Raw genomic sequence first — 111,968 nt, forward strand, 5'->3', positions numbered from 1 at the left:
TTGAGACTTCGAACACCTCCCTCAACGGCGCGGGTGCCTCGTGCGTTGTGCCCTCGCCGCTGTCACCCCATCGGTGGCCACTCTGAAAACGCTCATTGAGACTCTTCGTGGTCGATCCGGGCCAGGACCATGGTGTGTTCGTCGAACTGCTCGAAGCCGCGCGCGGTGAGCATGGCTTGGGCGGTTCGGTGGTGGGTGCCTGTGAGGGAGGGCGGCCACGGCGCTGGGGTGGGCGGGGTGGGTGTCGAGGCGGAGATGGGCCTTGAGGGGGCTCTGGTGCATAGGGTGGCTCGATTCGAGTCCGGGGCCCCTGCCGCGGGTTGGCTGGGCCCGGAGGGTGAGGTCATCGGTGGGTGCGCGCGGCGGACAGGGCTGGCCGGTGTGGTGGGCCGGCCCGGGGAAGCGTCGCGGATCGTGCGGGTGCAATTGTGGTGGACGCGGGGGTGGGTGAGGTGGCGCGGTTCCAGCGGGTACGCAAGGCGTTGAGGTCGGCCAGGGCGCGGCGGCTGCCGGTGATGAGCTGGTGGGGGGTGTTGGCGGGGTCGTCGGTGTAGGCGGTGATCCGGTCGGCGACCGTGTGGGCGCGGGCGAGGAGGGCGCGCTGGAGGATCTTCTCGCCCCAGTACTCGGGGGAGCCGGCGGGCGTGGAGACCAGGGCCATCAGGTCGCGGGGGGTGAGGGAGTCGGTGAGGAGTCCGCGGTGCTGGGCCTCGCCGAGGACGGTGATCGGGTCGACCATGTCGCCGCGGTGGACCAGCGCCGTGACGGACTGCCAGAGCGCGGCGTGTAGCGGAAGGATGAAGTCCTCCGCGGCCAGCCACCGCATCTGCTGCACATTCGCCGGATAGGCGGTGGCGGTGGCCAGGAGGAGACGTTCTTCGTCCAGTTCCTCCTCGCCAGCCTGCCGTGGGACATCCCCGCTGTGTGTGGTGCGGGGGAGGGAGCCGGGGTGTGGGGTGAACTGACCGGCGAGGTCGTCCAGGACAAGGCCGAGGGCGTCGGCCTGCATGAGGGTGGCGGCCGCCGGGTCGGGCCCGGCTGGGTCGGTGGCGGTATGGGCGAGGCGTTCGGCGTGCAGGCGCAGGGTTCGGCGGGCGTGGTCGGCGCGGATCATCCGGGTGTAGGCCGCGGCGTGTTTGGGCTGTGGGCAGAACTGGATGAGGGCGTGGAGGTGGGAGGCGTTCAGGCCGGGGGCGTGGGGGCGGGCGCGCTCCAGGACTTGGTTGAGCCAGGCGGTGTCCTTGGCGTGGTCGTCGGGTTCGGGCGGTGGAAGGGTGCGGATCGCGGTGAACAGGTTGGCGTGGGCGTGGTTGTCGAAGTGGTCGGCGGCCAAGGTGCCGGTGTCGGCCAGACGTGCCGGTTGGAGGAGGAGGGCGCCGAGCAGGGCCTGTTCGGCGTAGTAGACCGGCTTCGGCGCCGGGACGCGGTCGTCTTCCTCGTCGGGATCGGGGGTGGTGTAGAGCATCAGGCTGCGAGGGTGAAGTCGTCGGGGTTGAACGGCTTGTCGAGGAGTGGAGCGAGCAGGTGCGCGGCCATCTGCGGGGGGACGGCGTTGCCGATCTGGGAGAACTGCTGGCCCTTGTTGCCCTGCCAGGGGTAGTCGGCGGGAAAGGTCTGCAGGAGGCCGGCCTCCCGGGCAGTGATCCGGATCGGCTCCGGCACCGCCGGCGCGTCCGTGCCGTTGGCCAGAGCCGACACCGGTTCGGCAACCCAGGTGCACTCGTTCGCTCGGTGTCCGAAGAACAGCGTGCCTGCCGGCTCGTACAGCGGGCGGACGGTGGCGTTGGCCTGGTTGTTGCTACGTAGGGACCATGACCATCGGTGTGCTTCGGCGGTGAAGGTTGGCGCAGGGGCGGTGGCGCCGCGGTTTTCACGGGTGCCGTGTCTGGCAGCCCAGCCGGCTCCTTCGCGGCAGGACTGCAGGACCACTCCGTCCGGCTGGGGCACCCAGGTGCCGCGCTCCCGGGCGTCGGACAGCGTCTTTCGCGAGCCGGAAGGGAACGGTTCTGGTCCGCCGCCGGGCCCACCGCCAGCGCAGACGGTCGGGACGGGCCGGTCGGTCGCGCCCCATCCCAGGGCCTCGGCCATGCTGACCCAACGGGCACGGCCCGGACCGAACAGGGATTCCGGCTCCTCGACCTGGGAGTGCGTCGGCGTGGGAGGCTGTGCCGTACGGACACGGGAGGCGAGCAGGATCGCCCGCCTTCTCGTCTGCGGAACTCCGAAGTCGGCGGCGTTGAGGATCCCGCACCAGACCGAGAAACCCCACCCGCGCAGGACGGCCGCGTACTGTTTCCACAGCGGCAGGACGTCCGGCACCTCCTCCATAGCCACCCACTCAGGCTCGCCGACCGTGTTCAGGGCCTGGAGGTAGCGCATCGGCTCAGCCGCCAGCAGCGACCGCTCGTCACGGCACGCGGTGAGGAGGCGTTCGCGGGTGTCCCGCCCGGCGGCCAAGTCCTCGACCGCCGCGTGCACTAGCGGCTGGTCCACCAGACCGAGGCGCTTGCCAGCCATACTCCACGCCTGGCACGGAGGGGAAGCGATCAGCCCACTAGTGCGGCCGATGAAGGGCCCCGTCGGATACATCGCCACGTCGGCCCGGATCGTCAACTGACTAGCGGCGGCACGAGTTTTGCAGGCCCACTCGTCCCACTCCAGGCCGACGTCGCGCACTCCGAGGACACCCAGTGCTCGGCTCCAGCCGCCCGGCCCCGCGAAGAGGTCGAGTATCACGTGACCAGCCCCAACTTGTGCCGCTTCGATGCACCCGCATCCCCGCGGCAAGCGACGAGGCCATGCTCGGGCCAACATCTGTCCTTGGCGCCCGTCTGCACTTCGTCGGCTTCGTCCAGGCGTGTCCTGCTCATGCTGCCGATCCAAAGTCGGCTTGGCTGAGTGCGTGTTTCGTGATGGCACGGGCGGTGATCGCCGTGGAGGCACGGGTAGAGGCGGCGGCCAGTTCGCCAGCTCCGGGCTCGGCGTACCAGGGGCGCAGGTCGAGCATCGCGGCGCGCATGCCGGTGGCGAAGACCAGGGCGGTGCCCTTGGGCAGGGCGCGGATCGCATCGGCGGGCAGGATCCGCTCCTGCCGCATCGACACGGACGTCGACTTCCCGGACTCGGACGTTGAGGTGGAAGTGGTCTCGACGTCGTGGTCGCCGATCAGCCGGGACAGCTTGTCCGCGAAGTCCGGGTCGTCGATACCGGATCCGATGACCTTGACGGTCGCGGCTGACCACATGGCGTCCATGCCCGCGTCTCCCCAGACCTTCTGGCCCTGGCGGTAGGACTGCAGGATCGTGATCGGGATGATCCCGCGTGAGCCGAGGTGGGAGTACAGGTCCGGCAGATCGCTGATCTTGCAGACGTTGGCGGCCTCGTCCAGGATCGCCAGCATCGGCGGGTCGAGCCGACCGCCGGCCCGTTCGGCCTGGGCGGTCGCGGCCCGCATCACGGAGTCCGCGCACGCCGCGATCAGCGCCGACGCGCCTCCGCCGCCGTCCTTGGACAGGAGGTAGAGGGTGTCGGTGGAGGTGACGAACTCGGCGGGCCGGAACTCGGCGACGTCCTTCTGCGGGGTGACCCAGGCGGCTATCTCGCTGTTGAGGAGGGCGGCGGCGTACTGGCGGGCGGTCTCGTAGATGCCGTCACGGGTCTCCGGCGGTCCCTCCACGGTGCCCTTGAGCTGGGCGGCGACCGCGGTGAAGTCGTGGTCGCGCAGGATGTCGAGCGGGGTGCGGTCGGCCGGGAAGGCCAGCCACTGCATCACGTCGGTGATCGGCCGGTCATCGAGCGCGGCGGCGAGGAAGAGCTGGCTGAGGATGTTGGATCCGGCCTTGGACCAGAAGTCGCCCTGCTGGGAGGCGTCCACGGAAGCGGCGAGGAAGTGGCCGGCCAGGCGGCTGGCGCCGTCGAGAGTCTTGGCGTCGGCGAGGGGGTTCCACCACATCTCGCGGGCGGCGTGCGCGATCTGCTGTGGGTCCATCGACCAAACCCGTCCCACCGCACCACGGGCGTCGAGGGTGGCGGTGTAGGCGTCGCTGGCCGCCTTGTTCGAGGTCAGCAGGACCGGTCCGGGCGCGTTGAGGATGGACGGGATCGCCAGCGAGGTGGTCTTTCCCGAGCGGGGCGCCATGATGGCGACGGCCACGTCCTCGTAGCCCATGCGGATCTCGTGCTTGGTGCCCTGGAGGTTGCCGAGGAGGATGCCGGTGTCGCGGGCCTCGATGTGCTTGGCGCCCTTCAGGCTCGGGCGCAGGGAGCGGGCCTTGTCGGTGATCGCCTTGGCCATCAGCGGTTGGATGTCCCGTGCCTCGGCCATGCCGGTGATCTTCTTTTTCCGGCCGCGGCTGCGGTTCTTGTGCCGGGCCCACAGGATGCCCGCTGTTGTCCCGAGCGCCAGGAGGAGGAGAACGGGCACGACGCGTGCCCCGATGAGCAGGGATGTTTCTCCCGCGTGGGGCCAGAGGCGCTGGGGGTGGAGCAGGGCGGTGGTCGGCTGGTACGGCGCCCAGCCGCCTCCGGTGAGGTAGGCGGTGATGTTGCCGGACAGCCAGGCGAGGTGGGACAGGGGGAAGATGACGGCTGCGACGCCGATCAGGAGGCGCAGGACGATGTCGTACCCGTCGGTGGAACTGTTGGAGGAGGTGGGGGGCAAAGAGTTACGTGCCTTCCGGGCGGGGGCGGGGCATTCAGCGGCTGCGGCTGTTCCTGGCCGGCGGCTGGCGCGGCGGGCCTGGAGTCGTCGGCGGGACGGTGTGGCGGGCCGCGAGGGCGTGGACGCGTTCTTCCAGGGCGGCGGCGACGTGCACAGCGAGGACGTCCGTCGTGCAGCGGGTGACGACGTCCGGGTCGCGGGTCGGAAGACTGCGCAAGCTGCCGGTACGCGCTGCGGGGTGCGGATCGGTGAGCGCGGTGGTGAACGCGGCGACCAGTCGTGCAGGGGTGTGTTCGCCGAAGATGGCCTGCCGCACCGGCTTTCGCTCCGGGCCGAGGGAGGCGGTGACGAACCAGGCTCCCGGTCGTCCGGGCATGGCCGGGATTCGACCCGCTCGGGTCCGCTGGCGCGGTTCCCAGGCGCTGCACGTAGGCCGTTTTGTCGGGCGACACGAGGCCGTCAGCCCCGGTGGCCGGGGGCTGCCACGCGTTCTGCCGGAGCGGTTCGTACGGATCCGAGTGTGTGCTCGCGGCGGGGGCGGGGGCGGGGGTCGGTGAAGGCGGCGAGGAGTTCGACCGGGGTGCGGGCGCCGAAACTCGCGTACCAGGCGGGCCGGTCCGGCTCCGCTGCATGGTTGAGGGTCCACCACTGTCCGTCGGGATCGGGTTCCAGGCGCAGGAGGGCCTTCTGGTCGGGGCTGGAGAGCAGGACGCGGGGCATCACGGGGTCGTTGCCGTGGCTCCAGCCGCAGGCGCGGTGCAGGGAGACGGTGATCCAGGTGGGGGCACAGCCGCCGACCAGGTGACGCGGCGTGATGAAGTCGACCTCGACGGTCTCAGGAGTCGGGGGCGTGCTCACTTCCGTGCCGTAGCTCGCCGGTCGGGCGCGGTGGCCGGGGCCGGTGTCGGTGTGGGAGCCAGGGGTGAAGGGGCTTTACGGGCGGCCGTGTTGATCTCGCGGAGCGCCTTGCCGTGGGTGGCCCAGTCGTCGAGGTAGCTCCACGATTCGGCGTGATGTGCGGCGAGTGCGTCGTCGAAGTCCGGGGTGCCGGGCTTGGCGGTGGCGGGGAGGGCGTCGCGGGTGACCAGCCATTGCTCGTGCAGTTCGTCGAGTCGGTCGAGTGCGTCGCGCAGGACGCCCAGCTGGTAGACCCAGCGGCTCTGCACGTTGGTCTCCGGCAGGTGGGCCAGTTGCGTTTCGGCCGTGGCCAGCAGGTGACGGGCGCCGTACCGGAGCGGCTCGAATGCCTCGGCGGTGTCGGCGTCGCGCTGGCTCGCGCGCCTTCCGGAGGCGTGGTCGTCGTAGGGCCAGCCGTCGAGGTCGGTGTGTTCGTCGGAGTAGGCGTCCCAGGCGTCGAGGATCTTCTTGCTGTCGCTCACGTAATGGTCGAGGTGACGGAGGAGGGCGCGGTGGGCGCGGTGATCGGCGGAAATGGGAAAGGGGTCCTGTCGGTTCAGCGGCGGGCGGCCGGCTGGGCGGTGTGGGCCTTTGCCGGGGTCGGTGCGGGTTTCGTCTGCTGCCTGCGGGCGGAGCGTGCCCGGGCACGGAGCGACTCGATACGGGCGGTGTGGGCGTCGACCACCTGCTGCGGGCGCAGCGGGCTGGGCTCCTGCACGGCGCTGTAGTGGCCGGTGCGGTCGTACATGCCGCGCTGGAGCGGGCTGCGGTCGGCCAGCGCGGTGAGGAACGATCCGACATGGTGGGCGGGGACGTCCTCGTCGAAGTAGGCGTGCCAGATGCGCGGGCCGGGGAACTGCCCGTCGCCGGGCTCGCAGGTCTCAACGTGCCAGGACGACCGGCCACTGAATTCGCTCAACGGGCGCAGTTCGATGTGGCACATGGAGTCCGGCGAGCGCGCCGTACCGTCCGAGTCGCGGTGCCAGCCCGCCGAGGTCACCGGCTGCCACGGGTCTGGCTGTTGTGGCGGTGGGGCGATGAGGGCATCGGTGAAGCCGGCGAGGACCTCGGCGGGCACGAGTTCACCGAACTCGGCGTACCAGCCGGGCTCGGTGTCGGTGGGCTCGGCCCGCAGCCGCCACCATGCAGAGGTGGCGGACTGCGGGTCGAACTGGAGGCTGTGGCGAAGGTCGGGACTGCGCAGGACGATCTCGGCACTCAAAGGGTCGGAGACGGCGCTCCATCCGGCGGCGGCCAAGCCGTGGGTGACGTGGCGGGCATCCCCGGGGCCGGCGAGATGGCGGGGGCTGGTGTCGAAGGGGATCCGCCAGGCGTGCTTGTCGGCGAACCCGGCGAGCTGCCGTTCGCTCAGCGGCACCGACCGCACCCCGGCTCACTCGCGGCGGCGCTGCCGATCACCTTGCGCAGCTCGTCCAGGACGTAGTGGAGCATGTACTGGTCGGTCTGCACCCACGCCGCGGCACGCAGCTCGGTGACCAGATCACTGATCTTCTCGCTGCGCGGTGTGTTCGGATGGCTCTGTACGGCGCGGGCGAGGGCGCGCAGGGTGTCGCCGAGTTGGATGGGCAGGCCGGTGTATTCGTCGAGGAGGGGCTCGACGAGAGCGAGCGCCTCCTCGGGGTCGGGGTTCTCGCGCAGGTATTCGGTGAGGCGGCACAGGGTGTCGGTCGCGGCGCGGATGGTGTCCGGGGTGAGTGCGGGCATCGGTCTCCTCGGGGTGGTGGGTGTCGTGGTCAGCGGCGGGTTCGTGTGCCGTCGGCGGCAGCGTGGGCGCGGGCGGTGGTGCGCGGTCTGGTGCTTCGGGCGCTGTTGCGGGCCCAGGTGGCGGCTCGGGCGGCCGTGATGCGGGCCTGTTGCCAGGCGCTGAGTTGGGAGGGCTTGACGGATACCGACCAGGTGCGGATCTGCACGCTGTGCGGGACGCGTCCGCGCGGGCGCATCACGGGGTCGGGGCTGGCGAGTTCGGTGGAGAAGGCTTGCACGAGGTACATCGGGGTGTTCGGCGTGAAGTGGGCCGTCCAGCCGTTGCCCTGTTTGTCCTGCGCTCCGGTCCACCACATCGCCGTGCCGTCGGGGTTCTGGCGGTACTGCATCCAGGCGGTGCCATCGGGGCTAGTCGCCACGTAGTGCTCGCCCTCGAAATGCGTGTGCCATTTCTGCTCCTGCAGCGGAGCCCAGACGTTGGGGGCGTGTGCGGAGCGGGGACGGGTGAGGGCGTCGGTCAGGCCGGCGACGATCTCCACCGGGGCCTGACGGCCCAGGTGCGCCGACCACTCGCCGCTGGCCCCGTCTGCCCGGCCGTGGATGGTCCAGCCGCCGGGAAGGACGTAAGGGTCGTAGGCGACGCGGACGGTCCGGTCCGGGCTCTCCATGAACAAGGGGCCGCCGGTCTTGGACTTGTCCCGCCAGCCCGAGGCACGCAGGAACTCCGAGACGTGCCGGACGTCGCCGCCGCCTGCCAGGGCACGGGGCTGGACGAGGTAGTGCTGCTCGGCCTGCTCGCCGGGCCCCCAGCCCTGCCACTGCTTCTTCTTCACCGGCGCCGCCGGACCACGAGCGGTGCGGGCACTGGGCGCTTCGCCTCGGTGGTGGCGGGCTGGGTGCTGACGTGCGCCAGGGCGTCCTTGTGTTCGTCCAGGTCGAGGGTGATGTCGTGCAGTTCGTTCGAGGCACGGCCCAGAGCGAGCCACACCTCCGCGGGGAGCGCGCCGCGCTCTGCCTGGTCCTTGGCGAACACGCTTCCGGTGGCGACGAGGTGAGTGACGCCGCCGAGGACTCCGGCGTCCGGGTCGAGAACGCGGGCGATGACCTGCGCGGCCTGGGGCGGGGGAAGCTGCGAGAGGTGGTCGGCGAGCTGGCCGAGCTGGCGGGTGATCTCGTCGGCCAGTCTCACCGGATAGGGGGCGGGGTGGGACATGCTCCTCCGGGGCGGTGAACGGTCAGTGGTGGTGGCGCTGCCCGACGCGCTGTGACTCGGTGAGGACGCCCTCCGGGCGGGCGCCGGTCAGCGGGGAGGTGTGGTCGGGACCGGTCGGTATGCAAGCGCGCAGATAGCGGCGGAACAGGGCTGTGGCGAGCCGGGGCTTGAGCCGGTTGCTGATCGGTGGGGGTGTGCGGGGTGCTACGGGTTTCTCCGGGAGTCGGGCGGTGTGCTGGGCGGCCCCGGCGTGGTGCCGGGGCCGCTCGGGCGTCTTACGGGGTACAGCGGGCCGGTGCGGAGTGCGACGGGGAGCCGTCCGGTGCCGGTTGCTGCGCTGCGGGACGGGCCGCTCTGGTGCGGAGGCCGTGCATGGCCCGCCGGTAGGTGGCTTCGTCGAAGACGCCGGGCGTGCACTTGACGTCATGACCGGTCAGGAGCAGGGAGGGGATGCCCAGGTCGGCCTCCGCCTGGTTCATCGAGTCCTGGCGGTCGGCGTACGGGTGCCGGACGGGGTCGGCGGCATGGATGCCGGGGCTGAGGTAGGCGCGGTTCGTCCGGCGGGGTGCTGGAGGGCGGTACCGATGCCGAGCGCGTCGAGGCGCGGGCCGATCTCGCGCAGGGCGCGGGCCTGGACCTGGGTGTCGTCACCACCCAGGCGGTAGATGCCGCTCTGCGGGTCCTGGATGAAGCCGTGGGCGACGAGGATCGTGCCGGCCCGGTCGTCGGCGGGGGCGGTGGCGACGCTGCCGTCCGGCTGCCAGGTCAGGACGATCCGGTCCGGCTGGGAGGGCTGGATGCCACCCAGGGCGTTGTGCCGGACCTGTGCGAGCGCACGGTCGTAGCGGGCGAGCAGATCGCCAGCGACCTGCTCGGCACTCAGGAACGGGTCGTCTGCCAGGGCGACGCCGTTGGGCTCAGGGACAGCCCGGTACGCCTCGTCGGGCAGGGCGCGCGGGGCGACGGCGGCGAGAAAGAAGCCGTCGCGTCCGTCGTGCCGGTCCAGGAGGACGAGCTGGGCGCCGTCGGGGCGGCTGAGGACGGCTGCCTGCGTCAGCGGGTGCTCGGTGAGGGAGGCGGCGACCAGGTCCAGGTCCCAGATCCGGTCGGCGAGTTCGGCGAGGTCGTCTTTGGCGTCGGCTGTCAGGTGCGTGCTGGTCCAGGTATCGGGGAGTTCACCGGCGAGGACGTCGGCGTACGAGGCGAGGTGCTCGGAGGTGTCGTGGTCGTGCATGGTGTCCTTGGGCAGTTGCAGGGGCTCAGCGGCGCAGGCGGGTGGCACCGACGGGCGGCGGTGCCGGGGCCGGCAGTGCACGCGGCGGGGGTGGGCAGGCGCACACGGCGGAGCGTTCGGGCTCGTGGTCGGGCACCTGCTCGGCGCAGGGGCGGCGGCCGGGGTGAGGGGTGTGCCGGTCGGCCAGCCGTTCGCGGGTGTACGCGAGGTCGGAGTGGATGACGCGGACGTATTCGTCGGCGAGGTAGCGCAGGCGCCGGGCGGTGTGCGGATCGGTCGCGTTGCCGAGTCCGTCGAAGAACTCCGCCAGAGCGCCGAGGGTTTCCTCCAACCCGGCGAGGATGCCGTCGTGGGGCGCGGTGAGTGCGGTGAGGATGTCGGCTGCCTCGGCGGTGTCGGTGGCTTCGCGCAGGCGTTCGGCGAGGTGGGAGACCGAGGTACCGAGCGTGGGATAGCGCGCGGGGCGGGCGTCGGTGTCGAAAGGTTCGTCGCAGTCGACGTGGTACCCGGCAGCCCGCAGGCGCGCTACGGCATCGGTGGCGAGACGGGACTCGTCGTCCTCGGTGAGGCCGGCGGGGGCGCGGTGGTAGGTCTCGTGGAGGCGGACGACCGCGATGTCCCGCGCGCTGGAGAATGCTGTGTGCCTCCAAGTCGCCGCCGCGCGCGAGGAGTTCGCTGGAGCTCGAGTCACGGCGGATGTCCATTAAGCGGCCGGTATGGGGCAAGAAGGCGTTGCTCCTACGGAGATCTGTGGGCGGTGTGCCGGGCTACGGGCGGTGCGGCGGCGATCCGGGACCGGCGGACCAAGTGGGCCGCGGTGGTGTCCAGGTCCTGCTGGATCGCGTGGAGCCGGCGGGCGATCAGCTCCAGACCGTGTGCTGCTTCGGTGCTGGCGGCTCCGGGCTGGCGGGCGATGCGGTGAGCGGTGTGCTCGATCAGTCCGCGGACCGTGGCCAGCGGGCCGGCCTGCTCGTCGGCGAGCTGCGTAAGGACGCTCGCGAACTGCGCGGATGCGGTGGGCGCCGTACGGACAGCGGGGCGTGTCGCGGGTCCGGTGCGGGCGGGGATCAAGTTGAGGTCCTGTTCGATGCGGCGTGCCTCGTCCGCAAGGCGCCGCAGTATGTCTGAGGGCGGGGTGCGCCAGGTGCCGTCGAGGTGGATCAGGTTGGCGATCAGGTCCAGGCGCCCGGGCTGTGCCTGGACGGCGATCCACCGCCAGCCGTGCTCCGCGGCGCCGGGTATCTCGATACCGGCGGCTCGCGCGAACCGGTGAGCGGTTTCGGCCCACTCGGGACCGGTCAGCTCCCGGTCGTCCGGGTGGAGGCGGATGTCGAGATGGAGGATCGCCCGTCGGTCGTCGTCCGCACTGGCAGTGAACGGATGCTCCAGGTAGGGATCTTCGAGGTGCTCGGCCCACTGAGCGGATGTCCAGGTTCTCTGCTCGTCGTTGGGGGTGTAGTAGTCCAGGTCCGGCCAGTGGGCGACGATGGTGTACTTCGTCAGACCCTCGTTCGGGGAAAGGGGCCGCCCGAGTGCCTCGGCGAGCGGGTCGCGCGGCGAGTGGGTCCGCGCGTGCAGGCGGGGGATCATGACGGCACCCCGCTCGACGTGCGGGTGGGCGGCCGGTGCTGATGAAGGTCGCGGGCTGTGCAGAGCAGGGAGCGCTCGCGGACCAGGTCGGCGTGCACCGAGGTGTCCCCCGGAGGGAGACAGTCGATCGCCCTGTCGATGGCGCCCAGCCCTTCGTCGTACCGGCCCAGCCGGCGCAGGGCACCCGCCACGCGGAAGAGGACGATCGGGTCGCTGCCGGTGGCGAGGGCCGGTCGGGAGCTGAGGGCCAGGAGACGCTCCGCGCCCTGGTCCAGGTCCTGGCCGAGCCACAGCCCGTGCAGCAGGACGTGCAGGGTCTTGGTGTGCTGCCCGGCCTCCGCGAGGACCTCGTCCATGACCGCCAGGCCCTCCGGGCGGGACTGGCCCAGCAGCGCGAAGGCGTACAAGGCCCGGGTGTAGCAGTCCAGCGGCTGACGCGCGGTTTCCGCGAGTTGTTCGACGAGGCGTTGGAGGGTGGGGCAGCGGAAGTCGAACCGCAGGGCGCTCAGGTACAGATGAGCCAAGGTGCGGGCGGTGATCGGGTCAAGGCCCATTGCGGTGACGTCCTGCGGGGACAGCAGGGCCAGGACGCTGTGGCCGGCCGACCGCGCCGCCCAGGCAGCATCCGCGCACACCTCGGCCGAAGTTCTCCAGTCGGCCTCGATGTCGCGCAGGTCTTCGGCCAGGTGAAGCGGCCAGGAAGAATCGACCGGAGATGCGGTGGCTCGGGCCCTGGCTCTGTCGAGCGCGGCGGAACGGCCGGGACGGTGCGTGGGGGAAGTCATCGGCCACTCCGGATGTCCGCGATGTGCACGAGCTGGCCCAGGGCGGTGGTGGTGTACCAGCCGCAGTCGATCAGCTCGTCGCGGTCGGCGAACCGCGTAAAGAGGGCATCCTCCATGGCGCGCAGGTAGATCAGGCAGTCCGGGCAGCGGCGCGAGAGGTGCACGAGGTAGCGGGGGTGGGCGGTGACGTAGGACTGGGCGCCGCCGGTCGCATCACGCAGCCGCCAGCCGTCCTCGTCGGTCGGGGTGTGCCAGGACGGGGCCACGACGCGCATCGCATCGCCCCACAGTTCTCCGCCGGCCATTCCCTTCAGGACGACGACAGTGTCACCGGCCTGGAAGTGGGCGTGGGTGATGTCTCGATCGGGGGTGAGCGGGTCGGGCGTCGGTGCGAACGCCGAGGTGGGCGGAAGCTGGGACATGAGTTCCTTCCACGCAGATGCTGGCGGGGTGGGAGCATCAATAGTCCGGAGGAACGCCGGTTTGGCTAACCGGCGTTATCCGGCTATGTTGCCCAGCCGTCAGTGGAACGGGTTCTCCGTCCCGCGGTCCGCCTCACTGGCTGCGTCGAGGAGTTCGAGCAGGTCAGTGCCTTCGGCGTCGCGCTGGTCGATCCACCATCCGGCACGGGTGATGGCGCGGGCCTTCTCCTCCAGCTCCGCCCAGTCCGCCTCGTCCCACGTGCCCTCGATGACGAGCGCGGTGTGCGCGGATGTCATCAGCTGGTGGCGGGAGCGTTCGCCCCAGTCCAGGGCCTTGGCCGGGCCCTCCAACTGCGGCATGTCGAACTGCTTCGCCCACGCGAGGGCTGCCTCCTGCTCCTCGGCCCGCTTGGCCGCGAGCCACTCCTCCTTGGACCTGGTGTCCGCGTCGCGCGCCGCCTTCCAGCAGTCGGTGCAGTCCTTCGACGCGAGCCAGCGGGCGAAGCCTGCCCGCTTGTCGGCAGGGCGATTGGACAGGTCATGATCCACGCGGTGGGAGCAGGCGTGCTCCACGGTCCAGTGTGTACGAACAGCCATAATTCGATCTCCTCAAAGGGGTTGCAAGGTGGGGGTTGCGCCCTGATCAGGGCGTCTTATGCCGGCCACGGAGCAGGCACCGGCGCCAGCCGCACCGCGACTGCCCGCGGGGCCCAGACGTCGGCGCGCGGCGAGAAGGACGGTGAGAGCGAAGGCCGCGCCGGTGCCAGGGAGCGCCGGGTCGGCGAGCGGCTGCTTGGCGAGGTGTCCGGCGAGGGCGGTGCGGCGGGCGGGATGCTTGGCCAGGAGCACGGCCACCAGTGCCTGCAACGAGGCTTCGCGCGTGAAGACCAGGTAAGTGGGAGTCGCTGCAGATCGGCGCTTGGGCTCCCCCGAAGCGGTCACCAACTTGTCTGTGTGTCAGTGGGGTTGGCTACTATGGACGTGGTCGACGAGATCCTTGAAAGGCATGGTGCATCGGTGATGATGGCCAACCGCTACGGCGCTCCATCCGAGGAGCGATAGGCGCGCCTGGCCGGCGCTTCCCTATCGCGACGCCCGCTGGGCGGCGACGCTGTGACGTGAATCCAGCGCAGGATGCACCCTGCCCTGATTCAGGTGACGGCGCTCCGACGGAGTATGGGAGGGCCCTACTTGTCTGCCACCACTTCTACCTGTGACCACCGCGTGTATCACGTTGTCGTCGTTGCGCTGGTATCCGTCATCGCTGGGCTGGTTGCGGGGATCGGCTCCGCTGTTCTGGGGCAGCCTGCCCTCACCGCCGTCGCTTCTGGCGGGGTCGTCCTTGCCTTCACCTACGGCGCCGGCATGACCGCCGTGTCACATGTGAGTAAGCGTCAGTAGTAGCCGCTGCTCCGGGGCGGCTGGCATGGCCGCCCCTAGGCCGTGGGCGCTCAAGACAGCTCACGATCGTGCTCGTATTTTGCGAGGGCAAGGTTGATCGCGTACTGCTCCATGGGCTCGTGTCCGTCAAGACCAGGTGGGACATGGGCTTAGCGGTGTCGGGCGGTGGTGCTGGCGCGGGGTGGCGGCGTGGGCGGTGTGGTGTCCACGGCGGGGCGCGGACGAGTGCGCAGCACGGGGGTGCGGTGCGGGGGCAGGACGGCGACGGTCGCGCCGAGGTCCTCGGCCGCCTCTTCGACTTCGCGGGTGAGGAACTCGATCTGCCGGCTCAGCGCTGCCAGGCGGGCGGCGATCTGGCGGCACTGCACGGTCTCCAGGGCGCTGGCGAACTGGCCGCTGGTCTCCAGGAGTTCCTGCAGGCGGACCATCGGGCCGGCGTCATAGCCGCGCTGGACAGCGCTGAGAAGCGCATTGGAGGCGTCACCGGCACTGTGGCCTTCGACGACATCGCGGATGAGGTCCTGCAGGGACACCTCCGGGACCGGTGCCGGGCGGTTGAACCGGGAGACGTCCGCGCGCAGCACGCCGGGCGGAACCGGGGCGGGCAGCACCTTGCCCGCCTCGTACTCGTGGGCGTAGTGCCCGACAACCTGCCAGCCCGGTGCGTCCGGGTCGCCGCGCAGCGCGACCACCGTCGAGTCGTCGTCCTCGACCAAATAGGCGAGGGTGATCGGCTGCCCGTCGGCGGCGTACCACGACTCGGTCAGCTCCAGCTCGTCGCGCCTTTGCGCGGCCTGGGCCCTCCTGGTCCACATTTGCTGTTCCTCGTCGGTCAGCGGAGCTTTGTGGTGCTGGCCGCCCTGCTGGTCGGCGAGGTTGCTGGCGATGGAGCCGTGGTCCGCCCAGGCGGCCAGGTGCGGCCACAGGGCCGCGTGCTGAGCGCGCGCGGCCGGGGAACCGGGGGCGGCTGGCCGGTCGAGCGCCCGGCGGATCTCGGCGGCCGAAACGGCCAGGCCGTCCAGGACGGCCCGCCACCCGGCCAGGTGCCGAGCGGGTGGCAGCTCATCGAGCACCAGGCGGGCGGCATCGAGGAGAGCCTCGGCGTGCGGGGCGAGGTGGGCGGCATACGCCTCCACCGCGGCCTTGTCGCGGTGGGCTCGTGCGGCAGCCGCGGCGCCCGCGTTAACGGTACGACCGTAGCGGTCGCGTGTCCTATCGAGCGCGGCCTCGGTCTCGCGGTCGATGACCGCCAGCCGCAAACGGAAGTCGCGTGCCGCGTTGGCCAGTTCGGGAGCGGTCGGCAAGGGGCCGTCGGGGGCCGGACTGCTCGCGGGAGTCATCGGGACCGCCCGCCGGTCGCGGCCGTCAGGTGGACGGTCGGAGCGTAGGTGGGCTTCGGCGGGATCGGCCGGGCCGCTGGCGGGGAGGTGGTGGGCGGTGTAGAGCGCTGCGTCGTCCGGCCGGCGGCGGCCCGGGCGAGACGGCTGCGGCGCTCCTCGAGTCCGTGGGGCCGGGCGGGGTGTGCCGGTCCGGCCGAGAGGGACGGGTCAAGCCGGATGTCGGCCTGCACGGTGTAGCCCTGGCGGCGCAGGTCGTGGACGGCTTGGCGGGTGCGGCGGACTCCGTCGCGCTCGGGCTCGCTGAGCCGGTACAGGCCGGGTTCTCCGGGAACGGGCTCGAACTGCTCGCGCTCCAGGTACCAGTGGGCGAGGTGCGCGGGCATAGACGCGGTGAAGGAGGCGACGAAGCCGTGTTCCTCGTGGTCGCCGAAGGCGAAGTGGGTGCCGGGGTGCAAGGGGGCAGTGTTCTCCTCGGGGCGTGGGGCGGAAGGGGTCAGGGGCCGCGGTGCGCGGGCCGGGCCGTGGTGAAGGGGCGGGCCGGCGCGGCGACGGGCAGGGCCGGGCGGCGGTGGGGTGCGCTGATGCGGGCCTGCCGCAAGAACGTTTCGCCGTCAGTGAGCCAGGTCTCGATGGCCGGCCACGCGCGTGCTCGGCGCTCCTGCTCCGGCACGAAACCGCCGTGGACGATCTCGTCGACCAGGGTCTCGGCATCGATCACGGCGTCGGCCAGACGGGAGAGGGCCGCGGCGTCGTCGGGCCACGGGCTGCTCGCGGGTTGGCACCGGTCGAGCAGCGCCGGGGCGTGGTCGACGACGGTCAGGAAACAGCGCCAGGCGTGGTCGAGGAACAACTCCGTCGCGGCGCCGAGAGCGGCGGCGCTCAGCGGGGTGGCGTCGCTGTAGCGGCCGGAGGCGTTCATGGCCTGCCAGGTGTCGTGCTCGCAGCGGATGTCCCCGAGCACGGCGGCGATGGCCGCCGTCTGGCGGGCGTGGACGGCCTGCTCGTAGGCGGGGAGGTACCGGCCGGTGAGGGCCTGGGCAGCCCGCCCGGCAACCGGCGGCAGGACGATGCTGCGCCGGGCGTGGGGATCGCCGTAGCCCCCTTCCAGTCCCTCGGGCGAGAAGGCTCCGACCAGGTAGTCGAGTTGACGGCCGGGACGTTCGATGAACAGCAGCGCGGTGCGCTGCACCGCGTCGGTGAGGAGCGCGGCGTAGGGGATTCGCTCGGTCTGGACGGCGCGGCCGAGTTCGCCGCTGTCCCAGATCCAGGGGACGAGGTCTTCCTGCCAGGCGGGGTGCGAGTAGATCTCGACCGAGGCGTGCCACTGGCCGGGCAAGAGGCGCGCGAGGTCGCGGGCGGCGTCGCCGATGAACCGGCGGCTGCTCGTGTGCACGCTGGTGCGGTGCCGCTTCGCGCACGTGACCAGGTCGACCACGGTGGTCTGGGTGCCGTCCGCGGGCAAGTGCCAGACGCCCTCCTCGTCCCGCTGGAAGCCGCTCTCCGCGAGGGCGGTGTGCGCCCAGGCATGCCGCTCGCCCGAGGCGATGGCGACGATCCCGGACTCCCGGCTGTGCGCCAGGATGATCTGCGCCTCAGTCACGGACCAGGTCCTCGCCGCCGCGCAGGACGGCGCGCAGGCTGCGGCCGTACGCCCAGGCGTGCTTACGGGCAGCCGCCTCCAGCCGGTCGTATCCGACCTGGGCTGTCATCTGCCCGTTCCACTTGCGGTATCGGTACACGGGGACCGGCAGCAGGATCCCGGGCGCGAGAGCGGTGACGCCGAGGGCCGCGCAGTAGTCCTCGCCCTGGACGAGGCCGCCCATCGGCGCGGCGCGCACGAGGTCGGTGCGGGCGAGGATCGTAGTCGGCCCGATGGGGATGGTGTCCGCCGGTGACTTCCAGTACGTCCACACGTCACCGGCCTCGTGCCGGCCGGGCGGCGTGGGGCAGCGCCACAGGGTGGTCGAGCCGTCGGGGTGCTGGTCCTCGCTCCAGCCGGCACACCAGCCGACTCCGGTGGACTCCAGGGTGTTCAGCCGTAGAGCCATCGCATCGTCGGTGAACTCATCATCATCGTCCGCCCAGTTGGTGTACGGGGTGCGTACGTGGTTCAGGGCCAGGTTGCGGGCGCAGGCGGCGCCGACCGGCCGGGGCAGCGACAGGGTGCGAACGCGGGCATCTTGTGCGAGGGGGGCCGGCAGGCGGTCGGGCGAGGCACCGTCGAGTGCGATCACGGCCTCCCACGGCACGGACTGCCGGGTCAGGCTCGAGTGCATGGCGGTCAGGTAGTCGAGCCGGTCTTCGCGCAGGCGGCTGGCGATGACGACGGTGATCAAGGGCGTGGTGCGCGGGGGCAGGGAAGGCTCCGGGAAGACGAGGGAAAGCTAGCGGCGGGCGGTGGGGCGCGAGGGGCCGGCCTTTGCCGGGGCTGCGGCAGGAGCGCTCGGACTCGGCGTGCTGCGTGATGCCCGGATAGCGGGCGGGGAGTCGCGGGAGGACCAGGCCGCCGGGTGGTCGTTGAAGGCGGTGCGCGGGTCGATGGCCCAGCTCACGATGGGGCCGATGTCCTCGTGCAGGAGGCTGATCACCTCGACGCCCTCCTTGTGCAGGACGTACCCCCACTCCATGTCCTGCGCATCGGCGGTCTCGTCGGTGACCGACATGCGTACCGGCGGCGAGCCGTCCGGGGTGACTAGGTGGTCGAGGGTTCGGCTGGGCCAGTGGTTGCCGCCGGTCACCGCGGTCACGAGTGCGGCCGGGGCATCGTCGAGGAGATCGGTGCCGAGTTCGTCCCAGCCGACGGCGACGTCGTCGATGAGGTGCCGGCACATGGCCTTGATGTCGCGTCCGAACTTGTACTGGTAGGCGGCCAGGAGCAGGGGGAGGTGGTGGCTGGGCACGCCGTCGAGCTGGACGTGGATGCCGGTGTAGCCCGTGCCGACGGTGGGGCGGGCGATGAAGGAGCGAGTGGACAGGGAGCTCTCCGCAGCAAGCAGGGGGCGGGAAATGTTCGGCGGCCATCAGGTGGCGCGCGGGTGCGTCTACACGCGGTCCGACCAGGACGGGACCGGCGGGCCGGAGGCATCGGTGCGGGCGCAGGTGTAGCCGATCAGGCGGGACGGGGCAGCCTTCGCGGGGACGGTGGCGGCGTCGTTGCACACGAACGTGTACCTGATGGAGGTGCGGGGCACATCGTGGAGCCAGGCCCGGTCCTCCTTGCCCGGGTTGATCTGCAGGCCGGAGTGCGCGACGGCGTCGGTCTGCGTGTGCATGTGGGAGAAGAGAACTAGCGCGCCGCCGTCGGTGGTCTTGAGGGCGTAGGCGTCCTTGTAGCGGTTGTCGGCGCCGGCGAAGACGGTGGTGCCCTGGTCCCCGTAGCGGGTGCCGGTCTTGTCGTGGACCTCGATCTGCCGCTTGCTCGCCGTGGTCGGCGTGAAGACCTTCGTCCCGGTGTGCGTGCCGCCGGTGGCGAAGTTGTCGAGCACCGCGGCACGCAGAACGCCGACGTCGGCGGCGAGGTGCTTGTTGCCGTCGGCGGCGACGGCCGTCGCGTACCCGTCGTGGTCGAGTGCGATGTCCGGCAGTTTCGGGCTGTCGAGGTCGACGACGGAGACCATCTCCCAGCGCTTGTGCTGGGGTCGTTCGGCGAACACCGCCAGACGCGAGGGGGCCTTGCCCTTGTCGTCCGAGAGCGCGGCGGCGAACCAGCGGTCCTGTCCGGCGGCCAGGCGCGGGATGTACAGCTTGGTGCTGGCGGTGTCGTAGGACCAGGGCTTGTAGGGCGTGCGGTCGGCCGCGGGAAGTCCCTCGGTCTCGGCGTAGTCCGAGACGGACATGGCGTACAGCGGGCCGTCCTCGATGGTGCCGAGCAGGGCGCGGTTGCGATCGGCGTTGGCCTCGTTGTTGATCTGCGAGTAGTGGGTGATGACGGCGCGGGCCTGGGCGGCGCTGAGGGCAGGCGCCGGCTGCGGCGCGCTGCTGGCGCTGGGCGTCTGCTTGGCGACGGCAGCATCGTTGTCGGTGGCACAACCGGTGAGCGCCAGGGCGAGGCAGGCGGCGCCGACGAACAGCGGCAGGGTGCGGCGGGCGATGCGGATGGAGACTCCAAGGATCTAGGGGCAGGGGGGTCAGCGCGTACGGCGGAGCGGGGACACGGCCTTCGCTGAGGCCGGCAGCAGGGCGGCGCTGGTGGTGGGCGCCGAGTGGCGCAGGTTCACGCCGATGCCCTTGGCCGTGAGCTGCTGGACCACGGAGTGGACGCGAAGGGCACGACCGGTGTCCCCGTAGGCGGTGGGCAGGAGAAACGCTGCTTGGTGCGGGTGGTACTGGAAGCCGAGGGTGTACAGGGTCATGCGGGCATCCACCGGCACGCTCTCGTACGGTGCGCCGAGGGCTCCGTCGCTGTACAGGGTCAGGGTGAGGACCTGGTCGACCCGCGGTGGGGCGGGCCGGTGCGGAGGCTGGGGCTGGTGCTCCGCGTTGTTGAGGACCGCCCGCAGGGCCTGTTCGTAGCGGGGTAGCAGCCGCTGGGCGATGCGTGCTGCCGCCCGCGCGGGGTCCTTGGGAACGGCGATGCCGTTGGGTTCCGCGACTCCGGCGAAGTGGTGGGGCTTGATGCGCGCGCCGTCGGGGGCGAGCGCAGCGACGACGAACTGGTGCGGGTAGCGAGGCCGGTCGGTCACGTAGAGCCGCTGGTCGGCCGGCCCCTGGAGCACGGCGTCGTGGGTGAGGACGTACTGGCTGACGACGTAGTCGACGTGGCCGGTGTCCCAGAGCTGTTCGGTGCGGGGGAACTGGTCGGCGTACTGCGAGTGGCGCTGGTACTGGCTGGTCCAGGTGCCGGGCAGGCGCGCGGAAAGGCCGGCGGCGAAGGCGGCCAGGTCGGTGCGGAGTGAGGTCATGTGTTCCGGGAGGGAAGCGATGGTCCGGGGTCAGCGCGTGTGCCGCGGCTGTGCCGGCGGGAGCACTCGCGGGGGCAGGGACGGTGTACGGGCCGGGCTGGAGGGCAGTCGCGGTGCCGACGCGAGCGGAGTGAGGGCCCGCATCCTGTCCTCGGCCACGTGCAGGACCTCTCCGAGATTGCGGATCTCGGCGGCGGCGTCGGCGAGGTCGTACGACAGGTCGAAGCCGTCGTCCTCCTCCGCTTCCTTGGCCTTCTCCCCGGCTGCTTCGAAGAACTCGCCGAGCTGCGCCAGCAGGCCGTCGGTGGGCTCCAGGATCTGGTGCAGCAGGGCAGCGGCATCCGCATGCGACTCCGCTCCGTTGAGCCGGTCGGTCAGAGCGCGCAGCGCGTCGCCGTAGACGTAGATGGGAGCGTCGTCGGGTGTGCCGGGGACGCCCTGGGCCTGGGGCGGGGGCGTCGGCTGGGCTGAGTGCACGTGTGGGCTTTCGCCGGGCAAGACGGGGTGCGGCAGCAGTCCGAGCTTGGCCAGGCGGTGGTTGATCGCCTCGATCAGGGGCTGGGCGCTGCCGCCGTGGCGGGCTTCGGGCCGCTGGGGAGCGCCGGGGTCGTCGGAGGGGGCCGAGTCGTAGAGGACCTCGAACAGCGACGGGTCGTCGGGGTGCTCACGCGTCGCGATCCAGCCCTCGGGGTCTCCGGGCGGGCGCTCGGAGGACGGCTCCTGCGGCGGACCGATGATCAGGTAACTGTCGTCGGGGAGAGAGACGCGCACGATGTAGGCGCTGAGGCCGAACTCGATGTCGCACTGCAGGCCGCGCGCCCGCAGCGGCGTGGTGATGTGCGCGTGGCGACGCCACAGCTCCTGCCACCACGGGGTGTCCACATTGCGGTGGTCGGGAAGCGGTGCGAGCGAGGCAACGCGGCGGGAGTCTGGGGTGCTCGCTTCGTCAGCGGCCACGGTTCCTCCCGCGGGAGGAGGCGGGAGATCGGTGCGGTGGAGGCGTCCGTCCAGTGGGGGTGACTACCGGCTGCGACTCCTGACTGAAGCCGAGTTCGTACTCGTCGTGGGTGGCGATCAGGTCGTGTTCCATCTGGGCGTCCTGGTCGGCGACCTGTGCCATGAGGTCGTCGACTTCGGCTCGGCGTTGTTGGTATTCGGCCCATTCGGTGGCGTTCAGGTGAGGGGGACGTTTCAAGAGGACTCCGTGTGCAGGCGGTGGCGGTGCCGTGTCGATCAACAGTGGTGGTCCCTCGGGATCGCGTTTGCGAGAGTCGGGCGGCACTGGAATCGCAGAAAGAGAGCTATCGGCGGGGTGCGGTACCAGGGGACGGAGGAGCGGGCGGGACGCCTGCGCTGGCCCCAGGCTGGCCGCCGGTCGGTGTCGCGGGGGTGGGAGCCGGGTCGTAGGCGGCGCGCAGCCTGCTCAGGCCAGCCTCGTCGGCGAGGGCCAGGACCGACAGCGCCCGGCTGGCCGCCGTCATCAGCAGGTTTGAGGGAGATCCCTTGGCCGCACCGCGGTTCTCCCGCCGCCACCGGGCGGCGGCGACGAGGTAGTCGCTCACGGCGCGCAGTGCAGGTTCGGCGGCGTCCAGGACGTGGTCGGTGACTGCTTCGATCTCTGCCGGAGTCTGAGCCGCGGCGAGGGCGTCCAGGTAGGGGGTGAGATCAGGTGCGGGCCAGGGCTGGTCCGGCAGCGGATGCGCGTCGCGGAAGGGCTGCGCGTCGCGTCGCGCCCACCGCTTCAGGTCGCCGCGGGTGGCGAGGTTGTACCGGGCGGCGTGGATCTGGTCGGCGTCGCGGCCGACGTTGTCGTACAGGTCGAAGTCCGGGTCACGCGGGGAGATACGAGAGTCCTTCGATGGGGTGTTGTCAGGATTCGTGAACTAGACGCTTTCAATGCATTCGGGCGTCCGTGTCGAAGAGCGCCAGCTCGTTGGGATGCAGCAGGTGCTGGACGATGAAGGACCTGCCAGCGACTTTCCACAGACCACGGCCCCGGTTGAGGTGCGCGATGGCGTCCATTTCCACAGAGGTCAGGCCGAGCAGGGCGGCGGCGGCGTGGAGTTGGTCGGTCTCCTGGCGGTAGATGATCCGGGTGCTGCAGTCGGCGAGGAGGCCCTCGGCGAGGGCGCGGCCTTGTGATCCGGCGTCGCCGGCGGTGAGCAGGTCGGACAGCCGGTGGATCACCATGAGGTTGGCGATACCGAGGCCGCGGCTGAGCTTCCACTGGGCCTGCATCCGCTGCAGCAGGCCGACGTGCCGCATCAGTCGCCACGCCTCGTCGTACACGATCCAGCGCCTGCCGCCGTTCGGATCGGAGAGGGCGGACTCCATCCAGGCACTTGCGCAGGTCATGGCCAGGACGAGGGCGGTGTCGTCGCCGGATCCGCCGAGGCGGGACAGGTCGATGGTGAGCATCGGCGCGTGCGGGTCGAAGGCGACGGTGGAGGGGGCGTCGAACATGCCGGCCAGGTCACCGTGGACGAGGCGGCGCATCGCGTGGGCCAGGTCGCGTGCGGCGTCGCCGAGCTGGCCCGACATCATGCCGGCGGCTTCGTCGAGCGCACTGGGGTTGTTGAGGGTGGCTGCGACGTCGCCGAGCAGCGGGGTGCGGCCGGTGGCGGCGGCGCGGGTGACAACGGCGTCGAGGGCGACGTCGAGGGCGGTGTGCTCCATGGGCATCAGGTCCCGCCCCAGGACCGTCCGGGCGAGGGAGCCGAGCAGGAGCAGGCGCCGTTTGCGGATCTCGCCGACCCAGTCCGCCTCCTTCACGCTGTCCGGTCGCGGGGCCGCGTCCAGGGGATTGAGGCGTCCGGGCAGTCCGGGGCCGAGAGCGACGGACCGGCCGCCGAGGGCTTGCGCCACCGGCGTCCACTCGCCTTTCGGGTCGCACGGGACGTAGACGCGGTAGCCGAAGGCGACCGAGCGCAGCGCGAAGGACTTGGCGAGCGCGCTCTTGCCCTGGCCGATCACCCCGGCGAGCAGGAGGTTGGGGTTGGTGAATCCCTCGACCTTGCCGTACAGCGCGAACGGGTCGAAGACGAACGACGCTTCCGCGTGGACGTCGCGGCCGATGTAGATGCCCTCGGCGCCGAGCCCGCCTTCGGCGAGGAAGGGGTAGGCGCCGGCGGCCACGGCGGTGGTCATGCGGTGAGCGGGCAGCTTCAGCCGGTTGTTGCGCGCGGAGGCGGGCCCGGGCCGTCCGCTCGGGGGGTAGAGCGGAGCGGGCATCTCGTGCTCGGCGGGTGTGCTCTCGGCCTGGTGGGCGGTGGCTTCGGCGCGGGCCTTGGCGGCGGCTTCGGCGAGCTGGCGGCGGGCTGCCTTGCGGCTGGCCCGGTCGGTGCCGTGGGGGGTGAACAGCGGGCTGGCGGAGGCGCGGCGGGCGCGGCGAGCGGGCCGGTGGCTCATCGGAGGCCCTCGATTCTGCGGGTGGTGCTCATCGCACGCAGGCCGTGGTATGTGGGCGGAGGTCGGTGGGGGTGGTCTTACGCCGGATGCTGTGCCCGGTGGCGAGGTGGCGTTGGCAGATGGTCAGCACGGGCGGCCCTTCGGGCAGCCGTTCCGGATGGCACGCGCTCGTCTCGGTGTCTGCCTGCGCTGTATTGCCGGGCAGCAGGTGGAAGGCGGCATGGATCTCGGTGGCGGCCTGCCACAGGCGGGTGTGCGCGGTGGCGAGGTGGCGGCCTGCTGCAGGATGCGGGGGCCCTGCTACCTCGGCCAACTGGTCGATGAACCGGTGTAGTTCGGTGAGATGGGCGTGGAGGGTGTCGAGGTGCCCGCGATCCGGGGGCGCGGCACGGTTGAGTGCACGAGCGTGGTGGCGGACGCCTGCGGTGGCGGCCCGAAGGTAGGGGTGCGCCTCGGGCGCGCTGGGACGGGGATGGATCAATGGGAGGTCCTTGCCGCCAAAGAGGCGGGAGCGGGGTGTGGGAGCGAACTGGCAGCTACAGGGTGGTGCGGGCCAGGGGGAGTGCGGCAACGGCGAACGCGTCGGGCTGCTGGTAGTTCAGCCGTCGCAGGTCGACGCCCGAGGTGACGGCGTGGGTCTCGATCTGGGCGCAGGCGGCGTCCAGGAGGGCGTCGGTCTCGGCGGTGACGGTGACGAGGCCGGTCAGGGCGACGTCCGCGTGTCCGGCGATGAGCTGGCGCTCACGCTGTTTGACGTCGGCGTACTCGACGGAGTCTTCCTCGCTGTCGACCTGCCCGCGGCGGGCGCGCTCGTTGGCGTCGGCAATGATCGCGGCCTTCTTGCGCTGGACGTCCCGCAGCGCGGACTCGAGCCCCTGCGGTACGTAGATGAGGGACAGGCTGCGTCGCACGCCGGCCGTGAACATGAGGCCGTGCATGAAACCGGCGTTCGTCTCGGTGCGGGGCCAGTTCTCCACCCAATACGTGGAGTGCCGTGCGCTGTCGGTGGCGAGGCGGTCGTACTCCTCGACCTGGACGACGGGACCTGCTGCTGCGGGATCGGCCTCGGCGCGGCCGGTGTCGGACCACTGCTGGAGTGCGGCGAGGGCCCCCGGGTCGTAGGCGGTGCGGATGACGGCGGCGATCTCCCGCGCGGTCAGCCACCCGGTGACCATCAGTCCGGCGTTGCGGGCCGCCTGGGCGATGGACGCGGTGGTCTGCTCCATGACGGTGAACGCCCCGGGCAGCCCGCCGCCGGCCTGCGAGATCAGCCGCCGGGCGGCCTTCAGATCGAGGGAGATGGCGAGGTAGGTCTCGTGGGGTGCGGCGGCGGGACCGGCCGAGGCGACCAGTTCGGAGTAGATCTGGCCGGCGACCGGTGTCTGGGGCTGACCGTTCTGGGCCCAGTGGCGGGTGAGGGTGTCGCCGCTGTCGGGGACGGTGCGTTCCAGCACCTGCACGGTGGCGATGTGCCCGGTGCGGGCGATGCCCGCGAGCGCGCGTCCCCAGCTGCCCACGTTGTGGTTCTGGGTGGCGGGGTCGAGGAGGGCGAAGGCGCGGCTGCTGACCCGGGCGATGGCGGTCAGGGTCTGCCGGTGCGGGTCGTGCACGGCCGCGGCGCCGTTGGCGGAGTCGCCGGGTGTGACCACCTTGAGGGAGGCGGCCGTGCCGGGCAGGTGGAGGATGCCGTCCTGCCGGGGCCGGGTGACGGGCCGGGCGAGCCAGAGCGTCTGGCCGGTGCGTCGGCGCTGTGCGTAGCGGGTGACGATCGGCGCCCAGTCGATCAGGGAGCGTCCGTGCCGACGGATCACCACGAGCGCACCGGAAGCCGCCCACAGCGGTGCCAGGGCGACGGCGCCGACCAGCCCGGTGGAGACCACCGTCATCAGCAGCAGCGCCAGCGTGCAGGAAACAAGGACGAGTTGCGGCAGGGAGAGGCCGAGGAGGATGCCGCGGCGGGACCGGTGCGGAAACTTCACCGTGACCGGAGCGACGGAGAGATCAGTCAAGGGGCGGGTCCTGAAGACGCGGGCGGAAACCCGGGGGCGGGGGTGCAGTACACGTCCCGCCCCCGGTAGACGGACAGGGGATCAGAGGCCGGTCGCAGGCGGCGGCGGTGAGGCCGTCCCGCTGGGCGTGGCGTTCTGTGCCCCAGGGGACGGCGGTGCGCCCTGCGGCGGCGGGGTCGTGGTCGGCGGCACTGACTGCCAGCCGCCTTGCTGGCCGGACGCGGCGCTCACGCCGGATCCACCCGGCCCCGGGCTGCCGCCCACCTGGCCGCTGGTGTCATCCGACACGCTCGTCGGCGCGGGCTGGACGGCCTTCTCCAGGCCGGACTTCATGGCACCGCCACCGGGCGAGCCGCCCGTTCCGCCACCCTGCGAAGCGTTCTTGCCGCCGCCGCTGTCGCCGGTCGGGTTGGCGGCGATGTCGCCGGGGAATCCGCCTCCGCCTGCGGCGTCGGGGCCTTGCGCGGCGGCGACACCCGCTCCGGCTGCCGCGCCGCCGGTTCCGGCGGTGGCGGCTGCTGCCGCGGCCTTGCGGGCGACGTTCTCGGCGTGGGCCTTGGCGATCTGCGCTCCTGCGCCGCCGGCGCGGTGGATGGACTCGCCGTCGGTGCCGTCGGCCGCCCAGTGCACGAACTTGAAGACGGCATAGGGGCACAGCAGCACCAGGATCATGATCACGATGCCGGACATGACGTCGGCGAGGGCGGCGATGCCGTCGGTGGCGTCGGTCTTGCCCATGGCGGCGATGCCGAGCACGAAGATCACAGTCATCAGCAGCTTGCTGACGACGAGGGTGGCGGTGGCTTCGATCCAGCCCTTGCGCCAGCGGCGTGCGACTTCCCAGCCGCCGCCGGCGGACGCGAAGACGGCCAGGGTGACCATGACGAGGATGCCGACCTTGCGTACCATCATCACGCACCAGTAGAGGAAGGCGCCGATGGCGGCGCCGAGACCGACGACGACCGGGACGAGCCAGCCGAGTCCGGCCAGGGACCCGATCTGGCTGACCTTCACGATGCGGCGCACGGCCGACTCGATGCTCAGGTGCGCGGTCTTGAACAGGCCGTCGCTGACGGCGTCGACGACTTCGACGGCGACCGTGGTCAGGGCGATGGCGCAGAACGCGAACAGGACCCCTGACATGGTGCCGGTGAACGCCTGGGTGAGGGCTTGTCCGTCGCGTCTGACGGCGGCCCGGACGAGCTGCGCGCAGAAGGTGGCGACCAGCAGGACCAGGCCCAACGGCAGCAGCATCTCGTAGTTGTCGCGGAACCATCCGGCGTTCAGGTCGACCCTCGTGGTGGTGTTGACCGCCTTGGCGGCCAAGTCGGCCGCTGCCGCAGCCAGCTCACCTGCGGACTTCGCCATCCAGTCACCGATGGCCTTGCCAGGGTCCGAGGCGAAATCGACCGCGTCGCCGACGGCACAGAGCTTGTCCGCCAGGGGGTAATCACAGAAACCCACGGGGAATTACTCCTCCTTATATCGTGTCAGGCGCGGGTCACTGCGTGACGCTCGGAGCGATGGCGGCCAGGGCACAGTCGTGGCCGGGGCGGCACTGCACGGCGAGGGTCACGGCGCGGTCCTCGGCTCCGCCGCCGCCCTGTTTCCAGGCGATCTGCTGCGTGCCGTTGACGGTGACGACGTAGATGTACGCCTCGGTGATCGCCGAGGGGTCCTCGGCGAGGGCCTGCTTGAACGCGCCCGGGTAGTGGCTTTCGGTGACGCGGGCGGTGGCGTGCTGGTCCTGGTCGGCCATCCGCGACCACAGCAACGGATCAGGGACCTGGCCGGAGACGGACGCCCAGTCGGCGTAGGCGGGCTCTTTGGTCATCCACGCGCGCATGCCGGCGAGCTGCTGGTCGCGGCTGGTATCGCGGGTGTCGTAGGACCACAGCATCTGGGCTGCTGCCTTGGCGTACGCGACCGGCTCGGCGATCTGCGGAGGCTTGGGCACGGAACCGGAGTCGGCCTCGGGTTTCGGGGCGGGGGCCTCGGAGGAGGACGGGCTGTGCGTCGCGGCCGGCCCGGCAGCGGTCGGATCCCGGTGGGCGTTGCCGCTGCCGGACAGCCAGGCGACGGCTGCGGCGATGGTGAGCAGGACGGTGACGACCAGAGCGACGATGGCGACGCGCCGGTTGGCCGACCAGCCGACGCCGTAAGAGGACAGCGAGAGGGTGGGGAATCGGTTCCGCATCAGTGGACCTGCGAGCCGAGGGTGGAGAAGAACGCGACGATTCCGTTCGCGGCGCCGAGGCCGAGGGCGGCGCCCGCGGCGACGACGGCGCCCTTCTTGCCGTTGGCCTCGGCCTGGTGGCCGCCGGTGTGGTGGCCCCAGGCCCACACGCCGAGCGAGACGGCGAGGGCGCCGACGACGGCGATGATCCCGAACATGTTGATCGAGTCGACGACGTTCTTCAGCACGCTGAGCCCGGGCAGGCCGCCACCCTTGGGCGAGATCCCTGGGTCGTAGGCGAGCTGGATGACGCGGTCTGCGAGAGGGAGGGACATAGGTGTGGCGGGGCTCCTTGCATACGCGGGCCAGACGAGGGGCGGCGAGAAGAGGGGAAGCAGAGGGGGTGGGGAGATGCGCTCGGGGCGCGGGAGATCGCCGCGGCGGCGGCCCGCCCGGGCGGTGCCCTGGCGGGGTGGCGTCAGATGACGCGGCGGGCGGCGAGAATCGTCCAGTCCTTGATCGGGGTGATCCGGACCGGCTTTGATGTGCGCGGTGCCTCGATCACGAGGCCCTCACCGATGTACATGCCGACATGCTCAGGCCGGGCGGCGGTGCCGCGGCTGAAGATGAGGTCACCGGGCTTGAGCTGGGCGGGCGAGACCGCCTTGCCCTCGTTGACCTGCGTGTACGTGGTGCGGGAGAGCGTGACGCCGGCGTGCGCGTACGCCTGCTGCATCAGCGAGCTGCAGTCGCAGCGGCCCATCGGGTCCGGGCCGTGGGCGTTGGTGCAGGATCCGCCCCACTGGTAGAGGGTGCCGAGCTGGTGCATCGCCCACTCGATGGCCTTGCGCGCCTTCGGGTGGGCGTCCTTGGGGATCTTGTATCCCTTCGGGACGCTGCCCTCGGGGATGGGGCCGAAGCCGGAGCCGTCCTGGCCCGGAGCGCAGCCGGTAGTGCCGGCTCCCGGGTCCTTGCCTGTGTTCGGCTCCTTGGCGTCCTTGTTGTTGCCGGCGCCGGGGAAGGTCTTGGCGATGGCTTCCTGCAGCGCGGTGGCCAGGTGCTCCCACTGCGCGTACGCGTCCGGCAGGCCGGACTGCTGTACTGCTTGGGCGGCCTGGGTGACGGTCATCTGCTGCCAGCCGTTCACCTTGAGCAGGTGCTTGTAGAACTGCTCGCTCGCGTACGTCGGGTCACGGATCTGCTCGGCGGTGCCCCAGCCCTGGGAGGGACGCTGCTGGAACAACCCAAGGCTGTCCCTATCGCCGTAGTTGAGGTTGCGCAGCCTCGACTCCTGCATCGCCGTGGCGAGCGCGATGACCTGGCCCTTCTTGGGGACGTCGAGGCTGATACCGGTGGCCACGATCGTCTGGGCATTGGGCACCTGCTCGGCGGGCAGGTCCAGGCCCTCGACGTGGACGTTCTTGCCGGACGCCCCGTCGAGGATCTTGGTGACCTGCTCGGCGACCTTGCCGGTGTTGATGTCGTTCAGGCAGATGAGGGAGCTGCTGCTGCTTTGAACGGCGTCCGTGGAGGACGCCATCATCATGCCGGTGCCGGCGAGCAGAAGCGGGGAGAGGAAGACGACGCCGATGCCGGCGGCGAGCGCCTTCAACCGGAGCGGACCGCTCGTGGGTCAGCGAGGTCGGGCAGGGGTGGGTAGCGAGACGTCATGAGCGTGTCCTTCGGGGGTGCGGTGTCCGGCGTGCCGCGTGCGCGAGGCGTGGTGGAAGGGCGCGGCGGCCGGGTGGGCGATCAAGGCGGACCGATGTGGGGCGAGTTGCCGCTCGCTCCCAGCTGGCCGGGCCGTGAGCTAGGTGTGCCGGGGCAAGGGGGTACCTCCGTGAGGTGTGGCGGGGGAGTAGCCAGCGGCGGTGTGCGCCGGGCGGTTCAAAAACAGTAGATGCGGATTGGCGGTTGACCAAAAAGCTGGCGCGAGGTGCCGGAATCCGGCACCCTCGCACGGCACTTCTTGGTCGTCGGCGGATTCGCCTCTACAGTTTTTGGACTCCCCTCGCCTCCTCGGTCTGCGGCCCTGGGCTTCTGCACGCCCACTTCCGGCCCGCGAGGACTCCTGTGCGAGGCGGCTAGTTCCCTCCGTGAATCCGCACCCGAATAGGGGCCCCTCTTTGCCTTTTTCCCTTCACCAGGGCGACGCCCTGGCCGTTCTCTCCGGCCTTCCGGACGGCTGCGTCGACTCCGTCATCACCGACCCGCCGTACAACAGCGGTGGCCGGACCGCGAAGGAGCGCACCACCCGCTCCGCGAAGCAGAAGTACACCTCCGCCGATGCCAAGAACGACCTCGCCGACTTCACCGGCGAGAACATGGACCAGAGGTCCTACGCGTTCTGGCTCACGCAGATCATGACCGAAGCGCACCGTCTGACGAAGACCGGCGGGACCGCGCTGTTGTTCACCGACTGGCGTCAGCTCCCGACGACGACGGACGCGATCCAGGCCGCCGGGTGGCTGTGGCGCGGCGTGCTTGCCTGGCACAAGCCGCAGGCCAGGCCGCAGAAGGGCCGGTTCACCCAGAACTGCGAATTCATCGTCTGGGCGTCGAAGGGGGCGATCGACGGCTCCCGGAACCCGGTCTATCTGCCCGGCATGTACTCGGCGTCGCAGCCCTCAGGCGCGCAGCGCCGGCACATCACGCAGAAGCCGGTCGAGGTGATGCGCGAGCTGGTCAAGATCAGCCCCGAGGGCGGCACGGTCCTCGACTTCTGCGCCGGCTCCGGCTCCACGGGCGTGGCCGCTCTGCTGGAAGGCCGGGACTTCATCGGCGTGGAGAAGACCGAGCACTACGCGTCGATCGCGGCCGACCGGCTCACCGAGACGATCCGCGAAACCCTCACGCAGGACGACGTGGACCTTACCGGCTGAGCCCCGTCCTTGCCTGCTGCCAAGGCGACCGGCTCCCCAAGCGTAGCCGCCGGCGCAATACCGCCGCAGTGGCCGTGCAGCTCGCCGGATGGGCCGCGCGCAGACGCTTCCGTCTTTTTCTCATCCCGTGTCTCGTAGGAGGCCGAGCTTTTCAATGCCCGAATCAACAAAGTCGCCTGACGATGGCGAGTTGGAGCCGGTTCGTATTCCGGATCGACAGCTGGAGGGAATCGAGGCGAGCGTGCGGCGGCTCATGGAGCAGTCGGCGCAACAGGCTCAGCAGCTCGACCACCTCGCGTCCGCCCCGCCGCCCAGCGGATCACCGTTCGCCGCCTTCGGCATGCCAGGACTCGGCGGGCCGCCTCCCGCCGCTCCACCGGAGCCCCGCCCGATCCTGGAACTCGACGGAGAAGAACGCGAGGACGAACTCGACGCCCTGTCCGACTGGGTGGATGACTTCTTCCTCCCGGTGTACGGGGCGGAGGTCACCACCGCGGCACCCTGGTGCCTGCAGTGGCAGGAGCACGACGACGTCGTGGCCTGGCTCCACGCCCTGTGGCTCGCCTACCAGCAGCACAAGGATCCCGAAGCCGGGCTGTCCGGCCTGTTCGTGTGGCACCGGGACTTCCTCACCCACGCCGTCGCGGCGATCCGCGCGCCGGGTGGGCCGCTGTCGGCCTGCATGACCTCACCCGACCGGCCCGCGCACCGCCTTCTGCCCGGTCCGCCGCCGTCCGTGCGCACGGAGACGGCGAACACGACACAAGCCGCCGAACCGGACGAGCCGACGTCATGACCGCGGGAGCGGGACAGCCCGCCTTCGGACTCAGTTTCGACCCCCGCGCGCTGACCGATCTCCTCCAGGCCCCCAGCGACATCCGCGACCTCACCCTCGCCTACCTGCAGGAAGTCGTGAACGCGCAGCGCTTCGGCCTGCGTCTCGACGGTGACCTGGAGGGATTCCGGAAGCTGTTCGTGGACTCGCGCAAGGTCTGGCGCGTCGTCTACGGCGTCCGCCCGGCACCCGCGGAGTCCGCGCATCCCAAGGAGATCCACGTCGTCGCCATCCGGCCGCGAGCAGGCAACGAGGTCTACGACGAGGTCGGCCGCCGCCTGGGGATGACCCGCCGGCCGCTGAGCGCCCGCACCCACGCGGCACGCTCGCGTTCCCCGCAGATGACCACCCGCGCTCCCGTGCCCCGGCCCGGTCCGCCGCCCACCGCACTGCCGGGGCTGCCCCGTCCCGCCCCAAACCCCGCGCACCATCCCACCCGCTGAACGCACCGAGGTCCGCCTATGCCGCCTCCACCCGCGCCGACACCAGGTCGGCGCGCGGTCTCCCCGCTCGACCACCGCCTCCAAGCCGTCACCGGGCACGACATCGACACCCTGTGGGCCTACCGCGACCGCGGCGTCCTCGACGAGCAGCACGCCCACCTGGTCGACCGGCACCGTGAACTGGCCAAGGCCCAGACCAGCGTCACCTTCTACCTCCGGCTCCTCAACCGCCTGTCCAGCGGCGAGTTCGACGTCGACAGCGCCCTGTTCACGCGCATCGACCGCACCGTGGACCAGCTGGAAGAGGCCGCCGCCGCGCGGGACGCCGCCGCCCGGGCGGTGCTCGCCGCCCTGGAGCCCATCGAAGCCGCAGCGGCGGCTTCCGCGCCCGACGCACGGCAGCTCTCGACGGATGACCAGGCGGCGCTGCTCGCCATCGCCGGCGGCGCCAAGCTCTACGAACACCTGCTGACCGGCCGGATGTCCGTCACAGCCGCCTCCGGTACCCGCATCCCCCACGCCAAGCTGCAGCAGTTGGAGGACGCCGGCCTGGTCGTCCGGGACACCGGCCACCCCGTGCACGCAGGCCAGCCGGTCGCGCTCACCGACGCCGGACGGGCCGCGCTGTTCGCCGCCCGCCGGGCTCCCACGGTGCAGGCGCCGAAGGTCCCGGCTCGCCCCGGCGCATCGCGGCCCACCCCGGCGCAGCGGCGCTGACTTCACCGAAAGGCCCTTGTTGTCTCCCACCGACCCGGCGCCGGACCGGAAGTCCCTCCCCGAAGTCGACTTCGACCTGGACGACCTCGACGCCGACGAGGAGAAATATCTCGACTTCTACCGCAAGGTCGCCGTCCACGAGGACATGCTCGTTCCCCTCGCCGAACACCACGACGGCCCGCACAGCTACTACGTCCTGTTCGACCGCACCACCACCTGGGGGCACCCCGGCATGCCGCAGGTGCTCGCCGTGCATCTGCAACGGGACCGCGAGAAGCGGACGTTCAGCTTCGAGCATGCCCCTCTGCCGCTGCCCGCGATGGCGCAGTCCTGGCTCATCCACCGTGGCTGTCCGTCCGATGCCATCGCCCTCGCCCCACTGGGCCCGCCGCCAGCGGACGAGGCCACGCGCGCGCTGGAGTTGCGCCTCGCCGGCGACGGCGACCACTACGCCATGGGCTACTCCTACACCAGCGACGACCCGGACGACATGGTCATCGTCGTGGCCCTGCGTGCCCTGGACGAGCGAGCTCCCTCGCCGTTCCGCGTCGTGGTCGAAGAGGTCGACACCGAGACGTGGACGCACACCCTGCGCGAGGGCGGCTTCGACACGCTCGGCGAGGCACTGCAGTGGTGCGACGACCGCCTCGCGGGCGAGGCCGGCCCTCTTCCGCCGGTCCGCCCGGCAGCCGCAGTTAGCCGCCCGGCCGGCTTGCCGAAGGCTCCTGCCCCGCGCCCGCCCGGCCGCTCACGCTGAGCGTCAAAGCCGACCAGGCGGCGCAACATAGCCGACGATCGCCGGTTAGCCAAACCGGCGAATATCCGGACTCTTATACAGCCGCCGGGACAACACCCGCGGCACCTTCCCCGCAATCCCTATGCCTTCACGGAGGTTTCTTCCGCATGCGCTCCACCCGAATTGCCATATCCGCAGCCATGCTCGGCGCACTCACTCTGCCTGTGCTGTCCGCCACCACCGCCAGCGCGACCCCCGCGAGCAGCTGCTCGTCCCAGCCGCCGCTGCCGTACGAGGTACACACCAAGGCCGTGACCATCCGGTCCAAGGCCACCACGAAGTCCACCGCGCTCGGCGTGCTCTACAAGAGCCACAAGTTCACCGTGCACAAGAAGAGCGGCAACTGGCTCTACATCACGGACAAGACCACCGGGGTCAAGGGCTGGGTCTCCGGCACGTACGTCTACCGCGACGTCCGAATGTGCCTGGACTGACAGAGCCCAGCAGGTGCCCGTAAGCGGCTCAGCCACCGGGTACGGCAGCCCCTCCCACCCCAGGGATCGGCCTTTCCAGAACAGGAGATTTCCCTTTGCCCGATGGCATATCCGATGAGTCTGAGGATGTCGTGGGCGTGCTCACCGAACGGATCGAAGCGCGCTTCGACATGGGCATGGACCAGTTGAAGGCCGCGGTCGCCGCCGCGCCGACCGCGAATCCCGATGCCACCGACGTCGTCAAGTGGCATGGCCTTCTCGTCGAGGCCCAGTCCGTGTTGGAGCGTGCGGAGGACGACCTCCTCGCTGCGCTGCAAACCCAGCCCAGCGAGATCGACGATCCGACGATGGGCCTCGCCCACCGGGTGAACGCGGCCGTCACCGCCCGCGACGGCCGAGCCATGGTTGTGCGCTGGCTCCTCGACCCGGACGCCCCGGGGAAGAAGGACCTCGCCGCCCAGCGCCTCGCCCGCCTCCGGCCCCGAACCGGCCCGGCGGTGCAGACCAGCGCTCCCCACCGGCCCGCCGGCACAGCCGCACCGGCATCGGCCTGGCGGCCGGCAAGGACCGCCCGATGAGCCGGGACAAGGCCAGCACCATGGACGCCGACCTGCAGAAGGTCTTCGGCAACCCGCTACCCGAGCTGTACGAGACGGCTGCCAGCCCAGGTGCCTCGCCCGCGCTCGCCCGTGCCCTGGAGCTGCGTTCGTTCCTGGCGCTCACCGAGGAGCAGGTCGCCCGCGTCCGCGACCGCGTCCACGCCGACATGGACCCGGACCGCGACATGGGCGAACTGTCGGCGGACAAGCTCCGCTTCGACGCGCAGTGGCTGGAAGCCGCACTGGAGGCCCGCGACGGCTACCGCGCCGCCCTCGGCGGACTGCTGCGCACCATGCCCCCGCCTGCCCAGCAGGCTCGGCCCGTACGAACGGCTCAGCTCAGGGCCACCGCAACCCTGCCCCCGTCTGCCGCCCCGGCACCGCAGCGTGCCGGGGCGGCCCGGGCCCGCCGACCGTGAAAGCCCACGCTTGCCCCACCTCACGTCCACCGACATAGCCGGACGGATCGAGGACTTGTACGGCGCGCCGCTCGCCGACCTCGAAGCCCACGCCCAGGACCAGCCGCCCGGCATGCTCTCCGCCCTGCTCGGCATGCACGACGACCTCGCCCTCGCCGAGCGCAGCATCGACGTCCACCGCGACCACCTCGCCCGGCTCATCCACCCCGAGCGGCAGATCGACCCGCACGAGGTCTCCCACCTCCTCGACGGTGCACGCCGGCTCGCCGAAGCCGTCGCCGTCCGCGACGTCCAGGCCAAGTCGGTCGCCGCCGTCCTGCAGAGCCTGGCCCGCGTCCCGGCCCCGACGCCTGCCCCGCCGGCTCCCTCGCCGTCCGTTCCAGCTCCGCCTCTACCGGTGCCGAGCCCGGCACACAGCCGCTGACCCAGGCGATCTCTCTCTTTCCTTCACCCAGGAGTTCCTCCCTTGGCCATCACCGCTCTGCCCCGTGACACCGACGCCGACATCGCCCGGGTCACCGAGGCCCTCGCCATGATCACCCCACGCTGGAACGTGAGGATCCTCCTGGCCCTCTCCGGCCCGCCGCTGCGCTACAGCGAGCTGGCGGCCAAGGTGTCCTGGCTGCAGAACGGCCAGCTCCACCCCAAGCTCAAGTCTCTGTGCGACGCCGGACTCGTCGAACGCACCGAACACACCGCACGGCACGTGAGCTACCGCCACACCGAACGTGGCGCGGCCCTGCTGCCGGTCCTGCCGGTGATCGTCACCTGGGCCGAGGAACACCTGGAGAAGGCGGACGGTCCGCTGCCCGCGATCGAGCAGATCGAGGACGGCCTCACCCTGCTCACCCGGCGCCACGCCGCCGCCATCCTGTGGGTGCTCAAGTCCCGACAGGAGGTCAGCGGCCGGGCTCTGGCCCGGATCGTGATGCCCAGCAGCGACTGGACCAACATTTATCCGCCGCTGCGGCAGCTCGTCGCCGACGGCCTGGTCGACACCGACGGCATCGGCCAGCCCTACCGGCTGTCCGCAGCCGGCGACGGCCTTGGCCCCGTGCTCGGCGCCCTGTCCGCCTGGTCCGCCGGGCAGAGCCTCGACCAGGCGGCCCAACACCCGGTCTGGGGACACCCGCAGGCGAAGCCCGCGCCGAGGCCGTGGCTCAGCAGCCAGCCACGACCGACCCCCGCGGCGCTCCCACCCGCTCGCACGACCGCATCCTCTCCGGCGTGGCACCACCGCGATCTCTTCTCGCACGCTACGACCGCCCGCCCGAAGGCAGCCATCCCGGCGGGAGGCCCGCGCCGATGAGCACCCCCTTCACCCCTGCCGAAGTACGCCACGCCGTCGAACTTCTCGCCTCGCGCTCCTTGATCCGCCTGGTCACCGAGATCGACGACAACGGCGCCATACCGCCGCGACGGCTGGCCGGCACCCTGCCCGACCTCTCCACGCACCAACTGCGAAGCGCCTCCGACACGGCCCGCGCCCACGGCCTCGTCCGGATCGCACCCGGCTCCGGTCTCGAACTTACCGAGGCAGGAGCGGAGTTGGCCGACCTGTACGACGCGATGGCTCGCTGGGCCCGGCGTCACGCCGTCCCGGCCCCCGTCTGCGAGTTCAGCCGCCGTATCCGGCACGTCCTCGACCTGTTGGCACCGTCGCTCTCCACCGAGCGCGCCGACGCTCTCTCTCCGCTGACCGGCGACGGTGCCGAGGCGGGGCTGGCCCGTCCCCGCACCCTCCTGATCCAGTGGCTGGCCGACAACCCCCAGGTGGCCAGGGTGCCCGAGCCTGAGCCGGTCGCGTGAGCGCAGCGGTCACACCGCGGCACGCACGCCACACCGGCGGGCTGATGCGCAGCATCTACCTGCCGCGCACGGCGGACGCGTTGGCGTTCGCGATGTCCACCTACGGCATCCCGCTGCTTGTCCTAGCCACGACGCGATCCGCTGCGCTGACGGGCGCCGCCTTCGCCCTGGAGTGGATTCCGCGGCTGGCTGCGTTCGGGTGGGCCGGCTCGGTCGTTGACCGGCGCGGTGCCTCGGTGGTCTTCCACCTTGCCTCCCTGGGGAGGGCGCTGGCCCTCGCCGCTGGCGCGGTCCTGCTCCACCTCCACCCGTCCGGCACCGTGGCGGGCGCGACCGTGATGGTGCTGGCGGCGACGACCGGCGTGCTCACCGAGTTCAGCTATATCGCGGCCGAGACCGCGGGCGCCGCCGCCGGACGGCGAGCAGGACGGCGGGCCCACCGTGTCCAGGCCGTCCTGCTTGGCATCGACCAGACCGCAACCATGGCCGGGCCGGCGTTCGCCGCAGTGCTCCTGCTCGCCGGGCCGCCGCCGATGCTCGCAATGATCAGCGTGCTCTCGCTGCTGGCTGCCATGCTCGCCCTGCGCACCCCGCCCTCGCCCGTGGCACCGGCCCGCGCGCCGAAGGGGCAGTCCGGCGCCGGACTGCTCACCGGGTGGCGCACCATCCGCTCGCTGCCCGCGCTCGGCTGGCTCGTGACCGGGCTGACCCTGTCCAACCTGGCCACCGGCCTTCTCCAAGCGGCCGGCCCCGTGATCGTCGTCAAGCACTTCGGGCAGTCCACCACCGCCGTCGGCCTCGTCTGGTCCGCCGCTGCCGCAGCGACGCTCCTCAGCGTCACATTCTGCCGGTTTGCGATCGACCGCCTCGGTCTGTGGCCGGTCGGCGCCGCCTGCGCCGCCCTCGCCTCACTCGGCTGTCTCGCCGCCGCCCAGGCCCCCGACTACCGGTCCTACCTCGTCCTAGTCGCGGTCCTCATGGCGGGCGAAGGAGGCATGACGGTCGTCCTGCGCACCCTGCGCTCCCGCCTGATCCCTCCGGAGAAGTTCGGCAGCACCCTGTCGGCGACCATCCTCATCCTCCTGCTGCCCTTCCCCGTCGCCGGCGTACTCACCGCGCTCGCCCCGCCCGACGCACTGGGACACGTCATCACCGCATGCGCCGCCCTGCAGGCCATCGGCCTGTTCTGCTCCTTCGCCCGCCTTCGCACCGATCCCGTCCTGCGCACCTGACCCTGCTGCGTCCTCAGCCCGTGGAGAACTTCATGTCTATCGCCGCCCTCGGATCGCACCGCGCGACCGGTCGCACCATCACCGAGCAGTTCCACGCCTTCGACGCCCACAACCCGAACGTCTACCGGGCCCTGGAACGCATGGCCGCCCGACGTCTGGCCTCCGGCGCCACACGCGTCGGCGTGAAGGACCTCTTCGAGGACCTGCGCCGCCAACTCCCGTACGGGGTCGCCGGGCTGAACAACAACTTCACCGCCCTCTACGCCCGTCGGCTGATCAGCGAAAACCCGCACTGGGCTGCGGCGTTCGAGTTGCGCCGCCGTCGTGCCGACTGACAGCTCTCGGTTTCCTCCCGCCTAAGCATCCTCGGTCGGCACCGACTTCGCCGCTCTGCTCCGCCGGCCCCGCTCGCGGCGGCTGCTCGCCGGACACTCAGCGGCCCTGCGCCGCCGAGGGCCGCCGTCCACATATCCCTGCCCCCTCTTTAGATTCTGAGGAGCCTGTTCTTGCCCGACCGTCCTGTCGTCCTGGTCGTCGCCGCATCCGACATGGAGGCCGAGGCGTACCGCGGGTACTGCCTTCAGTCCGTGGCCGCCGTCTACGACGTCGTCCTGATCACCGGCGAAGAGCCCTCGTGGGAGACGCCGTACCTGCGGGACTGCGTTGTCGTGTCCGATCCGACCGACCAGGCGGCGCTGTCCGCCGCCGGCCGGGACCTGGCCGACCGCTACGACCTTGCCGGCGTGTTCACGTGGACCGAGTGGTACCTCGTCCCGGTCGCCCGCCTCGCCCGCCAGCTCGGCCTGCCCACCACTGCCCCGGAAGCCATGCAGGCATGCCGCAACAAAGCCACCTCCCGTACGTTGTTCGCCCAGCACGGGGTTCCGTCGGCAGCCTCGGTGAGCGTGCGCACGCGTGCCGAGGCCCAGGTGGCGGCCGAGCGGATCGGCTACCCGGTCGTGCTGAAGCCCGCCGCGCACGCGGCCAGCATCGGGGTGATCCGCGCCGACACCCCCGAACAGCTCACCGCCGCCTTCGCGTTCGCCGACCAGGCGGCCGGGCTGGGACTCGAGTCCACCAGCGTGCTGGTGGAGGAGTATCTCGACGGACCCGAGGTGTCGGCCGAGTGTGTCACCTACGGCGGTGAGACCACCGTGGTGGCCGTCACCCGCAAGACGGTCAGCGCCCCGCCGTATTTCGAGGAACTGGCCCACTCGGTCGACGCCGCCGACCCACTGCTCGACGTGGTCGCACCGGCGGCACGCGCCGCGATCCACGCCCTGGGAATCACCGACGGCGTCTCCCATGTCGAGATGCGGCTGGTCGACGGCCGGCCGCGGCTGGTCGAGGTCAACGGCCGGATCGCCGGTGACATGATCGGCCATCTCGTCCAGCTCGCCACCGGCATCGACCTGCCGCGCACGGCCGCCGACATCGCCTGCGGCCGTGCCCCCGACCTCACCCCGACCCGGTCCTCGGCCGCCGCGATGCAGCTGCTCTACCCTGACACCTCCGGCACCTTGCTCCGCCTCGGATTCGACGGCGTCAGCCCGCGCTGGTTGGAACGCGTGCACTTCCAGCACCAGGTCGGCGACCAGCTGCTCCTCCCGGCCGACGGCGGCAACATGTTCACCGCCCGTATCGGCTACCTGATCACCACCGCGCCCACCGCGGACCTCGCACAGGCCCGCGCCAAGCAGGCTGTGCGCCATCTGCAGGTCGCCCTGGTGCCGCACACGGCCGACGAGCCTGCTGCGGGTGGCCGCCCCGCATGACCCGCGCCGACGCTTCCGTGCGCCGCAGCCGTGTCCTGCTGACCAGCTACTTCCTCGGCCTGGGCGTGGTGATGGCGGTCTGGGGCGCCCGGATGCCGGCCGTCCAGCACGCCGCTAACCTCACCACCGCTGGCCTGTCGCTCGTCCTGCTCGCCGCCGCTGTCGGCATGGTTGCCGGACTGCAGGCCGGCGGCCGACTCGCCCGGCCCGACCGACTTCCCCTGCTCCTGATTGGCGGAGCTGTCGCACTGGGAGCGGCTCTCGCCGTGCTGGGGCAGTGCCGGACGCTGACCTCGCTACTCGCGGCGGCTGTCACCTTCGGTGCCGCGCACGGTGTCCTGGACGTCGCCGCCAATACCGCGGCGGTTCGCTGCCAGAACGCCGCCAGCCGGCCGGTCATGTCCTCCCTGCACGCCGCGTACTCGATCGGTGCCCTGGGCGGTGCCGCCCTGGCCGCTGCCACTGCGCGCACAGCCCACAGTGCCTTGTTTATAGCCACCGGCCTCGCGCTGACCGCGACCGTGCTCGTGGCCGGGCCGCGCACCCTCGCGCTGAGCGGCGCCGACCAGCCCAAGCTGCCGGAGCCCCAGGGGGCCGGTCAGGGCCGGGCGGGAGGTGTGTGGCTGTTGGGTGCGCTGGCGGCTGCGAGCCTGCTGGGGGAGGGGGCGGCGGCCGACTGGGCCGCAGTGCACCTGCACACGCTGCACGCCACAACCGCCCTCAGCGCGACAGCGTTTGCCCTCTACAGCATGGGCATGGCGATCGGCCGGCTCACCGGCGACTGGCTCACGACCCGCTTCGGCGCTCCTGCCGTGGTCCGCACCGGCGCTGCGCTCGCCGCCGGCGGACTGACCACCGGCGTCCTGGTCGGCAGCGTGCTTGCGGCGCTGGCCGGCTGGGCGGTCTTCGGGCTCGGCCTGTCCAGCACCGTCCCCTCCCTGATCACCGCCGCCGGCAGACACGGCCCGAGGGCCGTCGCCACGGTCTCCGTCACCGGCTACCTCGGCCTCCTCGCCGGCCCCGCCGTCATCGGCGCCCTCGCCAGCGCCACCACCTTGCCCACGGCCCTGCTGCTGCCCGCCCTCCTCGCAGCCGCTCTCGCCGCCCTCATCCGCCGAGCCCTGGAGAACACCGCCCCTTGACCCGCCCCACCGGCCCCGACGCCGTCATCCTTGACTACAACGGCGTCCTCGGCCTGCAGCCCACCCGCGCCCAGTGGCTACGGCTGGCCCGTACCGCTTCCTGGCCCGAAGACGATCTCGCAGCATTCCAGCGCGTCTTCTGGAACGCCCGCGACCTCTACGACGCCGGCCAGCTCAGCGACCTGGCGTACTGGGCCCGCGTCCTCGGCTTCCATCCGGGCCCCCGCCTGTTGCGCGAACTCCTCGCCGCAGACACCGACATGTGGACCGCGACCGACGAGGGCGTCCTGTCCGTCCTGCGCCGCGCCCATACCACCGGACTGCCGATGGTGCTGTTGTCCAACGCACCCGCCCACCTCAGTACGGTGCTGGACACCCACGACTGGCGCCGAATGATGACCCAGGCGCTCTACTCGGCCCGCCTGCAGCTGTGCAAGCCCGACCCGGCTATCTACCAGCAGGCGCTGGCGGCCACCGGGGTCGGTGATCCACGACGTGTCCTGTTCGTGGACGACCGCCCCGACAACTGCCAGGCCGCCGCCCGCTTGGGCCTTCGCACGCTGCACTACACCGGCTCCACCGACGCCCTCCGAGCAGCTTTGCTGCCCGCTGATTGACCCATCCGCCCCGCCGCCGCTCAGGAACCCGTGTCCCTCCACGACGACCTTCACGCGCTCGACGGAGACGTCTTCGTCTCACCGCGCCATCTCGCCAGCAGTACCAGTACCGGCGACCTGGCCCTCGCCCCGCTCCTCGACCATGGCTGGGACATCCAGCACGACGACCTCGGCAACGTGTACGTCAATGCCCCGGACCGGCGCGTGCGCCTTGGCTACCTGCCCGAAGGCGAGGACGACGGATTCTGGCGCATCAACGCCTACAAGGATCCATTCGGATCGCCGACATGGGGCGTGTGTTTCAACGACCGCGTCCCCACCGAGTTCGTCCAGGCGTTCACCACCGCGCTCGCCACCGCCTACGAGCAGGGGCCGGACGCCTTCCTCGCCAGGCCGGTCACCGGGATCGACGAGCACGATCCCTTCCTCGCCGTCGTGCCTCTCCTGCAGCAGGGATGGGAGATCGACCGTCCCCGCTGGGGCGTGTTCGCCGTCCAGGCCCCGGACGACCTCGCCGGTCTGGAGTTCACCACCGGGGACCTCGATCGGGAAGCCGAGCTGACTACCCGTGACGCCCGCTGGCACCTGTGGGCGGGCAAGTCCATCGACCGGCCCGTCTGGTACGCGACGGCCAGCACCGACACCCCCGTCGCCCTGCTCACCGCAGTCACCCGGTGCGTCGCCGATCCGACCCCGCTGCCCCGGTGGCGTCAGGACACCCTCAGCTACATCGAGGACATGGCCCAGCTCACCCCCCATCATCCCGCCACAGCCGCCGGCCCTAACCCCGCTTGACGTGCAGCGGGCTGCCGCATCCCGCCGTCCGGCAGCGCTCCCTGCGGCCAGCGTCCCGCGCTGGAGCACCACCAGCCGGCAGGCCCTGCCCGGCCCGCGCCGATGAAGCCGGCCCGTCCCCGAGCGGAGATTCCTCTTGTCCCTGCACGCCGCCGAGTTCTTCGCCGAGCTGTGCCTTCCCTTCGACTACGCCGTCGTAGGCGCCACCTACTTCGCCGCTCCGGTCCCGGGCGCACCGCTGCGGCTGCGAATCGACTTCACCGCCATCATCCACGCGGACACCTATGACGGTCTTCGCGTGGCGGTCATCCACCCGGACCGCGGTGAAATCGACGCGGTCGCCCTCAGCTTCCTCGATCACGGCACCTTCCACCGCCGCGACGAAGCCAACAACACCCGGCCGAACACCAAGCAGTACGGCACGTTCAGCACCTACCGCCACCCAGGCCGGCCACCGTGGGAGGGAGCCGTCACCACCGGGCTGCGCGACGCCATCGAGCAGTACACCGCCGTCTGGTTCCCCGGCGCCTGGGCCGCGTCCACGCCCAGCCGCGCTGCCGGCCGTTCCGCGCACCGGGCGACCGTCCCTTCGGCCACCCGCAGCGGGGCCCGCACCCGCTGAATCCCCGTGCGGTGACCGACCTTCCACCAACTGATCAAGGAGTCCCCTTCCTCGTGCACGCTCGTTTCATCCGTGGCGCCGTCCGATCCGCCGCCGTCGCCGCCGCGGTGACCGGCACCCTCACCTGGGCGCCGGCCGCGAACGCCCAACCCTCCGATCCGAGCCCCTCCGCCTCGGCCGCCGCTGCCGACACACCGGCCCCGGACGCGGGCAGCGTTGAGATCACCACCAGGGACGCGGCCGGAGATGTGCTCCCCGGCGCCGCGTTCCTGCTGCTCGACTCAGTCGGCCAGGAGGCCGGGCGCGGGACAACCGACGCGCAGGGGAAGCTGACCTTCCCCGACCTCGCGCCGGGCGTCTACCGGCTCAAGGAGACGGCCTCCGGAAGCCCGCTCCACGAGGTTGTCGCCGACCAGGACGTCATCGTCACTCCCGGCGCGACCACGCGGCTGACGATCACGGACTCGTTCAAGGTCGCCAAGGTGCTCCTGCAGGCCAAGGACGACAAGACCGGCACACTCCTGCCCGGCGCAACGGTGAACATCGGCACCGGCACCTCAACGCTGCTCACCCTGACGACCGGGGACAAAGGCACGGCCTCCGGGGAACTGCCGGTGTCCAGCCTGAACACGGAGTTCTGGGTCAAGCAGGTCAAGGCACCCGCCGGATACGACCTCTACAAGCCGTCCAAGACGTTCACAGCGGGCCCCGGCGCCCCTGTGACTGTGACCGTCACCAACACCAAGACCGCCACCAGCCCGAAGCCCCACCTCTCGGACAAACCGACGCACAAGCCCACCGGCACGTCCACCCCTGCGGACACGCCGGGCAATGGGACCGGCGGGGCCAAGCCCTCCGCGCGGGGCACCGGCACCCCGGATGCTGACTCCTCGTCCACCGCAGCCGCAGTCCCGGTCGGCGACTCCTCGCCACCGACCCCGGCAGGCTCCCTCGCCCACACCGGTGCCGACGCTGCACCTTGGATCGCCGCAGGCGCGGGGCTCCTCGTCATCGCCGGCGCCGTCACCGTGGTCGCTGTGCGCCGTCGTACGGCTGCCGAGGCCGAGCCCGACAACAACAGCCAGACCAACTAGCCATAGATCACCACCGTCAGCAGGTCCCCGGGGAAGTGCATCCGGGGGCCTGCTGTTGTCTTCGACGCCGAACAGCTGATCACACATCTCAGAGGGAGGATTCGTCGTCGACGGACGGCAGTTTGTCCTTGGGGTGACGTTGGTCGCTGGAGTCCCGCTGACCTGCGCCGACCGGGATCGGTTGGCAAAAGAACTTGCCGGGCCTGCTTGGGATCTGACAGCAATTCAGTGCGTACGCTGGGATTTGGTCACGTCGAGCTGGCTCCTGTGCCTCACGGTGTTCAGGATCGGTCTCGGCGCACGTTCCTGTGCCGTCGTTCGAGTTGGGGGAGCCAGCGCTCGGGCGGCTGGGGATCCGTGGCCGCTACCGCCCACCCGTCTTCTTCTTGAGGATTCCGGGGCGCCCAGCTACGCGGTGGGTCTAGTGCGAGGACGTCCCTAATGAGTGTTCCCATGGCGTCGGGGATGTCCCGGTCAAGGTCGTTCAGCAGGAGAGGAATTCCCAGCGGGCCCCGTCGGATGGCTGCCGTCCGGTAGGTGACCTGGCAGAAGGCGTCCGCTTCGAAGACGACGCCGCGGGCGTCGGTCGACCCCTCTTCGTCCGAGAACCAGAGCAGCCGGTCGCCGGCGACCAGGCGTTCCCGACCGTGGAGCATGCCGTTCCGTGCGGTTTTTTCCCTATTGAGGAATGGAACGGGGTCCTCGAATGCACCGGGATCGTTGTCGCTGATGCCGGCCACATGCCCGGGGTCGCGCGTGGCGTGAATTTCCAGTAGATCACCGTCGGAGTGGGCCTGCCAGAAGTCGAGGACCTCGGCGGACGAACTGAGCAGATGGGGGTATGCCGTGAGCGCGAACAACTGCCCGGCTCTCAGTGGCAGGACGACTCGGTCGTCCGCGCGCAGGCGATGAATGACAGGTGTCGGCTCCCAGGTGGTGATCCCGGTTGCCTCACCCTGGCAATGGCGGATCGCCTCGATAGCCGTCTCAAGGGTGACGCGGAAGAATTCCCTGTCTGCGTTGACCCGTTGGGCAGTGAGGAGGCGATGGACAGCCCGTTCCACGTCTTCAGGGCGGGACGAGAGAGCCCTGAAAAGCACCTCGTAAGGGAAGGGGACCGATGTGCCGTACAGCTCCTTCGCGCGGTCCTCTGCGAGCCGGTCCGAGTAGCCGATCTTAAGCATGTCCGGGAAGGCAGGATTCCGCTGGACGTACACGAATCCAGTCGTCCGAGGGGGAGGCAGGGGAGTCCTGGTGCGCGTCTCCCGCGAGCGGCTGGATTGCTGGCGCTTCTTGGTGCCCCTGGAGAATCCAGAGAGCTCCACCGGCGGGTCGGCCTTCAGCGCTACGACCCCGCCTTCGAGGTCGCGATGGGACGATGCGGTGATGTGCCGTCCCGAGGAGAAGTGCTGGACCCCCGCGGGAGGCAGACGCCGCAACGCCTCCACGAGCGGCTCAATCCCCTCATGCTCGTCGAGGTCACTGTCACGGGCGCCCGGCAAGGATCGTGTCAGTGCTTCGATGGCCCCTTCCGTGACCAGGCCAGCGAGTTCCGGGCCGATGGGCGCGTACAGCGTGCCCAGGTGGGTGGACTCGATGTCCCATTCGTCTTGCTCGTTGTGCGATTCGGCATAGAGGTCGATGGGAACGCCGGAGCTCTTCGCTATGAGGAGCAGCTCGCAGGCGTGGGCTGGGTTGTCCAGGTCGAAGACGAAGTGAGCGCGCATACCCAGGGACTTCGTTCTGGGCTTGCGGCAGATGAGCAGAAGTCGACTCGCGTGTCCGGGATCCCTCTCGAAACCGAGGGGCAACACTCCCTCGCTGAGTGCGGCGCGGGCGGCCTCCGTCTCCTCCCCGGTCCGTACGATGATGTTCCACCAGGGCAGAGGGCCGTATGTGCCGTGTACCGCCTGGGCGTCGGGGACACAGGAGCTAACGGGGTAGCTGTCTCGGAAGTGGAGCGACCGGTTCAGGAAGGTCAGGATGCAGGCGTCCTGGAAGCGTTCCTGCTGTGTACGGGGCCGTAGCAGGTCGCGCTCGGTGGCGCTAAGGCAACCTGTCGCTTCGGCGAGCGCCTCGAGTTGCTCGTCGACCACGTCCAAGGCGCGAGTGAAGACCGACCGCTGAGTATAGTTCAGCTGGGGGTGGCGGATCGCCTCGCGAAAGTACCCTCTAGCTGCGGTGCAGCTGGCCGCTTGTGAGCCCAGTTCCCAGAGATGCCTGACACCGCGGGCTGGAAACTGCTTCATCCATAGCTCTTGAGCCTCGTTGCCTTTCCCAAATAGGACACGTGACACGACATGCTGGACACGAGTGTCGGGCTCCGTTTTCAGCCGGGACCAGATGGTGTCGGAGCACGCCTCCAGGGGTGCGAGTGAGCGGGGCACCGCAGCTTTTACGGTGCGAGAGGCTTCCACGCCCCAGTGCCGGGCCAGGTCTCTGACTACCTGGGCAGTGGTGGCCGCGCGGGACCGCCGACGGAACCAGGGGTCCAGGAGAAGGGCGTACGCGCTTTCCAACTCCCCGGCACGTAGGCCGAGGCCGAACAGCAGGACGGAACCCGTTACTCCGTCGTATTCCACACGCTGGCGGACATGCTTGACCAGGCTGGCGAACTGATCTGTGTCGGGCTTGGGATCGGCGAAGACCGGGTGCTCGGCCAGGAGTCCGGTGATGTGCGCGGTAGATCGGCCACGCGCGTCCAAGACGGCGATCTGCAGAACCAGAAGGGCCCGTATCAGATCCAGATCGCTCGTGTCGCCGACGATTCGCGCCGGATCTAGCAACGGGTGGCGGCCGCTGGAGGTGGCGATCCTCGTGCAGATCTTCTGGATCCACTGCTCGCGCAAGTCAGTCAAGTCAGTAGCGGAAGGCACAGCTCTAATCCCCCTGTTGACACGGACGGTAGTGGAACCCTCTCCGAGATCCGTAACGGAGACCGTCCCACCTCACGGAAGCGCTTCTGGCGCATGGTGCCGTTGATCTACTGGATCTCCGGGCGACCTTGCAGACGCCGTACCCGTGAGCTCTGGTGTCTGGGAGGGCCAGGGCCAGGGCCAGGGTGCTCATCATCCTTGGCTGTCGCATCAGCGGAGTGTATGAGGTGCCACTGACAAGACCTGTGCCGACAGGACATGGTGCCGTTCCCATTGACCTCTTCGGCGTGGTGTCGGCACGTGGCGGTGTTGGAAGCCCTCACGACTGGGTTCGCTGCCAAACGCCTCGATTGAATGACGGGAGACAGCAGTTCGCCGGGGGCAGAGAGGAAAGATCACGGAAAGACTGGCCAACGTGCGCGAGAGCATGTCAACGTAGACGACCTTGTAAGAAACCCCAGGTCAGAGAGGTGATTACCCGTGACCGTGGCTCCCGTCGGCCTTGGATTTTCCACCACCGTCGAAGCCCTGCGGCTGCGCGAGTGGCAGCTGGGTCCTGGCCAGCCCACGCTCGTCATGGACCAGTTCTCCGCGGAGGACTTCAACCTCATCGTGGACGACCGTGCGGACGTACACGTCAGTTCCAAGGACGGCCGGTTCTACCTCGGCTGGTTCCCGCTCGGTCGTCCCGGCACGGACGGCGAGGGATGGAAGATCGCCGTCACCGGCACGGCCAAGGTGCGTGGCTACCACCTGTCGTTCGACACCGAGACGCCGGCGGACATCGTCGCCGCCGCTGTGGCGCGCGTGCTGGAGACCTCACGCCCCCTATGAGAGCGCGGACACAGACAGATAGTCCCCGCCCCGCACGCGGTCGTCTGTCTGCCGCCGAACGTTTCCACTGCTCCCCGTATCCCTCTACCTCAGGAGGCTGTTCGTGACGACCCCGGAGATGACTGTCGGCGATCTCATCGACCTGCTGTCCGGCTGCGACCGGAGTGCCCCGGTACGCCAGGCCATGAATCCCTTCTTCCCGGTGGCACACCGCTTGGCGCAGGTCGTGCAGTCCGTGGACGAGACCGGGCGGCCTGTCGTCTACCTCGCCGAAGGCCGGGATCCGGGCGCCCAGCTTGGTCATCTGCCGCCCGAGGTCGCCGTCGCCCTGACCTGGCACTCTCCCGTCCAGGCACCCCCTCGCCGGGAACGCCGCACCGCACGCGGCAAGTAGACCCGCACCGAGCCCTTGGAGGCGCCCCTGAACCCCGACATCCCCCTCGATCCGCCGGCCAGCAACAGCGCCCAGCGCGCCTACTGGGTCGGTCCCCGGCACCTGGCCGGGGACGACGGATGCCTCTACGACTCCGTCGCCGATACGCTCGCCGGCCTTGGCTGGTCGAGCCTTGCGATCGTCCGCGGACGCCAGGAACCTGACGAGGCGCCGGAGGACCGTCAGGTCCTGCGCAGCACCGTCCTGCACATCAGCCAGGACTCCCTCCGGTGGGCCCAGTGGGTCCTGGCGGACGAGCCGTTCCACCTCGGCGAACTGCCGATCTCCTGGCAGGTCTGCGCCCGCGCCGATACCAACAGTCCGCTCGCGCAGTGGTCGGCCTACTTCACCCCAGACGTCCCCGGCGAGGTCCTCACCGACTTCCTCGTCGCGCTCGATGCCCGGGAGCAGCCCGCCGTGTCCTTCGCCGGGCCCGAGCTGGTCCTCGACGCGGTCACCGCCCACGGCTGGCTCCGCGACATTGACCAGCCCCACGCGGCAGCGACGGACCCGACCTTCACCTCCCACCTCAGCCTCGGCGAGGTCCCGCCTCTCATCCAGGACGCCGACCCGCGCACCCTGGTCGCCGAGGCCGACGCTGCGGGACCGGCCGGATGGCAGGCGTGGGCCGAGCCCGCGCTGGGCACGCAGTGCCTGTGGGCGGCGTCCTTCGCAGCCAGCGTCCCGCACGACCTGGTCGCCGCGTTCGCCGCCTCGCTCAGCTCGACCGCACCGGTCCTGCGCCGGGTGCTGCCGGCGAGCACGCGGGACCGGCTCCTGCGCGCCCCGGCTGGCTGAACGCCGGTGTCCGTCCTTCATTCGACGCATGAAGCCCGGCCTCCCCGATTTCGGGAAGGGCGGGCTTCATGCTGCTGTGTTTGCCGGTGCGCTGAGGGGTTCGGACCGTGACGGCAGTATGTGACGACAGCGACGACAGAGCCCGTAATCCCCACCAGCATTGCCATCTTGCCTGCCCAGACGATGCGTTCCACGATCTCGCCCCGATTGTCAGACCGCAGTGCCATCGTGCGTCCATGTTCACCCTTACGACGACCACCTCATGGTCAACCCGCACATCTGGGGCCAGCCGGCCAGCGCCAACCCGCTACTCCAGCTCCGCAACATAGACGGCGGGGAGTGGTTCCAGCGGTACGGCGACAGCTTCGAGGCCGTGTGGGCATCCGCGCGCCCCTAGGCGCCCGACAGACAGGAGTAGCACTGCCGTGGGCAGGACCGAGTACTACCACGACCCCAAGGCCCCCAAGGCCAACACCCTTATCCCCGCCAGCAACCTGCTCGTGGTCAACGACGAAGGCGCCATCCTTCTCCAGCGACGCCGCGACACTGGCCAGTGGGCCCTGCCCGGAGGAGCCCAGGACATCGGCGAGAGCCCGGCGCAGTGCGCCGTCCGCGAGTGCGAGGAGGAGACCGGCATCGTCGCGGAGGTCACCGGCTTCCTCGGCGTCTACTCCAACCCGGAGCACATCATCGAGTACACCGACGGCGAGATCCGGCAGCAGTACGAGGCCGTGTACATCGGCCGCCCTGTAGGGGGCAAGCCCACCGTCAATGAGGAGGCCGACGGCGTGCGCTGGGTTCGCCCGGACGACCTGGATAAGCTCGACATCCACCCGAGCATGCACGAGCAGATCGGCCACTACCTGACCGGGGCTTACCCCTACCTCGGCTGACCGCTCGGACTTACAGCTCCACGTCGGCCTCGACCGCAGCCGCCCGCACCCGATCCACACTCGCGTGGATGTGCGGGGCGGCCCGGCGGATGAAACGCCCGACCACGCTGTCCTCGCCGTAGCGGCCCAAGATCTCCTGCAGCCGCTCATGGGGCGTCGTCCGTCGGCCGTCCGGCGTCGTGGTCATGTCGCAGTAGACCAGCGCGTCCACGAGGAGCGGATCATCCAGGAGGGGGAACTCGTCGGCCAGATCAGTTCGGAGGCCACGCTCCTCGGCTTCGAGCAGCGCATACGAGTGGTTCGCGACCAGGCGGACAACCCGTCCCTCCGCCTCGTGCACGTCCCGGAGATACCGTGCTCCGTCCAGCGGATGGAATCCCGTAGACACGAGCGGGGGCGCGTAGCCGATGTCATGCAGCACCGCAGCCGCTTCCAGCACCTCGGCGCTGTTACCGGCCAGCGGCGCCAGCGTCTGGGCGCAAGCGGCAACGCCCTGCGAGTGTGCCCACCTGCGCGGGAGGCTGTGACTCAGCAGCTCACCAGCCAGTTCGTACGCCCAGTCAACCTTGGTCGTTGCCACTTGGGGAGGATATGGCAGCAACGGCGAGAACGTCTTGGGCATCCGTGGCCGTGCGCAAAGGGGAAGCCTGGACGCTGCGGGAGCCGCTGAAGCATTTCTCGATTGCGGACCTGATCGCCGCGTACTTATTCTTCCGGGCAACGCGTTGACGGAGACGAGTAGCCAGGGATCACGCGAGCCGAGAGAGCTGCTGGCAGCTGGGAAGGCAGCCTCGCGCCCCAGGTGAATCCCCTCCCGAGTGCGGGGAGGAACGGCCTTAGGGAAGGTCCAATGCCCCGCCGGTTGACCCCCGTGACCGGGTCGTGAATGAGGCCACCATCTGCTGGTGGCGAAGGCGCGGTGGCACCGCGAGTTGCCCCTTCTCGCCCGCGCTCCCAAGGGATCACGTCATGATGACTGATCGAACGGAGCACGGCAGGATGATCGATGTCACCCTGATTCGCCAGAACCCAGCCCATGTCCAGCAGGCGCTAGCCAAGCGGGCGGTCCACGTCGACCTCGACGAGTTTCTTCGACTGGACGACGACTACCGACAGGTGCGGGCTGAGATGGAACGCCTCCGTGGGGAGCGCAAGAGGATCTCGGGCGAGATCGCGAAACGGCAGCGGGTTGGGGAGGGCGTGGCAAGTCTGCACGGTGAAGCATCGGCCGTGGGCGAGCAGCTGACCGCCGTGGAGGTGCGGCTCATCGAACTGGAGCAGGCGCGTCAGGTCTTCCTTGATCCGCTGCCGAACCTACCCGACGCGGACGTGCTGGCCGGGGGCAAGGAGAACAACGAGGTCATTCGTGAAGCCGGCCAGCGTCCGGAGTTCGGTTTCACGCCCAGGGACCATGTGGAGCTCGCTCGAACTCTGGGCTTGGTCGACTATGAGCGGGGCACGAAGCTCGGCGGCAGCGGCTTCTGGATCTACCGGGGCGACGGCGCGCTCCTGGAGTGGGCGCTGCTGAACCACTTCCTGGAGGCCCATGTGCGGGACGGCTATGAGTTCGTGTTGCCGCCGCACATCCTGACCTTCGCGGCCGGGTACACGGCGGGCCAGTTCCCCAAGTTTGCGGACGAGGTCTTCGCCTTGGAGCAGGGGGAGCAAGGTCCGGAGCGGTTCCTGCTACCGACCGCGGAGACAGCGTTGGTCAATCTGCACCGGGACGAGACGCTGCCCGAGACGGAGCTGCCTCGGAAGTACGTCGCGTACACGCCGTGCTACCGCAAGGAGGCCGGCGGCTACCGCACGGCTGAACGGGGGACCCTGCGCGGTCACCAGTTCAACAAGGTCGAGCTGTTCCAGTTCACCCACCCGGACGCCTCGGACGCCGCACACCAGGAGCTTCTCGGCAGAGCGGAGGACTTGGTAAAGGGACTGGGCCTGCACTATCGGATCACGCGACTCGCGGCCGGGGACACCAGCGCAGCGATGGCCAAGACGTACGACGTCGAGGTGTGGCTGCCGAGCATCGAGGCGTACGTCGAGGTCAGCTCGGTGTCGAATGCCCGCGACTACCAGGCGAGGCGTGGCAACATCCGCTACCGGCCGCAACAGGGGAAGTCGACGTTCGTCCACACGCTGAACGGCTCAGGTCTGGCCACCAGCAGGCTTGTGCCCGCGCTGCTGGAGCAGCACCAGCGGGCCGACGGCACGGTGGAGGTACCCGAGGTGTTGCGCAAGTGGATCCCGAGCGGCGTCCTGACAGCACCGCCCTCGGCCTGAGTTGAGCGGGCTGTCTGTCGAACACTGAACGGGTGGGCCCCAGGTCAGAGTGCCCAACCGCGCCGGTTGGCCAGCCATCGCAGTGTGACCTCTCCGCACCACGTCTGGTGCTGGCGAAGATGCGGTGACCAGTCTGCTGCGGGCTGTCCGCCGGAGGTGAGGAAGAAACCGGAGAGAGCGGCGAGCGCCGCATCGAGTTGTTCGTCGGCGACTCCGCGGGCGGTGGGGTGCTGGGTGAACAGGGCGGTGGCGTCGTGTCCGTCGGCGTAGGCGGTGGCCAGGAGCAGGACGAGGTCGAACCAGCTCGCACCCAGGCAGGGCCAGTTCCAGTCGCAGATCCACGAGGCGCCGTGCGCATCGATCAGCACGTTGTCCTGTCGTAGGTCGTGGTGGAGGACGGCATTGCCTGCGACGGCCTCCCGCCATCCGCTTTCCAGGCTGGCCAGCACGTCCAGTAGGTCGAGTGGTACCCAGGAAGGCAGGGCGTTCGTGTGCGTGGCGCCTCGGGCGAGGTTGCGCCAGTCGGCGAAGTCACCGCCGTCACCCGCAGGCTTGAGGCCCACATGCTGGAGTGCTGTGGGTGGGGTGGAGAGTGCCTCTGCTGTGATCCTGTACGCGTCGAGAGTGGCCGTTAGCTCATCAGGCTTCCACGGTGTGGTGGGCATGCTGCCACCGGGGACAGCGTCGATGCCGAGAACGACCCATCCGTCGTGCTCCTCAATCCACTGCAGGCGTGGCGCCGGAATCTCTGCCGGGAGCGCCTGGTTGATCAACGCTTCCCTGCGGTAGGAGTCGGCCACCACGCTGTTGTCCAGGCTCTTGACCGCCTTGACGAACAGAGGTCCGAAGGCCCCGCGGAGTACAGCGGCGAAGCCGCTGGTAAATCCGCTCCCTGCGCTGCACCCGGCCTGTACTGGGCCTCCGAGGCGTCGGGTGATGAGCTGGCGAACGTCTTGTGGGAGGTCCCTCCAGTTTGGGCGTACCGCTGTGGCGTTGTACTGAAGGCGCGAGGTGATGATGTCGGGCATTCCGTCAGGATGGGGGAGCTGTGTTTCCCGGCGCCACGAAATTGTCACGCGGATCCGTGTCCGTCCATTCGCTGAGCCTCGTAGGCTACGCCCCGGGTAGCGTCATCATCAGTGCGACTACACCTCCTCCTTCCTGGCGCCGTTGATCGTCGGGTGGCCGCACCTGCTTCCGAACCTGCCCACTGGCACGATCACGATCTACGCAGAAATCTCGCTGTCGTCTCGAGGCCCTGGCTCGCTATCCTCCGTCACAACGCGTTGACGGAGACGAGTAGCCCGGGATCACGCGAGCCGAGAGAGCTGCTGGCAGCTGGGAAGGCAGCCTCGCGCCCCAGAGTGAAGACCCTCCTGAGTGCGGGGAGGAACGGCCATGTGGTCCAATGCCCCGCCGGCTGGCCCCGTTACCGGCCACGAATGAGGCCGCCACTGTCGAGTGGTGGTGAAGGCGTGGTGGAACCGCGAGTCCCCTTCTCGCCCGCGCCCCCAAGGGATCACCATGACGCCCTGGAGGGCTGCGATGATCCATACGACCGATCGGGTACTGGTATCTGACCTGCGCGAGCACTTGGGCCGAACCGTTTCCGTGTCGGGCTGGGCGCACACTCTGCGCCTGCTGAGTAAGGTCCAGTTCGTCGTCGTACGCGACCACACGGGCATGGTGCAGGTCACCCACCGGCGCGGCGGCGCAGGCGACGACATCGAGGCCGCCCTGCAGCAGCTCACACCGGAGTCCGCGGTGCGGATCACCGGCCGCGTCGTCGAGAACCCGATCGTGAAGCTTCACAGTTTGGAGATCATCCCGGAGCGGGTCGAGGTCCTGAACCGGGCCGCGACACCGCTGCCCAGCGACGAGCACACGGGCCTGGAGCACCGCCTGGACTGGCGGTTCTTGGACGTACGCCGCCGTCCCGCCGCTCAGCTGATGTTCGCCGTGCAGACCACCCTGGAGCAGGGGATGCGCGAGTACGCCTATGCGCAGGGCGCCACGGAGATGCATACCCCCAAGCTCATGGGCACCGCCTCGGAGTCTGGCGCCGAGGTCTTCGAACTCGGCTACTTCGATCGCAGCGCCTATCTCGCCCAGTCGCCGCAGTTCTACAAGCAGATGGCGATCTCGGCCGGAATCGAGAAGGTCTTCGAGATCGGCCCCGTCTTCCGTGCAGAGCCGTCGTTCACCTCCCGGCACGCCACCGAGTTCACCGGCGTCGACGTCGAGCTGGCCTGGATTGACGGCGTCGAGGACGTAATGGCGTTCGAGGAGCAGATGCTCGCCCACGCCATCGCCAAGGTCGCCGGTGCACACGGCGATGCGGTCCGGGAGCAGTTCGGCGTGGAGATCACCGTCCCCACGACGCCCTTCCCCCGCATCACCATGGCCAAGGCGCACGACATCCTGCGCAAGGGCGGCTGGGACTCGCAAGGAACCAAGGAGGACCTGGACCCGGAGGGCGAGCGGAGCATCAGCGCCCGCATCCAACAGGCCACCGGCCACGAGTTCGTGTTCATCACCCACTACCCCGTGAGCATCCGGCCCTTCTACCACATGCGGCCGGCCGACGACCCGAGCGTGACCCTGAGCTTCGACCTGCTCTGGAAGGGGCTGGAGATCACCACCGGCGCCCAGCGCGAGCACCGCTACGACGTGCTGCTGAAGCAGGCTGCCGAGAAGGGCATGAGTCCGGAGCCGATGCAGGACTACCTGAACGCGTTCCGGTACGGGTGCCCACCGCACGGCGGGCTGGGCATGGGCCTTGGACGCGTACTCATGGTCTTGCTCGGACTGGAGTCGATCCGCGAGGCCACCTTCCTCTTCCGCGGACCGAACCGACTTACTCCATAGCTGGCCTCTGTGTTTTGTCGGCCTACGTCGGGTTCCCCTTCGCGGGCCTCGTTCACTGAGACCATGGACAGGTGAGTGTTGAGGGAGTGGGGCGCTGGGTGCCGGCTCGTCCCGAGGATCTAGCTGTCATGTTCGCTGCGGCCGACTTCCCGTGGTGGATCGCTGGCGGGTACGCGATCGAACTCGCTGTCGGCCGTGAGCTACGCCCGCACGGCGATCTCGATGTCCTCGTCCTTCGACGGGACCAAGCTCGCCTGCGCGATCTCTTGACCGACTGGGACCTGTACGTGGCGGACCCACCTGGCTTGGGGCAGCTGCGCCCGTGGCGTTCTGGGGAGACTCTTCGGCCGCCCCTCCACGACATCTGGTGCCGACGCACGGCTGAGGCGCCCTGGTCCGTGCAGCTCATGCTGGACGAGGCGGAGGGCACCCATTGGGTCTCTCGGCGTACCCCACGGATCCGGCTTCCGATCGAGCGGATGGGACGAAGAAGCGGGACTGGTATCCCCTACCTGGCGCCCGAGGTGCAGCTCTACTACAAGGCGAAGGCGACACGAGAGAAGGATGAGACAGACTTCGAAGCGGTACTGCCGCTGCTCGACGAACCTCAACGCATTTGGTTGGCGAACGCTATCGCAGTAACCGTGCCGGACCACCCATGGCGGCAGCGTCTTACGCCACCAGACGCACACAAATGAGACGTCGGCCGCCGAACGCGGTCCGTGGGTGACACGAAGGTGGTACGAGAGTTGTACAACCTGAAGCCCTGGCACTCCGTGAGTGAACACTTGGTCGACGAGGCAATGGCGACGCCACGCTAACCAACCGCAGGCAGATCAGGCCGATTTCAGTGTCCACGACCAGTTCCTTAGCTCGTCGGGAGGGCGGTCTGATTACCCGACGCTGCCTCGTCCTCCGTCCGCGGCACGCACCGAGGTGTTACCGGCTCAGTGCGGCGTCGAGATATGTCTGCACCGCGTCGAAGAGGCCATATGGCACGTACGCGGGAATCTGGGCATGCCGGACCCATGCCACCTCAGCCAGTTCATCGTCGTCCGCCACGTAAGGAGCGCCGGACTCTACGACACAGGCCACGTAGGTCATCTTCCGGCCAGTCTTGGGGTGAACCCGTTCTCCGAGGACCTTGAGAGCGGTCACCTCCATGCCGACCTCTTCGCTCGTCTCTCGCACGGCTGCTTGTTCAGGGGTCTCCGTCCCCTCGATCTCGCCCGCCGGGAACTGCCAAGACAGTTGACCTTCCGCGACCCGGCGGCGAACCATGAGCACGGCGCCGTCCTGTACCACGATCGCGGCTGCGATGCCCGGTCGCTCTTGTGCCGTTTGCTCGGTCATACGTCTTCCTCCAGTGCTGCCAGCATCGGCGGGTAGATCGTGTCGACGGACATGAAGCGGCCCTGTAGGTTTTCAGATCCCGTGTCATTTTCTCAGTCGCGATGTCATGTGACTGGCCGAACTGACACGGGATTGAGAATCGCTGGCCACTGCCGTCACTCGTTTGAGGACTCCGTTGCCAGCGGGATACCGCACAGCGGGCAGCCGTTTGCGTGGTCGTCCTGACAGACGTAGCCGATGGCGCCATCCACGCACCATTCGGCGGCCTCCTCGGACAGCAGGTCGGGCCCGGCAAGGAGCAGCCGACGAAATTCCGTGGTGTCCGCAATGTCGGTCGGCCGGTTGGTGAACCACTCGTCGAACCAAGGCTTGTCCCGGTGTATGCGCCAGTGCGCATTCTCCCGGTCGTCGACAGCCGTAAGGAACCGATCGACGATGCGCCCCCAACTCGGTGCTCCGAACCAGCCGTTGTCGAACGCGCACAAGGATTCGACCAGGGTTCGCAGACCGAACTCCTTCTCGCTAAGGCAGTACCTTCGCCCCCATGAGATCGCGACCTGTGCCATCTCCGCGAGTTCTACGCGCGGATCATCCTCGTGTGCCGGGTCGTCAGGGTTGTGGCAGGCCAGCCCGAGCTCGAGCACAGACTGCCCGGTCGGTAGAACCCGGGACGGGTTGACGATCGCGAGACCGAGACCGATCCAGTCGACATGGTCGAACGACAGCATCGAGCGCACGAGTCGGGTGGTTGCCGCGTTGATCCGCATCATTGTGCCGTCGTGCAGCGGACTCTTCCCGGCATGCCAGTTCTCGACGGGTGTGTTGCGCCACACGGCGAGCGTGATGCGGGTGGCAGCGAGCCACAGCAGGGCGTCGTCGTCGAGGTGCCCGAACCGCTTGGCGCACTCCTGGGCGCCGTAGGTGATCAACTCTTCCGGTTTCGGCCACCTGTGGCTGTCGGGCCCTTCAGGCCCTTCAGGCGCGTACTCGTAGTCATCGGCGTACTCGTCGAGGATCGCGCTCAACTCGGCTGCGCTGTAAGCCTCGCTGTACTCGGAGCTGTCCGGCTCCTCGACGGTGTACATGTCGTGGTCCCAGGAGACGTACACGTCGCCCCAGAGCACGACGTCATCGCACTCGCTGGCGTTGTCCGTCACAACCGGCCTGATGGTGATCGGGGCAGTACGCCCGTCGGTTCGCTCGCCGTCCTTCTCGGCAGCCCATGCAGTGATGACCCCGAGCGGCTTCGGAAGGAGAGGACCGACCTCGGTGATGCTGAACGGCTCGTCGTCGTCATCGGTGTCGAACCGGCTGTTGACGAACGCGACCGCCTCGGAGGGCGAGCTGACGATGGACTGGGTACCACTCTCGTTGTCAACCACTCGCCACAACGCGCTGTTCTTCACGATGCTCTCCGATCGCGGTGAGTGCACCCGGGGCGGGTGCGATGCGCCGGGTCGCTCGGCACTGACTCCAATTATGGGCTGATCAACCCGTCCGTAGTCCCGCAGGCGCTTGTCAGCGACGACGCTCGGGACGTTCGTGTGCAACGAAGGTGTGTGAGTGGGTGGAACGGATGGTTGCCGATGCAGGTTCGTGACGCCCCGGGCCGCGTTGCAGCCTGCTGGACAGCCTGAGGAAATGACACCGATCTGAGACAGCCGCCTGCCGACACAACGTGAGACTCAAGGGAAATATCCAGGTCACAGGGTCGGCGCCTGACACTGAAATTGAGAACCTACAGGCCCGCCGCATTCTTCGCCACCCAAGCCGCTCTTCAACCGCATCATTGTTCGTTGCGTCCGCTGCCAGGTACACGCGGTGGACACCCGTCGCCGGATGGATCCGCTCACCGAGACCGCGCCGTACAGCACAGTGCGCGCCCGTCTAATCCAGCGTCTCGCGGGCCGTCGCGGTCCCTCCTGCCGCAGATCATCCCGCCGCAGCTGTTCCTCGCTCCGTAGAGGGGGGAAGTTGCCGCAACCGACCTCGTCCTTGGTGAATGCCAGGCGCTCCGCCTCTTCCCACTCGATCAACTGCCGCAGAGGATGCCGCACATCACCCAATACATTAAGCAACTTACGGGTGCTTTCACCTGACGGCAGGTCGCCCCTACCCCACAGCGAGGGCCCAAGGAGTCCAGATGACGCTCTCTTCGCCTGGTGCACGGGCCGTGGACTTGCGTGTTGAGCCGGTTGATGACGTTCTCGAACACGTGGAGCGGTCCCTTCAAATGCAGTTGGTCCGTGACACCGTGGTGTGCAAGCGACGCTCGGTTGGGGCGCGGACGGACCGTGGAACGTGGGTGAGGGTTGAGCGGCGCAGCTTCGACCGGATCGGAGCACAGGGCTGGAACGGCACCGAGGCCGCAGCGGTCTTGCATGGAGTGTCTATGCCGAAGTGGTATGCGGGGCTGGCGTGGCGCGAGCGGGACGAGCCGGTGATGTGGCGGGCAGACGAAATGGTGCTGGTCACCGCCCCGCCCGTTGGGCAAGCCGCTCTGGTGATCGAGGATCCTCAACTGTCGGACGGCTGGTGGGCGGCACTCAATGCTTCGCTGGACGCACTCGCCGCGCAGCGCACGCACCGCCTCGCCACTCCGGACACAGAGACGGCCACCCAGGAACTGGTGACTGGGACGATCCGAGCAGTCTTCCCCGAAGTAGACGCCACCGTGGATGAGTGGACGCCGGCACATGCGGATCTGACGTGGGCGAACGTGACCGGGCCCGAGTTCTGCATCATCGATTGGGAGGATTGGGGGATGGCGCCGCGCGGACTGGACGCGGCCACCCTCTGGGGGAACTCCCTCGCCGTCCCCGCCCTGGCACAACGAGTGTGGGCGGAGCGTCGGCCAGACCTGGAGAGCAGGTCTGGCCGGCTGATGGCCCTGTTCTTCTGTGCGAAGGTCGTAGGACCGCACGCCCATCCCCAGGATCCCCGCTTGGAGCCCGCCCGGAAGGAGGCGGCGCGGCTCATCGCCGAGCTTCACTCCTGACGGCGGTTGCGCAGGAGGCTGCGGTAGTGGCGGACGGCCTCCTCGTCCACCGCGAAGCTCTGGGCGTTGGTCAGCTCTCGCAGGTGGTCGGGGTTGTCCGTGCCGACCGCTACCGCGTTCACGGGCGGGAGGTGGTAGGCGGCCCTGAAGGTAGCCTGCACCGGGGTGGCCTGCTGCCGGGAGCAGGTAGGACGGGGTCCCTCAGTCAGCCCCCGCACCCTGCCGCTCCTCTTCCTCCCCTTCGGCTGCGGTCCTCCGGCCGCACGGGTTTATGCGAGGACACGCATAGTCGTGTTCGTGCATAGACGCTGCGCCCCGCCCCCTCTAACGTCGTGGGCAGGCGGCCCAATCGGGGCCAGAGCAAGGGGGTTTGGCATGTCCGAGCGTTCGGCACTCACCCGGCTCACGGGCAATGGCAACGGCGAGTGCGGAGAGAAGGACTGCCCGAACGTGTACCGCACGGCCGCGGGGTCGTTCGTGGTGCAGGGTGACGTGTCCGACGCCTTCACCCCGCCCGCAGGGGAAGGGCTTGTGGAAATCCCGGAGGCGGTTCTCAGGGAGGCGTTCCGTGCACTTGGATGGTGACGCCTGGAACGACTGCTTCGATTCCATGGAGCGTGAGGCGTGGAGGCTGGAGACGCTGCCCGTCTACACCATGCCCCAGGAAGCGGAGAAGCTGAAGCGATTCCTCGCCGGGGAGAAGTCGCCGGACGATTACACATCGGCCTGGATGGATGAGGTCCGGCAGTGGGCCTCGGAAGGAAAGAGAGTCGGCAGGGTGCACGTCGTGACCCGCCCGCTCTCGGACTACCTTCGGTTCGAATTCGAGTACTACTACCGGCACCACGTGAAGGCGGGCGAGGATATCCGTATCCTCGACCTCACCGACCGGGAGAACCCGGGACTTCCAGATCAGGACTTCTGGATGTTCGACGAGTCCAAGGTGGTCCTGATGAACTACCGGTCGGACGGGACACAGATAAACCGCGAGCTGTACGGGGGCGACCCGGAGCCCTACCGGCAGTGGAAGCGGATTGCCATTGCCGAATCCGTGCCGTTCCTGGAGTACGTGAGCAGCGGGTGACGTTCGATCCTGAGCAGCTCGGGCAGCCAAAACAGGAACTGGCGGCCCTGCTGAAAGAACTACGCAAGCGAGCCGGCCTCACTGGGGACCGGCTCGCTCGGCGTTGCAACATGTCCCAATCGAAGATCAGTCGGATCGAGAATGGGAAAGTCCAGCCGAGTCTGCTGGATCTGGAAAGGATCCTCCGGGCCGTGGTGGCTCCACCCGAAGTCATCGAGGAGGTCGTTGCCCTCGCGAGGCTGGCCAACACCGAATGGCAAGACCTGCGCTCGCTCCGACGTAGGGGCCTGGAGAAGAAACAGACTGAACTTGCCGCCCTTGAATCCTCGTCCACGGAGTTCCGCTTCTTCCTGCTCTCGATGATTACAGGACTGCTGTCCACCCCTGAGTACATCCGCGCCAGCCTTGCCCATTCTCCGGCTGATGTAACCAAGACGATCGCGAGGAAGCTGGAGCGGCAGGAGGTTCTTTACAACACGGAGAAGCGGTTCACTTTCATTCTTACCGAGCAGGCAGTGAGGTGGCCACTCCTGCCCCCGGCTGCGATGGCGATGCAGATTGACCGGCTGGCCTCACTGACCCACCTTGCGAACGTGAAGCTCGGCGTCATCCCCATCGCGGGATACAAGCCCATGGCTCCGATGGACACCTTCACCATCTATGACGACACCCTGGCCACCGTGGAGAACACCACCGGTGTAGTGATCCTGAGAGATCCACGCGACATCGAAATGCACTTGGAACTGTTCTCCACACTGGAGGGTTATGCGCTGTTCGGGGACGAAGCGCGAGCCTTGTTGGCAGAGTGGTCCGCCGCCTGCCGTTCATGATCTTTAGTCCATGACGGGAAAGAACTACACAGCCGTCGCTTTGTAGGCCAATGATTTCCCCCATGGCAGCGACCGAGCGAAACGAAAAGTGGGTCCGCTACGGCGTGGGGTGGCGGCTGGGGTACCGGCGGAGGTTCGGCCCTGACGCTGGTGTGCGCTCATGACGACCGGGCGCATGACTCTCCGGGTGTCATACGAGGGGCGCCGGATGTACGACCCGGTGCGCATGGTGCAGGTGAACCACCGCATCCCGGTGATCTTGGCTTTGCCGACCAAGTACCCGCCGTGCGCGTGCCCTCGGTGCACGGGGCGCCCGTCGTCACCAAGGTCGGCGTCCGCCGCGCTCGTCGCTGTCCCTTTGCTTCCTGCCGGAATCCCGGTGGGAGTCCCCGAGAAGAGAGAGGTAAGCCCGATGGTGGAAGAGAACACCACGTCGGCCGCCCCCGAGGGGGGTGGACTGCTCGTCGCGAAGCGGAAGATCGTGGCCGCGCGCACGCGTGCCGAGCAGGAGTCGGACGTCAGCAGTGGCCGTTCCGACGGCAACGACTGACGGGAGCGCCCGCGTTGCTTGATGCAGCCTCGTGGGCGGGGCGTCTGGGCGGGGACAGGTTCCTCGCCCAGACGTACCACCGCTCGTACGCGCACTTCCCCGGGGTCGCCGACGCGGCGGGTCTGTTCTCCTGGGACGACCTGAACCGGATCATTGCCACGCAGCGGCTGGAGCCGCCCCGGCTGCGCCTGTCGGCTGACGGCGAGATGGTGCCGCTGCACCGCTACGCGATCCCGACAACGAACCGCCGCGCGGTCACCTGGTCCCGTATCCAGCCGTCCGACTTCCACGCCCAGCTCAGGGACGGGGCGTCGCTGGTCCTCGACGCGGTGGAGAAGATCCACCCCGCCGTGGGGGCGGCTGCGGAGGGGCTGGAACGCTTCCTCGGGACTTCTGTGCAGGCCAACGTGTACGCCTCGTGGACCGAGCGGGAGGGCTTCGGCCGGCATTGGGACGACCACGATGTCGTCGTGATGCAACTGCATGGCTCGAAGCGGTGGCGCCTGTGGGGGATGACCCGTGAGGCGCCCACCTTCCGGGACGTGGAGTCGCCGGAGGAGCCGCAGGGCGACCCGGTGGCGGACCTCGTTCTGTCCCCGGGTGACGTGCTCTATCTGCCGCGCGGCTGGTGGCACTCGGTCACCGCCGATCAGGGGACGGAATCCCTTCACCTCACGTTCGGCATGGTCCCGCACACGGGCGCTGACCTGATGCTGTGGGTCGTCGATCAACTCCGGGCGTCCCTCGCGCTGCGCAGGGACATCCCGCGCTTCGGCTCGCTGGCGGAACAGTCGGACTTCATCGACGCCGTACGCCGTGAGGTGGCCGACATGATGGCGGACCCCCGCCTCGTGGAGCGGTGGGCGGAGTCGATCGACACGACCGACCTGGGCCACGCGATTCCGTCCCTGCCCTACGTGGACGGACTCCCCGCACGGAGAGAGATCACGGTCAAGCTCACCGCCCCGAGAGGTCGCCTGACGGCCAACCGAGAACAGGGCACGGTCACCTTCTCGGCGGCCGGTACCGCGTGGGACTTCGCCGAGTCCGCAGCGCCCGCGCTAGGCACGCTGTTGACCAACCAGCCGACCACGCTGGGGGAGGTGGCCGACTCCGCCGGGCTTGAGGTCAAGGAGGTGGCCGAACTGGTCTCCGTCCTCATTGACGGCCACGCCGTCGCAGTCGTGGGAACGGCGCTGTGACCGCCGCGCTCTGCTTGGGGACATACCGCGTGCGTGCCGTCAGTCAGGCGGCACGCACCGCCCTGGCCGCCGGCAGCCCCTGGGTGGACACGGCACCCAACTATGGTCGTGGTCAGGCGCATGAGGAGCTGCGGCCGGTGCTCGGGGAATACCCGACCGTGCGGGTAGCCACGAAGACGGGGTTCTTCACGGAGGAGCAAGGCCACAGCGCCCTGGCTGAGGGCGTGCTCACCCGGGAAGAGGCGGCCGGTAGGCACAGCCTTGAGCGAGGCTTCGTCCGCTGGCAGACGGAGCGATCCTTGGCCGCGCTCGGGCGCGTGGACCTCGTGTTCGTGCACAACCCCGAGCACCACGGGCACGGCCTTGACCGCGCCGCTCTGCACGGGCGTGTGCGGGAAGCCTTCACGGCGCTGGAGGAGTTCGCCCACGCGGGCAGGATCGGTGGGTACGGCGTCGCCACCTGGTCGGGCCTAACCTCCGGAGCGTTCAGTGTCGCCGAGTTGCTCGCGCTCGCACGCCAGGCGGCTGGTTCCGCCGAGCATCACTTCACGGGCATGCAGATGCCCGTCAGCCTGATCATGGATGCCCCGATCACACAGGCCCTGAACGGCGGCGGACCACTGGTACAGGCGAAGGACGCCGGGCTGATCACGTTCGGCTCCGCGCCCCTGCACGGGGGCGAACTCCTCGACGCCATGACACCCGAACTGGTGAACCTCATCCGCCCCGGCCTGTCGGCCGCAGCCGCTGCCCTGCTGGCCGCTGGCTCATGCCCCGGCCTAGATGTCGTCCTCACCTCCGCGAGCACCCGCGAGCACTGGGACGATATGGCCAAGGCTCTGGCTGCGCCGCTGACGGCCCAGGAACTCAGGAGGGTGACGGATGAACTCGCCGGTGAATGAGGAGGTACGAGCCCTGATGGAGGCAGCCCACGACCGGGCGGCCAAGGCACTGGGCCTCACCTGCACGGGGCCGCTGGCGTGGGGCTTCCTCGGTGTCACCCTCGGACGCCGAGCGGAGGACCGGTGGCTACGGGTGAGCCGGACGGCGAAAAGGAACGCGGGCAGAAAGCAGGGGGAGGGCATCGTCGGGGCTTCCCAGCTCCTACCCGAAGGCGTCCCGCGCCCCCGCCTGCACGGGGTGCACGACTGGACTGACGGCGAGTGGGCCTTCGAGGCCGAAGTCCTGGACTACCTGAGGCAACCCGTGGTGTCCCCGGACAGAGCCGACATCGACCACGATCCGGCGCTGCCTGACGAATGGTGGGCGGACCTTCGCCAAGCCCTTGCCCTGCTCGCTGAAGCGGAGGGTGTGAAGACGACCGTCCGGGACGGATGGATCGAACGAGCCTTCCCCCAGTTCCTCGGCATCCCGGCCCCCGCCAACGTGGAGCGGGTGACCGGTCACGGTGACCTGCACTGGGGCAACCTCACCGCCGCGCCCCTGTGCCTGCTGGACTGGGAGCGGTGGGGCCTCGTGCCGTTCGGTTACGACGTGGGACTCCTCCACGCCAACAGCCTGCTTGTACCCGACGTAGCCGCCCGCATCCGCAAAGAGTTCGCCGCCATCCTCGACACCCCAGCCGGTCGAATCGGGGAACTCGCGGCCCTGGCCGAGATGCTGCAAGCCGTGGCCCGTGGCTGGTACCCCGACCTTGCGCCCCACCTTCTCGCCCGAGCGGAGGCACTCACGGGAGTGCGCCCGCCCGTTCCGGTGCACTCCGAGGTGAGCGCCTGACTGCGCCCCTGGGCGCCTCTCTCAGGCCCTCTCTGCCAGGTGGCGGTAGAGTGGCGCGGTGGACTCCCAGCGCCTTGGCAATGCTGGTGACGCTCTCGCCCTTGTCGCGTCGCGCACGGGCTATGTCCAGCTTGCCGTCCCCGCCCGGCCGCGGGGCATCACCGGAGGACCCAGCGTTGTCGGACCGGAGACTGTCGTACCGGCTGTGGACGGCCGTGAGCTCCTCGGTCGATCGCACGTCGCTGTGGACGTACACCTGCGGGCCTTCGCTGCGGATGCCGGCGTCTTGGGCCTGCAGTACGAAGAGCTGCGAGCTGTGTACGAGGAGGCCGCCGCCGCCCTCGGACACGAACCGGGCAGGATGGAGCACGCGGTATGGCGGTTCAAGTCGAGGGCCGTCTGACCCGCCACGCCAGGCGGGCTGCTGCTCGGCGACACCCAGCACGCTCACCCAGATGCTCTGAAGCCTCGTATCGACACGGCGCCCTCGACAGCGGTGGTCGAGGGCGCCGTTGCGGGCGCGTCAGCGGGTTGCTGTCGCCTTGGCGAGGGCCTTGTCGAGATGCTGGTCGACCAGGGCTGGGGCGCCGGAGACGATGAGCAGCAGGCTTCCCTCACGTATCGCGGTCTGCTTGACGACGCTGTCCTGCCCACCGGAGGTGAAGATCATCAGCTGGCTCCACTGCTGGTCGCCGAGCCGGGGCGCGGTCGTCTTCTGTGAGGTGACGTTGATGGCGGTGCTGCCGGAGACGACTTGGTACGTCGGGCAGCCGGTCATGGCGTCGAAGATCCGATCGATGCCGGCGGACAGTTTCGTGGAGGTGTCGCTGTACAGCTCCTCGGAGACCTCCGAACCGGCGCTGCCGCCGGTGTAGGTGAAGGACACCTTCGCCTTGTTGGGGAAGTCGAGGGAGCCGCTGGCCGCCGCGTCGCCGCCCAGCTTCTCCAGGGCGGGGCAGCCGGTGACGGTGACGTCGTCGTGGCTGGGGGTGTCCTCCGGCTTGCGGGTGTAGTCGGACCCGAGGTCGCTCTCGTCGAGCAGGCGGGGCTGAAGCGCGGCCGACGACAGCGGGGCGTCGCTCTGCTTGGTGGTGGCCGGGTGGTCTGCGGGGGCGGAGGACGGGGAGGTGGACTTCGCCTGGCTGGTGCCGGCGGAGCAGGCGGGCAGGGTGAGGGCGGCGGCGGTGAGGCCGAGGGCGGTGATGGTGAGGCGAACGCGCATGGGTGAACTGACCCCTGTGGTGCTCGGTGACGGTTGGACAGTGCGGGCCCGTGGGCCCGAGAAGGGGCCGAAGGAGTGGAGCTCAGCGGTGGCCGAGGTGCCGCAGGCAGTCCTCGAACGTGGCGTGGATGGCATCTCCCGGGCCGGAGTGCCGGTTGAACCACGCGGTGTCGAGACGGGTCTCGTGCTGCTCGTGGCCGGCCTGGCAGCGCAGCCAGACCTGGTTGTGGGTGGAGAGGATGAGCCACTCGCGGTAGGCGCCGCACTCGGCGCAGGCGACGACCTCGCCGTCCAGGACGACCGGCCACGGCCAGGGCATCACCCGGCCGTCGAGCTGGTCGTGGCTGGGGACGCGCAGCTCCGGCGGGAGGAAGTCGTCCACAACCGGCGCCGGCTCCGCGAGCTGATGCTCCTCCTGCATCTGCAGGACCGGCGGCACCTGGTCGGCCATCCGCAGCCACGCCTCGCACGCTTGGCGCTGCACCTCACTGAACTCTTCCTCTTCCGCGCGGCGGCGTCGTCGTATCCGGTGAAACACCCGGTGTCCTCCCTCGTCTCGTCCTGCACGCGTCATGATCGTGCGCGAAGTCCGCTGACCTGTTCAATTCACAAAGTCCACAGTCACGACCGGCCACGCCCAGGCCGGGCCTGTCCGGGGATGTGCTGCCCGGCGCGCTGTGCCGAGCGCTGTGCGGCGTGAGCGTGGGGCACCATGCCGGTGGTATCCGCAGGCAGGTCCGCTGCCCGGCGCAGCCGCCACACCAGGACGTCGCTGACGGACTCCGCCGTGTCCAGCTCCCGCCGACCCGCGGCGTCGGCGAGCAGGGCGGCCGAGTCATGGCCGGCGGCTTCGGCGTCGGCGAGGGTGGCGGCGAGCGCGTACCAGCCGGGCTCGGCGAGGATCTGCTCGGCCAACTCCGGCAGCGCTGTGCGCAGCACCGTCGTCTGCCGCTGCCGCAGCGCCCGGCCCAGGCGCCGGCCTCGCTGGTAGAGGGCACCGAGGGGTTGGGCGGCGGCGGCCTGGTAGGCGGCGCGCAGATGTTCGGCGGCCTGGCGGGCGGCGGCGGCCTGCTGGGCGTGGTTCTTCTTCGCGTGCCAGTGGGCGGCGGCGGTGATGAGGAAGAACAGCATGTCGATCGCCATCGCGGTGGTCGCGCCGTCCTCGCCGCGGCCCAACGCCGGACCGCTATAGACGAGGTCACGGGCGGCCTGCCGCAGCGCTCGGTCGTGGCCACGCTCGGCGCGGACGTGGGAGCGGGAGGCCCGCTCGAACGCGAAGGCGGCGTCACGCAGTTCGCGCCTGGTGCGGGCCGCGGAGGTCTTCGCGAGCGCGTCCAGGACCTCGCCGGCAGCGGCAATGTACGCGGCGGCGATGGCGTCGTCGCCGTGCTCGATGACGAGCACCGCGTTCCACGCGGCCGAGGCCGTGCGTCGGCGGGCGGCGGCCGGGTCGCTCGGCGCCGCAGGGGCGGGCACGTCTGCCGCTGTGGCGTCCTGGTCGCGAGTGTCGGCGGACCAGCGCTCCCGGATACGGGGCAGGGACAGATCGGGGGCCAGGCGGGCGCCGGGGTAGAAGACCGGTTCGCCGTCCTTGTTGCGGTCGTCGGGCAGGGCGACCTTGTAGCCGAGCAGGTCGCCGGAGGGGGCGACGCGCTTACGGATGATCAGGCCGGCGGCGGCCAGCCGGTCGAAGAACTCGGTCTCGCTGCTGGCGCCGGCCACCGCGCGGCGCACGGTTTCGCGCAGTTCCTCCCGCGCGGTGCGCTCGCGGCCCTGACGTTCGGCTTTGTGGCGCTCGGCGCTGGTGGGGCGTTGGGCCGCGGTGCCGTCGCCCTTGTTGAGCCGGCGCAAGCCCAGCTCCGCTTCCAAGGCGCGGGCCTGGGCCTGGGCGCGAGCGGCGTCGTGGTCGAGGTCGGGCTTGTAGCCGTCCTCACGGACGAGCGTGGCGACGATGTGAATGTGGTCGTCGGCATGCCGGACGGCCACCCACCGGCAGCCCGCGCCCTTTTCGGGGTAGTCGATACCGGTGGCGGCGACCATCCGGCGGGCCACCTCGCCCCACTCCTCGTCGGTCAGGATCCGGTCCTCGGCACTGTTGCGGACGGACAGATGCCACACGTGCTTCTTCGGCCGGTCAGCCTGGTCGATGTTCTCGACGGGTTGGTCCAGGAGCTGCTGGAGCTGCTTGAGGGTGGCAGACGGGTCGCGGCCGGGGTCGGGAGCGTTGTGGTCCCACGAGGCGACCAGGTGCGGGTCGATGTGCTCCTCGTGCTTCCCGGGCCCGTAGAGGTAGTAGAGGAGACCGATGGTGCGCTGCCCGCGCTTTTGTATCCGGGGGATCATGCTGCTGTCCGAGGTCGTCGCTGGGAGTGGCGGGATGCGGGGCGGTAAGGGGAGCCAGCTCAGCGCTGCTCCAGCAGTCGGTCTGTGGCTGCCTGTACGCGGGTCACGGCGCGCTGGACCGCCGCGACGACCGCGTCGATTTCCGCTGGCTGGCCGCCGGAGTTGATGGCCCGGGCTATCTGGTTGAGGTTGTTGCCGACTTGTCCGAGGTGCCGGCGTGCGGCGAACAGCTCGGCGATCAGCTCGCGGTGGCCGGCGATGGCGGCGGCGGTGCTGTCGAGGTCGTGAGCGGCGGCGAGCCCGCTGCGGGCGAGGAAGCCTGGCAGGCTCGTACGGGTCGCGGTGGCGGCAGCGCAGAGCAGGGTCTTCTCGTCGCCGTTCAGGCGGACGCTGCAGACGTAATCACGCTTGTGCGAGGGCGGCTTGGGCGAGCGCTTGCGCGAGGTCTTCTTCGCGGCGCGCGGCTTGTGCAGTGAAGGCGTCTCCTCCGGCTGCGATCCGCCCTCGGTCGCTGTCTCACGGACCAGCACCCCCCGGTGCTGGTCCGCTCTCGCCACCCCCGGGGCGGGCTTGGCCAAGGCGCGCTTCCCCGACGGGGAAGAGTGTCTTGGCCGATAACTTGCTCGCCCCGAGACCGAGTTGGAGTTGGGAGCAGGTTCCGGGGCGGTGCCGGTCTGGGTGGGGTTCGTCATCAGGATTCGGGCCTCGTGGAGCGGGTGTGCTGTTGGATGCTCGCGGCCAGCGCGAGGACGTCGGCCGGTCCCGTAAGGACGCGGACGGATCCTTATGAGTGGCCCTGGACGAGCCACTGGCCGGTAGGCGCGAGGACGGCGGCGTGCAGGAGTCTCCGGCGGACCAGGACGTCCGCCCAGGCGCTGGCCTCGACGACCGTGGCCTCGGATGAGCGAACAGGACACGGAATCAAGGCGTGTCTCCTCAAGCGGGGCGGGTGGCCCGGCACGGAGTCGGGCCACCCTTTGCGATTAGGGGGCCTTGAGCGGGGTTTTGCCGGTTCAGCCGCACTCGGGGCAGCGACCGACGTGGCTGTTGAGCGCGCGGGCCATCCGCTGCTTCGTCGAGGCAGCCTGCTTCGCGCTGGACTTCGCCGCTGGCCTGCCCTCGTGCCGCTTTGAGTGGGCGAGCATGAAGCCGATCTCCCGCTCGTACTCCGCACGGACGGCGTCGAACTGTTGGCAGGTCTTCATCGGGCGGAGCTCCTTGTCGTCGTGGTGGCGTCACTCCGCAGTTCCTGGAGGACGAGGCTCAGCCGGTCGTTCCGGCCGCCCTTCAGGCCCTCACGGCGGAGAATCTCCCGCAGCTGGACCCGGGTGACGGACTCGTTGCCGTCCCGTTCGAGCAGGGCAGAGACGTGCGGACGGACCTGCTGGACGAGCTGGTCCACCGACTGCTCGAGCTCCCGCGGCGCGCGCTGCGTCTGCGGGCTGCGGGACCGGGCGCGCTTCCCCTTGGTCTTAGTCCGGGGCTTCGTGGCCGTCTTGCTCCGCAGAGGCACCGTGTGTCCCCGGTCCCCGGTGGGCTCGGTCCCCGTGTCGGTGTCGTTCGGTCCCCGGTCCCCGGTGGGCTCGGTCCCCGTGTCGGTGTCGTTCGGTCCCCGGTCCCCGGTGGGCTCGGTCCCCGACTCGGCGGCGTTCGGTCCTGGATGCGAATCAGGGCCTTGAGCAGCTACTTCTCGCGTAGTGCGGTCGGTCCCCACGCCTCCGGCGTCCCCCTGTGAGGCTTCCGGGTCGGTGGGACCGGTCCCCGGGACCCCACCTGTGGCTGGAACCTCGGTCCCCACCCTGGTCCCCGCGTTCTCGCCCCCGGTCCCCGTGCCATCCGACGCCTTAGAGTCCGCAATCTTGGGGACCGGTCCCCTCGGGGCGCTCGGTCCCCGGTCCCTGTACGACTCGTGAGGGCCGGGGGGATCGGTTGCGGGGACCGGCGCCGTCGAGGCCGGATGCGAGGGGACGGCGGCTGCCCTCGCGGTGATGTGCGCCGGGGACCAGGGGGAGGGAAGCGGGACCGTGGCGAGCGCGAGTGCGTGTCGGCGCGCGGCGAGCTGGTCGAGCAGTTGCGCGCGCTGGCGGGCGTCGGTCCCGACCGAGGCCCTGCCGACCGCCTTCGACAGGCGCCGCGTCAGCCGCCGGCCGCCTCGGCTCTGTTGCTGCTCGGGTGTGCGTTCGGCGAGGCGGGCGGCGAGGGCGACTGCGCGGGCGGTGGCCCGGTCCCGGGTGATCTGCGCGGCGTCGCGGTCGCGTGCGGCGATCCCTAGGCGGGACAGCAGTCGCTCGCGTGCTTCCCGCCCCAGGACGGCGATCAGTCCGTGGGAGGCGGCACCCGGGGTGCGCAGGCGCAGCTCGATCCCCATCGCGAGGTGCCACAGCATCGCCGCCATGACCGGCCCGACGAAGGCCCTTACCGTGCCGCCGATAGGACCGCTCTCGGCATAGGCGGGGATCACCTGAACTGTGGTGATCACCCAGACCAGCGTGCCCGGCAGGCCGGGGGCGCCCTCGGTGGCCAGGTTCTGCCGTGCCATCAGCGCCGTCGCGAAGAGCGCCAGCTCGGCCGCGGCGAACATGCCGGCTCGCTCGGCGGCGCCGGCCATGTCGAGGTAGTCGGCGGCGAACCGCCAGCTCGTGTCCGCGGAGTAGCAAGTACAGCCGAGGGCGGCAAGGGCAGCGACCTTGACCGCCGGACCGCTGAGACGTTTCTGCGGGCGCGTGCTTCGGCGCCGGATCGTCCAGGCGGTCAGCACCAGCACGACGGCGGCGGGCACGACGGCGGCGAGGAGGAGAGGGAGGTCCGGAGCGGCGCTGAGGGACAGGAGGGGGTGGGTCATGCGGCCTTTCCGAGAGAGGCGTGCGCCGGAGTCGACGCTGCCGGGCGGGCTGCCGGCTGCTGTGTGCCGGGTGCGGCGGGCGCGGGGCCGCCTGCTGCTGGGGCGGTCTTCTTCCGCTTCTTCTTGGGCCGCGGCACGCCGTAGGTGCGGTCGCGGTCGAACACCTTGTTGGCCGCCTGCCGGAGCAGGTCACGGGCGTGCTTGTGGCTGATCTGCAGGGCGGTGGCGAGCCGGTCGGGCCGCCAGCCGCGTACGTAGGCGTGGTCGATGACGACCTGCCGCTCGGCCTCGGTCAGATGCACGTCGCGTCCCAGGAAGAAGGACGTGACGCGTCGGTAGTCGAGGCGCTGGTGCAGTCCGTCGTGCCAGGGACGCCGCTCGGCCTCGGTGAGGCCACCCCAGATGCCCTCCTTGAGAACGTTTTCCAGGGCGAAGTTGAGGCAGTCGCTGCGTACCGGGCACCAACCGCACAGCTCCTTCGCCTCGGCTATGGCTTCGTGGTCCCGCGGGAGCGGGAAGAAGACGGCGTCAGCGTCCTCGACGTCCATGCCGTGGCACGCTCCCTGGGTGTGCCAGCTGGTGTCTCCGATACTGCGCAGGCCGGTGGCCGGCGCGTCGTGGGTGGTGATGTGACGCAAGGGTGGTCTCCGATGTGCTGCCGCGTCGGCCGGCTGGGCGGGCGCTGGGCGCGGCGTCGGGTGCCGGCTACGGCGCGCGGGCGTGCGCCGCATCCGGGGCGGGACGGTGATGTTGGGGTGGCGGTGCGCCGGGAGGCACGCGCCGATGCGCCGGTCAGGCCAGCGCGGGCTGCTGGACCTGCTCGCTCTGCTGGGTCTGCTGGGCGGCGGCGAGGTCGACGCGGCCGGGGTGCGGGGTGGCGCGCGGGGCGGTCGTGCGTACGCCGTCGTCGGGGCCGATCCGGCGGCGACGACACGGCTCGCCGGGCTGGGCCAGGCACCACTCGCACTTGACGCTCAGGGCGTCGGGCAGTCCCTGCGCGACGGCGGCCTCGCGGGCTGCGCGGGCGGGCCGGTAGGGGGCGAGGGCGGCGCGGGCGGCGGGCGGTATGCAGGAGCCGATCTGCCGCAGCCTCGCCTCCAGCCTCGGGTCGATCCGGTCGCGACCGCTGGTGATGGCTCTGGCTTGGGCGGGCTGCGCGGTGCCGGCGGCGACGGCGCGGCGGGTGCCGACCAGCTCGGCGGTCCAGGCTGCTTGGTCGTCCGGGTCGGCGGACGGCGTGGGATCGGAGTGCCGGGCCAGGCGGTCGCGCCGGTAGCTCTCCCAGGGGCGGGCCACGTCCGCGGGCAGGATCTGGTACGGCGAGACTCGGATGTGCTGTCGGGCGGCGACGCGGGCGTCCCAGCCGTGCGGAGTGGCCATCGGCACGTCGCCGAGCAGCTCGTGCCACTGGGCGAGCTGGTCGCGTGCCTCGCCCTGGTCGGTGCGGATGGTGCGGGGGTCGAGTCGGCCGATGTAGGCCAGCAGGGCGGCGATTTCGCGGCGGTCCACGGCTACTGCTCCGTTCCGGTCGGCTCGTTCAGGGCGGCGAGGAGGGCGGCGGTGTGGGCCTCTGCCCGCGTCATGCCGCCGGGTTGGCCGGGACCCGTGCCGGGCACGGCGTAGAGGTTCGGGCGGCCAGGGGGGTGCTCCCGGGCGACCCAGGAGCGCCAGTCGGCAGCCCAGGCAGCCGCCGGCCTCGGCTTGAAGCCGGCCCGGTGGGCACGCCACTTCGCGTCGGCCGCCTGCAGGCCCTGCTCGCCGAGGCGGTCGAGGTGTCCCTGCTGGCGGGCCCAGGTGTGGGTGGCTGGGTCGACCTGCCACTCGGCAGCCGAGAGGACGGCAGCACCACCACTGCTGTACCTCCGGTTCAAATCCGGTTCACTACGGTTCTGTGTGCCGGTTTCCGGTACATCGCTGTGCCGGTTTCCGGTACGTCGAGGTGCCGGTTTCCGGCGGGACCTGCCGGATTCCGGTACTGCCGGTTTCCGGGCCCTCGCAGGGGATTCCGGCACCTCACGCGGGCGGATGTTGTAGCGCCGCAGGGCCGAGATCCGGAGCGCCGGGGTGGCCTCGGTCCCCTCCGCCGGCGTCTGGTCGGGGTCCTCGTCGTCCACGGTCTCTGCCAGGGCCTTGGCGGCGAGGGGGAGGCGGTAGACGGTGCTGCGCTGCGGGCCGGTGAGGTCGTCAAGCTGCTCCAGCTCACCGGCGTCGACCAGACGGTCGATGGCTTCGCGGACCGTGGAGACGGAGGCGCGGGCGCGCTTGGCCAGGCTCGACAGCGAGGCCCAGGAAACGCACTGCTCGTCGCCTACCCGGTCGGCGATGGACAGCAGGACCAGACGCGCCGTCCCCCGGCTGCAGCTGTGCTCCCACACCCAGTCGCGGGCTTCGCTGCTCATCGGCAGCTCCTGACGAGCGGGCGGGTCCCGCGGCTAGGCGGGGCCATGATGGTGCGGTCCGGCTCGGGGCGCTGAGGCGCCGAGGCGGAGGTGGCTGCCGCGCAGGCCAGGCGGAAGGGCCTTTTGCGCAGGGCAGGAGGCATGCGATACTCCCCTTTGCAGTGTTGCCACGCTGAAGCGCCGCTTGGAAGGACTCAGCGTGGTGATGGTGGGCAATCTCCCGTCCTTGCCGGGGCGGGTGTGCCACTTAGCGTTCGGCGTCCGTGAGTTACCGCTCTCGGGCGCCGTCGCTGTTTGTGGACCTTCGCGGTCCGGTCCGTCGTCGTGGTCTCCTCATGTCCGTCGCGGCAGGCGGGCTGCCCGGGGACGACGAACATACGCACGGACCCGTGTCAAGATCCAGACTTGGTTCTTAAACTCTGTACTGGTTGCAGAGAGTCACCGGGTGATCGTGTGCCGCAAGTGCCCGTACGGCGCGACCTGGGACGCACCCACGCGTCGAAGCGCACCGTTGCCGCGGTTGCCTCGAACGCCGAGAGCGTGTCATTGTGTCCGAATTGGAACGGGTGTCTGTTATTCCCTGCAGTGGAAATGCGGGGTGGGCGGGGTGCTTTCACTGCCGCCTCCACGCTTTCCGGTCGAAGATAAAATCCTGCATGCCAGACGTGACCTATGTCGCTGGCTGAATGTGGCTTGCGCCACGCCACCCGGCATACTCCTGCCGGTAGAAACGGACAGGCCGACCTGAAACAGGCGGTACGCGTCACACGGAAACGTGCTGGTGAGGAAGAACTTTCCATACAGTGGATCAGCTCGTCAACTCACGTTTATCGCGGGGTAGGGTGCTTGAAGTGACGACAAAGTCCACCCAGGAAAGGATCATGAAAGACTCGACCGAAGGCCAGGTTAGCCCCAGGGGGCTCATGGACCGCCTAAACCGCCTGTTCGACACAGTGCACCCGCCGGACCGCGGCCCCTTCAGTAACGCCGAGGTGGCCGAACTCATGGAGAAGCGCGGGCTGGGCAAACTGTCGGCCCAGTACCTCTGGCTCCTGCGGACTGGGCAGCGCGATAACCCGACGAAGCGTCACCTTGAAGCGCTAGCAGGGTTTTTCGGTGTGGACCCCGCATACTGGTTCGACGACGGCGTCGCCGAAAAGACCGTGCAGGAACTTGAGTTGCTTGCACTGCTTCGCGACACGAAGATCAAAAACGTTCTCCTTCGCCTGTCTGACGTTTCCGCAGACGGAAAGGATGCCGTCCTGGGAATCGTCGAGAGCGTACGAAAGTCCGAGGGGTTGCCGCCCTCAACTGGCTCGTAAAACGGCCGCGTTCAGTAAGTGATCAAGGAAAAGCAATGTGGTCCGCACGTAGGCTGCGCCGGCCTGACCTCTTGGCCGAGCTGCAGCTCCCGCATGTCACCAATATCCGCGACCTCAGCGACGAGGTCTCACGCCGCACGGGACGGAAGGTGGTCCTGGAGGCCCGTGAGCAGGCGCCCTCCGTGTGCGGGGCATGCGCCGTCACGGAGAGTGCCTTCCACGTGTACTACGACCCGCGGACCAGCTCCCTGCACCAGGACCACATCATCGCCCACGAGTTCAGCCACCTGCTGCTCGGCCACCATGAGAACCGCCCGGCGTCCGCGCTCTCCTCAACCATCTTCACCAGCGTGGGCTCGGCCACCGTCGAGATGATGCTGGGCCGTACCAAGTACGACGAGGACGAGGAGCGGGACACCGAGCTCCTCGCCTCGTTGATCCAGCGCCGGATCATCGACCGGTGGCTGCGCAGCGACGAGTCCTCCGGAGACGAAGTGCAGGACCGGGTCACGCACACGCTGCTACGCCGACGGGTGGCCCGGCCGTGAAGGACCTGCTCCACCCGATCAGCCTCGTCGTCGCCACGCTCGGCTTCCTCTGCTTGCTGTGGGACGTGCCGACCCGCCGCCGAGACCCCGCCTTCACCGCGCTGGCCGCCGTCTTCTTGCTGTCAGGGCTGTCGTTCCTGTTCTCCATCACACTGATGTGGCAGTACCTCGACCATGTCCTGGGTGTGGTGAACCTGTCCGTACCCCTGGCGATGGGGTGCGTGGTCGCGCTGCTCGCCTGCCAGCAGATCGTCCTCACCTACTGGGGATCACCCCCCGAAGTTGCCCGGAGGAGGGCACGGGGGTGGCTAGCCGCCTGCTTCGCTGTGATCGCAGGGCTGCTGGTGCTGTTTGTCCTGCTGACGCCGAACGCGCCGCGACCGATCAACTTCACGCTGTACTACGCGCATGATGGCTGGTACGCCGCGTATCTCACCCTGTACGTCACGGCCTACACCATCGGTGAACTGTCCCTCGCCCGCGCATGCTGGCGCCTGGCCCACCGCAGCACACGCGGGTCCGTCCGCGTCGGCCTGCGCATCGTTGCCCTAGGGGCCACTGTCACGCTCGGATACAGCGCTGTCCGCATCGGCAACGTGATCGCCGGCGCCTTCAACACGTCGCTCGCAGACTGGGAGGGCTTCGCGTGGACCTGCGGCGATGTCGGCGCCATGCTCACGCTCATCGGCTGGCTAGTGCCCACCATCAACGATCAGGCTCAGAGCCTCCAGTACCGGATCAAGCAATACCGCAGCTACTACGGCCTACGCCCCCTGTGGCTGGCGTTCTACAGCGAGGCGCCCGAGATCGCACTGCCGATCGACCGAGTTGACCCGACCCAGAGGCGCCGCTTCCGTAGCATCTCGATCCGGCTCTACCGCCGAGCAGTCGAGATCAGAGACGGACGGTTCGTGATCCGTCAGTACCTTGATGCCGCAGTCCGCGAGGCCAGCGAAGCCCGCCATCGGGCCCGAGGGCTTCACGGAGAAGAGCTGTCCGCGGCCGTCACCGCCGACCAGATCCTCGCCGGAATCGCCGCCCGGGCCGCCGGTACCCGCCCGGAGACCGACCAGCTCACCGAGTTCGCCGACTCCGAACGCCAGACCAGCAGGCCCATGGACGACATCGACGCTCTCCTCGACGTCGCGCGCCACCTGCCCCGCCAGCCCGCACGAGCCCCCCACTTTGAGCAGGTCTCCGCATGACGGCCGACCTCACCCACCAGCCCGCCCACGTCCAGCTCCAGGCCCTGGATCGCCGCGAGATCTCCAGCCGCGAACTGCTCGACCTCCACCTGGCGCAGATCGACGCCAGCCAGATCAACGCCGTCGTCACCCGCGACGACAGCGCTGCCCGAGCCGTCGCACACGCGGCCGACGAACGCCGCGCCCGCAACGAGAGCACCGGCATCCTCGACGGCCTTCCCCTCACGATCAAGGACAGCTTCGAGACGGCCGGCCTGCGCACCACCAGCGGTGCCGAAGACCTCGCCGATCACGTTCCTGCACGCGACGCCGTCGCCGTCGCCCGGCTCCGCCACCAAGGCGCCGTCATCATGGGCAAGACCAATACCCCGGCGTACTGCCAAGACCTGCACACCGACAACAGCCTGTTCGGCCTCACGCTCAACCCGCACGACCCCAAGCGCACTACCGGCGGCTCCTCCGGCGGTCCCGCCGCCGCCGTCGCCGCACACCTGACCCCCGCCGACCTCGGCAGCGACCTCGCCGGCTCCCTGCGACTCCCCGCCCACTACTGCGGCGTCTACGGCCTGCGCCCGACGCACGGACTCATCCCAGCCCGCGGCCACGTCCCTCGCCCGCCGGGGTGGATCACCAGCAGCGACATGGTCACCCCCGGCCCCCTGGCCCGCCACCCCCGCGACCTCGACCTGCTCCTCGACGCGCTGACGACACCGTCGCCCGACGAGAACAACCCCTGGAGCGTCACGCTGCCCACAGCGCAACGCCCGATCGGCCAGCTCCGCGTGGCAGTGTGGGCCGACGACGCGAGCTGCCCAGTCGACCGCAACACCGCCGATGCTCTCGCCACCGTCGAACGGACGCTGACCTCCGCCGGCGCGAGTGTCCGCCACACCACGGGGCCGGTCGGCTTCGCTGACTCTCTGCGCCTCTTCGAGCAGCTCCTCTACGCCACCACGACCGCAGCCACCGACGACGACGCTAGCGCCGCCGAACTCGCCGCTGCCCGTGACCTGCACACGGACGATGCGAGCCCTCGAGCCGCCTTCCTCCGCCACCGAACGCAGACACACCGTGTCTGGCTCCGCGCCAACGAGGAGCGCCACCGCCTCCGGCAGACGTGGCACCGGTTCTTCGCCGACGCCCAGCACGACGTCCTCATTACGCCCGCCGCTCCTACGGCGGCGATCCCGGCTGGGAGCCGCTCTCTCGTGGTCGACGGCGTTGAGCGGAGCTTCTTCGACCAGACCGGCTGGGCCAACCTGACCAGCCACGTCGGTCTGCCCAGCCTGGTCATGCCTGCTGCGCGTAGCGCCGATGGCCTCCCGATCGGTGTGCAGCTGGTAGGACCGGCCTATTCGGAGCGGTCCTTGCTCGTGATGGCCGAGCACCTGGCGCCTCTGCTCGGCGGGAGGGCCGGGGGCGTCATCGGATCATGGAGCGGATGACCTCTGCGTCGCCGTTGTAGGTGATGACGGCACCTTCATCGTCGGTAGGCGGTTCGAACCGAGCGAAGAAGTCGTCCAAGGCTTCGGAAGTCACGTTCAAGGCATTGGCGTCCTTGCGCTGGTTGCGCGCGGCGAGGCGCCGCAGGAGCTCCTCCCTGGAGGCCGGCAGGTAGACGAGCAGCGGGAGTGCGCCCGCGGCCCGGACTGTCTTCTTCCATTCCTCGCGATCGGAACGACGCCACAGGCCGTGGTCGAGGACGACGGCACGGCCCGCGCGCAGGTGCTCCGTGAGCTGCGCACGTACCGTCTCGACCGCAGGAGCCTCGCGCTCGAAATACCCGTGCTCGGGGTAGTCGACCCCATACCGGCCGTGGAGGCGGTGGACCTCCTCGTCAACGCTGAGGCGGACAAGGCCCGTCGCGGCGAGGGCCTGTGTAAGGTGCGTCTTGCCGGAGCCGGTGATCCCGATGAGCAGGACGGCGGTCGGCTTGCTCACGATGTCGCGCTCCCTCGCGGTACTGCTGATAGCTGCTGCTTACGTGCGGTGGCGTGGTCCGTAGACCGCGGCTGCCTGGCCGGTGTGGAGGGCCCAGTATCGGTCTCCATAGCTGAAATGCCACCACTCCGTTGGATAGTTCACAAAACCGGCGGCCGACATGACGCGGCAGAGCGTGTCGCGATGGGCCCGGGCAGCGCCGCTGATCGAGTTCGCGTGGGTGTAGCAGGCGCCGTCGCTTTCCTCTGGGGAGGCGTTCATCCTCGTCCCCATGTCCACCTCTTGGCCGTCCGAGGCCGCGAGGGTCAGGTCGACGGCCGCGCCGGCGCTGTGCGGCGCGATCTCCGGTGGGGAGACGTAGCGGCTTGCGGCCTCGTGGACGCGGCTGTCGCTCCAGTCGGGGTTTCCGCGACGCAGCTCGGTCGCGTACTCCTCGAAGTACGCCCGCTGGAGCGCCGGAGGCCGGTACCCCTCGACGACGAGCAGGCGGAACTCAGTGGGAAGCAGTCGCTGGGCGTGTTCCAGGCGCTCGATGAGCCCGTGCCGCAGGTGCGCGAAGTGGCCGTCGGGGTCCTGCTTGCGTTGATCGACGAGGAACAGGCCGGACGCCCGTATGTCGATGAGTTCCTCGCCGCAGTCCTGAACAGGGATGGCGGCGACCCGAGGGTCGGACATCAGCACGATCTTCAACTACGTCTCCTTCGACAGTAAAAGATGAGCGGTGCCGCAGGCGTACGAGGGTGCTGGCGGTCAGGCCAGGCCGTCGCCCGGCATGGCCGCTGGTCCGGATGCGAAACGCGTGGAGTGCGCTGGTGAGTGGTCGATGGCCAAGTCGGGCCGCCATGCGGTGAGGAACTGGGCGCTGCACACGAACAGGCTGTCGGGGAGCTGATCGAGCGGGTGCCAAGCCCAGTCGCCGACGCTTTCGTCCGGCTGGGTGGGTGCGCTGGGGATTAGGTGTGCGTGGTGAGGTAGGCGGGGCCTTCGCCACGACGGGCCCGTTCGATGGCGTCGAGGCGAGCGAAGGCGCGCGGCGCCATCAGGCCCTGCCAGGTGGCGAGGTCGTGCACGGCCCACATGTCGTGCTCGGCGGGATCGAGTCGGATCCGACCGAGCTGCTCTGCGGTGAGCCGGCCCCCGTCGAAGATGAGCCCTACCTTGTTCAGCGGCAGGCGGGGCCCGGCGTGCAGGAAGTGCGTCAGGAGTAGCTTCGGCGTATCCAGGCCCAGTTCGAGGCCAGTCTCTTCGACCGCTTCCCGGCGAGCGGTTTGCAGCGGGTCCTCTCCTTGGGCGTCCAGGTTGCCGCCCGGGAACTGCCAGAGGCGCGAGCCGTAGACCGAGCGCAGTTGAACCGGCCGGTCGTGTTCGTCGCGGATGTACAGGCAGCCGTACACCGTATGGTGGGGGACGGTCTGCGCGTACTGCGCGGGCGTCATCGGCATCGGTCGGCCTGGCCGTGCAGGGCGGTGGTCGAATGCCAAGGCGAGGACGCCGAGGCCCTCCTTGGCTGGCGGGTAGATGCTGCGCAGGTTGGCGAGCAGTTCTCCGGGCGGCCCGTTCGGGTCGATGCGCGCTGGGTCCTCTGAACTGAGCAGATCCTCGAAGGAGGGGTACGGGGTGATCCTCTGCACGATGACGTCGAGCTCCCGGCCTGTGTCGCGGTCGTGGAAGACGACCGTGTCGCCGACGGCAACGGCGCGCTTCTGCGGGGTGGCCACCCTCACTTCGATCGTCTTGCGCCCTGCCTCTACTTGACGGTAGTACCGCGGGAGCAGGTGCATGTGGTGCTCCCGCGGTCCACCTCCTGTCGCCGGGTTCGGGACGGATGAGATCGCCTGTTGGGTGTCGTCCGGCACACGTGCCTCCGATCGATGGTCTGGCTGGTCCAGGGTTGAGCAGGGCGGTCGTTCGTGTCAGCTCAGCCGCATCCCCTTCGCAGGGACTTCGTCGATTGCGGTGGGGCGAGCGGTGGGCAGGCCCCAACGCTCTCGGGCTGTCTCAGCGGCGAGTCGGGCTTGCCGCGCTCCTGGCGGGCCCCATCCCAGAAGGGCGGCTGCCTGGGCGGGGGTTGCGAGCAGGCGTGCGAAGGGGCGGCCGGTGGCGGGGTCGACGGTCGCCGGCCCGATATCGGTGACCCGGGCGGCTAGGCGGAGCCGGGCGTTGGGGCCCACTCCGCCGTAGACCTCGCCGATCTCATCCAGCACCCAGCCCAGTCGCACCGGGTCGGTCAGGGTGAGCTGGGCTTCCTCGGCGGCTTCGCGGTGGAGGGTGTCCTCGGGTGTCGTGTCGGTCCTTTCCACAGTGCCGCCTGGCAGCATGGGCAGGGCGCCCCGGGGGCTTGGGTCGGCGACGAGGACGACCCGGCCGTCGGGCACGAAGCACCACGCCCAGGCTTGCTGCACGGGGAGCCGTTCAGGGACAGGGTCACGGTTGAGGGGGCTGTCCCACAGGGGCCGGTAGCGGACGTGGACGTCATGGCGGTCCAGGGGTGGGATATCGAGGATGTGCTGGCCGTCGGCGAGGTGGGCGGTGGCGGTGTTCCCGAGGCGGGCGCGGTAGGCGGCGAGCATGATCTGCCCGTCCACGGGGCGCAGCCGCTGCATCGCGTCCCGCGTTTCGAGGAAGGCGTACTCGGATAGTTCCTTGCGCGGCAGGCGGATCGCCTTCGCCTGGTCAGGGGTGAGGGTTCCGCCGTCGAAGACGTAGCGGATCTCTCCGGGGCATGGGATGCCGCGCCGGATGGCGGCGTGGTGTGACGAGAGGGAGTGGACGGCGAGCACGCTCGCCAGGGGCAGGTTCGGCAGACTCAGTTCTTCGGTGATCTCGCGTCGGCAGGCGTCGTGCGGGTGTTCGCCGGGTTCAACGACTCCTCCGGGCAACAGCCACCGGTCGTCCTCATGGTAGGTGGGGTGTACCAGCAGGACGCGGCCGACCTGGTCGGTGACGATCGCGGCGGCGCCGAGCCACACCGCGTGCCGGGAGGACACGGCGTACTGCGCTGCCGAGAGGGCAGCCCGAGGTGCAACGCGATCCGAAGGGGAAGCGGGGGAGGTCACGTGGCTCTGCCTTTCAGGACGGTGGGCGGGCGTGTCATGGCGCGGACGGGGGAGCGTGGATCAGGCGGCGCCGCCGCTCCGTCGCTGCAGCTCTCACTGGGACTGGAACAGCCTCGGTTCCTGGGTGAGTTGGTCGTAGGTGCTTTCCTGGATGATCTGTCCTTCGTCCAGGACGCCGATCCGGTTGCTGATGGCCACGTTGGTGAGTCGCGTTGGCGGCAGGGGTGTGGACTGTGCTGCCGATCGGCGTCCACGAGCGGACGACCGGCATGCCTGGGCCGGCTTCGGCAGCCCGGCGACGGACATCAGCCGCTCGGCGTGCGGGCTGGTGATGAACCGCACGGTAGCGTGGCCGCGGACCGGGGCGGTTCTGGGGCGAGAGTGATCTTCATCCACGGAACGGCGTTCTCTCGGAAGGAATGCCCGACGGGCTCGATACCGCGTTGGTGGGGGAGGTCGAGACTGAAGCCGGTCACCATGATCATGTCTGTGGAGTCAGCGACGGAGATCAGGTGGGTGCCGCAGCGGGGGCAGAACCCGCGGCGAAGGTCTGGCCATGTCGAGTACCAGGTTGGTTCACCGCCGGGGCCTGTCCAGGCCAGCCCGTTCTTGTGGAAGCCGACCCAGAGTACGGCTGGACCGCCGGAGATCCGGGTTTCGTGAGGACATGAGCACAGATGGGGATCATCCGGGAGGCCGCTTACCTCGTATGCGATGTCACCGCACTGGCATCGGCCGGTTCGGATCTCTGGGGCCAGGAGAGTGACAGCCTGTTCGGTGGCTTCGGATCCGTCGGCTTGCTGACTCTCGGCCGGGTCACCGGAAGGACTGCGTGTGGTGTGGCAGATTTCGCGCTCGGTTTGTTCGGAGGGGCGGGTCGTCTCGGCCATGGATCTCCTCGAGGAAACGGGATGCGGACGGCAGGGTCGTGGAGGCTTCTAGCAGGTACAGGGATCGATGAGGGGTGGGACTCGGCGCCCGTGAGTCGGGGTTCTGTCGGGCTCACGTATGCCGGACATAGCAGGCCGTCCCGGTCCGGCGCGCTTCAGCGCCAGCCCCATGTCTTTCGTCCGGCCGGGTCTACAGTGAAGGCACACGGCCCGGCCACTGGAACACGAGGCGGCTGTGGGGCTTGTCCAGGACATCCCCGGCGGGTAGCTGGCCGTCGGGGGTGCTAGCCGGGTGAACGGTCAGGACAGGGTCGCTTTGCTTGCCGTCGTTCGTGCGTACGTCGCGGTCCCAGGCTCTCACTGTGGCCGCCAGCTGCTCGGCGAGCTGCGGGCCGTGCTGGCCGAAGGCGTGGACGACCCACTCCCACTCCTTTTCGGCAGGGCTGTCACCGTGCCGGGTTTGGACGTGGATGAGGTAGGCCAGTGAGGCGTCGCCGAGGATCGCCGGCGCATCGCCGTCCTTCGCGATCTGGGTGACGCCCGTGCCTTTGTCCCGGTGGGCGGACAGACGGACGAAGCCTGGCAATGTGGTGGCCGCGTAGAGCTGCAGCGAGCCGAAGTAGAAGGCCGCCCCCATGGTGACCCCGGTGGCGACCTGGTGGCGCGGCCCGCGCAGCGCCTCTTCCAATCCCTTCGTCGAGGCGGGGGTGCCGTCTTCGAATCGGAGCTTCAGCTCGCCGTCGAGGAGGTCCACGGCCGGGATAGGGCGGGCGTGTTCGCCCTGGGCGCGGAGGAATCCGCAGTGCGTGAACTTCCGCGCGTGCAGTACCTCGCAGCGTCGCTCGAACGCGATCGCCCGGGTGTATCCGTGGATTTCGAGGGGCAGGACTAGGCGCCCGCCCTCAGCTACCTGCTCCCGCCAGGAGGGGGAGATGTCCCAGGAGTTGTAGGTGATCACGATTGCGTCGAAGCCGCCGCGCGGTACGAGGTGAGAGGGGGCGCCGAGTGCCGCATCGCCCTGGAACGCGGTGACACGGCCGCTGCCGGCCTCTGTGGTCAACCGCCGGGTGCGGTGTACGACGTAGGGGTCGATGTCGCCGGTGACCACCCTGCCCATGGGGCCGGCCACATGGGCGATGAGCTCGGCGTTGTAGCCGCCGGATCCCGCCTCGAACACGATCGCTCCCGGTTTCAGGCACAGGCTTTGGAGCATGTCGGCCTGGAGCCAGGCAGCGGACACCGAACTGGTCGCCTTCCCCGTCTCGTCGCGGCGGGTGACGACGGCCCGGTCGCCGCCGTCGTACGCGGTCTTCAGGGCTTTCTCGGGGACGAAGCGGTGCCGGGGCACCGTGCGCAGCGCCTGCTGTACCGGTTCGGAGGGCGCCCAGCCGCCGTCGATGACCGTCTGGGTCATCTGCTGGCGCAGCCGGACAGCTTCGGCCGGTTCGCCGGGCACGGGCGGCTGGTCGATCGCGAGCGGATAGGAGTGGACCGGTGCAAGGCCAGGAATAACCCCGGGCCAGGTCGCGCTCAGGGCCTGCGCGGCTGGAGCGAACACGGGACCGAGGCAGGCCACGGCGTGCAGGTCATGCCACTCCCACCGGTCGAACAACTGCCGTTCTCGGTTGGCGAGGGTGCCGGACCATGCGGTGATACGGACGACCGCGGTGAGCCGCGGCACGCCGTGGCTGTCGTCGGCCAGCATCGTGACCACGTGCGCGTCCGAGGCCGAGGCGGTCAGGCCCGTCTCCTCGGCCAGTTCCCGAACCGCCGCCGCTTCGAAGGACTCCGCACCACTGGTCTTCCCGCCGGGTAGTTCCCACATGCCCCGGCGCGAGCGGCCGAGCAGGACCCGGCCGGCCTCGTCGGTGACGACCGCAAGGGCGCCTGTCACAGCCAGACCGGTGGGCGGTCGCTGCCGCTCCACCGCCCGGGTGCCGGTGTGGCACGGGCCGCGCAGGACCAGGACAGCGAGCTGGTCCGCCTCCAGCCGCTCGACGGTCTCCCAGCCTTCGGCGAGCAGGCGGACCTCGTCCTCGTCGAGGGCGATGTCCCGTCGTTCGGCCGGGGTGTGCTCGACCACGGGGGTGATGGCCACAAGCGTGCCGCCGGGCCGCAGTCGTTCACCGAGCCCGTGCAGGACGCGGCTGCGATCGCGCAGAAAGGGATACATCAGCCGCATGGTGACCAGGTCGTAGCCCTCCTCGTGCAGATCTGCCGGGTCGTCGCGCTCGATGTCCAGGCAGATCCAGCGCACCCGCTCGACGTCGGCGTGTTCGTCCCGGGCCCGGGCGAGAGCACTGTCGGCGAAGTCGACGGCGTCCACCGTGTAGCCGAGGGAGGAAAGGTAGGCGGCCAGGCTGCCGGTGCCGCAGCCCACATCGAGCGCCCGTCCGCCGCCATCGGGAACGGGAGCGTGCTCGGCGAGCAGGGCCCGCTCGCGCTCACCGAGTTCCCGGAACCCCTTGCCGTCGGCATAGTGCTGCTGCCACTGGTCGCGGACGACGTACGCCACGGGCGTGCTCCTCAACTGCTCTTCAGCTGGTGGGTGGTGTGGTGTGGTGTGCTGGTCAAAGACGGTTCGTTGCGCGGAGCCGGGCCAGGGTGCGGCGGCCTCGCTCGACGAGTTCCGGATCGCCGTGGGCGGCGCCGTATTGGATGCCGGAGACGGCATCCAATACGGACAGGACGACCAGGTGCTCTTCTTCGGCGAGGGACAGGGGGCGGCCGTAGCCGGTCATCAGGGCCTCGTGCAGGTCCGGCCGTCCGTGCCAGGCGTCGGACAAGCGGACGAAGTCCCTGACGGCCGAACCGCCTTCGCTTCTTTCGAAGTCGATCACGTACAAGATGCCCGTCGACTGCTCCCAGCGAAGGTTCCGCCGCTGGAAGTCACCGTGCGTGGGAACCCTCTCCAGGGCCGGCAGACCAGCGGCCCCCTTTGCGGTGGCACGGATGAACGCCTCGTCCCCGGGCTCCAAGTAGGCGCGTGCGCCGTCGAGGTGCCGTTCCAGCTTCTCGAGCGGCAGAGAGTCGGGGAGGGGCGGCAGTGCCGGGGCGCTGCGGTGAATGGTTGCCGCGAGCTGCCCGATGCAGTGGAAGATCCGCCGCTCCTGGTCGGGCGGGTGGACGGCGCCGTGCAGGGAGCGGCCTGGCACCGTGGTGATGACGATGGCCCGCAGTGATTCGTCGGCGGCCACCAGACGGGGTGCCAGCGGGCCCAGACGGGGAACCCAGCTGCGGTATGCGGCCAACTCGCGCTGGTGGAAGCGGTCGTTCTGGTGGATCTTGACAAACCACACCCAATCCTCGGCATCGCGTGCCCGCCACACCTGACTGCCCTTGCGTGCCCAGGAGACATCCGTCCAGCCGGTGATCCTGCCGACCGCCCGCTCGACGAAGTCCCGCACCGCGTCCTCAGGGACCGTGCTGCTTGGACCGGCGTCGGGCACGAGGCGCAGCCGGTCGACGGCCGGGGCGTAGGCGATGGGATCGCCGGGCTCCTGGAAATGCAGGGCCATCCGGGCTCCGGCCCGGTAGGCGTCCAGCCCGGCCCGGCAGTAGGCCACCATGGGGTGCGGCAGCGCGTCGAGCGGGAACCAGCCCATGGCGTCGCACCGGTCCGGCTCCATGACGCGGGGGTTGCCGCGCCAGTGCCGGACCTCGAAGAAGAACCCGACGCGTGCGCCCCCGCCGGGGGAGCGGTGGTGCACGGTGACGGCCGCGCGGATATCAGCGGGGTCGACGATGACGCTGGTCTCCTCGCTGGTCTCCCGCACGAGCGCGGTGACGACATCCTCTCCGGGGTCGAGGTGACCAGATGGGAGATGCCACAGTCCTGTCGCGTAGACGTCGCCGGCCCGCCGGGACAGGAGCACTTCGGGGCCGGCCGCGGTATCGCGGACCGCGACCAGGTGCACGTCCAGCGGCTCGGTGTGCCGCCCCCCGCTCACCGGTCACCGCCGGGGCGGCGCGCGAGCAGCATGGTGAACACGGCGTCCTCGACGAGCCGTTCGCCTCGGGCGTGTTCCTCCAGCAGCAAGTGGGCCTCCTGCTCGAACCGTGCGTGCTGATCGCCGAAGAGCGCCGGGCGGGCGAAGCTCGTGCTGCGTAGATAACCGACCACGGCTGCGGGTGTCCACGTGCGGCGGACCGGGATCCGGTGCTCGCTGACGTCGCTGAACGCGGACTCGGCGAGGTCGTCCTCGTAGCGGCGCCCCGGCTCGGTGTACGCCCCAGCGGTGCCGGCCCGCCGCTCGGGGCCGAGGTAGGACTGGATGAGCCGCTGCAGATCTGCCGTCCACTGCGCTTGGTAGGTCCAGAGGCTGCCATCCCCCATGATCGCCACGCCGGCCCCGGGAGCGGTGACGCGGTCGGCCATCGTGAGGACCGCGGGGCGGGGCATCCAGTGAAACGCCCGCGCGCAGGTGACCAGGTCCGCTCGGTAGCCGTCGAACGGCGGCGTGAAGTCCTCGGCCCGCACGCAGTGGAAGCCAGCGGGACTGTCACCCAGGAGCGGGGCGAGGGTTTCAGTGGCCTCGCGGAGCATCCCTGGGTCCGGATCCACTAGGTCCAGGCGGGCCTCATGCGCAAGAGCGGGGAGCAGCGCAGCTGCAACCTGCCCGGTCCCGGAGCCGAGATCGAGCACGACAGGCCGAGCGACACCTCTCACTGTGCCGACGAGTAGGCGGACCGCTTCGGACGGGATGCCCGGCCGGTATCGGGCGTAATCGGCCGCCGCAGAGGCGAACAGGTCCCCGGACTCTTCATCCGGGCGGCCCCTCATGCCTGCTCCAGCAGCGCGCGCAGCGCGGCGGCGTCCGCCTGGAGCTGTACTTCGTCCGGGCGGTTTGTATCTAGGGCCGTCCACGGGAGCGGCCCGCCTGGCGCCGGGTCGGCGTGGTCGGCGTAGCGGGGAACGATGTGGGTGTGGAGGTGGGGCACCACGTTGCCGAGGGTGGAGTAGTTCATCTTCATCGGCTGGTAGAACGCCGTCAGGGCCTTGCCGAGCGTGAGGGTGTCGGCCCAGTACGCGGCGGCGTGGGCGTCTGAGAGGTCGGTGGGCTCGGCGACGTGCGGTGCGCCGCGGTGAATGAGTACGCAGTAGCCCCGGACCTGGCCCGAGCGCCACAGGTAGGCGTTGGCCACTTCGCCCTGGTGGAGCAGGATGCCCAAGCCGATGTCTTCGGCGGCGAAGTCGTTGTCACACATGGGGCAGCCCTGGCCGTCGCGGTGGCGGAGGAATTCCTCGGACCACCCAGCCGGTCGACTGGGGCCGTCGGCGGGCGGGGGAACGGGGTGCCGTTGCTGGGTCATGGACAACTCCCGAGCGATGGAGACGTCTGGTGGGGGACGGCGGCGAGCGGGGGCAGCGTCCAGGTGAGGGCCATCCGGCCGGGACCGGAAGCGACGCGCTGCGGGCCCCCGCCGTCCGGAATATCGACCCGGTACGTGTCCGGACGGCCCGCCCGCTCCCAAGCGTCGTGGACGTTTTCGAGTTCGGCCCACACATCACGCGGCCCGTGCACGCGGACCGTGCCGTCGCCGGGGCCGACCACCGCCCAGGAATCCTCCTCCGGGGCGACGATGGTCATCGTGTCGGCCTGGAAATCCCTGACCAAGCCCGGTGCCAGGTACGCGGCGGCGATCCAGAAGCCGTGGGCGTCATCGTCGGGCGGCGCGAGCCGGGTTGGGCGCGGTCGGCCGGGGTCAGCCTTGACCTTGGGCCGGTGGGTCACGGCGGTGAGCCACTCGTAGCCGAGCAGGGGCCGGTGGCCGCGCGGCCTGCCCGTCAGCACCGCCTGAAGCCTGCCCTTCATCGTGCGAGTGGCGCGCATCTGACCTGGCCAGCTGGGCGTTCTGGTCACGAGCGTGGTCAGCAGCGTTCCGCCGGGGGCGAGCTGCTCCACCCAGGCCAGCGGGATGCAGGGCACGCCGATGCCGGAATGGATCCGGTCATACGGTGCCCCGGTGGCGTGTCCGTTGAGCGCGTCACCTTCGACGACCGTCGCTCCCAGTCCTAGCCGGTCCAGGTTCCGCTGGGCGAACACGCTCATGTGCGGATCGCGTTCGACCCCGGTGGCACGGCCAGGGCCCGTGATGGCAGCGGCGAGCGCCAGGGAGATCCCCGGACCCGAACCAAGGTCCAGGAACCGCTGCCCGCAATCCAGTTGGAGGCATTGCAACACCTCGACGGTGGCAGGGGCGTAGGTGCTCATGGAGGTCATGTGGCCGCCGGTCACCGGTCCTCGGCGAAGGGCGTCCAGCGGCTCGCCGTCGCGCTGGAGCAGGACGGAGTCGCCGCTGTGGACGAGGTCGAGCCACTCCGCTTGGTCGTCGGGGTGCGAGCCGTCGAGGAGCCGCCAGTCGATCGGATCCGCGCCTGGGCCGCTGACCCGGACGTATGCGTGGGGGAGAAGGACTTCCCGCCGCACACGTAGGAGGGCATCGCGCAGCCGCGGGTCGGTCAGCACGCCGTCGGCGACGAGGCGGTCGACCATCGCGGTGCGGGCGGCGGCTGTTGCGGCGAGCAGGTCAGCGGACATCCTTGGACGGTGTGACGTGCTCGATGCAGAACCCTCTCCTCCTTCCTGACCGGTTGGGCCTACGGCCGTTCTTGCAGTGCTTGCACCGCAAAGCGCGGGTGTATCCGGGATCTGTGCGCGGTGTTCGCAAGAGGAGTCCGGCTGTTGGGCGGCTTCAGGACCAGGCCGGTGCGTGTCCATCTCCGGGGCGCTCACTTCCGCCGCTCCCAACCGATCTCGGTATACAGCCGGCCGGCACGAATCCCCTCGATGGCCGCTCGGGTGTAGGGAACGGTCGGCTCCGGCAGGCCGTCGACAGGCCACCAGGCCCAACGCAGGCACTTGTCCGGCTCCAGCACGCGGGGCTCGCCCTCCCACCGGCTGGCCCGGAAGAAGAAGCCCACGCGCGGGACGGCGTCCTCGTGGTCGAGGAGGTGCACCGTATGCACGAGGACGAGGTCCTCCTCGGCGACGACCAGCTTCGCCTCCTCCCGCGCCTCCCGTGCCACGCAGGTCCGGGCCGGTTCTCGTTCCACATGGCCTGCCAGCAGATGCCACTGGCCGCCCGCGTATGCCGAATCCGGGTGCCGCTGCCCGAGCAGCACCATGCCGTCCCGCTCCAGGTACAGGTGGCCGCCGATCACGTTCAGTTCCGCGCTCACGCCGTACCACCTCCGCCCACCGCGGGATTGTGCTGTCCGTCGCCGGAGGGGGCGGCGCCGGGTGAAGGTGAGGGGGAGGGGGCGGGTGGTTGCATGAGTGGATCTCCTGGAGGGGAGGGGACGGGCTGGGCTTCGGGCATCTGGAGGAGGCCGCGTAGTGGGGAGCGGTAGAGGACCACGAGGGGGACGAGGAGCAGGCAGGTGCCGACGAACAGGGTGGGCCGTACGCCGATCTGTGTCCCGAGGCTGCCCGCGACCAGGGCGGCCACCGGCCGGGCGCCTGAGGTGAGCCAGGTACTCACGGCCTGCATGCGGGCCTGCATGTCATCGGCGGTGACGACCTGACGAATGGAGCGCTGGGTGGTTCCCGCCGCTGCGGCAAAGGCCAGCTGGAGAAACAGGGCGGCGCCGATGCCGGTCTGCCAGGCCACGGTTGGGGACGCGAGCAGCAGCGGGATCTGGGTGAGCGGGGTGAGCGCGAGCGCGACGAGCATCATCGGCCCGGGCCCGTACCGTCGCGCGAGCGCCGGGGCGGCAAGCGCTCCTGCCGCCGCGCCGAGGGCTCCCAGCCCCAGGACCACGCCGAAGGCGGTCGGGCTCATCGAAAGGGACTTGAGCAGGTACAGGGCCCACAGGGTGTTGAGGAGTGCCAGGGCGGCCGAGGTGGTCGCGTTGACCAGGGTCAGCGTGCGCAGCCGGTGGTCACGGCGTACGTACCGCAGGCCCTCACCGATCTCGGTGTGCAGACGGTGGCTTCCCGCTCGCGCCCGGGTGGTCTCGCGTGTCTGGATGCGGGCGGTGCACCAGGCGCTGACGAGGTAGGAGCCGACGTCACCGAGCAGTGCCCGGGCCGGTCCGAGGAGCGCGGTCAGGGTGGCGCCGAGGTTGCTGCCGGCGGTGGCGGCGACGGCGAACAGGGCGCCGATACGGCTGTTGCTCCGTTGGATCAGGGACCGGTCGACCAAGCTGGGCAGGAGACTGATCGCGGCGGCATCATGCAGCACCCCTGCCGCACCATGCACCGCAGCGACCACCATGAGCTGGACCAGGGACAGCCTGTCCAGCGCCGCCGCTGCGGGCACGCTGGCCAGCGCGGCGGCGCTGACCAGATCTCCGGTGATCATCTGCTTCCGTTTGGAGCGCCGATCGGCCAGTCCTCCGGCGTGCAACGCCAGTAGCGCGGGCGGGAGTTGGCCCATGAACGTGATCCAGGCAACCTGAGCAGGGCTGGCATCCAGTTGAAGAACGGCCAGCACGGGCAGAGCCATCGAGCTGATCGAGCTGCCGGCCACACTGGCGGCCTGGCCGGTCAGGTACCGACGGAAGTCCTGGTGCCGCCACAGCGACGTCCGCCCGGCCGACGAGACGGGGTCACACGAGGAGGACATGACGTACCCCCTCGGATCCCGTCGGGCGCACGCCCGGCACGACCGTGGCTGCGTGATCGCGTTGCTCGGGCATCCCAGGCATTGCAGTGTCCACGGCCGGGTCGTTGCCCCGGATACAGCCGCGGAGCAGAACCCCCTTCCGCCGCAGAAGGGGGGTGTCACATGGTTGGGCGCCGGTCAGCACATCGGCATCCGGACGGGCCGGCATGACGGTGTGCTGTGTGCTCACGACGGCGGACAGGTTTGTGAACACGATGCTCTTCCGCGGGCGTGTGCTCATGCGGATGCCTGCCGCTGTGCGCCATCGTCCCGGGCATCCGAGGAGACCTGGCACGACAGCAGCTGCCGGAACAGACCCGGTTGCTCGGCCAGCTCTTTGTAGGTGCCCTCCTGCACGACCCTGCCCTCGTCGAGAACGACGATCCGGTCGGCCACGGCGACACTGGTGATGCGGTGGGTCACCAGCAGTACCACCCGGTCCCGGGCAAGCCCCCGTAGCCGCTGGAAAATCCGGTACTCGGCAAGCGGATCGAGGTTCGCGGTCGGCTCGTCAAGGACCAAAAGCCCCGCCTGGCGGAAGAACGCCCGTCCGAGAGCAATGCGCTGCCACTGGCCCCCGCTCAGTTCCTCCCCGTTGAGCCACTCGCGGGCGAGAAGGGTGTCCAGGCCGGCGCCGAGCTTGTCCACGACCTCGTCGGCGCCGGCGGCCTCACACGCCTCACGTACCGCCGCGTCGCCACGCGCCGTGGGCTGTCCGAGGGTGATGTTCTCCCGCACGGTCAACGGCCAGCGCGCGTAGGTCTGAGGTACCAGGGCCACCTGCTGCCAGAGCGCCTGCGGCTCGGCGTCGCCGGTGGGAACGCCGTCCCACAGCACCTGACCCTCGGTGGGCAGGTACAGGCCACTGATCAATTTCGACAGCGTCGACTTACCCGAGCCGTTGAAGCCGACAAGGGCGGTGACCTCGCCCTGGCGCAGGGTGAGCGTGACGTCGGACAGAGCGTCTTGGCTCTTGCCCGCGTACCGGTGTGTGACCGACTTGATCTCGATCTTCTTCGGCGGCCCCGGGCGATGCGCACCCCGGCGCATGCGGAACCCTCCGGCCTTGTCCAGGAAGCCGCTCCAGTCGTCCATGTACAGGCCGGTGCGCACGGCGCGCGCCCCTACCGAGACCAGACCGCGGACCGACTGGCCCACCGTCTGCAAGGCGAAAACAGCCGTCCCGGCGTGTCCGACGCTGATGCGGCCGGTGGCCAGCAGCCACACGACCGCCGCCCATACGACCGCCGAACCCACGCCGCCGCACAGCGCGCCGATCAGGGACATGCGGGCCCCCTTATCGGCGGCGGCGCGGTCCTCGCGGTTGATCCGAGCGACCGTCTGCCGGTACCGGCCGGAGAGGAAACCGGCCATGGTGCCGGCACGGATCTGGTCGGCAGCCTCCTTGGTGTAGATGTGCCAGCGCAGGATCGACAGCATCCGCAGGTCGCCGTTGCTGCGCAGATTCGCCAGGTATCGCACCCGTGCGGCGCTGACCTGGGCCAGGGCCTGCGGCAGGCTGGCCGCGATCAGAAGGGGGAGAAGGACCCAGTGCACGCCGGCCAGCACGATCGCTCCAGCGACGAAGGAGGCCGACGAGGCGATCAGGTCCTGCCCCTCGTCGATCAGGTCCCCGGTGACCTGCGCCCCGCGGTCGGCGGCTTCGCGGTCGTGGTTGAAGTCGGGCTCGTCATAGGCGCACAGCTCCACCTCGGCGCAGCCGGTGAGGAGCATCTGCTCGGCCTCGCGCGACATCAGCGGGCCCAACCGGGAAGACAACCAGGAGACGGTGATTCCCAGAAGGGCGCGTACGCCGGCGGTGCCCGCCAGCAGGGCCACAGAAGGCCACGCCTGAAGAAGCCGCTGGTAGACGTCTCCACTGGTCAGCAGGGCGGTCAGGGTGCCGCTGATGGCGACCAGGCCGAGGGCTTGCATCACGCCGGTGACGGCCTGGCAGAGCAGGAGACCGATGGTCGCTCGGCGGTCGACCCGCCACGCGAGAGCCAGTGACCGGCGTACCAACTGCGGCAGCCGCCGGGCCATATCGCGCATCCTGATCGAACGGCCGGCCGCTTCACGGCTGCCCGTCAGATCGACGTACCGCATCTGCGGCTCCCTGGCAGCCGTTTCCGATGGCTCATCCGGCTCGGCTGTAGAGGACGCGTCGGGCCCGGTCGTCGGTCCGGGAGGCAACGAAGAGGGTGTGGACTCCAGCGGGGCGGTGCGCGGCCCCGGGATGTTGTCGGGTGATGCATCGGTGGGCTCACTCATGCTGCCCACCTCGTATCCGGTCGTGCTGCGCGCTGGGCGGCGGCGTCAACTTGCCGCCCGGATCGTGCGGAGCGCGGGACAACCGGCATAGGACGTTCGAATGCGGCGAAGGGATTCGCAGGGACGGGCACAGGGTTCACGGAGTCCTCCGGATGGACGCACGAGGGGTACTGGTGCTCTAACAACGGCCCCCGGACGGGTCTGTCACGGGCAGATCTGGGGCAGATAGTGGACGGATGTTCTATTGGATTGCAGGGGTCAAGCGGGCCTTGTCGTGGGTCGCGCCTGTGTCGCTCGAACAGTTGGGATCACCCTTTCGAGGTGTTGCGGGGGGTCCCGTCGGGCGCGGTGCGGGCATGGCAACCAGGAGCAGCGGCGGCGGTGGCGTCGCTGCTCTCGACCTGGAGTGGGTCAGGTTCCGGTCTGCTCCAGCGCCGCGTTCCATGCGGTGAGGGCGTCGGGGCCGGAACGCAGGAGCGGGGCGACAGGATTGGTCAGGTACTCGTGCTCGACGAGGTAGAGGCCGGCGGTGCCGGCGTAGCCGGGAAACAGTTCGTTGAGGCGGGTCATCACGGTCTCCGGCGCGGCGTCGTCAGCGTCGAGGAGGCTGCGCGCAAGGATCTTGCGGTTCCACACGTCGATGCCGAAGACGGCAGGGTCGCGGGAAGCGTGGGAGGCAATTACCGCGGCGGTGTAGGGGCCCACTCCTTTGATTTCCTGGACGGCCTCCATCAGGTTTCCGGCGGCCTTGAGGTCCTCGGTGCTGTGGTCGCGGAAGTAGGCCGCGTAATGCGGAAGGCTTTTGGCGCGAAAGCCCAGCCGGTCCCGTTCCTTCAGCGTCTCCGGCGAGACGTGGGCGATCTCGTCTGGGGTGAACCAGGCCCGCAGCGTGATCCCGTCGAAGTGGACGAGACGGCCGTAGTGGACCAGCAGGTTGCGGGTCATCTGGGCGGTGCGGCCGATGGTGACGTTCTGCAGCAGCAGGGCGATCACGGCGATCTCGAAGTGGTCCTCCGGGCACGACTGCCGCATCCCGCCCAGGGCTGCGAGTGCCTCGCGCATTGCGGGCACGCGAGACGCGAGTTCCGCGAACGCCGCCTGGTCTTCGTCCAACCCGTATGAAGAGATGAGCCGGCGCGTCAGCTCCTCGCGGTAGGCGGGCTTGAAGTCACCGTCGGTGTAGATGTCGGCGATCACGGTGCGGTCCTCGGCATGCAGCCGGACTCCGACCACGAGGTCGCTGACTCGGAAGGTACGCCAGCTGCTGGACTCGGTGTGTGCTTCGAGGCCGGTGGCGTAGTGGGACGGCTTCCAGAAGGTGTGCAGGGCGTTGAATGGACCGTCGCCGGTGACGGGCAGTTCGAGGGTGTCGGTGTGGTCGAGGGTGCGGGGGTTCACGTCATGCTCCTGGGTGGCGGCCGTGGGTCGCAGGGGGCCGCCGAACAGCTCGTGTTCGGCGTCGGAGACCTGCGGATCGGCCATCGTGACCGGGCCGAAGAATCTCTTCACCGGGCGCCTCCCGCAGGCCAGTTGATGGCCCGGTAGGACGGGCCGTGGGTGAGCATGTGGAAGATGGTGGCGGTGTAGGGGTGACAGTCCGGCGACGATCGTTCCATCGGCACCCAGAAGAGCCCTTCGTGCTTGTGTGGCTCGGCGTTGTACGGCTCACCCGTCCAGGACTGCGCCACGAACACGGCGGTGATCCGGTCCAGGCCATTGTCGGAGTCGTGGTGGTGGATGAGCCCGCAGAACTCCTGCTGCTCAGCAGTGATAACCCCCACCTCCTCCATGGCCTCGCGTCGCGCAGCATGGTCGAGTGGTTCGCCGACTTCCAGGTGGCCGCCCACGACAGTGAGCTGTCCCGGTGCGAGGGCGGCGTCCAGTGCGCGGGGTACGCACAGGGCGGTGCCGTTCGTACGGAGCAGGACCTGTGCCACGTCGGCGATCAGCTGGTGAGGCGAGTCGCTCACGGGCGGCCCTCCTGTACCAGGCGTTCTACGGGTGTGCCGATCATTGGTCACGAGGGCACCGCCGTGCCGAAAGCTATAGGTGAGGACGGAGGACGGGAGAGGTGTGGGCTGCGTCATGCCAGGTACCTCGTATCCGGTCGTGACCCGTCGGCGAGCAGAGATGCGCGACCGGAGGTGAGGCGAAGGCTGGCGCCCGAGGAGGTAACGGCATTTTCGAACGCAGGATGAACGAGTCCAGGACGGCGTACGGGATGCACGGGGACTCCTCGGGGCGAGATGCGGACAGGTGATCGGGTAACGGCGGTCCTGCTGTAGCCGTAACGGGTGGAGGGGGGCGAAATCTAGAACGCGATTTCGAATACCGGGCTCTCTCCTTGTGCGGTCGGGTGGGGCGGGCTGTGATGCAGTGTTCGATCACTCATGTGGGTTGCGGTACCTCCTGCGGGGGATTGCCGGGGGGCGCTTGGTCAGTCATCGCGTGGCGAGGTCCGGGCGGAGGGCGATGGCGTCGCGAAGGAAGCTGCGCTTGGAGTAGAAGGTGTGCTCGGCGGCCCAACCGTGACTGGCGAGGTACTCGCAGAGCCAGCTGTCGATCCGCTTCATCTCGATGAGGATCTCGTCCTGGTCGTGGTCGAGGATGCTGCGTGAGCGGAGGTACTCCAGCTCGCACTGGGAGAGCACCACGTCGGGGGCCGCCAGGAGGGCGCAGCGGTCGAGGAAGATGCCGTAGACGTGTCCGGTGCGCAGCGACTCGCACTGGATGTCGTAGCGGACGCGCTGGAAGGGCGGCATGGCCCGGACCTGGAGGTTCAGGTCTTCGCGCAGGAACGTCTCGAAGCGGTCGGGGGTGATGTCGAGGCCAGGGGTGAGTTCCTCGCGGCGGGCGAAGGCGTCCTCGGTGAACCACTTTCGCTTGAGCACGTGCCCGGCGGTGACGGTGGGGATGAAGGAGGCGTAGCCGATCTCGGGCTCGGGGCCGGTGACGTCGAACAGATGGTTCTCGGTGTGGTGGATCTGGAACTCTTCCCGGTACTCCGGACGGCAGCCTTCCAGCTTGCCGTCGCGCAGGGCCTTGAGCAGTTCCATGGACGCGGACCAGATGTCCGGTGCCGGGTCGAGGGTGTACTTGATCTCCAGCTCGGTGCCGGAGAAGTGCTTGCGGAAGTACCGCAGATGGTTGTTGAGCGCCGTGCTCGACTCTGCGTGCGCCGTCAGCACGGGGTCGAACCAGCGCAGTTCCTCGACCGGGCCGTGGCCTACTGGGTCCCGGGTGGTGCGGACGAAGCAGGCGTCCTCGGGGTGGAAGCGGATCTGCGCGTACGCGTGGTAGCCGCCGCCGGGGTGTTCGGCCAGGTAGCACAGCGGCACCAGGCCGGGGGCGGCCTCGGTGCCGACCAGGCCGCGCAGGGCGGGGCCGGCGATGGCGTCGGGGAACAGTTCGCCGCCGTCGATCCTGGCCGCCCCGAGCCGGGTGCCGCCCGGGTACAGCGCTTCGACCGGGCAGGGCCCCAGCGCGTTCCAGCGGACGATCACGGTGGTGGCCGGCCGGCATACCTCCTGCGGTGACACACGTACGAGCACGATCGGCTCGTCTGGTCGCCGTGGCGCGGTGCGGTTGAGGAGGTGGACGCCGCCGAGGACGACCCAGGCTCCCCGGTCCGAGGGCTGCTCATCGGGCACGCTGGTCTCCTTCGTGTGAAGCGGGTGCCACGGGTGATCGCCCTGCAGCCCGAAGGGGCCACCGGGCCGGCCGGACATCCCCGGATGGCTGCCTGCTCGTCGCTGCGACGTCCGGCCGGTTCGTCGGCCTAGGGTGGGGCGGGTGAGTCATGGTGAAGTCGGTCAGGTGATCTTGGACGAGGCTGTTGCGGATGCCCGCCTCGCCGCATGGGAGTTCGACGGTGCACGGGCCTGGCTGGAGGAAGCCCGCCGACATCCCATGGAGCCGCTGGCGGCCGAGGTGTGGGTCACCGACCCTGCTTTCGAGCACGTCCTGCTGGTCAAGCACCGCGTGCGCGGATGGGTGCCGCCGGGCGGCAAGGTGGAGCCGGGCGAGGCGCCGCGTGCGGCGGCGGCACGAGAGCTGCTGGAGGAGACCGGCCTGCGCTGCGAGCTGCTGCCCGAGCCCGCGGCCGTGGCGGTGCGTTCCTACCGGGCCGACTGGTCTCCGACGCTGGGCCTGTCCTACGCCGCGATCGTGGGACGCGACGTGCCGCTCGCCGGGGAGCAGAACCAGCCGGCGGCATGGTTCCGTCTGGACACAGGCTGGGACAGCGTCTTCCCCGAAGACCGCGAGCGCATCCGTGCGCACGCTCGCCGTCTGGCAGCCGGCCGAGCGGTCGGCTCCCGCTGAGGTAGGCCCCTGGCCGCCGTTCACAGGAGGGCCTCGATCCGGTCGAGGTCCGCCGAGGGCAGGCTGACGAGCTCAAGGTCGTGCAGGAAGCGGCACCACACCGGCTCCAGGCCGGGTTCACGCTCGAACTCCTCACGGTCCAGGCATCCGTTGGCGTGCGCGGCGGTCCGCAGCGCGTGCTGCTGCAGCTGGGCCGGGTGGATCCACCGAGGGGCGCGGACCTCCCGGGGCGATGGGCACAGCGACCCGGAAACCTCGGCCTGGAAGATCCACCAGTGGTGGCCGACCGGACCGCTGGGCGCGCGGTGGCAGTGGTTGGGCCGCCACTGGTCCAGCAGCAGGTGCAGGTGGGTGACGGTAAGACCGACCTCTTCGGTGACTTCGTCGCGCGCGGCCTGCTCGGGGCCGCCATGCTCGTCGACGTGGCCGGCGACCGGGGCAATTCCGGCCGGAGGAATCGCCCTCTCGAACACCAGCAGGCCGCTCGGGGAGGAGACCAGTACCCCGACGCTTGCGTGGTCACAGAGGCGGGCCCCGCCGCCGGGAGCCGGGGCGGCCGGAGTCATGCGGCGGCCTCCGGCCGTTGGGCGACGACGACGAGCCAGCTCGTCACGGCCGGGGCATCGGGGGTGGTCATGGCGTAGGCGGTGTCGAGGATCTGCATCCGCTGGGCGTGGGTGAAGTCGCCCTCGGGCCGCGCGAAGACGGGGATGGACAGCCACGCCTTCTTCTCGGCCATGGTGCTGTGCTGGGCGGTGACCTCTGTGCCGACGACCGTCAGTCCGGCTGAAGTCAGCTGCTCGGTGACTGTTTTCATCGGCAGCTTCGGCGGCCTGTCCGCGTCGCGCGGCGGTGGGGTGTATCCGTGGGTCTCAGCGGCTACTTGGCGGATGAGGGCGTTCAGGGTAGGTCCGGTGCGGGTGGACAGTTCGTCGGGGTGCCGGACGCCGGCGAAGCCACCGCCGATGTTGAAGACGAAGCGCCCGCCTGGGCGCAGGATGTGGGCGACGGCCGCGAACACTGCGGCGGTGTCGGTCTTCCAGATCGCGGAGTTGCACACCACGGCGTCGGCGCTGCTGGCGTGCAGGTGGTCGGCGAGCTGTTCGGCCGGGGCAGTGATCCAGGTCAGGCGGGCGTCGGTCAGGGTGCGGCGGCCGACGCGCTGCATCGCGGCGGCGTTGTCGACGGAGACGACCCGGGCGCGGGCCGGGATCAGGTCGAGGATCGCGCGGGCGGTCGCGCCGGCGCCGCCGCACAGGTCGACCACCAGGCTGGCGTTGGCCAGATGACCTCGGCGGGCAAGGTCGCGGCTGGTCGCGTCGTACATGGGGTGGGCGCGGGTGAAGGCGTCGTACGCCTCGGCGTTGCTGTCCTCGTCCCAGCCGAGGATGGCGTCCTGGGGTGCCATGTTGTGTGGCCTCGCTTCTCAGGGCGGCCCGGCAGTGCAGGCCGGGCGTTCGGGCAGGGTCAAAAGAGCGCGGACTGTACGGCGGCGGGCGGTGAGGAGAACTGTGCGCCGAGGACGATGCGCCGACCCTTGAGGATGCCGAGGTCGAGCAGGTAGGGCAGTTGTTCACCGTCGCCGTCGAGGGTGGCGAGGACCTGGGAGCCGAGGCAGGAGAGCACCGTCAGCCCGTGCTCACCGGAGCGTGGGTCGTGCGGGTACAAGGCGCGCCCGGTCTCCGGCGTCCGCAGCAGGTCGCCTTCGCTGGGCGGCGTCCACGGCTCCGGTGTGGCCGGGACGTTCAGGCCGCTCAGGGCCTCGGTGGTGCGGTCGAGGTGCCGCTGGTGCGCGGCACCGGCCGGGGCGAGGTCGCGCAGCTCGGCCAGGGCCGTCAGCTTGGCCGCGGCTCGCACGGTCTGCGTCAGGCCGAGGTGGCGGGTAAGGGCATCCTCCAGGAACCGCACGGCGCGGCCGTCAGCACTCCGGGCGAGGTAGGTAGCGATCAGGGCACCCTGTTCGTCGAGGCGGGAGCGCTTACGGGGTTCGGCCGCGGTGCCGATCTTGGTGGTGCCGTCGGCGAACGTCGCCAGGTACAGCCAGTGCGGCTGGGCCATGTACGCCGCCAGGGCGTCGGGAACATGCCCGCCGGAGTGGAACCGGTGGGCGAAGCGGAAGTCGTCCCGCCCGGCGCAGGCCGGGCACTGTCCGCCGGCCTCGGCCGGGGCCCGGTCAGGGCAGGCGACCGCCTCGACGCGGACGCGGTCGGCGAACCGGTACCGGCCGGTGCACCACCGGCCGGTACCGCTCACCTGGTAACTCAGGCGCCTGCCCATGACCGGGGCGTAGACGAGTGGTCCGCCGGTCACGGGGGCGAGCAGAAGACGGGGGTCTGCGCTCGCCCAGGTGATGCCGTGACAGACGTATGTCCCGCTGGCGGGCAGGGCCTGGTCCATGGTGCGTTCCTTGTCGATCGGGGAGGGAGGGCCGGTTTAGACGGTCAGGCGCAGACGGTCGGCCAGGGCAGCGGCGGCGGCCTTGAAGACCTGGTCGCGGTCCAACTGGGCGACGTCCAGCGTCAGCCAGGCGCCGCGCTCCGCCTGTTCGCGCATCTGGTCCAGGACGGTGTCCTGGTAACGGATGAAGTCCTCGTCACCGCCGCCGGCGTGGCCGGCCTCCAAGGAAGTGAACGAGCCTTTGCGGACGAGAGCCTCGCGGGCACCGATGTTCAGGAAGAACACCAGGTCCGGCTTTGTGAGATGCGCGAAGACCTGCTCGCACAGGCGGGGGGAGACCTCGGGGTTGACCGCGTACCGGGCGAGGATCTTGTGGTGCGCGTTGTCGAGGATCACGTGGGTTCCCGCGGCGAGGGCCGGCTGGATGACGAGCCGGTCCTGCAGGGTGTACCAGGAGGCCAGGGCGAGCAGCCAGTAGTGGTCGCCGCATGCCTGGGCGACGCCGGCGTCGCGACGGTAGACCAGCTCGTTGAGGCGGTCGAGGTAGGCGGACAGCTCCGGGTCCCGGCGGACGTCGGTGCTGTGCTTGCCGATGAGGACTGCCGTGTGGCCGGCGTCGTTGAGGGCCTGGTGCAGGCGGGCGGCGAGGGTGGACTTGCCGGCCCCGTCACCACCGACGAAGGTGATCAGCTTCCCGGCTGCGGTGGTGGTCGGCGCGTTCGCCGTCATCGGGATTCTCCCAGGAGGTGGGTCGGGCTGGCGGTCAGGCGGCCGGTGATGATGGTGCGGATGCGGTCCACCAGGACGGCCCGCTGGCGCAGGACGTCGCCGTGCCGCTCATTGGACAGGTCGGCGGGATAGTGGGTGGCGAGGTTGTTGGAAATGACGTGGAGGTAACCGAATCTGATCCCCGCCTGGCGCGCCGCCGCCCCCATGGGGCCGATCTCCGGGTCGACGAAGGCGTACGAGGAGGTGTGCTGGGCCAGCCAGTCGCGGTTCTCCAGCAGGATCGACGGGGAGGACACGTGCAGGCCGCTGCGCACCCCATCGTGGGCGGCGGCGTAGTCGCCGAAGAAGTCGTCCCAGCTCACCAGCGCCCCGCGTACCAGGCTGGTGTTGCCGGTCGCCAGCCAGGCGTTCGGTTCGACGCCGGGGGTCAGCGAGCCGACCTTGCCGACGTAGACGACATCGCCTGCGCCGAGTTCAGCAAGGCGCGCGACGACCCGTCCGGCCACGTCTCCCCAGATGCTGTGGAGGAACCCGAGGTAGACCACGCGACGGTCGGCGACGTCGAGGCGCTGCCACGCGTAGCCGGGTCCGCGGGTCCACACTCCATTCTCGGGAGCAAGGTACTGAAGGCCCCAGCCGACGATCACCAGATCGCCGTCCAGTTCCAGGTCGAGCGCGTCGAGCGCCGCTCGGCACTCCTCCTGCTCGGGCGGCTGATAGGTGACGGTATCGGCGGGGCGGCCGGTCATGGCCAGGTACGTGGCGATTATCAGGGCGTAGTGCTGGACGTAGTCGGCTCCGGGGAACGCCTTGACGACGAGGTCACGGCCGTGGATCTCTGCGGTGGGCCGTTCGATGTTGAACAGTTTCCCTGTCTTCTCGTACCGGGAGACCACCGCCTTGCGGTCGTAGCCGCCGATGACGCGGATGCTGTCCCAGTCCTGGTCCTGGATGAGGTGGTGGACCTTGATCTCCAGGTAGCGCAGCAGCCTCGCGTGGGTCATGGTGTGCCCGGCTGGCTCGATCGGGGCGGCGCGTAGGAGTCCGGGGGTCCGGTCGGCGAGTAAGGGCGTCATCGGTGCTCCTAGGCGATCGTCACGGTGCTGCCGGCCGCCGCGCGAACGACGGAGATGTTCTTCCGGATGAGGTCGAACCGGTCTTCGGGGATCGGGCCGAGCTTCTCGATGCGGGGCGTGGAGGGCTTCTCGTACGGCCCTTCGGGCAGCAGGGCGACGCCCATCGCGCCGAGGATGACCGGGGCTGCGCCGTCCACGGAGGAGATCCACTCGTGCTCGCGCTGCTCGATCAGCTCCAGGTGCCCGGTCCGGCCCAGACCGAGCAGCCGGTAGATGAGCAGATCGTCGACCAAGCCGCGATCCTGCAGGTAGGCGGTCGCCAACCAGCGGGTGCGGCACAGTTGCTCGCCGGGATCCGGTCGACGCGAGGCCGGCAGGGCGATGGCCCCGGCCCAGCCGCTGGTCACGAAGGCGTCGTAGGTGCGCAGCCACTCGTCGTCGTCCGCGGCGTGCAGGACCGCGCACAGCCGGAATGCGTCGCCGGACAGCTTCCGGATCTCTCGCGCGGCCTTCTCGCTCGCCTTCAAGGTCGCGGCCCCGTCCCGCATGACGTCCGGCAGGATGATCTCCCTGGCGGACACCGCCAGCGCGGCTTCGACGAGGCTTTCCGCCGGCAGGTTGTAGCCGAGGTCGAAGAGCCCGTTGTCGACGATGATCTCGGCGCCGCGCTCGGCCTCGCGAGCGAAGAAGGCCCGGTAGCTCTCGTCGGACAGCACGTGCTGGGCGGCCACGTGGTGGACGCGGGCCGGCTCCTGGGCGACGAAGTTCTTCAGGTAGGCAGGCGGAGCGATGACGGAGAAGTCGATGCCCGCCGTGGTGATCACGACGCCCCCCACAGGCCGGTGGTGAGGGTGAGGAACTGCTGGGAAAGGACGGGGTCGGTGCCGAAGCGCCCGCCCGAGTGCACCGTGGTGGTGCGAGCCTCCTCCATCCGTACGCCCCGCATGCTCATGCACAGGTGCACGCCGCGCACGGCGACGGCGATGTCCTCGTGTCCGATCACGCCGTTGAGGTATTCGGCGACCTGGCGGGTGAAGCGTTCCTGGACCTGCAGTCGGCCGGCGAAGTGCTGGGCGATCCGCCCGAACTTCGACAGGCCCACCACCTCGCCATCCGGCACGTATCCAGCAGTGACCTGCAAGTTCATGGGCAGCATGTGGTGCTCGCAGAGCGACCACACGCTCATGCCGCCCACGATGACCAGCTGACCACCCAGCTGGGACTCGGTGAAGCAGGTGGCCGTTTCGGCGCCGTCCGGGGACAGGAAGGCTCTCCACCAGGCCGCGACGCGGTCCGGGGTGCCGGTCAGCCCCTCGCGGGCGGGGTTCTCGCCCAGCTCGACCAAGAGCTGGTGGATCAGGCCGGCGACCCGGCCGGTGTCGATGACCGTAGCGGGCCCGGCGACGGCAGCCGTCGCCGCCGCCGCAGGGCTGGCGATAGAGGTCGTCATGGGCGTCTCTCGTTTCCGGGGACTGGGGAACGGATGGGGCGTGGAGTCGCGTGCGGTCAGCGGCCTCTGGCGTCCGCGAAGGCCAACACGTGAAGGCGGGTGGTGAAGTGCCAGTGCCGGGCCGCGACCCCGTCCGCGAGGACCCGGGTAGTCGCGGTGATCACCTCGGGGGTGGTGCCCTCCGGCATCACCCACACCGGCGCGAGCCGGTGGGCGTCGGCCAGCTCGGCGATCCGGTCGAGGTCTTCCACCGTGGAAGCGACGAACTTGAACGCCGCCCGCCCGGAGGCCACAAACGCCTCCAGCGCGGCTGGCACGATGCTCTTGGTCTCCTTCACGCCGAAGCTGGCAAGCTTGGGCGAGACGTTGAACCGGACCCCGTCGGCCACCAGCTCGGGAGTGGGCGCGATGGTGCCGTTCGTCTCGAACTCGATCCGCTTGCCGGCTGCTATCAGTCCCCGGACGAGAGGCACCAGTCGTGCCTGCTGGATCAACGGCTCGCCGCCGGTGATCACGACCAGCTCGACCGGTGAAGACGTGGCCCAGGCCACCAGGCCCGCGACGGATTGCCTCGTCGACTCCTCGTGCGGGTCGAAACGAGACCAGTCCCAGGTGTACTTCGTGTCGCATCTCGTGCAAGTGAGGTTGCACCGGGACAGGCGGATGAACAGGGCCGGGTGTCCGCAGCTTGGGCCCTCGCCCTGAAACGTCGGCACCTCGGTACCGAAGCACTCCGCGACGATCAGGGATTCGCCTTCGGCAGCTTCCGGTTCGAGGTTGAGCGGCTTGGTTGTTGTCATTGGCCCACCACATCGAAGCGGGCCCAGCTGCTTGCGGTCTCGCGGACCAGGACGGCGACAAGGCGGCCGGGGATCTCCGACTGGAGGTTTTGAACGAACCAGCCAGCCAGGAACTGCGCCAGGCGCTCCGAGGTGGGCTCGAAGGGCAGGATCTCGTGCAGGTTGTGGTGGTCGAGCTCGGTGTCCAGGAACGACTTGAACGGGGCGAGCGCACCGAAGTCCGTGACAAAGCCGGGATCCTCCAGCGCGGATGCAGTGAGGATGACCTCAACCTCGTAGCTGTGCCCGTGCTGGCGGGAGCACTTGTGCTCATGCGGCAGCCGGGGAAGCCGATGGCCAGCCTCGAAGGCGAACTTCTTACCGATGGTGAAGTTGCCGGGCGGTAGTGGAACAGCAGTGAAGCCCATTCGATTTCTCCGAGAGGTGAGGGTGTGGCTGATTCGGGCGGGGTGGGGCAGCCGCCTCTTCAGGCGGCTACGGTCTGTGCCCCCAGGTGGTTCTTCGCGGCCTTGTCCAGCACCTTGGTGAAGTGCTCGGCGCGCTCGTCGCCCTCGGCCTCCTGAGCGCGGAGGCCCCCGAAACGGGCCCAGTACCGCCGGCAGACGTCCCTCTCCATCAGCTTCGAGGCGTAGAACGGCAGACGCCCCTCCCGGACGAAGCCGAGGCGGTCGCGCAGGCTGAGCATGCAGATGAGCTGGTTGGCCTTCAGCAGCTGCATGTACTCCTCGACGTCCAGGTCCTCGGGCGTCCAGAGCTTGGCGAGGTCAGGGTTGGCGGACATCTGCGTCAGCCAGTCGAGTTGGTTGCGCGCGACGGTCGCCTCATTTCGTTCGGCCTGGTGCCGCGCGTCCTGCCTCAGCCGGGCGGCTCCGACCACGACGGTGGCGAGGGAAACCGCGGCGCCGGCAGCGAGGACGGCGGTGGTGAGCTTCATGCTTTAACGGTCCTTTCACGCAAAGTGATCTGGGGCGAGGGCGGGTCTGTGGAAGCCTGCGGGGCTCGCTGCGTCATGCGACCCCCGCTAGCACGACGGCCGGTGAGCCGCCGACAATGCGATCCAGGGCGTACCGGCGGCGCACAGTGTCCAAAGCGACGGCGATCGGCGGCAGTCCGACGGCGGCCCTTCGCTGGTCCAGCAACTGCGGCGCACGCAGTGGGCACAGCTCCACCCCTGCTGCGCTGACGACGAGTTGCGTCCCGAACTCTTGGGGGCGCCCGCTGTTGACCAGGGCGCGGTCGTGAAGGTGGGCCCAGTGCTGGATGCGCGCATCGCCGACCTGGACCGCACGTTTCAAAAGGGTGGTGGCCGCCCGCTGGAAGTCGGGTTCGTCGTCGGCGTGAAGAGCGATGCTCCAGGCGGCACGTGCTGCGTCGGGGCCCACGAGACGGTGGCCGGGCCAGTCATGTTCGGCCAGGATGCGGCGCAGCACTTTGGTGTCGGCGTGCTCAGCGTGACGGTCCTGGCCGAGGTGGACGGCGTCGAGCTGGTTGCGTACGCGTCTGGCCCGGCGTGCTGCCGACTGTGCGGCGCGGGCGATGAGTTCGCGGGCGAGGTCCGGCCGCAGCGGTTCCGCGGTCCTCACGCGATACTCCGCTGGTCGGCGGCGGACTGCGGCTCGTGGACCTGGCAGCCGATGAGCGCGCTCAGCCCAGGCCGAAGCTCAGCGGTGAGTTCGAGGCGCGCGACTCGCTCATGGTGCTGTCCGGTGCCCGATCCACGGACGTCCCAGCCCATGTCGGTGAGCCGACGAAGGAATGTGGCGATCGGATCAACGTCGAGAGGATGGCGGGCCATGGCCTCGGCCCGCACAAGCGGTACCTCGAGCCGGGCGGCGAAGTCGGAGGCCCACAGAGTGATCAGCCGGACGGTGTCATCGGAGTGACCGGGCAGGGTGTGAACGCAGTCCAGGAAGAGGCACGGGCCTTCGCCCCATCCGAGGTCGGGCCCGCGTTGCGGGATCATGCAGGCCAGCAGCAGCCCGTCCTCGAACAGTCCAGCCGGTTTCACCTGCGGGGCGCGGAACAGGGCCGGGATATCGGACCGGGCGGGTGTAGGCACCCCGCGTATGGCGAGCCAGCGCTGACGGTCCTGGACGAGGGCCGCGGCCTCGTCCCGTTCGGCGTCGGTGCGCAACGACCGCATCTCGTACACGGCCGGTAACCCTTTCGCGCACTGGCTTCGAGGCGCGGGGGAGGACTCGATGGCCGCAGAAGCGGGTGAGGCATTCACTGGCTCGCTCCGCTCTCCATCGTGGTGGCCCCCCTGGCGCCCAGCAGGCCCCACGCGTGGGCCCAGGCGACAAGTTGGGTGGTGTTGGCCGCCCCGGTCTTGTCGAGCAGTTCGTCATGTGCGGCTCGCACGTCGGCGGGCGCGATCTTGGCTATGGCAGCAATGTCGCTGGGATTGCTGTGCTCAGCGACCGCCCGCAGCAACAGTTGCTGCTCTGGACTGAGTTCCGGCATTGGCCTGTCCGTTGTGGGCGGAGCGACCTGCCGGGCGTTGCACAGGAAGTGCACGATCACCGGGGGCTTGCAGCGGGGCGGGCAGTGGAGGCTCTCCCGGATGTCGCGTACGTACTGGCGGACGGTCACGGCCGACAGCCCGGTCCTCGCGGCGATCTCTTGAGGGCCGAGGCCGTCCACGAGGTGCTGGGCGACGCGCTGCTGGGTCGGGGTCAGGGGGGTGATCGGTGCGCTGGTCATCATGCGCAGGGTCACGGGTGTCTCTTTCGCGGCTGGGTTGAGGGATATCGGGTGGGGTGTCGCCGGACCCCGCGGGGGACGGGGGCCGGCGACACGGGCCCGTGCGCGGCGGTCTGGATTCACGGGGCGCCGCACACGGGGGCTCATGCGGCTGTCGGGTCGGGGCGGGCCCACGCCGCTTCGGCGGCGAGACGTTCTGACCACTGGATGTGGGCCTCGTCGAAGGCGGCGTCGGCGAGGCGTATGCGCTGGACTTCGCCGGTTCCGGCCGGTGGGTAGGTGAACTGGATGTCGCGCCACAGGCGCTGGAGGATGTAGTCGCCGTTGAGGGCATGGGCGCCGTGCAGCTCCATGGCGTCCTGGGTTGACTGCATCGCCCACTGGTGGCCGAGGTACTTGGCGTTGATCAGGTCGGCGTCGCAGGGCAGGCCCTGGTCGAGGAGGTGCACGGACTGATAGGCCAGGATTCGCCCGGCGCGCAGGCGGGCCTCCATGTCACCGATGCGGTCCCGCAGAACCGGCAGATCGGAGAGGGCGCCCCGGTAGCGGGAGCGCGTCTTGAGGTAAGCGGTCGAGGTGGCCACGACTGCCTCGTGTATTCCCAGGCTGACTGCGGCCAGGTTGGGACGGCCGTACAGGATGCTGCTGCTCTGCGCTACGCCCAGCCCCTGGCCGATCTCTCCGACCACGTTTTCCTCGGGGACGCGGACATGATCGAGGTCGAGGCGGCCGGCGGAGAAGCCGTGCAGGCCGAGGCCGGGACGGTGGTCGGCGACTGAGAGCCCTCGGCGCTTGGATTCGACCATGAACGCGGTCAGCGCCTGGGAGGTGCTCACGCCTGCCTTGGCGGTCCGGGCGACCACGAGGTGGGCTCCCGCGAGGTGGCTATTCCCGATGTGGATCTTGCTGCCGGTGATCACCCATTCGTTGCCGACGTGCTCGGCGATGGTCTCGATGCCGCCGATGTGTCCGCCGGCTCGCGGTTCGGTCACGGCGATCGACAAGAGCAGTGAACCGTCCGCTACGCGGGGCAGCCAGCGGCCCTTCTGCTCGTAGGTGGCGAAGTGCAGCAGGGCGCCGACGGGGATCAGCGTGGCCTGGAGGATGGCCGCCGCAGCCGCCGAGACGCGGGCAATGCGGTGGACGAGGATTGTCTTGGCCACGTGTCCGGCGTCCAGCCCGCCGAAGGAGGACGGGACGCTGACGGCGAACCAGCGTCGTGCGGCCATCAGGTCGGCGACCTTGCGCTCCACCCTGCCGGGGGCGGCCTCCATGCGTGCGGCGCGCGGCGCGATGTGCTCGGCCGCGAAGGCGTCCGCCTCGTCCCACAGCAGTTCGTGGCGGGCGTTGAGATAGGGGCGCAGCGCCGGCGGCGGCGTGGTGGGTGTGGCGGGCATGGTCCTCTCCCTCTCCCTGGATGAAGGTCGCACGGTGGAGCGGCCGGGGATCGCCTGCGGCTCCCGGGTGGGGGGTCGTGCAACGGACTAGCGGACGGGCGCGCGGGCGATGTGGTCCATCACCCGGACGCCGGCGTTGATGACGATGTCTCTCAGCCGTCGGGCCTCGCTCAGGGGCCGCTTCTCGGGGTCGATGACGCACACCGTGCCCAGCACGGTGCCGCTGTCGTGGATGAGCGGGGCACCGAAGTAGGAGCGGATCCCGACCGCGTCGACCACGGGGTTGCCGCTGAAGCGCGGGCTGGCGTGCACGTCGTGCAGCGGAAGGGCCTTCTTGCGGGCCATGACCTCCGGGCACCAGCCGTGGTCGCGGCTCATGGTGCGGCCGACGATGACGTATCCGCTGTCCGCGGGCGGCTGGTGCAGCCCGACGAAGGTCTGCTCCTCCAGGAAGAGGTTGACGAAGCCGTACAGGAACCCGGCTTGTGTGGCCATGTCGCGGGCCAGTTCGTCGAAGTCCTCGCTGGCAGCGGTGGGCACGCCTAGGCGATCCAGCAGCTCGTACCGCTGCGCCAGCTCGGTCGCCTGCTGGGCCTGCGGGACGGGGACGGCGGCGCCGGCGGGGAGGGATGGCCCATGGGTGACGTCCCGCATGGTACGTCGCGGCAGCGACTGCGTGAGGGGGGCGGTCTGCCGCGCGCGGTAGGGGTCGTTGGGCTGATACGACATCAGGCGTCCTGAAAGGTGGTAGTGGATGCGGGGCGAGCGGGGCTTGCCGATGCGCTCTTCAAGGCGTGGCCAACGAGGGTCAGCAGGACGCCAGCGACGTGGTTCGGATCGCGGGCGTCGCAGGTGACCACCGGCACAGAGGCGGGCAGTTCGAGGGCGGTGCGGACCTCATCGGGGTGGTAACGATGTGCTCCGTCGAACTGGTTCACCGCGACGACGAAGGGCAGGCCGATGTCCTCGAAGAAACCGACGGGGGTGAAGCTGCTTTCCAGGCGGCGGGTGTCGACCAGGACGACCGCGCCGACGGCTCCGCGACAGAGGTCGTACCAGAGGTCGACGAACCGGTCCTGGCCGGGCGTGCCGAACAGGAACAATTCCAGGGGCACGGGTGCGTCGGGCAGGTTGAGGCGACCGAAGTCGAAGGCGACCGTGGTGGTCTGCTTGGCCTCGACGCCCGCCAGGCTGTCCACGTCCGCGCTCGCCTCGGTCAGGTACTCCTCCGTGCTCAGCGGCGTGATCTCACTGACGGCACCCACGGCGGTGGTCTTGCCCGCGCCGAAACCGCCAGCGATCACGACCTTCAGCACGGTCGGTGCACCGGTACGCGGGCGCGACGACGGCCGCAGCACCACGGCCGGGTCACCCGGCCTGGGGGTAGGCGATGGCATCGGGCCACTTCCTCTTCAGGCCGGCAGACAGGGCCGCCAGCAGTTGTGCAGAGGGACGTGCATGCGCGTCGGACGCGGCATAGGCGGTGACAGGGACGACCAGGGCGTCGGCGTCCAGGAGGTCGGAGATGAGGATCTTGACGGCGGTTACGGGACGGCCGAGTCGGCCCGCCAGCTCGGTCACCGAACGCCGGTGCTCCCGGCACAGGGCGAGGATCTCTGCGCATTCCTCGGCCTGGCCCGGGCCGGGCCGCCCGGGTCCGGCATCCAGCACCGTGTCCAGGCCGAGCAGATGCCGTGGCCGGGTGCGACCGCGCGTCAGGGTGTAAGTCCGCACGAACGTCGAATCCTCGGCCGCGCTGCCGTGTGCGGTCACCGGACCTCATCACCCGTGCCGACGCGGACGGGGATCTGCATGTAGGGGGCGAACTTCTGCACCAGGCGCCCCATCTCGAACCCGACGGTGCCGGCATCGGCGTCCATGGTCGCGATCACCGCGAGGACCGTGTCCACCACGCCCCGTTCGTTGCCGGGATGGCCCTCGAAGGCCGCGCTGCGACCGGAGCTCTGGACGAAGATCAGACAGTCGTCTCGCTCGATGACGACCTGCCTCGCCGGCCTCTTCTTGTGGGTGGGACCGGTGATGTTCGCCGCGAGTGAGGCCACTCCGCTGATGGCGGCCGACAGTTCGTCCGCCCAGTCCTTGTCGACGTCGCTGTCCAGCAGCCGTAGTCCGTCCCGCGAGAGCAGGACGGCGTGCGTGACGCCCGTCGTGTCGGAGGCGAACTGCCGCAGCAGCCACGCCATGTTGTCCCGCTTTCCGCTTGCCGTTGTCTCGGTTGCGGGTGCGTCGCCGGTCACGTTGTTCATCGCGGGGTGGGTGCTCATAGGGATCGCTCCAGAAGGGGGGAAGGGCCAGCGGATGTAACGGCCACCGGGAACGTGGAGGGACGAGGTTCAGGGACTGGGGTGCTCTGCCGAAGCGGTGGGAGAACCGGCTTGCCCGCCGGCCTGGATGCCGGTGCGGAAGGCGGCAGCGAGCCCTGGCGTCGCCGCGGTCACGGGGGCTTGCTCCCGCTCGTGTGGCGGATGGAACGTGCCGGCCTGGCGTCTACGCATGGGAAGGGCGGGCGCATCAGCAGAGTGACCTGCCTGTGCGGCTTCCGGCGCCCCTGCGGTACCGGGGCGTGGGACCTGCCCCGGCCTCGGGGTGGCTGGAGTCGCGGCAACCTGCTGCGGTTGCGGCGTCAAGGGGCGGGCGTCCTGGGGCAGCGCGCTCGCATCGTCGACGGAGGGAATCGCTACTAGGAGCCGTGCCGGGATGACCACCAGGGCGGTGGTGCCTCCCGTCACGTTCTCCTGCAGGAGAACGGACAGCCCGTGCGACTGGGCGATCTTCGCGGCGACCAGCAAGCCGAGCTGCCCCGCTCGCACCTGGCCGCTGACGTCGACCTCGTCGGGGGCCTGGAGCAGGTGGTTCATTTGCGCCCGCGTCTGCGGATGCATGGGGATGGCCCGGTCCTCGACCTCGACCGCCAGCCCGTTCGCCACCCGCTGCGCACGCACCATCACCTTCGTAGCCGGATCGGAACACTCACAGGCGTTCTCGATCAGCTCAGCCAGCAGGTGCGTCAGGTCCGGACCCACATGGCCGGGAAGACCCACCTCCGCGCCCACGGACCCGGCCGCAACCGCCACCCGCGGATACTGCACGACCTCGGAGACCGCGCCGCGCAGCACGCTCTTGACGGGAACGGGCCGACGCACGCTGCGCAGGGACTGCCCGCCCAGCACCGCCGTGCTCTCGACCTGGCGACGCATCCGCGTCACGAGGTGATCGATCTCGAAGATCTTGGCCAGCAGCTCCGGGTCGTCGGTCAGCATCTCCAGCTGGCTCAGTGCCTCGAGCGCCTTGCCGACCAGCGCGTGCTCGCGCATGGCCAGGCGACGCAGCACTTCCAGGAGGACGACGGACTGGGACTCGTCGTGCACCCGTATCAACGACGCGACGGCCCGCACTTGGAGAGCACTCAACGCCTTGTCAATCTCGGCGTCAGGGAGGGCAGGTGGCGCCTGCAGGTCCGGCAGCGGCGGGCGTCCCCCGCGGCACAGCTCGTCCGCCGACCACTGCACCGACTTCTCGATGGCCGCGGCTGCCCCTGCGATTGCTGCCAGTGCCGTTGCCCGGGCCTCCTCCGCCGCTGCCTGTATGGCTCCTGCGGCCGTTCGCGCTCCGCGAGCCGCCATCGTGGCGACGCCCGCGAGTCCGCAGATCAGGCCGGCCAGGAGCCAGCCGGGGCCCACCGCGGACACGGACCAGAGGGTGAAGGCGG

The 111,968-nt window shown here is 69.8% G+C and carries 123 protein-coding genes and 1 pseudogene (1 of these 124 running past the window's edge); 41 read left to right on the plus strand and 83 right to left on the minus strand.

Going from position 1 to position 111,968, the window contains the following annotated elements; translation table 11 throughout:
- Window positions 1–343: 343 nt before the first annotated feature.
- The 34 genes from ACIRPP_RS24000 to ACIRPP_RS24165 form a co-directional block, all read right to left on the minus strand.
- Window positions 344–1,465 (minus strand): DnaB-like helicase N-terminal domain-containing protein, encoded by a 1,122-nt coding sequence (locus ACIRPP_RS24000; protein ID WP_403646400.1) that lies wholly within the window; start codon window positions 1,463–1,465, stop codon window positions 344–346.
- On the minus strand, window positions 1,465–2,736 hold the full coding sequence (locus ACIRPP_RS24005; protein ID WP_403646403.1) for a DNA cytosine methyltransferase: 1,272 nt from the start codon (window positions 2,734–2,736) through the stop codon (window positions 1,465–1,467). The genes ACIRPP_RS24000 and ACIRPP_RS24005 overlap by 1 nt, the downstream gene beginning before the upstream one ends.
- Before the next feature lie 130 nt (window positions 2,737–2,866).
- On the minus strand, window positions 2,867–4,660 hold the full coding sequence (locus ACIRPP_RS24010; RefSeq protein WP_403646406.1) for a type IV secretory system conjugative DNA transfer family protein: 1,794 nt from the start codon (window positions 4,658–4,660) through the stop codon (window positions 2,867–2,869).
- Window positions 4,661–4,694: 34 nt separating this feature from the next.
- Window positions 4,695–5,036, minus strand: coding sequence for a DUF317 domain-containing protein (locus ACIRPP_RS24015; RefSeq protein WP_403646409.1), 342 nt, complete (start codon window positions 5,034–5,036; stop codon window positions 4,695–4,697).
- Between the two features lie 83 nt (window positions 5,037–5,119).
- Window positions 5,120–5,518, minus strand: coding sequence for a DUF317 domain-containing protein (locus ACIRPP_RS24020; protein ID WP_403646412.1), 399 nt, complete (start codon window positions 5,516–5,518; stop codon window positions 5,120–5,122).
- Window positions 5,515–6,039, minus strand: coding sequence for a hypothetical protein (locus ACIRPP_RS24025; RefSeq protein WP_403646415.1), 525 nt, complete (start codon window positions 6,037–6,039; stop codon window positions 5,515–5,517). Before ACIRPP_RS24025 ends, ACIRPP_RS24020 begins: the two co-directional genes overlap by 4 nt.
- A gap of 74 nt (window positions 6,040–6,113) precedes the next feature.
- Window positions 6,114–6,935 (minus strand): DUF317 domain-containing protein, encoded by an 822-nt coding sequence (locus tag ACIRPP_RS24030; protein ID WP_399880961.1) that lies wholly within the window; start codon window positions 6,933–6,935, stop codon window positions 6,114–6,116.
- Window positions 6,926–7,282: a hypothetical protein gene (locus ACIRPP_RS24035; RefSeq protein WP_061915779.1), complete on the minus strand. Its 357-nt coding sequence runs from the start codon at window positions 7,280–7,282 to the stop codon at window positions 6,926–6,928. Before ACIRPP_RS24035 ends, ACIRPP_RS24030 begins: the two co-directional genes overlap by 10 nt.
- 29 nt (window positions 7,283–7,311) lie before the next feature.
- The gene (locus tag ACIRPP_RS24040; protein WP_403646418.1) at window positions 7,312–8,115 is read right to left on the minus strand and encodes a DUF317 domain-containing protein; all 804 of its coding nucleotides are present in this window, start codon (window positions 8,113–8,115) and stop codon (window positions 7,312–7,314) included.
- Window positions 8,112–8,495, minus strand: coding sequence for a hypothetical protein (locus ACIRPP_RS24045; RefSeq protein WP_061915785.1), 384 nt, complete (start codon window positions 8,493–8,495; stop codon window positions 8,112–8,114). The genes ACIRPP_RS24040 and ACIRPP_RS24045 overlap by 4 nt, the downstream gene beginning before the upstream one ends.
- Window positions 8,496–8,770: 275 nt before the next feature.
- Window positions 8,771–8,974: a hypothetical protein gene (locus tag ACIRPP_RS24050; protein WP_351728203.1), complete on the minus strand. Its 204-nt coding sequence runs from the start codon at window positions 8,972–8,974 to the stop codon at window positions 8,771–8,773.
- Window positions 8,971–9,729: a hypothetical protein gene (locus tag ACIRPP_RS24055; protein WP_403646423.1), complete on the minus strand. Its 759-nt coding sequence runs from the start codon at window positions 9,727–9,729 to the stop codon at window positions 8,971–8,973. Before ACIRPP_RS24055 ends, ACIRPP_RS24050 begins: the two co-directional genes overlap by 4 nt.
- A gap of 25 nt (window positions 9,730–9,754) precedes the next feature.
- Entirely contained in the window at window positions 9,755–10,420 is a 666-nt protein-coding gene (locus ACIRPP_RS24060; protein WP_403646426.1) for a hypothetical protein, read from the minus strand.
- A 47-nt stretch (window positions 10,421–10,467) separates the two neighbouring features.
- Window positions 10,468–11,319: a relaxase/mobilization nuclease gene (locus tag ACIRPP_RS24065; RefSeq protein ID WP_403646429.1), complete on the minus strand. Its 852-nt coding sequence runs from the start codon at window positions 11,317–11,319 to the stop codon at window positions 10,468–10,470.
- A complete protein-coding gene (locus ACIRPP_RS24070; RefSeq protein ID WP_061915796.1) occupies window positions 11,316–12,104 on the minus strand; it encodes a hypothetical protein in 789 nt (262 codons plus the stop codon). Before ACIRPP_RS24070 ends, ACIRPP_RS24065 begins: the two co-directional genes overlap by 4 nt.
- A complete protein-coding gene (locus ACIRPP_RS24075; RefSeq protein ID WP_055495473.1) occupies window positions 12,101–12,526 on the minus strand; it encodes a hypothetical protein in 426 nt (141 codons plus the stop codon). Before ACIRPP_RS24075 ends, ACIRPP_RS24070 begins: the two co-directional genes overlap by 4 nt.
- A 99-nt stretch (window positions 12,527–12,625) precedes the next feature.
- Window positions 12,626–13,123, minus strand: coding sequence for a hypothetical protein (locus tag ACIRPP_RS24080; RefSeq protein ID WP_403646433.1), 498 nt, complete (start codon window positions 13,121–13,123; stop codon window positions 12,626–12,628).
- 953 nt (window positions 13,124–14,076) lie between these two features.
- Window positions 14,077–15,267 carry a hypothetical protein gene (locus tag ACIRPP_RS24085; protein WP_403646435.1) on the minus strand — a complete coding sequence of 397 codons (1,191 nt, stop codon included), beginning with the start codon at window positions 15,265–15,267 and terminating at the stop codon, window positions 14,077–14,079.
- Window positions 15,264–15,722, minus strand: a complete 459-nt coding sequence (locus ACIRPP_RS24090) for a hypothetical protein (protein ID WP_334540730.1) — start codon at window positions 15,720–15,722, stop codon at window positions 15,264–15,266. The genes ACIRPP_RS24085 and ACIRPP_RS24090 overlap by 4 nt, the downstream gene beginning before the upstream one ends.
- A gap of 38 nt (window positions 15,723–15,760) precedes the next feature.
- Window positions 15,761–16,867, minus strand: coding sequence for a hypothetical protein (locus tag ACIRPP_RS24095; RefSeq protein WP_403646438.1), 1,107 nt, complete (start codon window positions 16,865–16,867; stop codon window positions 15,761–15,763).
- Window positions 16,860–17,603, minus strand: coding sequence for a glycosyltransferase family 2 protein (locus ACIRPP_RS24100; protein ID WP_403646440.1), 744 nt, complete (start codon window positions 17,601–17,603; stop codon window positions 16,860–16,862). Before ACIRPP_RS24100 ends, ACIRPP_RS24095 begins: the two co-directional genes overlap by 8 nt.
- Before the next feature lie 48 nt (window positions 17,604–17,651).
- A complete protein-coding gene (locus ACIRPP_RS24105; protein ID WP_403646443.1) occupies window positions 17,652–18,167 on the minus strand; it encodes a hypothetical protein in 516 nt (171 codons plus the stop codon).
- A gap of 141 nt (window positions 18,168–18,308) precedes the next feature.
- Window positions 18,309–19,103 carry a hypothetical protein gene (locus tag ACIRPP_RS24110; RefSeq protein WP_362491154.1) on the minus strand — a complete coding sequence of 265 codons (795 nt, stop codon included), beginning with the start codon at window positions 19,101–19,103 and terminating at the stop codon, window positions 18,309–18,311.
- A 291-nt stretch (window positions 19,104–19,394) separates the two neighbouring features.
- Entirely contained in the window at window positions 19,395–20,168 is a 774-nt protein-coding gene (locus ACIRPP_RS24115) for a hypothetical protein (protein WP_403646446.1), read from the minus strand.
- 30 nt (window positions 20,169–20,198) lie between these two features.
- Window positions 20,199–21,125: a hypothetical protein gene (locus ACIRPP_RS24120; RefSeq protein WP_050811323.1), complete on the minus strand. Its 927-nt coding sequence runs from the start codon at window positions 21,123–21,125 to the stop codon at window positions 20,199–20,201.
- Window positions 21,115–21,363, minus strand: a complete 249-nt coding sequence (locus ACIRPP_RS24125) for a hypothetical protein (protein ID WP_361226377.1) — start codon at window positions 21,361–21,363, stop codon at window positions 21,115–21,117. Before ACIRPP_RS24125 ends, ACIRPP_RS24120 begins: the two co-directional genes overlap by 11 nt.
- Window positions 21,364–21,469: 106 nt before the next feature.
- Window positions 21,470–21,730, minus strand: coding sequence for a hypothetical protein (locus ACIRPP_RS24130; protein WP_006143170.1), 261 nt, complete (start codon window positions 21,728–21,730; stop codon window positions 21,470–21,472).
- A 331-nt stretch (window positions 21,731–22,061) separates the two neighbouring features.
- On the minus strand, window positions 22,062–23,576 hold the full coding sequence (locus tag ACIRPP_RS24135) for an ATP-binding protein (RefSeq protein WP_403646450.1): 1,515 nt from the start codon (window positions 23,574–23,576) through the stop codon (window positions 22,062–22,064).
- 28 nt (window positions 23,577–23,604) lie between these two features.
- Window positions 23,605–24,057, minus strand: a complete 453-nt coding sequence (locus ACIRPP_RS24140) for a DUF6238 family protein (protein WP_403646453.1) — start codon at window positions 24,055–24,057, stop codon at window positions 23,605–23,607.
- A 55-nt stretch (window positions 24,058–24,112) separates the two neighbouring features.
- Window positions 24,113–25,585 (minus strand): SCO6880 family protein, encoded by a 1,473-nt coding sequence (locus ACIRPP_RS24145; RefSeq protein WP_403646456.1) that lies wholly within the window; start codon window positions 25,583–25,585, stop codon window positions 24,113–24,115.
- A gap of 81 nt (window positions 25,586–25,666) precedes the next feature.
- A complete protein-coding gene (locus ACIRPP_RS24150) occupies window positions 25,667–27,049 on the minus strand; it encodes an ATP-binding protein (protein WP_403646459.1) in 1,383 nt (460 codons plus the stop codon).
- A gap of 37 nt (window positions 27,050–27,086) precedes the next feature.
- Window positions 27,087–27,782, minus strand: coding sequence for a hypothetical protein (locus ACIRPP_RS24155; protein ID WP_403646462.1), 696 nt, complete (start codon window positions 27,780–27,782; stop codon window positions 27,087–27,089).
- The gene (locus ACIRPP_RS24160; protein ID WP_037661115.1) at window positions 27,782–28,096 is read right to left on the minus strand and encodes a DUF6112 family protein; all 315 of its coding nucleotides are present in this window, start codon (window positions 28,094–28,096) and stop codon (window positions 27,782–27,784) included. The genes ACIRPP_RS24155 and ACIRPP_RS24160 overlap by 1 nt, the downstream gene beginning before the upstream one ends.
- Window positions 28,097–28,239: 143 nt before the next feature.
- Window positions 28,240–29,373 carry a C40 family peptidase gene (locus ACIRPP_RS24165; RefSeq protein ID WP_403646465.1) on the minus strand — a complete coding sequence of 378 codons (1,134 nt, stop codon included), beginning with the start codon at window positions 29,371–29,373 and terminating at the stop codon, window positions 28,240–28,242.
- Between the two features lie 514 nt (window positions 29,374–29,887).
- On the opposite strand from ACIRPP_RS24165, the gene ACIRPP_RS24170 reads away from it, so the two are divergent.
- The 19 genes and pseudogenes from ACIRPP_RS24170 to ACIRPP_RS24260 all read left to right on the plus strand — a co-directional run bounded on the left by ACIRPP_RS24170 (window position 29,888) and on the right by ACIRPP_RS24260 (window position 43,972).
- Window positions 29,888–30,643, plus strand: a complete 756-nt coding sequence (locus ACIRPP_RS24170; protein ID WP_360965016.1) for a site-specific DNA-methyltransferase — start codon at window positions 29,888–29,890, stop codon at window positions 30,641–30,643.
- Window positions 30,644–30,896: 253 nt separating this feature from the next.
- Entirely contained in the window at window positions 30,897–31,439 is a 543-nt protein-coding gene (locus ACIRPP_RS24175) for a DUF4913 domain-containing protein (protein WP_061915836.1), read from the plus strand.
- Window positions 31,436–31,921 (plus strand): hypothetical protein, encoded by a 486-nt coding sequence (locus ACIRPP_RS24180; protein ID WP_403646468.1) that lies wholly within the window; start codon window positions 31,436–31,438, stop codon window positions 31,919–31,921. The genes ACIRPP_RS24175 and ACIRPP_RS24180 overlap by 4 nt, the downstream gene beginning before the upstream one ends.
- Window positions 31,922–31,939: 18 nt before the next feature.
- Complete coding sequence (locus ACIRPP_RS24185) at window positions 31,940–32,638, plus strand: hypothetical protein (protein WP_006143154.1); 699 nt, start codon at window positions 31,940–31,942, stop codon at window positions 32,636–32,638.
- Between the two features lie 16 nt (window positions 32,639–32,654).
- Window positions 32,655–33,395: a hypothetical protein gene (locus ACIRPP_RS24190; RefSeq protein ID WP_399172613.1), complete on the plus strand. Its 741-nt coding sequence runs from the start codon at window positions 32,655–32,657 to the stop codon at window positions 33,393–33,395.
- 179 nt (window positions 33,396–33,574) lie between these two features.
- A complete protein-coding gene (locus tag ACIRPP_RS24195) occupies window positions 33,575–33,868 on the plus strand; it encodes an SH3 domain-containing protein (RefSeq protein WP_403646837.1) in 294 nt (97 codons plus the stop codon).
- A 95-nt stretch (window positions 33,869–33,963) separates the two neighbouring features.
- A complete protein-coding gene (locus tag ACIRPP_RS24200; RefSeq protein WP_061915850.1) occupies window positions 33,964–34,446 on the plus strand; it encodes a hypothetical protein in 483 nt (160 codons plus the stop codon).
- Entirely contained in the window at window positions 34,443–34,886 is a 444-nt protein-coding gene (locus ACIRPP_RS24205) for a hypothetical protein (protein WP_006143150.1), read from the plus strand. The genes ACIRPP_RS24200 and ACIRPP_RS24205 overlap by 4 nt, the downstream gene beginning before the upstream one ends.
- 10 nt (window positions 34,887–34,896) lie before the next feature.
- Entirely contained in the window at window positions 34,897–35,310 is a 414-nt protein-coding gene (locus tag ACIRPP_RS24210; protein ID WP_006143149.1) for a hypothetical protein, read from the plus strand.
- Between the two features lie 42 nt (window positions 35,311–35,352).
- Complete coding sequence (locus ACIRPP_RS24215; protein WP_403646473.1) at window positions 35,353–36,195, plus strand: winged helix-turn-helix transcriptional regulator; 843 nt, start codon at window positions 35,353–35,355, stop codon at window positions 36,193–36,195.
- Entirely contained in the window at window positions 36,192–36,695 is a 504-nt protein-coding gene (locus ACIRPP_RS24220) for a regulator (RefSeq protein ID WP_334540751.1), read from the plus strand. Before ACIRPP_RS24215 ends, ACIRPP_RS24220 begins: the two co-directional genes overlap by 4 nt.
- On the plus strand, window positions 36,692–37,927 hold the full coding sequence (locus ACIRPP_RS24225; protein ID WP_360964992.1) for an MFS transporter: 1,236 nt from the start codon (window positions 36,692–36,694) through the stop codon (window positions 37,925–37,927). The genes ACIRPP_RS24220 and ACIRPP_RS24225 overlap by 4 nt, the downstream gene beginning before the upstream one ends.
- A gap of 32 nt (window positions 37,928–37,959) precedes the next feature.
- Window positions 37,960–38,262, plus strand: coding sequence for a hypothetical protein (locus ACIRPP_RS24230; protein WP_040896681.1), 303 nt, complete (start codon window positions 37,960–37,962; stop codon window positions 38,260–38,262).
- A 213-nt stretch (window positions 38,263–38,475) separates the two neighbouring features.
- Entirely contained in the window at window positions 38,476–39,702 is a 1,227-nt protein-coding gene (locus ACIRPP_RS24235; RefSeq protein ID WP_040896769.1) for an ATP-grasp domain-containing protein, read from the plus strand.
- Window positions 39,699–40,844 (plus strand): MFS transporter, encoded by a 1,146-nt coding sequence (locus ACIRPP_RS24240; RefSeq protein ID WP_403646478.1) that lies wholly within the window; start codon window positions 39,699–39,701, stop codon window positions 40,842–40,844. The genes ACIRPP_RS24235 and ACIRPP_RS24240 overlap by 4 nt, the downstream gene beginning before the upstream one ends.
- On the plus strand, window positions 40,841–41,461 hold the full coding sequence (locus ACIRPP_RS24245; RefSeq protein ID WP_403646481.1) for an HAD family hydrolase: 621 nt from the start codon (window positions 40,841–40,843) through the stop codon (window positions 41,459–41,461). The genes ACIRPP_RS24240 and ACIRPP_RS24245 overlap by 4 nt, the downstream gene beginning before the upstream one ends.
- Before the next feature lie 30 nt (window positions 41,462–41,491).
- Window positions 41,492–42,362: pseudogene (locus ACIRPP_RS24250) on the plus strand (DUF317 domain-containing protein).
- A 30-nt stretch (window positions 42,363–42,392) separates the two neighbouring features.
- Window positions 42,393–42,878, plus strand: coding sequence for a hypothetical protein (locus ACIRPP_RS24255; RefSeq protein WP_403646484.1), 486 nt, complete (start codon window positions 42,393–42,395; stop codon window positions 42,876–42,878).
- 53 nt (window positions 42,879–42,931) lie between these two features.
- Window positions 42,932–43,972, plus strand: coding sequence for a SpaA isopeptide-forming pilin-related protein (locus ACIRPP_RS24260; RefSeq protein ID WP_403646487.1), 1,041 nt, complete (start codon window positions 42,932–42,934; stop codon window positions 43,970–43,972).
- A gap of 281 nt (window positions 43,973–44,253) precedes the next feature.
- On the opposite strand, the gene ACIRPP_RS24265 is transcribed toward ACIRPP_RS24260, so the two are convergent.
- Window positions 44,254–46,830: a GIY-YIG nuclease family protein gene (locus ACIRPP_RS24265; protein ID WP_403646490.1), complete on the minus strand. Its 2,577-nt coding sequence runs from the start codon at window positions 46,828–46,830 to the stop codon at window positions 44,254–44,256.
- Between the two features lie 498 nt (window positions 46,831–47,328).
- Here ACIRPP_RS24265 and ACIRPP_RS24270 point away from each other — a divergent pair, with 498 nt between their 5' ends.
- The 5 genes from ACIRPP_RS24270 to ACIRPP_RS24290 all read left to right on the plus strand — a co-directional run bounded on the left by ACIRPP_RS24270 (window position 47,329) and on the right by ACIRPP_RS24290 (window position 49,806).
- Window positions 47,329–47,682, plus strand: a complete 354-nt coding sequence (locus ACIRPP_RS24270) for a DUF317 domain-containing protein (protein ID WP_403646493.1) — start codon at window positions 47,329–47,331, stop codon at window positions 47,680–47,682.
- Window positions 47,683–47,785: 103 nt separating this feature from the next.
- Window positions 47,786–48,076, plus strand: a complete 291-nt coding sequence (locus ACIRPP_RS24275; RefSeq protein ID WP_403646496.1) for a hypothetical protein — start codon at window positions 47,786–47,788, stop codon at window positions 48,074–48,076.
- A gap of 15 nt (window positions 48,077–48,091) precedes the next feature.
- A complete protein-coding gene (locus ACIRPP_RS24280; protein ID WP_403646498.1) occupies window positions 48,092–48,913 on the plus strand; it encodes a DUF317 domain-containing protein in 822 nt (273 codons plus the stop codon).
- A 262-nt stretch (window positions 48,914–49,175) separates the two neighbouring features.
- The gene (locus tag ACIRPP_RS24285) at window positions 49,176–49,310 is read left to right on the plus strand and encodes a hypothetical protein (protein WP_403297939.1); all 135 of its coding nucleotides are present in this window, start codon (window positions 49,176–49,178) and stop codon (window positions 49,308–49,310) included.
- Window positions 49,311–49,338: 28 nt separating this feature from the next.
- On the plus strand, window positions 49,339–49,806 hold the full coding sequence (locus tag ACIRPP_RS24290) for an NUDIX hydrolase (RefSeq protein ID WP_055493656.1): 468 nt from the start codon (window positions 49,339–49,341) through the stop codon (window positions 49,804–49,806).
- 10 nt (window positions 49,807–49,816) lie between these two features.
- On the opposite strand, the gene ACIRPP_RS24295 is transcribed toward ACIRPP_RS24290, so the two are convergent.
- On the minus strand, window positions 49,817–50,386 hold the full coding sequence (locus ACIRPP_RS24295; protein ID WP_403646500.1) for an HD domain-containing protein: 570 nt from the start codon (window positions 50,384–50,386) through the stop codon (window positions 49,817–49,819).
- A gap of 419 nt (window positions 50,387–50,805) precedes the next feature.
- Here ACIRPP_RS24295 and serS point away from each other — a divergent pair, with 419 nt between their 5' ends.
- Window positions 50,806–52,092, plus strand: coding sequence for a serine--tRNA ligase (gene serS / locus ACIRPP_RS24300; RefSeq protein WP_403646503.1), 1,287 nt, complete (start codon window positions 50,806–50,808; stop codon window positions 52,090–52,092).
- A gap of 44 nt (window positions 52,093–52,136) precedes the next feature.
- Here serS and ACIRPP_RS24305 read toward each other — a convergent pair whose 3' ends face one another.
- A complete protein-coding gene (locus ACIRPP_RS24305; protein WP_403646506.1) occupies window positions 52,137–53,120 on the minus strand; it encodes a phosphotransferase family protein in 984 nt (327 codons plus the stop codon).
- A gap of 517 nt (window positions 53,121–53,637) precedes the next feature.
- Between ACIRPP_RS24305 and aspS the strand changes: the two genes are divergently transcribed.
- Entirely contained in the window at window positions 53,638–54,960 is a 1,323-nt protein-coding gene (aspS, locus tag ACIRPP_RS24310; RefSeq protein WP_403646509.1) for an aspartate--tRNA(Asn) ligase, read from the plus strand.
- Window positions 54,961–55,088: 128 nt separating this feature from the next.
- A complete protein-coding gene (locus ACIRPP_RS24315; protein ID WP_403646512.1) occupies window positions 55,089–55,658 on the plus strand; it encodes a nucleotidyltransferase domain-containing protein in 570 nt (189 codons plus the stop codon).
- A gap of 241 nt (window positions 55,659–55,899) precedes the next feature.
- On the opposite strand, the gene ACIRPP_RS24320 is transcribed toward ACIRPP_RS24315, so the two are convergent.
- Together ACIRPP_RS24320 and ACIRPP_RS24325 are read right to left on the minus strand one after the other, a co-directional pair.
- Window positions 55,900–56,313, minus strand: a complete 414-nt coding sequence (locus ACIRPP_RS24320; RefSeq protein ID WP_403646515.1) for an NUDIX hydrolase — start codon at window positions 56,311–56,313, stop codon at window positions 55,900–55,902.
- A gap of 155 nt (window positions 56,314–56,468) precedes the next feature.
- Window positions 56,469–57,719, minus strand: coding sequence for a hypothetical protein (locus ACIRPP_RS24325; RefSeq protein ID WP_403646518.1), 1,251 nt, complete (start codon window positions 57,717–57,719; stop codon window positions 56,469–56,471).
- 737 nt (window positions 57,720–58,456) lie between these two features.
- Between ACIRPP_RS24325 and ACIRPP_RS24330 the strand changes: the two genes are divergently transcribed.
- Window positions 58,457–59,311, plus strand: a complete 855-nt coding sequence (locus tag ACIRPP_RS24330) for a hypothetical protein (protein ID WP_403646520.1) — start codon at window positions 58,457–58,459, stop codon at window positions 59,309–59,311.
- On the opposite strand, the gene ACIRPP_RS24335 is transcribed toward ACIRPP_RS24330, so the two are convergent.
- Complete coding sequence (locus tag ACIRPP_RS24335; protein ID WP_267893341.1) at window positions 59,302–59,433, minus strand: hypothetical protein; 132 nt, start codon at window positions 59,431–59,433, stop codon at window positions 59,302–59,304. The genes ACIRPP_RS24330 and ACIRPP_RS24335 overlap by 10 nt on opposite strands.
- A 253-nt stretch (window positions 59,434–59,686) precedes the next feature.
- Between ACIRPP_RS24335 and ACIRPP_RS24340 the strand changes: the two genes are divergently transcribed.
- The 8 genes from ACIRPP_RS24340 to ACIRPP_RS24375 all read left to right on the plus strand — a co-directional run bounded on the left by ACIRPP_RS24340 (window position 59,687) and on the right by ACIRPP_RS24375 (window position 65,117).
- Window positions 59,687–59,896, plus strand: coding sequence for a hypothetical protein (locus tag ACIRPP_RS24340; RefSeq protein WP_055493664.1), 210 nt, complete (start codon window positions 59,687–59,689; stop codon window positions 59,894–59,896).
- The gene (locus tag ACIRPP_RS24345) at window positions 59,880–60,395 is read left to right on the plus strand and encodes a DUF6879 family protein (protein ID WP_362491062.1); all 516 of its coding nucleotides are present in this window, start codon (window positions 59,880–59,882) and stop codon (window positions 60,393–60,395) included. The genes ACIRPP_RS24340 and ACIRPP_RS24345 overlap by 17 nt, the downstream gene beginning before the upstream one ends.
- Complete coding sequence (locus tag ACIRPP_RS24350) at window positions 60,392–61,225, plus strand: helix-turn-helix transcriptional regulator (protein ID WP_362491060.1); 834 nt, start codon at window positions 60,392–60,394, stop codon at window positions 61,223–61,225. The genes ACIRPP_RS24345 and ACIRPP_RS24350 overlap by 4 nt, the downstream gene beginning before the upstream one ends.
- Window positions 61,226–61,637: 412 nt before the next feature.
- A complete protein-coding gene (locus ACIRPP_RS24355; RefSeq protein ID WP_006143122.1) occupies window positions 61,638–61,775 on the plus strand; it encodes a hypothetical protein in 138 nt (45 codons plus the stop codon).
- 14 nt (window positions 61,776–61,789) lie between these two features.
- Window positions 61,790–62,977, plus strand: a complete 1,188-nt coding sequence (locus ACIRPP_RS24360; RefSeq protein WP_362491057.1) for a JmjC domain-containing protein — start codon at window positions 61,790–61,792, stop codon at window positions 62,975–62,977.
- The gene (locus ACIRPP_RS24365) at window positions 62,974–63,879 is read left to right on the plus strand and encodes an aldo/keto reductase (protein WP_403646526.1); all 906 of its coding nucleotides are present in this window, start codon (window positions 62,974–62,976) and stop codon (window positions 63,877–63,879) included. The genes ACIRPP_RS24360 and ACIRPP_RS24365 overlap by 4 nt, the downstream gene beginning before the upstream one ends.
- Window positions 63,880–63,895: 16 nt before the next feature.
- Window positions 63,896–64,714, plus strand: a complete 819-nt coding sequence (locus ACIRPP_RS24370; RefSeq protein WP_403646529.1) for a phosphotransferase — start codon at window positions 63,896–63,898, stop codon at window positions 64,712–64,714.
- A gap of 58 nt (window positions 64,715–64,772) precedes the next feature.
- Window positions 64,773–65,117 (plus strand): hypothetical protein, encoded by a 345-nt coding sequence (locus tag ACIRPP_RS24375; protein WP_403646532.1) that lies wholly within the window; start codon window positions 64,773–64,775, stop codon window positions 65,115–65,117.
- A gap of 120 nt (window positions 65,118–65,237) precedes the next feature.
- Here ACIRPP_RS24375 and ACIRPP_RS24380 read toward each other — a convergent pair whose 3' ends face one another.
- The 9 genes from ACIRPP_RS24380 to ACIRPP_RS24420 form a co-directional block, all read right to left on the minus strand.
- The gene (locus tag ACIRPP_RS24380; protein ID WP_403646534.1) at window positions 65,238–65,936 is read right to left on the minus strand and encodes a hypothetical protein; all 699 of its coding nucleotides are present in this window, start codon (window positions 65,934–65,936) and stop codon (window positions 65,238–65,240) included.
- Between the two features lie 82 nt (window positions 65,937–66,018).
- A complete protein-coding gene (locus ACIRPP_RS24385) occupies window positions 66,019–66,474 on the minus strand; it encodes a hypothetical protein (protein WP_365154748.1) in 456 nt (151 codons plus the stop codon).
- 83 nt (window positions 66,475–66,557) lie between these two features.
- Window positions 66,558–68,279 carry a relaxase/mobilization nuclease domain-containing protein gene (locus tag ACIRPP_RS24390; protein ID WP_403646537.1) on the minus strand — a complete coding sequence of 574 codons (1,722 nt, stop codon included), beginning with the start codon at window positions 68,277–68,279 and terminating at the stop codon, window positions 66,558–66,560.
- Window positions 68,280–68,338: 59 nt separating this feature from the next.
- On the minus strand, window positions 68,339–68,836 hold the full coding sequence (mobC, locus tag ACIRPP_RS24395) for a plasmid mobilization relaxosome protein MobC (protein ID WP_055493854.1): 498 nt from the start codon (window positions 68,834–68,836) through the stop codon (window positions 68,339–68,341).
- 456 nt (window positions 68,837–69,292) lie between these two features.
- Window positions 69,293–69,484: a hypothetical protein gene (locus tag ACIRPP_RS24400; protein ID WP_403646541.1), complete on the minus strand. Its 192-nt coding sequence runs from the start codon at window positions 69,482–69,484 to the stop codon at window positions 69,293–69,295.
- On the minus strand, window positions 69,481–71,121 hold the full coding sequence (locus tag ACIRPP_RS24405; RefSeq protein WP_403646544.1) for a hypothetical protein: 1,641 nt from the start codon (window positions 71,119–71,121) through the stop codon (window positions 69,481–69,483). Before ACIRPP_RS24405 ends, ACIRPP_RS24400 begins: the two co-directional genes overlap by 4 nt.
- Window positions 71,118–71,759: a WhiB family transcriptional regulator gene (locus ACIRPP_RS24410; protein ID WP_145870839.1), complete on the minus strand. Its 642-nt coding sequence runs from the start codon at window positions 71,757–71,759 to the stop codon at window positions 71,118–71,120. The genes ACIRPP_RS24405 and ACIRPP_RS24410 overlap by 4 nt, the downstream gene beginning before the upstream one ends.
- Before the next feature lie 154 nt (window positions 71,760–71,913).
- Window positions 71,914–72,630, minus strand: a complete 717-nt coding sequence (locus tag ACIRPP_RS24415; protein WP_403646549.1) for a hypothetical protein — start codon at window positions 72,628–72,630, stop codon at window positions 71,914–71,916.
- A 2-nt stretch (window positions 72,631–72,632) separates the two neighbouring features.
- The gene (locus ACIRPP_RS24420; protein ID WP_260824166.1) at window positions 72,633–73,520 is read right to left on the minus strand and encodes a helix-turn-helix domain-containing protein; all 888 of its coding nucleotides are present in this window, start codon (window positions 73,518–73,520) and stop codon (window positions 72,633–72,635) included.
- Between the two features lie 851 nt (window positions 73,521–74,371).
- Between ACIRPP_RS24420 and ACIRPP_RS24425 the strand changes: the two genes are divergently transcribed.
- From ACIRPP_RS24425 to ACIRPP_RS24440, 4 genes are read left to right on the plus strand one after another with little or no spacing between them, the layout of a single operon-like run.
- Window positions 74,372–74,842, plus strand: coding sequence for an XRE family transcriptional regulator (locus ACIRPP_RS24425; RefSeq protein ID WP_229840011.1), 471 nt, complete (start codon window positions 74,372–74,374; stop codon window positions 74,840–74,842).
- A gap of 35 nt (window positions 74,843–74,877) precedes the next feature.
- Entirely contained in the window at window positions 74,878–75,390 is a 513-nt protein-coding gene (locus ACIRPP_RS24430) for a hypothetical protein (protein ID WP_229840010.1), read from the plus strand.
- Window positions 75,387–76,595, plus strand: a complete 1,209-nt coding sequence (locus ACIRPP_RS24435; protein ID WP_403646554.1) for an MAB_1171c family putative transporter — start codon at window positions 75,387–75,389, stop codon at window positions 76,593–76,595. The genes ACIRPP_RS24430 and ACIRPP_RS24435 overlap by 4 nt, the downstream gene beginning before the upstream one ends.
- A complete protein-coding gene (locus ACIRPP_RS24440; RefSeq protein WP_403646557.1) occupies window positions 76,592–78,040 on the plus strand; it encodes an amidase family protein in 1,449 nt (482 codons plus the stop codon). Before ACIRPP_RS24435 ends, ACIRPP_RS24440 begins: the two co-directional genes overlap by 4 nt.
- Here ACIRPP_RS24440 and ACIRPP_RS24445 read toward each other — a convergent pair.
- The 15 genes from ACIRPP_RS24445 to ACIRPP_RS24515 all read right to left on the minus strand — a co-directional run bounded on the left by ACIRPP_RS24445 (window position 78,018) and on the right by ACIRPP_RS24515 (window position 97,013).
- Window positions 78,018–78,536 carry an AAA family ATPase gene (locus tag ACIRPP_RS24445; protein WP_403646560.1) on the minus strand — a complete coding sequence of 173 codons (519 nt, stop codon included), beginning with the start codon at window positions 78,534–78,536 and terminating at the stop codon, window positions 78,018–78,020. The two genes, ACIRPP_RS24440 and ACIRPP_RS24445, sit on opposite strands and share 23 nt — an antisense overlap.
- A gap of 39 nt (window positions 78,537–78,575) precedes the next feature.
- Entirely contained in the window at window positions 78,576–79,211 is a 636-nt protein-coding gene (locus tag ACIRPP_RS24450; protein WP_403646840.1) for a M15 family metallopeptidase, read from the minus strand.
- A gap of 278 nt (window positions 79,212–79,489) precedes the next feature.
- Window positions 79,490–80,317, minus strand: a complete 828-nt coding sequence (locus ACIRPP_RS24455) for an NUDIX domain-containing protein (RefSeq protein ID WP_365889059.1) — start codon at window positions 80,315–80,317, stop codon at window positions 79,490–79,492.
- A gap of 132 nt (window positions 80,318–80,449) precedes the next feature.
- Window positions 80,450–81,523, minus strand: a complete 1,074-nt coding sequence (locus ACIRPP_RS24460) for an NUDIX hydrolase (RefSeq protein WP_403646563.1) — start codon at window positions 81,521–81,523, stop codon at window positions 80,450–80,452.
- Window positions 81,524–82,672: 1,149 nt separating this feature from the next.
- A complete protein-coding gene (gene fxlM, locus ACIRPP_RS24465; protein WP_403646566.1) occupies window positions 82,673–84,997 on the minus strand; it encodes a methyltransferase, FxLD system in 2,325 nt (774 codons plus the stop codon).
- A gap of 55 nt (window positions 84,998–85,052) precedes the next feature.
- Complete coding sequence (locus ACIRPP_RS24470) at window positions 85,053–86,432, minus strand: phosphotransferase (RefSeq protein WP_403646569.1); 1,380 nt, start codon at window positions 86,430–86,432, stop codon at window positions 85,053–85,055.
- Window positions 86,429–87,085, minus strand: a complete 657-nt coding sequence (locus ACIRPP_RS24475; RefSeq protein WP_403646843.1) for a class I SAM-dependent methyltransferase — start codon at window positions 87,083–87,085, stop codon at window positions 86,429–86,431. The genes ACIRPP_RS24470 and ACIRPP_RS24475 overlap by 4 nt, the downstream gene beginning before the upstream one ends.
- Window positions 87,086–87,261: 176 nt before the next feature.
- Entirely contained in the window at window positions 87,262–87,690 is a 429-nt protein-coding gene (locus ACIRPP_RS24480; RefSeq protein WP_403646572.1) for an HIT family protein, read from the minus strand.
- A gap of 101 nt (window positions 87,691–87,791) precedes the next feature.
- Window positions 87,792–89,024 carry a methyltransferase domain-containing protein gene (locus tag ACIRPP_RS24485; RefSeq protein ID WP_244162727.1) on the minus strand — a complete coding sequence of 411 codons (1,233 nt, stop codon included), beginning with the start codon at window positions 89,022–89,024 and terminating at the stop codon, window positions 87,792–87,794.
- A gap of 191 nt (window positions 89,025–89,215) precedes the next feature.
- Window positions 89,216–89,665, minus strand: a complete 450-nt coding sequence (locus ACIRPP_RS24490) for an NUDIX domain-containing protein (RefSeq protein ID WP_006143061.1) — start codon at window positions 89,663–89,665, stop codon at window positions 89,216–89,218.
- A complete protein-coding gene (locus tag ACIRPP_RS24495; RefSeq protein WP_403646576.1) occupies window positions 89,662–91,053 on the minus strand; it encodes an MFS transporter in 1,392 nt (463 codons plus the stop codon). The genes ACIRPP_RS24490 and ACIRPP_RS24495 overlap by 4 nt, the downstream gene beginning before the upstream one ends.
- A 276-nt stretch (window positions 91,054–91,329) precedes the next feature.
- The gene (locus ACIRPP_RS24500) at window positions 91,330–93,198 is read right to left on the minus strand and encodes an ABC transporter ATP-binding protein (RefSeq protein ID WP_403646845.1); all 1,869 of its coding nucleotides are present in this window, start codon (window positions 93,196–93,198) and stop codon (window positions 91,330–91,332) included.
- 576 nt (window positions 93,199–93,774) lie between these two features.
- Window positions 93,775–94,872: a DNA-3-methyladenine glycosylase family protein gene (locus ACIRPP_RS24505; RefSeq protein ID WP_403646579.1), complete on the minus strand. Its 1,098-nt coding sequence runs from the start codon at window positions 94,870–94,872 to the stop codon at window positions 93,775–93,777.
- Window positions 94,869–95,333 carry an NUDIX domain-containing protein gene (locus ACIRPP_RS24510; RefSeq protein ID WP_403646581.1) on the minus strand — a complete coding sequence of 155 codons (465 nt, stop codon included), beginning with the start codon at window positions 95,331–95,333 and terminating at the stop codon, window positions 94,869–94,871. Before ACIRPP_RS24510 ends, ACIRPP_RS24505 begins: the two co-directional genes overlap by 4 nt.
- A 471-nt stretch (window positions 95,334–95,804) precedes the next feature.
- Window positions 95,805–97,013, minus strand: coding sequence for a hypothetical protein (locus ACIRPP_RS24515; protein ID WP_403646584.1), 1,209 nt, complete (start codon window positions 97,011–97,013; stop codon window positions 95,805–95,807).
- A gap of 142 nt (window positions 97,014–97,155) precedes the next feature.
- On the opposite strand from ACIRPP_RS24515, the gene ACIRPP_RS24520 reads away from it, so the two are divergent.
- Window positions 97,156–97,686 (plus strand): NUDIX domain-containing protein, encoded by a 531-nt coding sequence (locus ACIRPP_RS24520; RefSeq protein WP_392366304.1) that lies wholly within the window; start codon window positions 97,156–97,158, stop codon window positions 97,684–97,686.
- A gap of 20 nt (window positions 97,687–97,706) precedes the next feature.
- Here the strand turns inward: ACIRPP_RS24520 and ACIRPP_RS24525 are convergent, their stop codons facing one another.
- From ACIRPP_RS24525 to ACIRPP_RS24615, 19 genes are all read right to left on the minus strand, one after another.
- Window positions 97,707–98,252, minus strand: a complete 546-nt coding sequence (locus ACIRPP_RS24525; RefSeq protein ID WP_403646588.1) for an NUDIX domain-containing protein — start codon at window positions 98,250–98,252, stop codon at window positions 97,707–97,709.
- The gene (locus ACIRPP_RS24530) at window positions 98,249–99,094 is read right to left on the minus strand and encodes a class I SAM-dependent methyltransferase (protein ID WP_403646591.1); all 846 of its coding nucleotides are present in this window, start codon (window positions 99,092–99,094) and stop codon (window positions 98,249–98,251) included. The genes ACIRPP_RS24525 and ACIRPP_RS24530 overlap by 4 nt, the downstream gene beginning before the upstream one ends.
- Window positions 99,095–99,153: 59 nt before the next feature.
- Window positions 99,154–100,083 carry a DUF2797 domain-containing protein gene (locus tag ACIRPP_RS24535; protein WP_403646594.1) on the minus strand — a complete coding sequence of 310 codons (930 nt, stop codon included), beginning with the start codon at window positions 100,081–100,083 and terminating at the stop codon, window positions 99,154–99,156.
- A gap of 36 nt (window positions 100,084–100,119) precedes the next feature.
- A complete protein-coding gene (locus ACIRPP_RS24540; RefSeq protein WP_006143029.1) occupies window positions 100,120–100,812 on the minus strand; it encodes an AAA family ATPase in 693 nt (230 codons plus the stop codon).
- A complete protein-coding gene (locus ACIRPP_RS24545) occupies window positions 100,809–101,888 on the minus strand; it encodes a hypothetical protein (protein WP_403646598.1) in 1,080 nt (359 codons plus the stop codon). Before ACIRPP_RS24545 ends, ACIRPP_RS24540 begins: the two co-directional genes overlap by 4 nt.
- Window positions 101,889–101,896: 8 nt before the next feature.
- Complete coding sequence (locus ACIRPP_RS24550; RefSeq protein WP_403646601.1) at window positions 101,897–102,712, minus strand: hypothetical protein; 816 nt, start codon at window positions 102,710–102,712, stop codon at window positions 101,897–101,899.
- Window positions 102,709–103,338: a GTP cyclohydrolase I gene (gene folE, locus ACIRPP_RS24555; protein ID WP_403646604.1), complete on the minus strand. Its 630-nt coding sequence runs from the start codon at window positions 103,336–103,338 to the stop codon at window positions 102,709–102,711. The genes ACIRPP_RS24550 and folE overlap by 4 nt, the downstream gene beginning before the upstream one ends.
- 56 nt (window positions 103,339–103,394) lie before the next feature.
- Window positions 103,395–104,138 (minus strand): 7-carboxy-7-deazaguanine synthase QueE, encoded by a 744-nt coding sequence (locus tag ACIRPP_RS24560; protein WP_403646607.1) that lies wholly within the window; start codon window positions 104,136–104,138, stop codon window positions 103,395–103,397.
- Entirely contained in the window at window positions 104,135–104,545 is a 411-nt protein-coding gene (locus ACIRPP_RS24565) for a 6-carboxytetrahydropterin synthase (RefSeq protein WP_093593327.1), read from the minus strand. The genes ACIRPP_RS24560 and ACIRPP_RS24565 overlap by 4 nt, the downstream gene beginning before the upstream one ends.
- Before the next feature lie 59 nt (window positions 104,546–104,604).
- Window positions 104,605–105,072, minus strand: a complete 468-nt coding sequence (locus ACIRPP_RS24570) for a DUF6082 family protein (RefSeq protein WP_381089453.1) — start codon at window positions 105,070–105,072, stop codon at window positions 104,605–104,607.
- A gap of 73 nt (window positions 105,073–105,145) precedes the next feature.
- On the minus strand, window positions 105,146–105,721 hold the full coding sequence (locus ACIRPP_RS24575) for a DUF6624 domain-containing protein (protein WP_403646611.1): 576 nt from the start codon (window positions 105,719–105,721) through the stop codon (window positions 105,146–105,148).
- Window positions 105,718–106,290: a hypothetical protein gene (locus ACIRPP_RS24580; RefSeq protein ID WP_403646614.1), complete on the minus strand. Its 573-nt coding sequence runs from the start codon at window positions 106,288–106,290 to the stop codon at window positions 105,718–105,720. The genes ACIRPP_RS24575 and ACIRPP_RS24580 overlap by 4 nt, the downstream gene beginning before the upstream one ends.
- Window positions 106,291–106,364: 74 nt before the next feature.
- Complete coding sequence (locus ACIRPP_RS24585; RefSeq protein WP_285557741.1) at window positions 106,365–106,856, minus strand: LuxR C-terminal-related transcriptional regulator; 492 nt, start codon at window positions 106,854–106,856, stop codon at window positions 106,365–106,367.
- 128 nt (window positions 106,857–106,984) lie between these two features.
- The gene (locus ACIRPP_RS24590) at window positions 106,985–108,238 is read right to left on the minus strand and encodes an acyl-CoA dehydrogenase family protein (RefSeq protein ID WP_189902702.1); all 1,254 of its coding nucleotides are present in this window, start codon (window positions 108,236–108,238) and stop codon (window positions 106,985–106,987) included.
- Window positions 108,239–108,325: 87 nt separating this feature from the next.
- Window positions 108,326–108,967 carry a GAF domain-containing protein gene (locus ACIRPP_RS24595; RefSeq protein WP_285557742.1) on the minus strand — a complete coding sequence of 214 codons (642 nt, stop codon included), beginning with the start codon at window positions 108,965–108,967 and terminating at the stop codon, window positions 108,326–108,328.
- Window positions 108,967–109,554 (minus strand): ATP/GTP-binding protein, encoded by a 588-nt coding sequence (locus ACIRPP_RS24600; RefSeq protein ID WP_073948172.1) that lies wholly within the window; start codon window positions 109,552–109,554, stop codon window positions 108,967–108,969. The genes ACIRPP_RS24595 and ACIRPP_RS24600 overlap by 1 nt, the downstream gene beginning before the upstream one ends.
- A gap of 52 nt (window positions 109,555–109,606) precedes the next feature.
- Complete coding sequence (locus ACIRPP_RS24605) at window positions 109,607–110,011, minus strand: DUF742 domain-containing protein (RefSeq protein WP_006143017.1); 405 nt, start codon at window positions 110,009–110,011, stop codon at window positions 109,607–109,609.
- Window positions 110,008–110,523, minus strand: a complete 516-nt coding sequence (locus tag ACIRPP_RS24610) for a roadblock/LC7 domain-containing protein (protein ID WP_285557751.1) — start codon at window positions 110,521–110,523, stop codon at window positions 110,008–110,010. The genes ACIRPP_RS24605 and ACIRPP_RS24610 overlap by 4 nt, the downstream gene beginning before the upstream one ends.
- 69 nt (window positions 110,524–110,592) lie before the next feature.
- On the minus strand, window positions 110,593–111,968 hold the 3' portion of the coding sequence (locus tag ACIRPP_RS24615) for an ATP-binding protein (protein WP_403646621.1). Its footprint extends 139 nt past the window's final position; the window shows 1,376 of its 1,515 coding nt (coding positions 140–1,515); its start codon lies off the right edge, out of view; its stop codon occupies window positions 110,593–110,595.

This window comes from Streptomyces sp. NPDC101219, from assembly GCF_044767675.1.
Taxonomy (GTDB): Bacteria; Actinomycetota; Actinomycetes; order Streptomycetales; family Streptomycetaceae; genus Streptomyces.

What these genes read in the sequence shown, in the direction of transcription:
- ACIRPP_RS24000 (WP_403646400.1), bottom strand. Translation starts at nt 1,465, where the DNA reads ATGCTCTACACCACCCCCGATCCCGACGAGGAAGACGACCGCGTCCCG.
- ACIRPP_RS24015 (WP_403646409.1), bottom strand. Translation starts at nt 5,036, where the DNA reads ATGCCCGGACGACCGGGAGCCTGGTTCGTCACCGCCTCCCTCGGCCCG.
- ACIRPP_RS24035 (WP_061915779.1), bottom strand. Translation starts at nt 7,282, where the DNA reads ATGCCCGCACTCACCCCGGACACCATCCGCGCCGCGACCGACACCCTG.
- ACIRPP_RS24045 (WP_061915785.1), bottom strand. Translation starts at nt 8,495, where the DNA reads ATGTCCCACCCCGCCCCCTATCCGGTGAGACTGGCCGACGAGATCACC.
- ACIRPP_RS24050 (WP_351728203.1), bottom strand. Translation starts at nt 8,974, where the DNA reads ATGAACCAGGCGGAGGCCGACCTGGGCATCCCCTCCCTGCTCCTGACC.
- ACIRPP_RS24055 (WP_403646423.1), bottom strand. Translation starts at nt 9,729, where the DNA reads ATGCACGACCACGACACCTCCGAGCACCTCGCCTCGTACGCCGACGTC.
- ACIRPP_RS24065 (WP_403646429.1), bottom strand. Translation starts at nt 11,319, where the DNA reads ATGATCCCCCGCCTGCACGCGCGGACCCACTCGCCGCGCGACCCGCTC.
- ACIRPP_RS24070 (WP_061915796.1), bottom strand. Translation starts at nt 12,104, where the DNA reads ATGACTTCCCCCACGCACCGTCCCGGCCGTTCCGCCGCGCTCGACAGA.
- ACIRPP_RS24075 (WP_055495473.1), bottom strand. Translation starts at nt 12,526, where the DNA reads ATGTCCCAGCTTCCGCCCACCTCGGCGTTCGCACCGACGCCCGACCCG.
- ACIRPP_RS24080 (WP_403646433.1), bottom strand. Translation starts at nt 13,123, where the DNA reads ATGGCTGTTCGTACACACTGGACCGTGGAGCACGCCTGCTCCCACCGC.
- ACIRPP_RS24085 (WP_403646435.1), bottom strand. Translation starts at nt 15,267, where the DNA reads ATGACTCCCGCGAGCAGTCCGGCCCCCGACGGCCCCTTGCCGACCGCT.
- ACIRPP_RS24110 (WP_362491154.1), bottom strand. Translation starts at nt 19,103, where the DNA reads ATGTCCGTCTCGGACTACGCCGAGACCGAGGGACTTCCCGCGGCCGAC.
- ACIRPP_RS24115 (WP_403646446.1), bottom strand. Translation starts at nt 20,168, where the DNA reads ATGACCTCACTCCGCACCGACCTGGCCGCCTTCGCCGCCGGCCTTTCC.
- ACIRPP_RS24135 (WP_403646450.1), bottom strand. Translation starts at nt 23,576, where the DNA reads ATGAGCCACCGGCCCGCTCGCCGCGCCCGCCGCGCCTCCGCCAGCCCG.
- ACIRPP_RS24155 (WP_403646462.1), bottom strand. Translation starts at nt 27,782, where the DNA reads ATGCGGAACCGATTCCCCACCCTCTCGCTGTCCTCTTACGGCGTCGGC.
- ACIRPP_RS24160 (WP_037661115.1), bottom strand. Translation starts at nt 28,096, where the DNA reads ATGTCCCTCCCTCTCGCAGACCGCGTCATCCAGCTCGCCTACGACCCA.
- ACIRPP_RS24175 (WP_061915836.1), top strand. Translation starts at nt 30,897, where the DNA reads ATGGAGCAGTCGGCGCAACAGGCTCAGCAGCTCGACCACCTCGCGTCC.
- ACIRPP_RS24180 (WP_403646468.1), top strand. Translation starts at nt 31,436, where the DNA reads ATGACCGCGGGAGCGGGACAGCCCGCCTTCGGACTCAGTTTCGACCCC.
- ACIRPP_RS24185 (WP_006143154.1), top strand. Translation starts at nt 31,940, where the DNA reads ATGCCGCCTCCACCCGCGCCGACACCAGGTCGGCGCGCGGTCTCCCCG.
- ACIRPP_RS24195 (WP_403646837.1), top strand. Translation starts at nt 33,575, where the DNA reads ATGCTCGGCGCACTCACTCTGCCTGTGCTGTCCGCCACCACCGCCAGC.
- ACIRPP_RS24205 (WP_006143150.1), top strand. Translation starts at nt 34,443, where the DNA reads ATGAGCCGGGACAAGGCCAGCACCATGGACGCCGACCTGCAGAAGGTC.
- ACIRPP_RS24220 (WP_334540751.1), top strand. Translation starts at nt 36,192, where the DNA reads ATGAGCACCCCCTTCACCCCTGCCGAAGTACGCCACGCCGTCGAACTT.
- ACIRPP_RS24230 (WP_040896681.1), top strand. Translation starts at nt 37,960, where the DNA reads ATGTCTATCGCCGCCCTCGGATCGCACCGCGCGACCGGTCGCACCATC.
- ACIRPP_RS24235 (WP_040896769.1), top strand. Translation starts at nt 38,476, where the DNA reads ATGGAGGCCGAGGCGTACCGCGGGTACTGCCTTCAGTCCGTGGCCGCC.
- ACIRPP_RS24240 (WP_403646478.1), top strand. Translation starts at nt 39,699, where the DNA reads ATGACCCGCGCCGACGCTTCCGTGCGCCGCAGCCGTGTCCTGCTGACC.
- ACIRPP_RS24285 (WP_403297939.1), top strand. Translation starts at nt 49,176, where the DNA reads ATGGTCAACCCGCACATCTGGGGCCAGCCGGCCAGCGCCAACCCGCTA.
- serS (WP_403646503.1), top strand. Translation starts at nt 50,806, where the DNA reads ATGATCGATGTCACCCTGATTCGCCAGAACCCAGCCCATGTCCAGCAG.
- ACIRPP_RS24305 (WP_403646506.1), bottom strand. Translation starts at nt 53,120, where the DNA reads ATGCCCGACATCATCACCTCGCGCCTTCAGTACAACGCCACAGCGGTA.
- aspS (WP_403646509.1), top strand. Translation starts at nt 53,638, where the DNA reads ATGATCCATACGACCGATCGGGTACTGGTATCTGACCTGCGCGAGCAC.
- ACIRPP_RS24315 (WP_403646512.1), top strand. Translation starts at nt 55,089, where the DNA reads ATGTTCGCTGCGGCCGACTTCCCGTGGTGGATCGCTGGCGGGTACGCG.
- ACIRPP_RS24320 (WP_403646515.1), bottom strand. Translation starts at nt 56,313, where the DNA reads ATGACCGAGCAAACGGCACAAGAGCGACCGGGCATCGCAGCCGCGATC.
- ACIRPP_RS24330 (WP_403646520.1), top strand. Translation starts at nt 58,457, where the DNA reads ATGACGCTCTCTTCGCCTGGTGCACGGGCCGTGGACTTGCGTGTTGAG.
- ACIRPP_RS24340 (WP_055493664.1), top strand. Translation starts at nt 59,687, where the DNA reads ATGTCCGAGCGTTCGGCACTCACCCGGCTCACGGGCAATGGCAACGGC.
- ACIRPP_RS24355 (WP_006143122.1), top strand. Translation starts at nt 61,638, where the DNA reads ATGGTGGAAGAGAACACCACGTCGGCCGCCCCCGAGGGGGGTGGACTG.
- ACIRPP_RS24370 (WP_403646529.1), top strand. Translation starts at nt 63,896, where the DNA reads ATGGAGGCAGCCCACGACCGGGCGGCCAAGGCACTGGGCCTCACCTGC.
- ACIRPP_RS24380 (WP_403646534.1), bottom strand. Translation starts at nt 65,936, where the DNA reads ATGCGCGTTCGCCTCACCATCACCGCCCTCGGCCTCACCGCCGCCGCC.
- ACIRPP_RS24390 (WP_403646537.1), bottom strand. Translation starts at nt 68,279, where the DNA reads ATGATCCCCCGGATACAAAAGCGCGGGCAGCGCACCATCGGTCTCCTC.
- ACIRPP_RS24400 (WP_403646541.1), bottom strand. Translation starts at nt 69,484, where the DNA reads ATGAAGACCTGCCAACAGTTCGACGCCGTCCGTGCGGAGTACGAGCGG.
- ACIRPP_RS24405 (WP_403646544.1), bottom strand. Translation starts at nt 71,121, where the DNA reads ATGACCCACCCCCTCCTGTCCCTCAGCGCCGCTCCGGACCTCCCTCTC.
- ACIRPP_RS24420 (WP_260824166.1), bottom strand. Translation starts at nt 73,520, where the DNA reads ATGAGCAGCGAAGCCCGCGACTGGGTGTGGGAGCACAGCTGCAGCCGG.
- ACIRPP_RS24430 (WP_229840010.1), top strand. Translation starts at nt 74,878, where the DNA reads ATGTGGTCCGCACGTAGGCTGCGCCGGCCTGACCTCTTGGCCGAGCTG.
- ACIRPP_RS24440 (WP_403646557.1), top strand. Translation starts at nt 76,592, where the DNA reads ATGACGGCCGACCTCACCCACCAGCCCGCCCACGTCCAGCTCCAGGCC.
- ACIRPP_RS24450 (WP_403646840.1), bottom strand. Translation starts at nt 79,211, where the DNA reads ATGTCCGACCCTCGGGTCGCCGCCATCCCTGTTCAGGACTGCGGCGAG.
- ACIRPP_RS24455 (WP_365889059.1), bottom strand. Translation starts at nt 80,317, where the DNA reads ATGCACCTGCTCCCGCGGTACTACCGTCAAGTAGAGGCAGGGCGCAAG.
- ACIRPP_RS24480 (WP_403646572.1), bottom strand. Translation starts at nt 87,690, where the DNA reads ATGTGTGACAACGACTTCGCCGCCGAAGACATCGGCTTGGGCATCCTG.
- ACIRPP_RS24485 (WP_244162727.1), bottom strand. Translation starts at nt 89,024, where the DNA reads ATGTCCGCTGACCTGCTCGCCGCAACAGCCGCCGCCCGCACCGCGATG.
- ACIRPP_RS24495 (WP_403646576.1), bottom strand. Translation starts at nt 91,053, where the DNA reads ATGTCCTCCTCGTGTGACCCCGTCTCGTCGGCCGGGCGGACGTCGCTG.
- ACIRPP_RS24500 (WP_403646845.1), bottom strand. Translation starts at nt 93,198, where the DNA reads ATGCGGTACGTCGATCTGACGGGCAGCCGTGAAGCGGCCGGCCGTTCG.
- ACIRPP_RS24525 (WP_403646588.1), bottom strand. Translation starts at nt 98,252, where the DNA reads ATGACTCCGGCCGCCCCGGCTCCCGGCGGCGGGGCCCGCCTCTGTGAC.
- ACIRPP_RS24530 (WP_403646591.1), bottom strand. Translation starts at nt 99,094, where the DNA reads ATGGCACCCCAGGACGCCATCCTCGGCTGGGACGAGGACAGCAACGCC.
- ACIRPP_RS24535 (WP_403646594.1), bottom strand. Translation starts at nt 100,083, where the DNA reads ATGGACCAGGCCCTGCCCGCCAGCGGGACATACGTCTGTCACGGCATC.
- ACIRPP_RS24540 (WP_006143029.1), bottom strand. Translation starts at nt 100,812, where the DNA reads ATGACGGCGAACGCGCCGACCACCACCGCAGCCGGGAAGCTGATCACC.
- ACIRPP_RS24545 (WP_403646598.1), bottom strand. Translation starts at nt 101,888, where the DNA reads ATGACGCCCTTACTCGCCGACCGGACCCCCGGACTCCTACGCGCCGCC.
- folE (WP_403646604.1), bottom strand. Translation starts at nt 103,338, where the DNA reads ATGACGACCTCTATCGCCAGCCCTGCGGCGGCGGCGACGGCTGCCGTC.
- ACIRPP_RS24560 (WP_403646607.1), bottom strand. Translation starts at nt 104,138, where the DNA reads ATGACAACAACCAAGCCGCTCAACCTCGAACCGGAAGCTGCCGAAGGC.
- ACIRPP_RS24565 (WP_093593327.1), bottom strand. Translation starts at nt 104,545, where the DNA reads ATGGGCTTCACTGCTGTTCCACTACCGCCCGGCAACTTCACCATCGGT.
- ACIRPP_RS24570 (WP_381089453.1), bottom strand. Translation starts at nt 105,072, where the DNA reads ATGAAGCTCACCACCGCCGTCCTCGCTGCCGGCGCCGCGGTTTCCCTC.
- ACIRPP_RS24590 (WP_189902702.1), bottom strand. Translation starts at nt 108,238, where the DNA reads ATGCCCGCCACACCCACCACGCCGCCGCCGGCGCTGCGCCCCTATCTC.
- ACIRPP_RS24595 (WP_285557742.1), bottom strand. Translation starts at nt 108,967, where the DNA reads ATGTCGTATCAGCCCAACGACCCCTACCGCGCGCGGCAGACCGCCCCC.
- ACIRPP_RS24610 (WP_285557751.1), bottom strand. Translation starts at nt 110,523, where the DNA reads ATGAGCACCCACCCCGCGATGAACAACGTGACCGGCGACGCACCCGCA.